Below are 115,343 nucleotides of genomic sequence, written 5' to 3'. Positions count from 1 at the left end.
CGACGTAGCGAACTCTGTAATGGATGGAGCCGATGCCGTAATGTTAAGTGGAGAAACCTCTGTAGGTAAATATCCGGTAGATGTAATTAAGAAAATGACGCAAATTATCCAAAGCGTTGAACATTCTAAATTAATTACCGTACCTCATGATCCACCACATATAAAAACCAAAAGGTACATTACTAAATCGGTATGTTATCATGCAGCTTTAATGGCTAATGAAATAGACGCAAAAGCAATTTGTACCTTAACCAATAGTGGATATACAGCTTTTCAGATTTCAGCTTGGCGTCCAGATGCACAAATTTTAGCATTTACTTCTAATAAACGAATCTTAACGCAACTAAGTCTTCTTTGGGGGGTGAATGCATATTATTACGATAAGTTCGTTAGTACCGATGATACGGTAGAAGATGTAAACCAAATTGCTAAAGATAAAAAAGTAGTTAAAAAAGGAGATTTTGTAGTGAACCTTGCCGCAATGCCAATTGGTAACAAAGGTATGGTAAACACCTTACGTGTTTCAGAAATCGAATAATACGAGTTTATATATAACTTGGGTGTTGCGGGTTGCTTGAAAAAGCAACCCGCCGTGCTTTTTGGTGCGCTTTTTTAAATCATCGCCTACATAAATTTAAGAAGAGCTCAAACAAATCCTTTAAATGTGAAATATTTACAGGCTCAAAAAAAATCGAGAGTAATCAATAAAGTATTTGATAATGAAAAAATGCTTTAAATTTATAATAAACATGAAATAAAGATGAAAAAGAAAATAATGATTATCTATTTGACTCAAATTTTATTGATAAGCGGAATATACTTCATTTTTAATTTCCTTTTATTTGGCTATAATTTTAAGATCTCAATTCTTCAATCGGTGCTTTTTGCTATTTTTTATTTTGTAGGCTTGCCTTATGCTTATAAGCTTGTTTTGTATTTGAAAAAATCAAAACCTTATCAATTGGGAGATGGAGAAGAAATTTTTGTAGATGAAGAAGTAAGAATGTTGAATATTAGTTTTATTCAAAAAGTAAATTTGAAGATTACCGGTCAAAATTTAATTTGGACTTATTACAACCAAAGTAAAGTTTATGACTTACAAAACCTGAATGATATAAAGGTAAAAGAGCAATCTATAATATTCTATTTTCAGCATCAAAAAGTAAATTTTATTACAGAAAAAGCACAGTATATTTTAGATGTTTTGGAAACTGAGCGTCAAAACTCAAACCTTAACTGTACGTAAACTTCTTCTTTTTCTTCCGGTTTGTCTTTTTTATCGGTGTTAAGGTTAGAAAGGGAAATTCCTAATAACCTAACTGAATCTTTCATTCGTTCTTGATATAAAAGCTCCTTAGCGACTTCTAAAATCAATTCTTTAGTAGAAATAAAATAAGAAATAGTTTTGCTTCGTGTTTGTATGGTAAAATCGCTGTACTTTATTTTTAAGGTAACCGTTTTTCCGGCAACCTTACTTTTTGCCAGTCGGCGTTCAATCTCTTCTGCGATGTGTTCCAGGCGTTCCAACATGTAAATTTCAGAAGTGATATTTTCAGAAAACGTACGTTCTGCCCCTAGGGATTTACGAATGCGATTAGGTTTTACTTCACTTAAATGAATCCCTCGAACCACCTTATAATAATAAGGGCCGCTTTTCCCGAATTTCTCCGCTAAAAATTCTTCCGATTTGGTTTTTAAATCTTTTCCGGTGAATATTCCCAATTGATACATTTTTTCAGCAGTCACTTTTCCCACGCCGTGAAATTTCCGAATTTCCAGTTGCTCTAAAAACTCCTCTACCTCTTCAGGGTTTACCGTTTTCTGTCCGTTGGGTTTGTTGTAATCACTAGCAATTTTTGCAATAAACTTATTGATAGAAATTCCTGCGGAAGCATTCAATCCCGTTTTTTCTTTGATCTTCTCTCGTATTTCTTTGGCAATTAATGTGGCACTAGGGTTTCCTTTTTTGTTTTCAGTAACATCTAAATAAGCTTCATCTAACGATAAAGGTTCTACCAAATCGGTATATTCAAGAAAAATACTTCGAATGTGTTGTGAAATTTCCCGATAGCGATCAAAATTAGATTTTACAAAAATAAGGTGCGGACAAAGTTTTTTGGCCATCGCACCGCTCATCGCACTTTTCACTCCAAATTTTCGGGCTTCATAGCTAGCAGCACTTACTACGCCACGCTTAGAGCCGCCACCTACCGCAATAGCTTTTCCTCGTAATTCAGGATTGTCCAATTGTTCTACAGAAGCGTAAAACGCATCCATATCAATATGTATAATTTTGCGCTGTTTATTCACAATGCAAAGTTAATCAATCTTCATATTTGAACCTTATTTTATAACTTACCCTTATGAAAACAAAAACTGCAATTATTCTTGGTGCGACCGGATTAACCGGAAGTTTGTTACTTCAGCAATTGCTAAAAGATGAAAGCTTCCATAAAATCATTCTTTTTTCAAGGAGCAGCGTCAATAACCAGCATCCTAAAATTAAAGAATACCTAATCGATTTATTTCAGCTTGAAAAATACGAAGAGCAGTTTCAAGCAGATGTAGTGTTTTGCTGTGTAGGGACTACGCAAAAGAAAAGTCCAGACAATGAAACTTATCGAAAAGTAGATTTTGGTATTCCTGTAGCAGCTGCGAAATTAGCGAAGCAGAATAATATCCCGAAAATGATTGTTATTTCAGCGCTTGGCGCCGATAAGAACAGTCGTTTCTTTTATAATAAAACCAAAGGTGAAATGGAAGAAGAAGTGTTGGGCCAAAAACTTTCAGAGGCTTATATTTTGCGTCCTTCGTTAATTGACGGTAATCGGGAAGAAAATAGACCTTTTGAATTTGCTTGGAAACAAGTCATGAAAGCCGCTAATTTTTTAATGGTGGGGCCTTTAAAAAAATACCGCTCTATCAAAGCTGAAACCATTGCAAAATGTATGCATATTTTGACTAAAATTAGCTATTCCAAGACAATTATTGAGTCAGAAGAAATAAAGCATATAGTAGTAGAACATTAGCCGCTGAAGAGCATACGAATTAAGGGTTTGTTAATTTTTTTGTATCTTACAGAAAATCAAACTTTTAATGTATAGAAGAAAAATTACATTTTATTTATTCATTGGTGTTCTAATTTTTTCTTTCAGTTGTAAGAAAGAAGTAGTGACTTCAGAAGAAAAATCTGCGTTGATTTCTGAAAATGTTGAGTTAGCAAGAGATCTCTCACAAATCAAAGAAGATGGTAAGCTAACGGTCATCACCATTTATAATTCCACTAGCTATTTTTTATATCGAGGGAAACCCATGGGTTTTGAATATGAACTGGTCAAAAAATTGGCTGAGCATTTAAAACTCGAATTGGATATTAAAGTTGCCAATGATATCGACCATTTGTTTGATATGCTGAATCGTGGTGATGGGGATTTGGTGGCATTTGGACTTTCGGTGACGGAAGACCGAAAAAAACAAGTAGCCTTTACTGATTATCATTATTTAACGCATCAAGTATTGGTGCAAAGGCGTCCTGATAATTGGCGAAGGTTACCGATGTACAAAATAAAAAAGCAACTGATTAATGATCCAATCGATATGATTGGAAAGAAAGTGTATGTAAGAAAAAATTCTTCCTATTACGAGCGATTAAAGAATTTAGAAAAAGAAATAGGAGGGAAGATTGATATTCAATTTGTTTCCGGAGATAAAACGACAGAAGATATCATAAAAATGGTGGTCGAAGATAAAATTGATTACACCATTTCAGATTACAACATTGCTGCGATTAATAAGACGTACAACCCTATTTTAGATATTGATACCGAAATAAGTTTTTCTCAACGAATTGCTTGGGCGGTTAGAAAAAACTCTCCAGAATTATTGGTAGAAATCAACTCTTGGTTGAAAAATATTAAGAAAAAAGATTTTTACTATGTGGTGTACAACAAGTATTTTAAAAATAAGAAGTCTTATCGCAGAAGGATTAAAAGTGATTTTTATAGCAAAAATCAAGGAAAAATAAGTCCGTACGACGATTTAATTAAAAATAACGTAGAAAGGTTAGGTTGGGATTGGCGATTGTTAAGTTCTCAGATTTATCAAGAATCTCGGTTTGAACCCAATGATAATTCGTGGGCTGGAGCTGTTGGATTGATGCAGTTAATGCCCGGAACAGCTAAGGATTTAGGAGTAAAGAATATGAACGATCCTTCTCAAAATTTAAATGCAGGAACGCGGTATTTAAAACAGTTACATGAAAAATTCTTTAAGGTTGAAGATAGCATACAGCGAATTAAATTTACTTTGGCAGCATATAATTGCGGACTAGGTCATGTAAGAGATGCTCAACGGTTAACCAAGGCTTTTGGTGAAGACCCTTTTGTTTGGGATGATAATGTAGAAGATTATTTACTGAAGTTGAGTTCTCGGGAATTTTTTAATCGACCAGAGATAAAATACGGCTTTGTAAGAGGACGTGAACCTTATTTATATGTAAAAGAAATTTTCCTCCGGTATGAACATTATAAAAAATTAATTCCTTTAAAAACTCCAGATACCTCTTCTCAAGTAGTATCCAATTAACTAGAATTTAACATGTCTTTTACTTATTGAAATAAATAATTCTATATTTTTGTATCGTGAACGATTTAATCGTAAAAGATAAAAAATAGTTAAGTTATGAAAACACAATATCAAACAACAGTTTCTGCCACAGGAGGAAGAAACGGACATGTAAAAAGCGAAGATGGATTTGTAGATTTTGACATTTTATTGCCAAAAGAACTAGGAGGAAAAGGCGGAGCCACAAATCCTGAACAATTATTTGCAGCAGGTTATGCAGCTTGTTTCGATAGCGCTTTAAATTTAGTCATCGGTAAAGCTAAGGTGAAACCAGAAAAAGAAACAACCGTAGTTGCAACGGTCGGTATTGGCCCAAATGATGAAGGAGGCTTTCAATTAGCGGTAAAACTTAGCGTTGAAATTCCTGGAGTAGAGAAGGAGAAAGCGCAAGAATTGGTAGAACAAGCTCATCAAATTTGTCCTTATTCTAACGCTACTCGCGGAAATATAGAAGTTGAGTTAGAAGTGGTATAATTCATTTTTAAAAAATAAAATTCCCTTTTTGCTTAGCTGTAGAAAGGGAATTTTTTTATTACTTTCAATTCTGAAGAAATTAATTTTCAAAATCGCTGAAAGATGAGTGAAAAATATGAAGCTTTAAAACTGGATAATCAACTTTGTTTTCCGTTGTATACAGCTTCGCGGTTAGTGATTCAACGTTACCAACCAATGTTAAAGGATTTAGACATTACCTATCCGCAGTATTTGGTATTAATGGTGCTTTGGGAAAAAGACGAAGTGAATTTAAGCACGATTGCTGAAAAACTTCAATTACAATCCAACACCTTAACACCACTTTTAAAAAGACTTCAGCAACGTGGTTTTTTAGAGCGTAAACGTTCTGAAACCGATGAACGTAATATAGTAATTACGTTAACCGAAAAAGGAAAAAAACTTAAAGATCAGGCGTGTGATGTCCCGGGGCTATTGGCTGAACAAATTCCATTATCCATGGAAGAAGCGAAAGAATTGTATCGATTATTATATAAAATGATTGGTGAAATGAGCGAAAAGTAATTCTGGTTGAATTACTATTTTTGGCACAAAATCTCCTCCTATTTTTAATTTCTTAACTTTTTTCTTCAGCAGAAAAATTTATCTAATCTTCAGATTTTCTGGTTTTAATAGTAAAACTGGGTGCTTCATAATTATTATCTAAATAATCTTTTGGAATCGTCGTCATATTTCCATCCCGTTGAGCACGGTAATGTGGAGATAAAATTTCAATATCCATTTCATTACAGCAGTCTTGAATGTTTTGATGTAAATCTGAATAGATAAGCGCTTGTTTGTTGGCGTGTTTCGTATAAGCGTTTAATTGGTATGAAACATAAAAATCATCTAAACTGGTTTGTAACACAAAAGGTTTCGGCTGTTTTTCAATAAGATTGGTGCGCAAAGCAGCTTCAATTAAAGCTTCGTAAACCGTTTTGTACGGTATATCATACCCCAAGGTTACTGTAGTATTGATAATTAAACCTTCCCCCTTTTCTTTGGTGAAGGTAGAATAATTCACGGTATTTCCACTTAACACCGCTGAGTTCGGAATTGTAATTTCTTCGTTTTTAATAGTTTTCAACCGGGTAACCAATAATGTTTTTTCAATCACATTTCCTGTGGTATTGCCAATATTAATTCGGTCACCAATTTTAAAAGGTCGCATATAGGTAATAACCAATCCGGCTACCATGTTTGCAATGGCTGAAGAAGAACCGAGCGAAAGTAAAACTCCAAGAAATACCGAAACACCTTTAAAAATACTAGAATCTGAACCGGGCAATAATGGGAAAATTAGCACGAACATAAAAGCATACAGCAAAAACCGAATAATAGTAAAAGTGGGCATGGCCCAATCGGGATGAAACCCGGAAACTTGTAATTTTTCATCTTCAATTTCAGAAAAAATATACTTTACAGCTCTCACAAAATAGCGCATCACAAAAATGATCACTGCAATTTTAATCAAGTTGGGGAAGTAGCTCCAAATGGCAGTAAATACCTGTCCGAATGATGAAAAAATTAAACCGAAAAGATAATTAGACCAACCTTGGGTAAACTCAAACACGCTGAAAATAAGCGGAAAGAAAATATATACCACTAGCAGAATTAAAAACCATTTTAAGATTTTAACTATAACTAAAATGACATTGAGTTCCTGTTCAGGAGTGATGAACGTGTAATTATTATATGTCAGGCTTTTTAACCATTTATCCTTTTTGCGTTCGATTAATAGGATAGTTTTTTTGTTTAAAAATCCAATTAGTCTAAGTGCCAACCATAATCCTAAAAGAATTAAAATGACAAAACCGACTTTTAAAAATATGTTTTTGGGGATGTATTTACTTTCAGAAATATCGAGATTAGCAGAAATTATATCCGTATAAAAATGGGCTAATTCCTTTTTCGATTTTTGAGTTTCAAGCGTATCTAAATCCGTAATATTAAGTAGGGTTTGATTACCATATACGATTTCTAGGTTTTCCTTATCGGTTAAAATGTTGAGGGAATCTTTTGAAAAGCTATTGGCATCGATTTTTTTAATCCTTTCAGAAATAATTTTAGCTCGTTCTGCTGCCGATAAGTCCCCAGATTTATGATAGATAGAAAACAATTCCTCACCCGCCTTTCCAATTACAGGAAAGCCTCCCTGTTTCACGATAGAATCTTGACTAACAGATGGAAAAACTATAGCATAAGAGAAATTTATAACACTTAAAAAAAGAAGCAAAATAAATCGCTTAAAAAACATAGCGCTAAGTTTTAAGCCATATAAATGTGGCTAATTATGAAGTTAAAAATAAATAAATTATTCATTTATTAAGATTGAAAAAAATTAAAATGAAATATTTTACTTTTGAAAGAAAAGCAACATGGTAGAAATAGAACGAAAGTTTTTGGTGAAAAATGAAGAATTTAAAAAAGAAGCATATCAATCATTTCACATCAAGCAAGGCTATTTAAACGCTCATCCAGAAAGAACCACGCGTGTAAGAATTAAAGGAAACAAAGCTTTTATTACTGTAAAAGGAAAATCTTCTGAGAATGGTTTGTCCCGTTTCGAATGGGAAAAGGAAATAGAGGTAGAAGATGCAGAAGCTTTATTGAAATTATGCGAGCCCGGAAAAATTGAAAAAACTCGCTATTTGATAAAATCGGGAAAACATACTTTTGAAGTAGATGAATTTTATGGTGATAATGAAGGATTAATTATTGCTGAAGTAGAAATGAATTCTGAAAATGAAAAGGTTGAACTTCCCCATTGGTTAGCTACTGAAGTTACCGGAGAACGGAAGTATTATAATTCAGCTTTAACACAACAACCCTATACCACTTGGAAATCATAAAAGCTAGAAGTTTAGATAAAAGGAATCGCCTTGCAAAAATAAATTCTACAAGGCGATTCTAACTAACCAAAAATTACAAACTATAAATCTTTATTTCCATCCTCCACCTACAGCTTGGTAAAGGTTGACGATAGAATTTAACTGGTTGTATTTTGCTGTAATTAAATCAAGTTGAGAGTTAAGTGCGTTTTGTCTAGCCGTTAAAACTTCAAGATAATTGGCTAAGCCATTATTTAATAATTCTTGAGAATAATCTGTAGCAATATCATAAGCATCAAATTCTTTTTGTTTTACTTCAATCTTATCAGTAGCAGCTTCATAGTTATATAAAGCATCGGCTACCTCTTTGGTTGCCGTTAAAAAAGCTTGCCTAAATTGAAGTCTCGCTTGCTCTTGTTGCGCTTGAGAAGCTTCATACTGCGTTTTTATTTGTCTTCTTTGAAAAATAGGTTGCGTGATTCCTCCTATAATCGTGGCAAATAAAGAATTTGTATCCAAAAGTTCTCCCAAATCCAATGATTGTAAACCTCCCGTAGCTGTTAACGTAAGGGATGGGTAAAAATTAGCTCTTGCCACATTTGTCATTTCAAAGGCGTTTACTAAACCATATTCTGCCTGAATTACATCTGGCCTGTTTCTTAACAATTGAGCAGGAACACCGGTTTTTAATTCTGTATCTATATTTTGTTGAGCAAGAGAAGTTCGGTTAATATCTTCCGGTTCTTTGCCTAATAAAATAGACATAGTATTTTCCAATAACCTTATTTGATTGTTGGTGTCAATAAGTATGGCTTGTGCCGTATACAATTGAGCTTCGGTTTGCTTTACACCAACTTCCGTAATGTTCCCGGCTTCTTTTAAAGCTTTATTGGTCTCTAAACTCTTCTTTCTGGTTTCTATAGTTTGCTCGGTTATTCTTCGTTGTTCATCTAACGAAAGCAATTGATAGTAGGTAGAAGCAATATTAGCAATTAGGGTGGTTTTTACCGCTTGATGTGCTGCAACACTTTGCAAATAGGAAGCTTCATAAGCTCTTTTTTGGCTTCTAATTTTTCCCCAGATATCAGCTTCCCAAGACAGGTCTGCACTTAGTTCATATTGATTTAATGAAGAGAAAAAATTTCCAAACTGGCTATTAGATGAAAGTTCTTGATGAGTGTAGGTGGGGTTTATCGTTACAGAGGGGAAATAACCCGCCTTACCTTGTTTCAGGTAAGCTTCAGCAGATACTATTTGCTGAAGCGCTACCCGAATATCAATATTGTTTTGAAGACCTTCTTCGATGTAGTCTTGCAAAACAGGATCTGTAAACATATCTCTCCAAGAAACATCTGCCATAGTAAGGCTATCTTGAGGAATATTGTCGGTTCTAAAATTTTCTTCATTTACAATTTCCGGTTGTTCATAGTCTTTCGCTACAAAACAAGATTGTAAGCTTAAAAAAACAAGTGGAAGTATTGCAAATTTATATTTATATATAATGTTCATAGCAATTTTTATTCTTCGTTATTAGCGGTTACGGCTTCTGGTTTTTTCCCTATTTTTTCTTGTAGCCATTGAAATAGAATAAATAAAATAGGGATAACAAACACTCCTAATATAGTACCTATTAAAAGGCCTCCAACAGCTCCTGTACCAATAGAACGGTTACCTTCTGCACCTACACCGTTTGCTAAAACTAATGGCATAAGTCCCAAAATAAACGCAAATGAGGTCATTAAAATAGGCCGTAGACGGGCTTTGGCTCCATTAATCGCAGACTCTACGATAGATTCTCCACTTCTTCTTCGTTGGATAGCGAATTCTACAATTAAAATCGCATTTTTAGCAAGTAAGCCTACTAACATAATTAAGGCAATCTGAAAATAAATATTATTTTCTAACCCCATCATTTTAGTAGAAAAGTATGCGCCAAAAATACCCAGCGGTAATGAAAAGATTACAGAGAATGGCAGTAAGTAACTTTCGTATTGTGCAGAAAGTAAAAAGTAAACAAACACAACACACAACATAAAAATAAGAATGGTTTGGCTACCAGAACTTACCTCTTCTCTGGTAAGACCAGAATAAGCCGTAGTGTAATTTGTACCTAAGCTTTCTGCTTCTTTTTGGACAATAGCAATACCATCACCAGAACTATATCCTGGGTTCATTGCGACCGTTAATTTTGTAGAGTTAAATAAATTAAAACGAGTTACAGATTGTGGTCCATATACTCTTTTTAAACTCACATACTCGGTTAATGGTGCCATAGAACCACTATTGGTTCTTACAAACATTTTATTTAAATCTTGTTGATCTGCCCGGTCTTGTGGGTAAGCTTGAATATAAACCCGATACTGTTTTCCAAATCTTGAAAAATCTGCGGCATAAATACCCCCTACATAACCTTGTAAGGTAGAGAAAATATCACCTACATTGACTCCAGTTTGCTTAGCCAATGGCATATTGATATCCATTTGATATTGTGGATATTTTGTGTTGAAAGAGGACTGTGCATATTGTATCTCTGGGTGAGCCATTAACTTGCCTATAAATTCTTTGTTTGCCGCATCTAGCTCTTCAAAACTACCACTTGAACGGTCTAATAAATTAACTTCAACACCAGAAGATGCCCCAAAACCAGGAATACTTGGTGGAGAGAAGAAAATGATATTAGCTTCAGGAATGGTTGATGCAACACCAAATAATTGTCCGGTAATCGCTTCTACAGATAGGTCATCAGAATCTCTTTCTTCCCAGTTATCAAGTTTAATAAAGCCTAAGGCGTAATTACTACCTTGACCATTTAATAAACTAAACCCATCTACCATGTTAAGTCCCTGTACACCGGGTAAATCTTTAACTTTATTGTATAATAATGAAGTTACTTGGTGGGTTTTGTCTAAAGAAGAACCTGCTGGTAATTCAATATTCGCAAAGACAATACCTCTATCTTCATTAGGAACAAAACCAGTAGGAGTAGTGCTAGCTGTCCACCAAATACCTACACCCGATAAAATTAAAATAACGGCTGTAATCCATTTGTTTTTGTATAGAAAATGTAATGATTGCCCATATCGCGTAATTGTCGCATTAAAACCACGGTTAAAAGCTGCATAAAAACGCTGTAAAAAGTTTTTCTTTTTATCTTCATCGTGAGGCTTTAAAAATAAAGCACAAAGCGCGGGACTTAATGTTAAAGCATTTACTGCTGAAATTGCGATCGCTACAATAAGAGTAATCCCAAACTGTTCATAAAACACCCCAGTAGGTCCCTGTACAAAGGTTACGGGAATAAATACAGCAGCCATCACTAATGTAATAGAAATAATAGCTCCTGATATTTCACTCATAGCTCCTATGGTTGCTTTTTTAGCATCCTTTTCTCCTTCATCTAACTTGGCATGGACAGCTTCTACGACAACAATAGCATCATCTACTACAATACCAATGGCGAGTACTAGTGCAAATAGCGTAAGTAGGTTGATGGAGTAACCAAACAAACTTAAAAAGAAGAAAGTACCAATAATAGATACCGGTACTGCTATTGCCGGGATTAATGTTGATCTAAAATCTTGTAAGAAAATAAATACAACAATAAATACGAGAACAAAGGCTTCAATCAAAGTGTGAACTACTTTGTCTATCGAAGCTTCTAGAAATTCATTGGTGTCGTAAGGAATAAATACTTCGATTCCTTCCGGAAAATCTTTCTTTAATTCGCTTAATCGAGATTTAATGTTCTCGATAATTTCTTGTGCATTAGAGCCTTTAGTTTGGTAAACCGCCATACTCACACTAGGGTTTCCTAATGTGTTTGAACTTACTTGGTATGATTGTGCATCTAACTGAATATCTGCGACATCTTTTAAACGTAAGAATTTACCATTTCCTAAGGCTTTGATAATAATGTCTTTATACTGGCCTTCTTCTTTATAACGTCCAGGATACTTTATGGTATAGGAGAATGTCTCTCCGTTATTTTGCCCTAGCGTACCGGCAGCGGCTTCTAAACTTTGCTCATTTAAAGCACCAATTACATCAGAAGGCACTAAGTTATAAGCGGCAAGTTTATCAGGCTTTAACCAAATACGCATGGCATAATCTTGACGCGAAAATACATTCACATCACCAACACCAGAAACCCTTTTAAATTCTGGTACCACATTAATGTTGAGGTAGTTGTTTAAGAAGGTTGCATCATAATCGGGATTGGTGCTGTAAAATGACAAGAACATTAATGCACTGGTCTGTTGTTTTTGAGTGGTCACCCCGGCCTGAGTTACCTCTTGTGGTAAAAGCGGGGAGGCTAAAGCTACTCGGTTTTGCACGTTTACCGCATCGATATCGGGATTGGTATTTTGTTCAAAATAAACCGTGATTTCTGCCGTACCATTGTTGGTCGCTGTTGAAGTAATGTAAGTCATACCTTCAACACCGTTAATTTGTTCTTCAATGGGTATAATTACACTCTCTAAAACCGTTTCGGCACTTGCTCCTGTATAGTTTGCTGAAACTTTTACAGTTGGCGGAGCAATATCTGGGTATTGCTCAATAGGCAATGTGGTTAACCCAAGCACCCCTAGAATTACGATAATAATAGAGATTACTGTAGAAAGTACAGGCCTTTCTATAAATGTTTTTAACATAATTTTCTATCTAAATAATTATTGAAATAATTGTTTAACCGGTTTTGCAACGCTATCAAACGCTACTTCTTGTGGCTCAATTTTAGTATTAGGTCGTAACTTCGATACTCCTTTAGCTACAATTTTATCCCCTTTTTTTAATCCTGATTCTACCACGTATAAATTACCTACCGCAGCTTTAGTAACTACTTTTGTACTGGTAACTTTATTTTCTTCTCCAACTTTGTAAGCAATGATATTACCTTGTTGTTCAAAAGTTGAGTTTTGAGGAATAACTACGGCATTTTCATAAGTCTGAGGTATTTTAATAACCCCACTATTTCCGTTAGTTAATAATTGATTGGGGTTTTCAAAAACAGCTCTAAAGCTTACCGTACCTGTATTCTGATTAATTTGCCCGGTAACCGTTTGAATTTTTCCTTTTTCTGCATAGGTCTCTCCATTGGCCAATTGTAGTAAAACAGGAGGGAAGTTATTTACTTTATCTTGAAGTGTTTTTCCTTCGGTATTTTGAATAAAATCTATATAATCACTTTCATTCATCGAGAAGAAAGCATAAACTTTTTGAATATCTGATACTGTCGTAAGGGGAGTAGCATCTGTAGGACTAATCAAGGAACCTTGTCTGTAATTAATTGATCCCACAAAACCATCTACCGGACTTTTTACCGTACCATAATCAATATTTGCTGCGATACTTTGATAGCTGCTCTTAGCTTGCTGAAGTTTTGCTTTAGCAGTCTCTAATTGAACGTTGCTGATAATTTCTTTTTCAACAAGAGGTTTTAATTTATCTACTTCTACTTGAGCTGCATTTACATTAGCTTTAGCAGCGGCAGCATCTTGATTTAGACTTTGAGTTTCAAGCTTAAATAAGGCTTGACCTTTTTTTACCTTTTCACCTTCATCAACTAATACTTCTTGAATGTATCCTTGTACCTTAGCGCGCACCTGACTGTTTACAACACCTTCTATACTTGTTGGGTAAGAATTATAACCTGTAACAGTTTCTGTGGGGACAGTAATTACAGGAAAAGGTTTTGCTTGTTGTGCTTGGGCTTGTTGCTGTGAGTTCTTATCTTCATTACCACAAGATACAAGAAGCAGAACACCTGCTAATAAACTTATATTGACTAATAATTTTCTCATTTTATACGTAGGTTATATTTATTGGGTTTTAAGTTTTGACATTTTTTCTATGGTACTTTTCATATTTTCTTGCTGTTTGGTTAAGTAAGCTTTGTAAAGAACTGAGATGCCTCCGTGTTCTTTAAATTTATGCTGATTGTATAATGAATTGAATTCTGTAATCTTACTGGTTAAAATAATTTCTTTCTTAATTTTTTCTAAATCTTCTTTTAAGGTGTTGATTAAGTAGCTTTTACTTGCTCGAAAATATCTTTTACGGTCACCAGATTTGGTAAAATATTCTACCTTCTTTAATTGGAGGAGAAGATTGAGTTGTGTTGAAACAGAACTTTTGCTAGCACTTGTCATTTCTAATATTTCATCAAACGTATGTCCGTCATAGGGCGATAATATCATAATAGCATATATTCTCGCAGCTAAAGGAGCCATTTGGCTTACCTTTTCAAAATGCAGCCCAACTTCTTCTATTAATTTTTTTTTCTCTTCAGAACAACATACCATACTAAGGAGTTTTTAGAATTTTGTTTGCAAAGATATGGTTAGTTCGGAATTAACCGAACTAACTAAACTTAAAATAATGTTAAATAAATTGTGAAGAGATTTGTTCGTTTTGGACTAATAGAAGCAAGGATGGTTTAATTGAAATTGGTTTCTATTTCAATTCTTCTTGATAAACTATTCCCTTGTTGGTCGGTAACAGTAAGTAAATGTTTGCCAGGTTCAGGCTGGTAAGTGATCTCGTGAAAAGTTTGTGTAGCTTCAATAAACTTTTTATCGATATACCAATATACAGTCGTTTCAGGGTTACGATGCGCTAGTTTAAAAACCACGGGATTAGTTTGTTCTTTAAAATTCTTCGGAAGTAAAATGGCTTCATTTTTCTTTGGGTAAATAAACTGCATCAAGTGTTCTCCTTCTTTTAAACAACCTGATTTAAAAGGTGGAAGGCTTTGGTATTCTGGATGTTTGGGCGCATAATAATATTCCATCACCGGCGGAAGTGAAAACCAGTTTTTCGTTTTCATTGCTGCCAATTCATAACAAGAAGAATTCACCTGAAATTGTTCTGATTCATCTAAGAACACTTGCTGATGATAAGCGCAAACCATAGTTCTCGTTCCATTTTTAGGAATCCAATCTTTTTCTGTTTTATCACAATAAATTCCAGCTAAATGACCGCTTTTGGTACAGATTTCAGTTTCAATTAATTCATCATAAGGAATTTTAAAACCTTCAGCTTTTGGCAATTTATCAAAGCTTTCAAATAAAATTGGTGCAGCAGCTTGTAAACCGGTTAATCCGGGACGGCCTTCACCGTCTGCGTTACCTACCCAAACACCAACGGCAAAACGAGCATTTACACCCACTGCCCAAGCGTCTTTAAAACCAAAACTCGTACCGGTTTTCCAAGAAATCGCTTGTGCATTCGAGAAAAAAGTCCAGTTTTCTTCTCCAGTAGGTCGGTTCACCTCTTCCAAGGCTTTTAAAGTGTGATAAATGGCTCCTGCGTTAAACACTTCAGGCTGAAATTGATTTTTTCCAAAAGCTGCTTTTTCGCCAAGCTTGTATATAGGCTCCAAAAACTCATTCGGTTTATATTCACTTGAAGAAACATTAAAATGATTCAAGGTCGAAGCCATTCCTGCATAAGCCTTGGTGATATCCCAAAGCGAACTTTCAGCACCACCAAGAATTAATGAAAGTCCATAATAGTCTGCCGGTTTATTAATGTTTTTCTGCTGAAGTTTTTGCAGTTGATGATAAAATTTTTGCAATCCGTAATCCTGAAGCATGCGAACCGCCGGGACGTTGAGTGATTTTGCTAAAGCGACACTGGCGGGAACGGCTCCGTTAAACACTTTATCAAAGTTTTGTGGACTGTAACCATTCACCGAAGTAGGAATATCAGCAATTAGGGTGTGTGGAAGAAGACTTCCTTCATCAAGCATTGCGGCATATAAAAAGGGTTTTAAAATACTTCCTGTACTTCGTGGCCGCTGAATAATATCTACAAAATGGTCGTGTTCTGAAGTTGTAGGCGAATTCCCAACATAGGCTAAAACTTCTCGAGTATGAACGTCAAGGATTAAAATAGCCAAGTTATGAATTTCATTTTGGCGTAAGGACTCATAATTTTTCCTTGCAATTTCATTGATTTGCTGCTGAAGCGAATAGTTGATTGTTGAGGTTAACTGTGTTCCTTGATGATCATTTCGTAATTTTTCAGTAAGATGCGGAGTGATTTCCGGAAGTGCAAAAGGTTTTCCCGGAAGTTGTTCTGCTAAAGCTAACTCGTAAGTAGTTTGATCGATGACTTCATTTTTAAAAAGTTTTAAAAGCAATCGGTCACGTTTTTGTTTCAAGATTTTCTCATTCTTTCCCGGAAAGATCAGAGCCGGTGCGTTTGGTAAAACCGCCAAAGCCGCTGCTTGTCCCCAACTTAAATCCTGTGAAGAAATCCCGAAATAGCGCCAAGAAGCGGTTTCTAATCCCACTACATTTCCGCCGAAAGGAGCGTAAGTTGCATAAAGATTAAGGATTTCTTTTTTGCTGAACCTCAGTTCTAATCGGGTAGCTTGAAAAATCTCAATCACTTTTTCCCAATACGTGCGTTCTTGATTTTTACGGGATAAACGGATCACTTGTTGCGTAAGTGTACTTCCGCCACGACGACCTTCCGTAGTAAGGTTCTCCCAAAGCGCTTTGGTAATTGCGAACGGATTAAAACCGGGATGCCAATAAAAATATTCATCTTCAAAATTCAAGATACATTGCTCAAACCGATGCGGTACGCTGTCTTGTTTGGGAAATCGCCATTGGCCGTCATCGGCAATGCGAGCGCCCAACATTAAACCTTCCCGACTTTTTAAAACGGTAGAAGTCGGTTCGTTAAAGAGCTGTTTTGGCAAACAAAAAAGCCACACCAACCCTAAAACTAGCAGCAAACCAATTTTAATAGGATGTTTTTTGAGGAAGTGAAGCATTCTAGGTTAATCGTATTTACAGATTCCCCTAAATTAACTATAAAAAGCCATGATCCTGATTTTTTATAGGTTTTGTTGGTCGTAAATTTGAATTGGTGGAATGAATCATTGTAAGTCGTTATCATCTTGAACCTGTCCGTCTGGTAGGCGGGCTTGATTCAGGATCTCCTCTCAATTTTTTGTTTTCAATACAGTATAAATTCCAGACCTGCCTAACAGGAAGGTCTGGAATGAAGAAAACCCCTTATTACAAATTCTGGATAATCAAAATTTAATGATGAAGATCATTCACTCACAATACGATCATCTGCATTATCAATTAAACTTAAATTGGTACATTAAATTAATCATTGACCTTCTTAAGTCGGTGGTAGGATTTTCATCCTTTAAAAACACCGCCCAATTTTGGAAACCCAACGTGATTTTAGAGTTTTGGCCATTTAAAAAATAGTGAATACCTGCTTCATAGAGCGCAAAAGGATCATCAATGATTTCTAAATCTGAATATTGTATTTGAAAATACCCCTGAAGTCCACTAAGTCTATCTTTTACCTTTTCAAACTTTCTAAAGTAACCTACTTGAAACAAATAGATGTTCCCTGTTCCATTAGCAGCATAAGCAGTTCCTGCACCATTTAAAGCTATTCCCGAACTGCTGTCCACTACATTGTCAACGGCTATGTTTCTTAGGTAATTAGGACCTATATCGTGCTTAATAAATGCTCCATAAAGTGTCCATGAATGATTGTTTTTGAGTTTTTGTTCATAATAAAGATCAATAGCAAAAGAACGACCATCGTGTACCAAGGTATCACCTACTGCATTGATACTTCGGGAAGAATTGGTTTGATACATAAACCCGGCTCCAAGATTAAGAATATCTTTAGCCCCTAGATAAGTACCCGCTGTAAATGCTCCTGCTTTTTCATTTTCCAAGAATTCATATTTTACATAAGCAGAAGTATTCAAACTTTGGGGGTCATAAAATAATTGTGACCGTTCACTAAGAGCACTCTGTTTATCTCTATTGGCAGGCTTGGCTATAGCTGCGCGGTAGTCAAACTTACCTAATTGCCCATGAAAAGCAATAGAAAGCTTTCGATAGCGATCGTCGTGAAAATTTAAATAAGGACCAGAAGCAAAGTTAACATCCAATCCTAAAGAATTTGATGAAGATGGAGCGGCATAGCGCGATAATCCCGTATAAGGGTTTTTACCGGCCGTGATACTAATTTTTTCGTTAAGGCTATAAGTAATATAAAGTTCGAGTAGGCGTGGCTCATTCGTAGTTTCAAAAGTATTGAGGTTATTATTTCCTAATAAAAACTTATAGCTTAGCTTATCCATAAGATTCCCTTTAATCCCTAAGCGATAACGGCGAACTGAAATATCCCAAAAATCATTTATCGATTTACCATTAACCGTAGTCCCGGGATTGACTTCAGCATAACGCATCCAAATTTGACCTGACCCATATATATTAAAAGTGGGTTGAAAGCTGTTTTCCTTTTCTTGTGCATTTGCAAACCCTATGATTAAAAAACAAACCGAACATAGCCATACGGGTTTAATAAACAAGAAATTAAAGTTTTTTTTGTAATGAGAATGAAACATAATTTTTGGTTTAAGTTGAATTAATTTTAGCTTCAAGTTAAAGCGACAGATTCCCTTTTAATAATTTATAGCTACCTTCAAATAAGTTTTTATAAACTGTTAAATGTATGATTCTGTGAAGGTTTGGTTGGTTAAGCCATCACAGAAAGCTAATTGCTTTTATTGAATAGATTCTGTGATGTTAAATTTTTCTGGAAAATGAAAAGGGTCTATGTCCCATAGATAGGGCAAAATAAAATAGCTAATTAAGCTAACGACGATAATCGATAAGATATTCATAAATAGCCCTGTTCTTACCATATCTGGAATTTTAAGATAACCAGAACCAAAAACTACGGCATTTGGCGGAGTCGCAACCGGTAGCATAAAAGCACAAGAAGCTACAAGTGTAGCAGGAACCATAAGCATATAAGGATGTATTCCAAAAGAGAGTGCCATAGGAGCTAATACGGGAAGCAGCATGGCGGTAGTGGCCAAGTTAGAAGTTACCTCAGTTAAAAAATTAATAATGGTAACCATTACTAAAATCAATATAAACAGTGGCAAACCATTCAGGTAAACCATTTGTGCAGCAATCCATTCGGCAAGTCCTGTTTTAGAAAATCCTGCGGCTAAGGCAATACCTCCGCCAAATAGTAAAATAATACCCCAAGGCAATTTGATTGCTTCGTCCCACTCAATAAGAGGTCTTTTTTCTTTCTTAGCAGGAATAGTAAACAATAATATCCCCGCGGTAAGAGCAATAATAGTATCATCTATAGCAGGAACTAATTGTTGAAGTAAAGGTCGGCAAATCCAACATATCGCGGTTAAAGAAAATATAATGGCTAATGCTTTTTCTTCGTAACCGATTTTACCCAATTTCTGAATCATTTTTTTAATTTCAGATTTTCCCCCTGGAAAACTTATCTCCTCAAATGAAAAAGCTTTCCTTGTTAAATAATACCAGCATATGATTAGCATGATAATACTAATAGGTAGCGCAACTATCATCCACTGGAAAAAACTAATTTTAATTCCATATAAGTTTTCTACAATTCCAGCAAGAATTAGGTTAGGAGGTGTACCAATGAGTGTTGCTATACCTCCTATAGAAGCACTATAAGCAATAGCCAACATTAAGGCTTTACCTAAATTATTATTTCCTCCAGAGTGTTTTTTATTAAATTGGGAAATAATAGCTACTCCTATAGGCAGCATCATTACCGAAGTAGCGGTGTTGGATATCCACATAGATAAAAATGCGGTGGCCAACATAAAACCTAAAATAATACTATTTACTTTAGATCCAACTAAATTAATAATATTTAGGGCAATGCGTTTATGAAGCCCCCAGCGCTCAATGCCAATAGCTAGAATAAACCCACCAATGTATAAGAAAATATACTTATGCCCATATTCTTGAGTAACATCACCCAAGGGCATAACTCCTAATACAGGAAACAACACAATAGGTAACAATGCGGTTATGGCTATAGGTACTGCCTCAAAAACCCACCAAATAGCCATCCATAATGTGACCGATAGCACTTCGAATGCCTCTGGCGTCATTCCGGCTGGAAGATCTATAAATTGTAAAATAACAAATGATAATGGTCCCAGTATTAAACTTATAAACTTGTAATTAATGGAGGGCTTATCATTTTTTTCTGTTTGGGAATGATTTGTTTTTTTACTAGCGTCTATCTTATCATGATTTGAAGAAGAATCTTCCGTCTCAAACGTTTTCGTTAAAGTATGTTCTTTTAGCATAATTATAGATTTTATTAGAAAAGTAGTAATGTGAAGCTTCTATGAAATTGAGAAATCTTCCATAAAATTTTTAGCAATAAAACAATAATTAATCAAAAAAATGTTATTTCATTAAATTTTAAGGCATTTTATTGAATTTTATTGAATTCTTTGTAAAATACATTGATGAAAATTAATTAATCACCTATTTTTATTGCCTCATAATTATATAATCATGAAAGAACTTTATACAGACTTTATTGAAAAACTTCAAAAACTTTATGGAGATTTTAATAAGGATACCAAAAGATTCTACAAGGCTAGCAATTCTAAGATTTCTAGAGATTTAGGCTATAGTGATGCGCAATTTTCCAGACTTATCAATCAAACAGCAACAGAGGGGGAATATCAACGTGCACTTTTAAATATTAATCGAATTTTAAAGATTGAAGAACTCGAGAAGCTTCAGGCTAAAATTCCTCAAGAACAAAAAGCTGTAAAACCTACTTTTTCAAAGCTAAATTGGCTTTGGCCACTAAGTTTATTCCTCTTAATTCTTATTATTGGTTATATTTTATGGAAACCAAGTTCATCTATAATTGAAAAAGAGGTAATTAAAGAAGTGCCCGCAGATTATACCCTAGAATGGGCATTTAATACAAAATTTGTAAATCCCTATACTAAGCTAGATGAATTACCTAATGATTGTAATTACCCTTGTTATAAATTTCAAGGGATATGGCATTTAAAGAATCCCTATAAAATTCCTCTATATATGGAAAGTAGAGGATTTCATTATCAAGCTGTAGAGGTTCGAATGTATGCTAGATGTATGAAAGAAAAATCGAGTAGTGGGGATTTATTGGAAGGTTTAGAATACCAAAAACACGAAATTTGGTATGATAAAAATGAGCAGCCTATTGATTCATTTATCAATACCTTTTCAGGATTGAAATCTAGCTATAAAGATCTAGATTTATCTAAAAATCCAAATTTTGTAAAAATAGCCGAAATACATACCTTTTTTAGAAATGAATTTACCATAAGCGATTCACTATATCGTACCGGAAAAGTGATTGGTAGAAATATGGAAATGGTTCCTGATGAAATTATAAGGCAAAAATTATCTGATGATCAAATTGAAATTATAAGGCAAAAACTATCTGCTATATCCAATAAAGGATTAGAAGATTTTTCGAGACCTGTTAGTTGCTTGCCGTCACCATTACCTGCAAAGAATTTTAATCTAATAAAAGAAAAGGACTCTCTGGTTTTTAAATGCCAATTAATGACCAATAAAATTCCAATCGATTATACCAAAATTTATATTCTGGAAAATCAATATATAAAAACCAATTGCAGGACCTTTTTAGAGGAGTAACTCTTAAGGCGATCAATCATCATTAAATTTAAGGTATTACTTTAACCCATTTTCCTTTTGTCCTTGCCAAATAGGTATTGTCATACATGGCTTCAGCCTGTGTGCCCGGTAAATAATAAGTTCCTAAATAGGAAGCATTTAGTTTTACCGAAAAGACTTTTATTTTTTTACTGCCTAATTCAAAATAAAAATTCACACGATCATCCCGAATATCTTTATAATCTGCATCCCCATCTGCACCTCCGGCTAACTCTGTAAAACTCGTGTTCACCACTTCCCAACCGCTAGGGAAAATTTGCGAAAGCGCAATGTTATCAACACGATCCATCGAAGTATTGGTAACACTTACTTTGGCGATGACTTCCGTTCCTTGTCGCAGTTCAGAAATATCTAAGTTGTTACCGGCGCCATCTAAGAATTCTGTTTTTATAGAAAGTTTACTTTGTTCGGTTAATTCTTCTCCTAACGGAAGTTTTCCGCTTTGCGAAACGGTCACATATAGAATATTGTTTTTTAGATTTTCAACCATCAGATTATTGGCACCCATTTTCACCGCCAAATTGCGTTCTGCTAAGGCTTTACTCGTTTTAATACTTTCGCTATTTCCATTTAAACGATACTTAACTTCTACCGCTTTTCCGCCGTTTTTGTTGGCCATTTTCGCTAAAGCTAGTAGCGCATAAGCAGTTTCTTGTGTGCTATACCATCTTGAAGAAGAAAGATTTTTAGCTAAAGAAATAGCTAATTCCCGTTGTTGTGGATCTCCTAAAATCACCATAGTTTCTAGAGCCATAGCTTTATTTCTAAACGGAGATCCGTAGGTGTAATAATTATAATCTTTCGTTTTAAAATTAATATTGGCGGTAGAAGCTATGTCTTTTGCAACACTTTCTTTTCCTGCTAAGGCATAAGCCGCGGCTAATCGCCATTTAGCATCATTGCTCATTTCTCCCGATTCGCGTAAACGGTTCATCGCTGCCAATTCCGGTTGTCCTGCCAAAGCTAAGGTATACAGTCGGTAAGCTTGGATAAGACTCGAATTGTATCGAGTTCTAGCATTTCGCCATTGTCGGGCTTGGTTTTGTTGGTAACGTATCCAGTTGCTCAAGAAGGTAATAGGTAAGGCGTAGCCTTTTTTCTTAGCTTCCAGCATAAAATGTCCGGCATAATTAGTTCCCCATTCATCGGCTTCAGTATTTCCCGGCCAATAGCTTAAGCCACCACTAGCGGTTTGAAAATTATTTAACCTATCAATAGCATGTTTTATATTTTCTTCAATTTCTTGTTTTTTGTTAAATGAAAGATCAAAAATATCTTCCATAAATAACTGTGGAAATGCTCCTGAAGTTGTTTGCTCGACGCAGCCGTGAGGATAATGTATTAAATATTCCATCCGTTTGCTGAAATCCATCGGCGGAAGCGTAGAAAACTCTACAGAAGCCGAATTACTTCCTTCAACACCAAAAGTAGTCAAGTCAATTTCTTGGGTTTGCTGATTTTCTAAGGTATAGGTCGTCGATTTTTGCGTAATTGGATTCGGATTTTCTACATCAATTTCCACGAATGTTTTTGCTTTCTCGCCGTTACCCGAAGCATAAATCTGAAAAGTTTGTGGCTGATTGGTCGCGTTGACTTCAAATTCAAAATTTACAATTTGTTCGCCCACCTCGTTAAACAAAATATTTTTGGAAGTTTCCCCAATAGCCTTAAAAGCTTCATCGGCTTTTACCTCCACTTTTACATTTTTCACTTGTTTTTCCATGGCAAAAACCGTCACCGGTAAAGTCACTTTTTCTCCTGGAGAAAGTTTTCTAGGCAAGGAAGCTAATACCATTAAGGGTTTTCTTACAGGAGTTACTTTTTCAGCATTTCCGTAAGCAGAAGTTGAATTATCTCCGGCAACCACCATCGTTTTTACCGAACCAACATAATTTGGCATAAATAGATGATGTGTTTTCGATTCGCCGGCTTTTAAGTGAAATGGACCTAAAAACGTCACCACCGGTTTAAAGCGATCGGCTTTTCTGTTTTTGGCACCAGCTGCAGCATCGCCACCTCCAATTTCATAAATATTATCTACGCTTCCTGAATATGCACCAATCACATCGTCAAAAATATCGAAGGTTTTTACACCTAAAGCTTCGCGAGCATAAAACGCACCGTGAATATCAGGAGTAGTATAGCGCGTTAAATCAAGTAAACCTTCATCGACTACGGCAAGCGTGTAGGTCATTTCCCGACCTTGAGCTTCATTCACTTTTACCGTATAATTTTCTTCCGGTTTTAAAACTTCTGGCATGCTAATTTCCGGATGTAATTTCGTTTTTGGGTTTTCTACCATGAGCGGAATTACTCCATATAATCGAATTGGCAGATCATTTTTGGTTTGAGCGTGCGGTTGCAATAAAGAAATATTCACATAGACATTTGGTGCCATTTCTTTGGTAAGCGGAATCGAAACTTGGGTTTCACCCTTTTGTGTTTCTACCCATTGTTTAGAAAGTACTTCGGTACCATTTTCAATACTAATAAATGCTCTTCCTTTACTGCCGGAAGGGAAGGTGATCACGGCATCTTCACCAACTTTATAGTTTTCTTTATCGGCAGAAAACACTAACATTTTAGAACTTTCTGCATTGGCTCCAGATGGGCGCTTCCACCAATTACGATAGAAATAAACTGTTTTTCCGGTGGCATGCCCCGACGCTTTATCGATAACCCGAATTAAATACCGACCGCCTTGTTGTTCAGGAATATTCAACGTAAATTGGCCTTTTCCATTGGCTCCTGTAGAAACGGTGAAATCTTTAATAGGTCGGTAAGTATTGGTGTTTTCGTAGCGAGAAAGATTATCGCGACCACGACTCCACCACCAACGCCATTCAATCTCAAAGACTTTAACTTCAAGTTCGCGATTACCGGCAATTTCTCCTTGCGCATCTACACTCACCACGTCAAAAACCGTATTTTCATCAGTATAATACGAACCGTAGCGATGAGGTTCTGGAGCGAGTAAGCCTACAAAATAATCGTAGGGAGCTAATTTTTTAGAGAATACATCGATAGAAAAATCGCCACCACCTTCAAAGACTTTGGTTAAAAAAGTTGCTTTGAGCATTCCCGGTGCTTTTTCGTTCAAATCTATTTTTTTACTGAAAGAGGCTTGTCCTTCCGAAGAAAGTTGTGTTTCTAATAGCGGTTGTTCAATTTTATCAAAGCTTCGAACTGGATCGATAAAGTCGTATTGTGAAAATTTATCGAAAGCACTTGAGGTTGAAGTTAACGTGACTTCCATTTCGGCTTTTAGATTTCTTGCCGGAGCACCGTGTAACCACGTAGCACTTAATTTCCCTGCAATAGGTTGATTGGCATCGAGAATTTCATCGTCAAAATCAAGCTTAATTTTTAACCGGTTAGGTTTTACGGTGGCAACTTTTAAGCTTTTAGAAAAGTTAGCACCACCAACGTGAACCGTAGCATTCCAATTTCCGGTAGGATCGGTGTCTTGCGTTGCAATAGGAAAATAATAAAATCCTTTTTTAGCTTGTTGTGGATTCACATTTTCACTTAAAATTTCCTGCTTTACCAATTTGCCACGAGCATCGGTAACTTCTAATTTTATGGGATGATTTTTAGGTAGTGGGTTGGCTTGGTCGTTAAGGACAAAGCTTAAGTGAATGGTGTCTCCAGGACGATGAACGCCACGTTCGGTGTACAAAAATCCTTTTAAGCCTTTTTCAAGAATTTTTCCGGAAACATCAAATTTACTTAGCGAAAGTGCATTTCCGTCATCTAATTTGGCATACGCATAATTCTTTCCTTTGTGCGCAATCGCAAAAGCAGCTTTTTTATCACTATCGATAATCCCAAAACCATCTTTATCTGTAGTTGTTGAAGCGATAAGTTGCTGCTGATAATTATAAATATCAACTGTTACGCCGGGTTCTGCCGTAGCATTTAATAAATTGGTAGTTGCAAAATGGTAGGATCGGTTGCTGCTTTCTTTGACAATAAAACCAAGGTCAGAACCTAATACATTGGTGATGGCAAAACGATTTTCACGATAGTATGAACTGCTGCAAGGATTGTCGCGTTCTTGCCAGTTGTAAGGGGTGTCTCGCCAATCATAAATTTCGTTATCCCAATACTTTTCTTCGCGTTCTTCTTCATCAGTAATATTAGCATTGTAATAGTATTCCTTTTCTTCCGTATCGGTTTCGGTTTGTTCAGTTTGGTTTCCACAGTCAAAAGTGCTGTAGGCCTTTTTAAAGCTAATTTCTACCTGATACATCGCCCCGGGATCGGCTTTGATAAATTCTGAAATATTGAGTGCGTGCGCCTTCCAAGAATTCAACTCAAAATCACTGTTGGTTTTTAGTGAAATGGTTTTTTTCGCGATTCTTCTTCCCACACGACGAATATTATAGGAATCATTCTCTTGCAAGTCGGCATTTTGTAAAAATTGAAGCATATTATCTTCATAAATCTTAATCACGCGAACATCGACGGCCGAAAGGTTGACGCTTTCAAAATAAATAGGTGTTTGTTGAGAATTTGGTAAGATAACACCTTTAGAAACTAGGCGAACCGCCGGTTTGATTTGCTGAAAGGAAACCGTTTCTGAAAAATTCTTTTTTAAGTTAAATCCGTAGCTATTTTTAATTCCTTTAAAAATATCGACTTTTACCGCGCCGGTAATTCGGTTAGAAGGGTAAACGTGCAAAACATTACCATTCACCTCAAAGCGTAGTTTGTTTTGGTTTTCAATACTCACTAAACCTTCAAAGTTTTGATTTTCCTTTAATGGGTCTGAAAAGTTAATCGACACAGAACTTTGCTCACCACGTGACGATCTTAAATCGATAACCGTAAAGTTATTTTGTCCTGGAATGGGGAACGTATTTTTTCCTTCGTTATCAGCTTTTATTGGTTTTCCATCCCAAGAAATTTCTACTTGAGAATCATCAATATGGCGTTGAATGCTATCGATGGTAAAGGAGAAATAATTGGCATCGGCTGCTTCATCCGGCCAAGTGATTTTTAAATTTTTACCGTCTTGTTGGGCTTCGATAATTTTTTTAGCATTTTTTAATTGAATCACATCGGATGCTTCTAAAGTTCCGGTGACGTATTGCCATTCTTTATCGTAAGACTGTAAATTATCGAGGTTAATTTTGAAGTTAGGCTGAATGGTTTTAAAACTAAAAGAAAACGTTTTAAAACCATCTTTTACATCATCATATAATTCATTTAATGCTAATTTTACAGTGTATTCGGTGTCTGGTTTTAAATAATCTTTTGGTTTAAAAAGAAGGGTGGAGCTGTTCTCTATAAGTAACTTTCCTTGGGTAGGAGGGGTTACTTTTACATATTCTGAAGGAATTTCCTGCGTCATTTCAAATTGCTCCAAAGGTTGCGCTAAATCAATACGAATAGGATTGGCAATAGAAGTTCTTCCTTGCGTATGGAAAGAAATATACTCCCGAAACTTAAATAAGTTGTCGGTATTTTCTGAAGTAGAATTTTTGTCTTTACAAGCGGAAATAAGGCATAAGCATAGCAAAGCAAATGCTCGATAAACGTTTTTCATGAAGCAACGAGGTTTGTTGATCTTTAAAGTTAGTAAATATAAAGAACAATTCCACTAGAAAAACTAGCTGGAAACCGTGAAATTTTGAGTTTGTTTATAAAACTTCTTTTCTTAATAAAGTAATGAAACCCTCTGCCAGGTGGGGCGCTTTCATGCCATTTCCAATGCTTTTTTCTTGATCTTTGAAAATTACTTAAGTTTTTCTAACACTTCATTTTTATACGATCGGCTAATGGGAAGCGCTTGGTTGTGAATTTCGATAAATTCGTGGGTGTAGGCTTGAATGTGTTGTAGGTTAATGATAAATGAACGGTGAATTCTTAGAAAAGAATTTTTGGGTAGTTTCTCTTCATATTCTGAAAGGGAATCGCGTGTGATCCAAACTTTTGCAGAAGTATGGAATTTTAAATAATCGCCGGTACTTTCCACATAAAGAAGTTCTGCTAAATCAACTTTTACCATCTTCCTGTCGGCACGAATATAAATGGCTTCGGGAGCTAAATTACTTTCTTTGGGAAATGAAGTTTTTTCAGTTGGATGAAGATCAGTGTATTTTTGAATGGCTTTTAAAAAGCGTTCAAATGAAATGGGTTTAAGCAAATAATCCAATGCTTGTACTTCAAAGCCATCGAGTGCATATTCCCGGTATGCTGTCGTAAAAATCACTTGTGTTGGTTTTTCTAAGGCTTTAGCAAGCGAAATACCTGTAAGCTCCGGCATATTGATATCTAAAAACAACAAATCGATAGATTGTTGTTGAAGCCGTTTAAAAGCTTCCATCCCGTTTTTACAAGTCCCTACCAGTTCTAGGGTATCTATTTTTGCGATATAGCTGCAAATAATTTCTCTCGCCATCGGTTCATCGTCAACCACCAAACAAGTAATTTTCTTTTCCATCGTTTTAAAAGCTGAGTTTTAAATCTACTATAAATTTTTGTTCCTGCTGAAGAATTTTCAATTCGTGTTTTTGTGGGTAAAGTAACTGTAAACGCTTCTGAATATTTTTAATACCAATTCCACTTTGTTGAGTTTCGTTAGCTTGACAAGTATTTTCAATATAGAAATGAAGTTGATGCTTTGTTTCTTCAATCTTAATTTCAACTTGTAAAAAGCCGTTGATGATTTTCCCGTGTTTAAAACTGTTTTCCACAAAAGGCAGAAATAGCATCGGACTGATTTGCCGGTGAGGACTTTCAATTTGCTGGGAGAATTCAACCAAAAGCGTATCCTGAAAACGCATTTGCTCTAACGCAATATAATCTTGAATATGATTTAGTTCTTCTTCTAAACTCACTTTTTCTTTTTGGGTTTGGTAAAGAATGTAGTCTAATAGATTGGAAAGTTTTAAAACCATTTCTGGTGCTTCCTCTTTTTTGGATAATGTAAAACCATAAATAGTATTCAGTGAATTGAACAAAAAATGCGGATGAATTTGCATTTTCAAGGTATCTAATTGCTGCTTTTTTAGTTCTAGTTCAGTAGTTAGAAATTGTTGTTTTAGTTGTTCTTTTTCGTTGGAAGTTTGATATAAGTAAATGATTACTTGAAGTACAATAGCGAATAAGATAATCATTAAAATTCCCAGTAAAATAAATGGTAAAGTTTTAGTGATGGGAGTAATTCCTTCATTTTGAAAATCTTGTAAAAACACCAACGCATATAAGATAGATTGAATACTCAGGTAAGAAGTAATAATAAGTGTATAGCAACTATACAAAGCAAACCAAGCATATTTTTTGAGTATTAAATACTTAGGTATTAAATAATAGGAAAAAACATAAGTGGCAGCCATTGTCACTGGCATTAAAAAGAAGGTGAAGCGATTTACATAAGCTGTGTTGGTGCTTCCGTAGCCCAAAAAATAGGTGAAAAAGAAATAGATCCCCATCCAAAAAATCAGGTGAAGGAGTATTTCTAGAAGTTTTTTTAAGAGTTTATTCCGCTTCATAACCGTCACAATTTCCGCATTTTCAATGAAACTTCCGCGGTTTTGCGACCAATTACATGTATTTTTCTACAGATAACAGAAAAAATGCGGTGTTCAGGAGCTTCTCATAAAATCGGTTAAAACCAAGTAGAAATAGGTTGTCGGTCGATTAAAAATAAATCGGCTTGCAATTGCCTTTAGTTTTGAAATGTGTTTAACTTTAAAACTGAAAATTATGCAAACGTTATCTCTTTATCTTATCCCAAATGTAATTAGTCTTTCACTTACCGATAGATTAAATGAAGGTGGTCCGCTTTTTATGTATACCATACTCTTGGTGTTGCTGGCCATTGTTATATTATTTGTAGCTGAATTAATTCGAAGGAAAAATTTACAGAAAACCATGAGCTTGATAAGTTCTTTAAGTCTTTTTGCTTTGGTATGGGGATTTTTAGGTCAGCTTATCGGTTTAATTTCTGCTTTTGATAGTATTGAAGCGATTGGTGAAAGTTTATCGCCAGCTTTAATTGCCGGTGGACTTAAGGTAGCTTCGTTAGCTCCGGTTTTTGGAATGATTACTTTTTTGATTGGGAGAATTGCCATTATTATATTTACGGTGTTGAAGAAGGAATAGAATAATTGCCAAAATATTCTCTTTAAAAAAGCTTTGAACTTTTCTTCTTATTAAGAATGAATGCAGTTCAGTAATTAAAAATTCCCCTCTTTTAAAAGGAGAGGGATTTTTTGCGTGTATTTTAATAGTCCACACGTTATCTAAATCATTTGCTCTAAATATTCTTGGTTGGTTATGGGTATTTTAATTTGTTTTGATTGTTTATCGTAATAATGATGGAGATCCTCCTTTTTATTAATTATTAAAATCTTAATTAATTTATAAAATTTTAATAATCAATTCATTATGGGTATATTTAAGTTATATTTGAAATAGTTAACTTCAATAATTATAAAATTTAATTTTATGAAAAATCACTACTTAATAGTAAGCTTGTTGACCATTTTTTTGTTTTCTTGTAATAAAGATGATAACGACTTTCAAAGCACGAAAAATATTACCAATACCAATTTAAAAGGAGCAGTTCAAAAAGGGCCGTTTATAAATGGTACTTCCATTGATGTTTTTGAACTTGATAATAATTTATCCCCAACGGGAAATGTTTACACTTCTCAAATTCTAGATAATTCTGGATTATTTGAGTTATCAAATATATCGCTATATGAGAAATATGCCGAGCTTAGGGCTAATGGGTATTACTTCAACGAAGTTACAGGAGCCAACTCTAGTGCCCCTATTATCTTATCTACATTAACCAATGTTGCCGATAAAACGACTTCTAATATTAATATCCTATCGCATTTGGCAAAAAATAGAGTAAAATATTTAATGGAGTCTGAAAATCTTTCTTATCTAGATGCACAATTACAAGCTAGGGAAGAAATACTATCTATCTTTTCTATGGAGAAACCTGATATAGCTGATTTTGATTTATTGGATATTACGGTAAGCGGAGATGATAATGCTATTTTGTTGGCCATTTCTGTAATTACACAAGGATATAGAACAGAATCGGAATTAAGTGATTTACTAGCTAACATAAGTACCGATATCACAGAAGATGGTAGCCTTGATGATTCAAATACTCAAAGCTTGCTTATTAATGATGCAAGACTTTTTGATTTAGCGGAACTTAGAAATAACGTTGAAAATCGTTATCAAGACTTAGGAATGAGTGTGACTATTCCAGATTTTGAAACCTACGTGAATACTTTCGTCGATAGTACTTCTTATACCTATACCAATTATATTGATTATCCTGAATATTCAGATTATGGTGAAAATGTTCTTTTTTCAGATAAAGAAGTTTTCAGTTCTAATCAGCTTAGCTTGGCAGCTGAATTACCAAGAGGAACCTCTTTAAAAATAGTAATTAAAAATGGACAATGGTCTTATGTACAATTACCTAATGCACCGATCAATTGGAAAGCATCCAATTATGATAACGTAAATGAAACTCAAACATTTACAGTACAAGAGAGCGGAAAAGCTAGTGATTTGATAATAAGTTTTCAATCAGGAAATCATGTGATAGAATACTATGAAAATGGTGCACAGACTCCTACACGTATCAAAAATATTGAAATCTAATTAAAATACCTCTTCATCATTTTAGTAGTAGCTACATAAATGAATAACTTTTTTGGCTCATACTTTTAATAAAGGTGGAAATATATAATCGTTATTGAAAAAGCATTGAAATGAACAAGATATAGCTTTAAATTTTTTAACTTTAAGAGCTTAAAAAACTAAAATTATGGCTATTCAAAAACCGTTTAATCTGAATAAGTGGATTGAAGAAAATAGAGATACCCTCAAACCACCGGTAGGAAATAAAAATTTATATAAAGACGCCGGCGATTATATTGTAATGATTGTGGCCGGACCCAACGCCAGAAAGGATTATCATTATAATGAAACCGAAGAATTGTTTTATCAGTTAGAAGGCGAAATAGAAGTACATATTCAAGAAGATGGAGAGAAGAAAACGATGAAACTAGGCGCTGGAGATATGTATTTACATCCGGCAAAAGTGCCTCATTCTCCCGGTCGCAAGGAAGGCTCTATTGGCTTGGTAATTGAGCGAAAGCGAGCTCACCTAGAAGCAAAAGATGGTTTACTATGGTTTTGCGACAATTGTAACCATAAATTGTATGAAGTTTATTTTCCATTACATGATATTGAAAAAGACTTTTTAAAACACTTTAAACATTTTTACGGAAGCGAAGACTTACGCACTTGTGATAATTGCGGAGAAGTAATGCCAGTGGATAAACGCTTTGTAGCCGACGAATAAATAATTCTCAATTTTTAGCTGTCGTGTAATAACTTCAAGCTCGTCAATTCCCGTAAAAACCTGTTAAGATTTTTGTATAGAAAATGGGCTTGAAGTTAAAGTTTGTTGCCGGATGCATGTGACATCGTTTCAGTGCACAAAATCACTTGAACGGAGTAATTTTTAATTTCTTAATATACTATGGATTGTTATTTTTAGTAGAAGATGATCTTTCTTTTTTTGCTAAAAAATCGACATACTGTTCGTATTTTCTCTTTTCCTCGTCAGAAGATTTCTCTAAGTAAGTAATCATTTCTTCAAGCAAATGGGAAAGTGAATAAATAGTGTTTCTTTTTCTGTTATTTAGTTTAAGTAAATAAGAAAGTAGATAGAAAATAGCTGCTATTGCAAGAAACAAAAATCTTAAATACCTAAAAATAATAACAATCCCTTTTTTTTCTGAAGAAGAAAGTGGTCCTTCATATTCTTCAATAAGTAAAATAAACTCGCCTGGTAAAAAGCAAAAAACAGTAATAACTAAGGAGCATATGGAAAGTAGGAGGAAAGCTATTTTAAGTAAATTAAATGTTACATTTTTAGAAAACTTTATAGCTATATTTTCCTTTATCTTACTATAAGCCTGCTGAAATTGTCTTATCCTTACGTTGGTTTCTTGTATTTTGAAGAGTTTATATTGCCTAAGCTCTTCATCAATTTTACTCGGCATAATGGAATAAAGAATTAAAGGTTAGATGATAACAAAAATACTTAATTCTATTTTAAGAAGATTGAATTTTTTGTTTAACAATAACTTTTAGTATAATCTAGCTAATTTCGGATTTAAATTTTTAACTGATAAGTTGAAGTTTGTATCGAGATAGGGTTTCCCATTTACTTCTTGATACAATTTATAGTTTCTCGAAATCATTCGAAATAAGACTTCAACAGATTTATAATGACAAAACTGAACTCGTCATCCTTGACTTGATCCAGTATCTCATCACTCTTATGCGATTTAGAAACGACCCACGCTAACCTTACCGGCGAACATATAAATTATTGCGAATTACGGCTCATCAAAATATTACAAGCTGTTCTTATAGCTCTAATTTTAAATCTTTAAAAATTTCTTTGAACATTTCGCCTGGGTCAATATCAATTGCTAAAGCAATTAAATACAATTCATCAGCTCTTAGTTTGGTAGATTCATTTGAACTTAACTGAGATAGCCTTGCCTGACTAATTCCTGTTCTTCTTGAAACCATTGCTCTATTAACTGATTTTCTTGTTAAGTATAGCCCTAATGAAGTCATAAACCTTTCGAATTTGTAGAGATAAATTTAATTCTTAGAAATAAAACTATAGAAAGTCTATATTTTTATTTTATATTTTTATAGACTTTAGATATATTTGTTTAGAAAGTCTAAAGAATTATTATCGATACTTATATATTATGAGAAAAAGATATACTAAAGCCGATTTAGAAGAGATTGTTTATAGACAATTAGAGAACTTAAACGCAATGCACGATTTATTGGAAATTATGAAATTCCAAAACGATTTAATTCAAAACATCAATCAGACATTAAGGGAAGAAATAGGTCAATTTAAAGAGAAGCAATTTATGTATCCAAAAAGAAGGTCAAAACCATAAAATATGAGTAAGTTTATTCCAAAATTGCTATCAACAATTAAATTTATAATTGATAAGTTGAAATTTGTATCGAGATAGGGTTTCCATTTACTTCTTGATACAATTTCTAGTTTCTCGAAATCATTCGAAATAAGACTTCAATAGATGTAATGACAAAACTGAACTCGTCATCAAGTATAAAGCCTGTCTAAGGTCGTATAGTTTAGATTTAGAATGAACACATTTTACAAAGTCTAATAGCATTAGCGGTCTATATTCTCTAACTACTAGAATCACGTCATTCCCTTAATATCATTACTCCAAGTCGGGTAGGCAAAAATCATCGCTTTTAGGTCGTGGCAGGAAAGACCGCCACACATTGCCATTACAAACATATTAATCATTTCTCCGGCATCTGGACCTACCAGGTGAGCGCCAAGAACTTTTTCGGTTTCTTTGTCTTTAATCACTTTAAAGGCATAGTGCTGATTGGCAATACGCTTAGAATTGAACCAGCTGGGTACCGATTTATGCTTTACTACATAATCAAACCCTCTTTCTTTAGCTTGCTGTTCTGAAAGTCCTACGGAAGCCACGTTGGGCAGTGTAAACACGACAGAAGGTTGCGGCGGATAATGCGCTTCGGTTTTATTATATTTTCCTAAAAGATTCGCTGAAACCACTCGCGATTCCTGGGAAGAAAGTGGTGTTAGTGGTAAACCTTCACTATTGGAAACATCTCCACAAGCATAAACATTTGGGTTGGTGGTGTTTTGTAGATGCTCATTTACGGCAATTCCTTTATTACTGAAAGCGACATTCCCTTTTTCCAGTTCTAATTCGTCAATGGAAGGAACACGTCCTGCTGTATTAAAAACCAGTTCTGCTTTTGCAAAAATTTCTTCTCCGTTTTTCGTTTCTGCAGTCACCCGAAGGTATTTCCTAAGCTTTTCTACTTTTGAAGCTTTCGCATTGAATATAAATTTGATGCCAATAGCTTCGGAAGCTTCGGTAAGATGCGCCACCATATCTTCATCAAAATTTGAAAGTGGTCTGGGTTCGGTATCAATTACCGTAACTTCAACGCCAAGTCTAGCGGCAATATGAGCGAATTCCATTCCAATATAGCCGGCACCAATAAAAATCATCGATTCAGGAAGCTTTTCCAATTCTAGGAAATCATCGCTGTTCAGCATTAATTCGGCTCCCGGAATTTTAAGCGGCATGGGTTTATTACCAGTGGCGATTACGATTTTTTTGGTCTTTACCGTTTTGCCTTCTACCGAAAGCGTGTTTTCGTCTAAAAATTTAGGAGATTGATGATACATCTTGATGCCAAGAGCAGCCAAATCTTTTTCGGTAGCTGCGGGAATAGCACCTGTAAATTTATACTTGAATTTCTGTAAATCTTCCCAGTTTACTTCTGGCATTTTTGAAATTCCCAATCCAAGCATATTCTGGGAACGCTCAATAATTTCGGTAATCCCTACCAACACTTTTTTTGGATCGCAACCTCGATTGGGGCAGGTGCCGCCATATTCTCGATTATCGGCTATGGCTACTTTCCATCCGGCTTTTGCGCAATCTTTAGCTACGCCTTTTCCGGCAGTTCCGGTACCGATTACAAAAACATCAAATTCTTCTATTCCCATGTTATTATTTTTAGATATTAGAAGTTAGATCATAGATCGCTTCGCTTTTAGAAATTAGAGCATAAGTAACACCTTTCTATTATCATTTTTTCTTTTTCCATTGTGAAAAAACCTGACTGCCGCGCAGGTTCAGAATAATGATATTGGTTTTCAAAATAAAAAATTACCAAATTAAACTAATCGTCTATTTTCTAATTTGTCACTACTCAATTCTCATTACTACTTAAATATACTTCACCACTCCACCATCAACCCGTAAACTTGCTCCATTGGTTGCTGAGGAAAGCGGACTTGCAACATAAGCAATCATATTGGCGACTTCTTGCGGATCTGCAAAGCGTTGGATTAATGAACTGGGACGCTGAGTTTCAAAAAACTCATTTTCTATTTCCTTTTTATCATTATTTTCGGCATCTACCATATCTTTTACGCCTTCAGAATAGGTTGGGCCGGGTAAAACACTATTGACCGTGACATTGGTGCCTTTGGTAATTTCGGCAATTCCTCTTGAAATGGAAAGTTGTGCGGTTTTGGTCATTCCATAATGAATCATTTCTACGGGAATGTTCAAGGCACTTTCACTGGAAATAAAGATGATTCTTCCCCAATCTTGCGCTAACATTTTTGGGAGTAAAGCTTTCGAAAGTCGAACGCCACTAAGTACATTTACTTCATAAAAAGCTTTCCATTCTTCATCGGGAATTTCAAAAAAGTCTTTTGGATTAAAAATGCCCACATTATTGATAAGAATATCGACTTTACCAAGTTTTTCAATCAGGCTATCTACTTGATCTTTTTTCGAAAAATCGCAGGCAATTCCAGAGATTTTAGCGTTGTTGATTTCGGTAGTGATGCTTGAAATGGCTTGGTTTATGCTTTCTTTTGATCGCCCGTTAATGATGACTTCAGCTCTTTCTTTGGCCAAGGTTTTCGCAGTGGCTAGACCAATACCTTTGGTAGAACCTGAAATAAATACTTTTTTATCTTTTAACTGATAATCCATCTTTTCTTTTTTTGAATTTAGAATATAAAGTTTAGATCGCTACTAAAGCCAGAAGAAGCATTCTGCTTTTAGAACCCTGTGAGAGGTTCCGTAGGCAAATGCTTCCTGTTTTGGAATTCGAACAAATCCGTGCAGGAAAAGTTTGATTCCCAAAGTAATCCTAGCTAATAGAAAAGCGATTAGGTGATTAGACATTAAGAAGGAGCTTTTAAACTTCCTGTAGGGCTAATTCTGTAGCTAAGTTACCTTCTAAGATTTCAAAAGTTTTATTTTGGAGTACATTTGGAGGTAAGCAGTCTACCAATACTTGAGCTACGTCTTTACGAGAAATTTCACCATATTCGTTTAATTTCTCTTTGGCTTTGATGCGATTGTTTTTTTCACCGTCGGTCAATGCTCCTGGTCTTACAATACTATAATCTAAAAAACTTGCTTTTAAATGCTTGTCTGCTGTTTGTTTGGCCTCCAAATAGTGTTTTAGATCTTCATTTTGAGAAGGATCGTCTGCGCCCATAGAACTTAGCATTACAAACTTCTTAACTCCGGCAGCTTTTGCTCTATCAATAAGGTTTATAGCTCCTTCTTGGTCTACTGCGGTTGTTTTTTCTTTGCTTGTATTTCCTCCACTCCCAGCAGCAAAAATAACGCGGTCTTTGCCTTTAACAACTTCAGTAAGATCTCCTTCTAAATCTGCGAGTTCTACTTTTACGTTTTGATTTTCAAAGTAAGCTTGTTGTTCTTCTTTTCTAACCATCGCAATAGGTTCATAACTAGGATTATCTTTTAAAATATTAATAATTTCTCTTCCTGTTTTACCGTTTGCTCCAGCTACTAAAATAGTTTCCATAAAGTTTTTTCTTTTCAAGATACTAAGGAAGCAGAAGAAGCTCTCTCAAAGAAAGCTTAAATAACAAAGGATTAACAGAATGGGGATGTTTATTATAGCCTGTAATCTAAAGGCAATAAACTCGAAATTCTCAAAGTACTCATATAGCCGCTAATATAAAAATACCTGTTCGGGTAAAAGTTGCCTAAGTTATCGGTATAGAAGGATGTGCTAGTTAAGTTATCTATTAATTTTATATAAGATTGATATTTATTATCGTATAGAACAGAAATTTTTTTGGTTAAAAAATCAATTTTATTTTTGTTATTTGATATAGAATCTATATTAAAATATCTATAGGGAGGGATTTCTCTACCTTCTTGAAATATTTTAAAATTATTTTCTTTTAATTTTTTATTAGAAAGAGATCTCATAAAATGGGTAAGTGACCCTAAAAATATTTTTTCTCTTCTTTTTAGATGTTTTCTTTTTGTGTCTTTATTTATTTCTTGAAAGAAACTGCTTCCAGCATAATAAAAAGAATTAGGATGAAATTCAATAAGGGTATCGTTATTGTATTGAGTAATTTTTCTTTTATTAAATTTTAGTTCAAAATCCATTAACTGGTAATTTATTTTGTAACCTAAATATTTATTCTCTATTAAAAGCACTTTTTCTGAATAAGCGGTAAGGGTTTGAGAACTAGGACTAAAACGTAATTTTATATCTTCTTCATTAAGAACTTTGCATTCTTTCTTTGTGTAGTCTCCTCCCAATAGCCATTCTTTAAAATAATTGAGTTTTTTCTCTCTAGACCAAGGATCGGTTTCTAGAAATACTTCTTCTAAAGATTCTCGATCTACTTCAAGTTCAATAACTCCTAATTCTAACTGTTTCTGAAGCTGAATTAACTCAGATTTGTAACCTAAGGAACTTATGATAAGTGGAACATCAGATTCTTTTTTGATAGTTAATTGGAACTTTCCGGAGTCATTTGATATCGTACCTATAGTAGTTCCATCAAAATAGATACTAGCGCCGTAGATAGGTTCTTTGGTTTCAGCATCTATAATTTTACCGGTAATCGTATTTTGGGTGTAACCAATGAGGCTTATTAATAAAAGAAAAATAAATACATAATGTTTTTTAACCCTCATTACTATTGATCTTTTTTTCCAACTCTTCCTGTAATTCTTCCATTACTGGTTTTACAGTCGATTCGGGTAAGTCGGCAATACGGATGTACATTAATCCATCTACCGAGTTATTAAAAAGTGGATCTACATTAAAAGCTACAACTTTTGCGTTTTGCTTGATATACTTTTTCAGTAAAACCGGCATTCTTAAGCTATCAGGTTCAAGCTCATCAATAATTTTATCAAATTTGTTGAGGTCGGCTTCGGTTTCATCAAAGACAAAATCTTTATCGGCATCTTTCAATTTGACCTTGTATTCTTTTTTAGGGCGAATGTATTGTGCTACATAAGGATCGTAATAATGAGACTTCATAAACTCAATCATCATCGATTTTGAAAAATCTGAGAATTTATTACTAATGCTTACGCCACCAATAAGGTAATTATGTTCCGGGAAACGAAGCGTACAATGAACGATCCCTTTCCATAACAAAAATAATGGCATGGGTTTTTGCTGATATTCTTTAACGATAAAAGCACGTCCCATTTCTATAGATTCACTCATGAGCTTGTATAATTCCGGTTCAAAACGGAATAATTGCTGAAGGTAAAACCCATCGATTCCATATTTTGGGAATATTTCTTTTCCGAACCCCATGCGATAAGCGCCAACTATTTTTTTTCCTTCATTATCATATAGAAACAAATGGTGGTAATAATCGTCAAATTCATCTAAATCGGTAGCATTGTTAGTCCCTTCTCCAATAGCTCGGAAAGTGATTTCCCGTAGGCGTCCAATTTCTTTTACGATATTAGGAATATGTTCCCTAGTGACTAGAAAAACTTCGTAGTTTTTACTTTGGAGTAAGCGTTTGTCATTTTCTCGGCAAAAATCTATTTCGGCTTCCATCAAATAATCTTCCGTTTCACCTGCAATTTGTTTGGGAGATCGTGGAATTTTAATTTGCTTCGGGATATGAATGTTTTTCAATAAGCTTTTCTTGTTGAACCCACTGGAAAGCATATAGGTTTTTCTGCGCAAAAAATTAGTGAAATCTTCTAGCGTTTCATGTTCTTGCTGATCTGCTACCGAAATGGGATTCCCGATCCGCACTTTTATTTTACGTTTTTTTTGGGTGAGCATTTCACTGGGAAGTTTCGCTGTTCGAAAGGAATCATTCAGTTTTGCTAACCGATAAAATGCAGCGCTATTTTTTGCATGAAAATAAATGGGGACTACCGGAACTTCAGATTTTTGAATAAGTTTCATCGCTTCCGGAAGCCAAGGTCTGTCTACAATAATTTTATCTTCTTTATGTGTTGAAACTTCACCTGCTGGGAAAATCCCTAATGGGTTACCGTTTCGGAGATGCAGAATAGATTCTTTTAAACCTTTTACACTTGATTTTGCTTCCTTTCTATCTTCAAAAGGATTAACAGGCATGATATAAGGTTGTAGCGGGTCTAGCCGGTGTAGTAAGAAATTGGCGATTATTTTAAAATCGGGTCGTTTTTCTATAAGTATTTTCATTAAAATCATTCCGTCAATAGCACCGAGCGGATGATTGGAAATAGCAATAAAAGGGCCGGTTTTAGGGATTCTTTTTAAATCTTTTTCAGGAATTTCAAAATCTACTTCTAAATAATTGAGAATAGAATCTATAAATTGAGTTCCACTAAGGTGTTTACGGTCCTCGTAAACTTTATTAAAATGACTTAACTTCGTTAGCTGCATCAAAGCCGCTCCAAAAGCAGTTCCTAAAAACCCGAACTTTTCTATATTAAGTCCCTTTGCAACTTCTTTAGCAGAAACAAACCCCATACATACGTTTTCTTACAAATATAATAAATTTAGGTTATCGGTATTTTACTCTTTGGTGACAAGCTGTACCGTTGTTCTGGTAAGCTGTTTGAGTAAAATGGTTTTACCTTCTTCTAGCTGATTGATAGCTTCTTCTGAAAAATGCCGAATGGTATAAAGCGAAACATTTTTATGGTATTTTACCTTATATTTTGCTTTTAGATGCGTAATTAATTTATCAACATTGTTGAATTTATTATCGACACATACCGAAAAACTAATGGCAGAATTTTGAATAAGGTCTACTTTAATTTGGTATTTGTGAAATAACGCAAAAATTTCACTTATGTTTTCTTCCACAAAAAAGGAAAAATCTAGCGCAGAAAGTGATAAAAGCACCAAGTTTTTCTTAACGATAAAACAAGGAACATACGGAGTGATAATTTTACCTCTACCAACAACAGTTCCTTCTGCTTCGGGATGATAAAAAGATTTCACTAATAATGGTATTTCCCTCTTTTGTAAAGGTTGAAGTGTTTTAGGGTGAATTACCGATGCACCGTAAAAAGCTAGCTCTATGGCTTCTTCGTAACTAATTTCTTTGAGAAGCTGGGTGTTTTTAAAAACCCGGGGATCTGCATTGAGTACGCCATCAACATCTTTCCAAATGGTTACATCAATGGCTTTTAGGCAATAGGCGAAAATTCCAGCGGTATAGTCACTTCCTTCTCGGCCGAGTGTGGTGGTAAAATTATTGGGATCTGAAGCAATAAAACCTTGTGTGAGGTACAATTTATTCCCTTGGATATTTTCCTGAATTTTCTTTTCTGTTGAAACCCAATTTACTTTAGCATCGCGATAAGTAGCATCGGTTTTGATAAGGTTTCGGGCATCCAGCCACGTGTTTTCAATATTGAGAAAACTTAAATATTCACTGACGATAGTGGTGCTGATTAATTCTCCAAAACCTATTACTTGATCGTAAACATAATCGTAGTTAGGTGATTTATTTCGATTTAGAAAAGTTTCTAGTTCTTCAAATAAATGTTTCACTTTATGAAAAACAGGAAGGCTTTTATCAGGAAAAAGCTCCATTAAAATTTGATGATGATAAGTTTTAATTACCTGAATATTCTCAGTAAGACTGGTGTCTTCTTCAAAATAACTATGAATGACTTTCTCTAAAGCATTGGTGGTTTTTCCCATAGCTGAAATCACCACAACTTTATGGGTAATGCCGGTTTTTTGTAAGACTTTGGCAACGTTTTTTACACCTTGGGCATCTTTTACCGATGCGCCTCCAAACTTGAATATATTCATGAATTGCTTTTCAGAAATTTGTGAATCGAATCTTCATCAAACTGAACGGTGTTCCATTCAGAAAAAATAGTTGCTCCCGTATTTTTATAAAAATTGATGGCCGGTGCATTCCAATCTAGAACAACCCATTCTACCCGTTTTAGGTTATTTTCAGCAGCAAACTCCATTACTTTTTTATAAATCTGAAAACCAATGCCATGACCTCGATAAGCTTCATTGACAATTAAATCTTCTAAATGAACGGTTTTTCCTTTCCAAGTAGAGTACCTAAAATAAAAAAGTGCCATTCCTATTATTTTTCCTTCAGTTTCGGCAACAAAACAGTTAAATAATGGGTTTTCGCCAAAACCATCTCTTTCTAAATCTTCCACGGTAACTTCTACCGCATCAGGTTCTCTTTCGTAAACGGCTAATTGTTGAATTAAACTTAAAACGGAAGGCATATCTTCTTGGGATGCCTTTCTTACTTGAAAATCCATATCTTGCACTTTGCAAACAAAAATAGCAATACAATCACTTTTTTTCTATTTTTGTTGAAGAAACAAATGAAATATGTCTAAAAAAAACCAAACGCTGGGTGAATTTATTATTGAAAACCAGCAGGCTTTCCCTTATTCTTCCGGAGAACTTTCAAGGCTAATTAACTCGATAAGGTTAGCGGCCAAAGTGGTGAACCACGAAGTGAATAAAGCCGGTCTCGTAGATATCACCGGAGCAGTAGGAGACACCAATATTCAGGGGGAAGAACAACAAAAATTAGATGTTTACGCCAACCAAAAATTTATTCAAACTTTAACCAATCGCGAAATCGTTTGCGGAATCGCTTCCGAAGAGAATGATGAGTATATAACCATCCAAGGGCACAACAAAGATCACAAAAATAAATACGTGGTTTTGATGGATCCGTTGGACGGTAGTTCAAATATTGATGTAAATGTGTCTGTAGGGACTATATTTTCAGTTTATCGCCGTGTTACTCCAATTGGGACTCCGGTAACCATGGAAGATTTCTTGCAGCCCGGTAATTTGCAAGTAGCGGCCGGTTATATTATTTACGGAACCTCTACCATGCTGGTTTATACAACCGGTCACGGAGTAAATGGCTTTACCTTAAATCCGGCAATTGGAACCTATTACCTTTCGCATCCTAACATGAAATTTTCTGAAGACGGAAATATCTATTCGGTGAATGAAGGAAATTATGCGCAATTTCCTCGAGGGGTAAAAGATTATATAAAATATTGTCAGGCTGAAGAAGACGATAGGCCGTACACCTCAAGATATATAGGATCGTTAGTTTCTGATATTCATAGGAATATGATTAAAGGGGGAATTTATATTTATCCCGGAAGTTCTAAATATCCTGATGGAAAATTACGATTGTTATATGAATGTAACCCGATGGCTTTTATTGCAGAACAAGCCGGAGGAAAGGCTAGCAATGGTTTTAAACGGATTATGGATATTAAACCAACTGAACTGCACGAACGTGTTCCATTTTTCTGCGGAAGTAAAAATATGGTTGAGAAAGCAGAAGAATGTATGCGAAACGCAAAAGAAAAATAAAAAACAGAAAGTAAGATCAACTCTTACTTTCTGTCTAGTAAATATTTATAATCATCAAAACTTAGACTTCCGCCTAATATTTTGATAGACTTTTCGATGATTTCCTTAGAACTCTCTGAAGAAAAACCTAAACCAACTGCATAGCGTTTAAGTAAAAAAGCTTCTTGCTCGTCCATATCGTGATCAGCGAAAATTACGGTCAGTAAATCGTAAAGCCTTTCTAACCTTTTTTCAGTTGTGTGCGGAGGAGTAATAGGATAGTTACTTGGGTTCTTTAAAACCTCTTTTACTTCACTTTCGTGAATATCCAATTTTCTGGCAAGACGTTCCAGCACCTGTTTTTCTTCCTCGTTAATTTCACCGTCAACAGCAGCTATATTAACAATGGCCGCAAAGTGCCCAAGATTTTTGGTGTGTTCTCCTGAACCAAATAAATCTGAAAATGACATAATTATAATTTTTGATGGGCAAATATAAATAATGCATTTATAAAATTTAGCTTTTATTTTTAGATTTCTGCTAAGCTGTGAAGCTGAAGAAAATAGAACTTTATCATATTCTTAATCAGGGAGTTTTTTTTAAAATATTGAAAGTCGGTTGCATAAAATTCCTTAATTTCGCAAACCATTAGAAAATGCGTACAAATGAGTAAGAAGTTTACTGAATATAAAGGGCTTGACCTTCCAAAAGTTGCAGAAGAAATCCTTCATTTTTGGAAAGAACAAGACATTTTTGATAAGAGTATAACTACCCGAGAGGGAAAAGAACCTTTTGTATTTTTTGAAGGACCTCCTTCAGCCAACGGTCTTCCCGGTATTCATCACGTGATGGCGAGAAGTATTAAAGATATTTTTTGTCGTTATAAAACCCAAAAAGGCTATCAGGTAAAACGTAAGGCCGGGTGGGATACGCACGGGCTTCCGGTAGAACTTGGTGTAGAAAAAGAACTCGGAATTACCAAAGAAGATATTGGTACTAAAATTTCTGTGGAAGAATATAACGATGCGTGTAAAAACGCGGTGATGCGTTACACCGATGTGTGGTCTGACCTTACTGAAAAAATGGGCTATTGGGTAAATATGGATGACCCATATATTACCTACAAATCCAAATATATGGAAAGCGTTTGGTGGCTGCTTTCTCAGATTTATAAAAAAGATTTGATCTATAAAGGCTATACTATTCAGCCGTATTCCCCAAAAGCAGGAACCGGTTTAAGTTCACATGAACTTAACCAACCGGGAACCTATCAAGATGTTACCGATACTACTGTTACTGCACAGTTTAAAGCTGTGAAAAATGAAGCTTTTGAAAATTCGGTGTTAGGGCAGATTGATGAAATTCAAGATGAACCGGTTTACTTTATTGCCTGGACAACCACACCTTGGACATTGCCAAGTAACACGGCACTAACGGTTGGGCCAAAAATTGATTATGTATTGGTGAAAACTTATAATCAGTACACTTTTGAGCCGATTAATATCATAGTGGCTAAAAACCTAGTAAGTAAAAACTTTAATAAAAAGTTTCATCAAGTTGAAAATGAAGAGACTTTAAATTCATATAAACAAGGCGATCAAAAAATTCCTTATTTAGTGCTGAGTGAATGTAAAGGAAAAGATTTAGTAGGCATTAAATACGAGCAATTATTGCCGTATGCAAAACCGCATAACCATCCTGAAGATGCTTTTAGAGTTATTTCGGGAGATTTTGTTACCACGGAAGATGGTACCGGGATTGTACACACAGCACCAACTTTTGGGGCAGATGATGCCATGGTAGCTAAACAAGCTACTCCTGAAATTCCGCCGATGTTGGTAGAAGACGAAAACGGAAATTTAGTTCCGCTTGTTGATCTTCAAGGGAAGTTTAGACCCGAGATGGGAGAATTTGCCGGCAAATATGTGAAGAATGAATATTATGATGAAGAAGACGCTCCCGAAAAATCGGTAGATGTAGAAATTGCCATTAAATTAAAAGAAGAAAACAGGGCTTTTAATGTAGAAAAATACGTCCACAGTTATCCAAATTGCTGGCGTACCGATAAGCCTATTTTATACTATCCGCTTGATTCTTGGTTTATCAAAGTAACCGAGGTGAAAGATCGTATGCATGAATTAAACAAAGGCATTAATTGGAAACCAAAATCTACCGGAGAAGGTCGTTTTGGTAACTGGTTGGCCAATGCCAATGATTGGAACCTTTCTCGTTCCCGTTTTTGGGGAATTCCACTCCCTATCTGGAGAACTGAAGACGGAAAAGAAGAAAAAATCATTGGTTCGATTGCAGAATTGAAAGAAGAAATGCAAAAAGCAGTAGATGCCGGATTGATGAAAGCCGATGCTTTTGCTGAATTTGAAGTGGGTAATATGAGTGAAGAAAACTACGAAAAAGTAGATCTTCATAAAAATGTAGTAGATAAAATCACTTTGGTTTCTTCAGAAGGGAAGCCGATGAAGCGAGAAGCCGATTTGATAGATGTTTGGTTCGATTCAGGATCCATGCCTTATGCACAATGGCATTATCCTTTTGAAAATAAAGAACAAGTAGAAGCTGGCGACAAAAAAGCCGATTTCATAGCAGAAGGAGTAGATCAAACCAGAGGGTGGTTTTATACGCTACACGCTATTGCTACCATGATTTTTGACGATGTAGCCTATAAAAATGTAGTTTCTAACGGATTGGTGTTAGATAAACACGGTCAAAAAATGTCGAAGCGTTTAGGGAATGCTGCAGATCCTTTTGAAACTTTAGCGGCCTTTGGTCCCGATGCAACCCGTTGGTATATGATTGCCAATGCCAATCCTTGGGATAATTTAAAATTTGATATTGAAGGTATTTCTGAGGTTCGTAGAAAATTCTTTGGAACTTTATACAATACCTATTCATTCTTTTCGCTTTATGCAAATATCGATGAGTTTACCTATGCGGAAGATGATGTGAAATTAGCCGATAGACCAGAAATCGATCGTTGGATTCTTTCAGAATTACATACGTTGATAGGTAAAGTAGATGAGTTTTATAGCACCTATGAGCCCACAAAAGCAGCTCGGGCAATTTCAGAGTTTGTGCAAGAGAATTTAAGTAACTGGTTTGTACGTTTAAGTAGAAGACGATTCTGGAAAGGCGATTACCAGCAAGATAAAATTTCAGCCTATCAGACACTTTATACGTGTTTAGAAACAGTGGCGAAATTAGGGGCTCCTATCGCTCCATTTTACATGGATAGACTTTACAAAGATTTAACGAAAGCTACGCAGAAAGAAGATTTTGAAAGTGTACATTTGGCCGCTTTTCCGGTTCAAGATGAATCGTTTATCGATAAATCGCTAGAGCGGAAAATGGAAATGGCGCAAATTATTTCTTCTTTGGTTTTATCATTACGAAAGAAAGAAATGATTAAAGTAAGGCAACCTTTGCAGCGGGTAATGGTTCCTGTGCTAGACCCTAGTGTAAAAGAGCAAATTTTAGAAGTGGCAGAACTGATTAAATCTGAAGTAAACGTAAAAGAAATCGAAATGATCGATGATGCTTCAGGTATTTTGGTGAAAAATATTAAGCCGAATTTTAGAACCTTAGGACCAAAATTCGGGAAAGATATGAAACACGTAGTGGCTGCTGTTAATCAACTAGAAGCCGCTGATATTGCTCAAATAGAGAGGGATGGAGAACTGAATGTGGAGGTTAATGGAAAAATGACTACTTTGCAGCTCGATGATGTAGAAATTACCTCAGAAGATATTGAAGGATGGCTGGTAGCAAGTAATGCAGGTTTAACAGTTGCATTGGATGTGACCATTAATGAAGAATTGAAAAAAGAAGGGATAGCAAGAGAATTGGTGAACAGGATTCAAAACCTTCGTAAAGATTCTGGTTTTGAGGTAACCGATAAAATTGATATTAAACTATTAAAAGATGGCGTGGTCGAGAACGCTGTTCAAGATAATTTGGAGTACATTAAGAATGAAACACTTACTGCGAATCTCGAACTAGCAGATAAGTTAGATAGTGGGGAAGAGATTAATTTTGATGATGTAAACACCCAGCTATTGATTAATAAACATTAAATATCTATGGCAACAGAATTTAAAGAACATTACAGTGATAAAGAGTTAGAAGAATTCAAGTCGCTTATTTTGGGAAAAATTGAAAAAGCGCAAGCTCAATTAGATTTGTATAAAAGTGCTTATACTAATAATAGTAGTAATGGAACCGATGATACTTCCCCTACCTTTAAGGCTTTTGACGAAGGGAGCGAGACCATGAGCAAAGAGGCAAACTCTCAATTGGCCACCCGTCAAGAAAAGTTCATTAGGGATTTAAAAAATGCGTTAATCCGTATTGAAAATAAAACTTACGGAATTTGTCGTGTGACCGGTAAATTAATCAATAAAGATCGTTTAAAATTAGTTCCTCACGCAACACTTAGTATCGAGGCTAAAAATATGCAGAAATAAACAAAAGCTTTTTAAGCTGAATAATAAAAACGTTCCTATCTTGGAGCGTTTTTTGTTTTATAGAATTGAATATACGTAATGAATCATACTTAGGTGCCGTCACCTTAAATTGTCACATTGAGCGGAGTCGAAATGTTGATTCAGGGTCTTATTCTCAAGATTCTGTTTATTGATTATAAAATTTATGTTTTTTAAAAAACTACTTATTCTTTTTATATCCATTTTCAGTAATTCATTAGTTGCTCAACGAGAGAATATAGAAACAATCGATGCTGAAGGTATTCAGGAAATAATAATTCTGGCCGATGAAATTTTTCAGGTTGAAATAAACACAGCTTCCAAAAATTCCCTAGAAATTAAAAGTATTTCTGAAGGGGAGTACCTTCAGCATATTCATTTGCAATCGAAAATAGCAGGAGAAAAATTAGTATTGACTTCTACGTATCAAGAAATTTTAACTAGTGGTTTCGATAAGTTGAGTGCCCATAAAGTGTATGCGGTAAACCTTCAACTGAGCATTCCAGAAAATTTAAAAGTTACTGTAATTTCTAACTTAGCTTCTGTTTATGCTCAGGGAATTTTCCGCTATTTCGAAGTAGAACTAAAATCAGGACGTTGCGAGCTTATTAATTTTCAGGGAGAAGCTTTAATTAATACTTATGGTGGTGATGTGTGGGTGGAAACCAACAGGGCAAATGTAGATGCTCAAACTAATCACGGAAAAATACAAGTAGATAAAAGTCTAAAATCAGGAGAGCCAATTCATATAAAATCTATTTCAGGAGATATAAAAGTGATGAAAACTCAATAAAAAATGTATTTTTACCGCCAAAAGCAATGAGATGTCGTTAAAGAAAGCTACACTCTTTATTATACTTGTTTTAATTATAGATCAAATCTCTAAGGTTTATATTAAAACAAATTTTGTATTGGGCGAAGAAGTAAAAGTCTTCGATTGGTTTAGAATACTTTTTGTTGAAAATGAAGGAATGGCTTGGGGAGCAAAAATCCCGGGACAGTACGGTAAACTCATCCTTACCCTTTTTAGGTTGGTTGCCATTTGTTTTATAGGCTATTGGCTTTGGGATTCTGTTAGGAAAAAGAGTTCTGCCTTTTTAATTGTAGCTATATCATTAATATTTGCAGGTGCTTTTGGTAACATTATCGATTCTGTTTTCTATGGAATGATTTTTAGCGATAGTCACGGAGAACTAGCCACTTTATTTCCTGCCGATGGAGGCTATGGAACTTTGTTTCATGGAAAGGTAGTAGATATGCTCTACTTCCCGCTTTGGAGTGGTTACCTGCCAGAATGGATCCCGGTTTGGGGCGGACAGTATTTCACCTTTTTTGAACCGGTATTTAATATTGCCGATTCAGCTATTACCATTGGCGTTGCAATATTGATTATCTTTAATAAAAAGGCTTTTCCGAAAGAGAAGAAAGAAGAATAGCGGGAGAATCTTTTCTTATTGATTAAACGTGTAGATTTTATCGGGAGTCACACAATAATCCAATCCGATATCGTTGACATCGATATCACTAATTTTGTCTAAAGCTTCAAAAAAAGAAAGCCCAACTTTTACCGAATTACCTTTACATTCTTTAAGGAAGCGGTCATAAAAACCTTTTCCGTACCCGATGCGTTCTCCTTTTTTATCGAAAGCTAACAACGGAATAAAAATAACATCTATTTCTTGAGGAGGGATTTCAATACCAAACATAGGTTCCGGTATTCCCCAGCTATTGGCTTTGAGGGGCGTGGCGTCGGTTAGTAAATAATGCTGCATCCCTAAGCTTTTAAAATCGCTTTTAGAAACCACGGCATTTTTATCTTTACCGTTTAAAATATGCAGGATAAATTCAGTATTAACTTCTTTTAAATGTTTAATAGATAGAAAAATATGATAAAAAGAATAGTTCCAAATAGGGAGCTCTAGGAGTTTATTGGCAATGCTTAAGCTTTTCTCTTCAATATCCTCTTCAGAAAGCTCGTTTCTCTTCTTTCTATAGGCTATTCTAATATCTTTCTTCTTCATGGTTTACCCTTTAGAAATATGAAAAATAGCATCTCCTTGATAAACAATGGGTGATTGATTGGCGTTGATGATATAACCGGTTTGTGAGGCAGTTACTTTATGGCGAAACTCTCCGTAAGGATCGGTGATAATAGCTATATATTCTCCTTTTTCTACTTTTTTCCCTATAGGGATTTTTATATGAAGTAAACCACTGTATTTAGCACGCATCCAAGAACTATCTTCAATGATGATAGATTTTTGATTTGCTTTGGGTACCGTAAAGCCTTCCCTTAGCATTCCCAAATGAGATAAAAACCGTTGAATACCTTCTACGCCAATTTTGGCAATTTCTTTATTGCTGTCTAAAGATTTCCCGCCTTCAAAAAGCAAAACCGACTTGCCAAGATTCATACACGATTTTCGGTAAGATTTAGCAATGGTTTTGGAGTAAACAATGAAAGGAGCATTAAAAATATGTGCTAATTCTAAAAGCTCTTTTTCATTTTTATCAATTCTTATCTGTGCCGAGTTAAACCTGCTGGAGCCGCCAGTGTGAAAGTCCAAACAATAATCGGCTACCGGTAAGATTTCTTCTGTAAATTGATATGCCACGCGACTTGCCAATGGTCCTTTTTTAGCTCCGGGAAACATTCGGTTCAGATCCCTTCCGTCAGGGAATTCACGTTTCAGGTTTAAAAAACCAAATACATTGACCACGGGAATACAAATAATGGTTCCCTTGGCAGGTTTATTTATTCCTTTAGCAATGGTTTGCCGTACGATTTCTACTCCATTAATTTCATCGCCATGAATTCCGCCGGTAATTAAAACCACCGGTCCCGGCTCGGTAGAGCGTTCCACAATAATAGGAACTTCTACTGCGGTAGTGGTATAAAGTTTTGCCGTGTTAAAGTTGATTTTAGCACTTTCTCCCGGCTTAATTTTTTTATTTAATAAAGTAAGAATATTTTGCTCGTCGATGCCTGCCATACTTTTATACATTTTTTTCGATGTATCTTATAATGCTTTTGGCAATATCTTTATTAGTAGCTTTTTCAATGCCTTCTAATCCAGGAGAAGAGTTTACTTCCAAAATTAACGGGCCTCGACTACTTTGTAGCATATCTACTCCGGCTACTCCTAATCCCATTGCTTTTGTAGCTTTTACCGCTGCAATTTCTTCCTCATCAGTCAATTCGATAACTGCTGCACTACCGCCACGGTGAAGGTTAGAACGAAACTCTCCTTCTTTTCCTTGACGTTTCATAGCACCCACTACGTGTCCATCTACTACAAAGGCCCTAATATCTGCTCCTTTGGCTTCTTTAATAAATTCTTGTACAATTACTCTAGCTTGTAGCCCATTAAACGCTTCAATTACCGATTCTGCAGCATTTTTGGTTTCAGCTAAAACAACTCCTAAACCTTGTGTTCCTTCTAGTAATTTAATCACTAAGGGAACGCCGCCCACTTGTTTAATTACGCCTTCAACATCACGGGAATAATTGGTAAAAACCGTTTTTGGCAATCCAATTTTTGCTCGGGAAAGTACCTGTAAACTTCTCAGTTTATCGCGGCTTCTTACTAGGGCTTCAGAATCTGTGGTAGTAAAAGCACCCATCATTTCAAACTGACGAACTACTGCCGTACCGTAAAAGGTTACAGAAGAGCCGATTCTCGGAATAATCGCATCTACATTTTCAATATAACCACCTTTGTAATAAACATTGGGTCTACGTTTTTCGATAACAATATCGCATTTTAAAGGATCGATTACTTCAACCTCATGTTTACGCTTTTTGGCCGCTTCAATTAAACGTTGAGTGGAATACAGTTTAGGATTTCGGGATAATATTTTAATATTCATAATTTTTATTCTTGAGTGTTGAAGGAAATATCTTTTAATTGCGGATCTACCACAAATTTATTATTTAAAAATTTTCTTCCAATAAGCACCGGAAACTTCATTTCTTTTCGGTCACTCAAAGAAAGCGATATTTTATAAACTTTCTTAAATATTTTAATCGTAGATTTTATTTCATAGCGTTTTTGCGCTATTCCGTTGCTACTTCGTACTTTTATGGTATTGTATTCCTTAAAAACCATGGGCTTATGGTTGTAGTTCGGATGCTCTTTGTCTAAGAAATTACAGTATAAAACTCCGTTTTCCTCGTGAATATCTTCACAATGGATGGAAGAAGTGTAAGCCCCGGTGTCAATTTTTACAGCGATTTCCTTTAAACCAAGTTCGGGAAATTCGGCTTTATCTACTCTTCCTATCGTTTTTTTCGATTTGTTGGTCATATAACAAAACTAAACATTTTTAGATATATGCTTTTTGTTTTATGAAACTATTAAAAAAATACATAGTTCTAAAAATAACATAAAATAGGATAAGGTTTAACGCAACCAAAACAAAAAAAAGCATCTTTTTTATAAACGAGGCTTTATGAGAAAATACACAACTTCTATTATCCTTCTCTTACTTTTTTGCTATGCTTGTTCTAAGGATGACGATGCAACTTTAAATGACAATACCTTAGCCGGGGAATGGATCTTGACAAAAATATTATGTTTTTGTGATGAAAACCCAAGCATACCCGCAGGCGATCAAGTATGGAAATTTGAAACTAAACAGCAAAATTTAAAGGTTACCAATAATGTTTCAGAACCCTACTTAGCTAACGGAGAATATAGTTATATGGTTAAAGGGGATAGTCTTTTTATTGACAACCCTAATTCTTCATTTAATTATAATTATAAGTTTTTTATAAAATCTGATACCCTGAGATTAGAAGATAAACCAGAGTTAGACGGGCCTATTTTGCTATTCGTCAAAAATTAATAAGGGCAATCATAGATTTCAAGAAAGATTTTTATTAAAAATTGCAGATAGCTTATCTTTGAATTATGGATGTACCTGCAATTGAGATTCAAATCAAAACCTTACCTTCCAGTCCGGGAGTCTATCAGTATTACGATAAGAATGGAAAAATCCTATATGTTGGAAAAGCTAAAAATTTAAAGAAACGGGTTTCGTCCTACTTCAATAAAAAGCATGATAGCCATCGAATTGGGGTGATGGTAAAAAAGATTAAGGAAATTCGGCACATTGTGGTGAATTCTGAAGCCGATGCTTTATTGCTTGAAAACAACCTGATTAAAAAATACCAGCCTCGCTTTAATGTGATGCTGAAAGATGATAAAACCTATCCGTGGATTTGCATTAAAAATGAACGCTTCCCTCGCGTATTTTCTACGCGACGTTTAATAAAAGACGGAAGCGAATATTATGGGCCTTTTACCAGTGTAAAAACGGTCAATACTTTATTAGAACTTATTCGGGAGCTTTATCAAATAAGAACCTGCAATTATGACCTTTCTGAAGAAAAAATTAGAAACGGAAAATATAAAGTTTGCCTAGAATATCACTTAGGTAATTGCAAAGGTCCTTGTGAAGCCTTGCAGCCGGAAGTGGAATATCATAACAACATTGAGCAAATTCGACAAATTGTAAAAGGTAATTTTAAAGATTCCCTTCATAAGTTTAGAGACCAAATGCAAGCGCATGCTGAAAAAATGGAATTTGAAGATGCGCAGCGTCTAAAAGATAAGATTGATATTTTAGAGAAATATCAAGCTAAATCTACAGTAGTAAATCCTAAAATCAATAATGTAGATGTGTTTTCAGTTATGAGTGATGAAGGCTATGGTTATGTAAACTTCCTTCAACTTTCGCATGGGGCGATTATTAGATCGCATACCATTGAAATGAAAAAGAAGTTGGCAGAAAGTGACCGGGAGTTGTTAGAATTGGCCATTACAGAAATTAGGCAACGCTTCAATTCTAAATCTCCTGAAATTTTTGTACCTTTTAAAGTCGATGTGGGTGAAAATATAAAAGTGACTGTCCCTAAACTGGGCGATAAAAAATCGATTGTAGATTTGTCCCTACGGAATGCAAAATATTATCGCCAGGAGCGTTTTAAACAAATGAAAATTGTAGATCCTGATCGCCATGTGAATAGGTTAATGGGGCAAATGAAAAAGGATTTACGTTTAAGCGAAGAACCTCGGCATATTGAATGTTTCGATAATTCAAATATCCAGGGGAGTAATCCCGTGGCGGCTTGTGTCGTATTTAAAGATGGGAAACCAAGTAAGAAAGACTATCGTAAATTTAATATAAAAACGGTAGAAGGCCCTAACGATTTTGCCTCCATGGAAGAAGTCGTGTTTAGGCGTTACCGAAGATTGTTGAATGAAGAAGAACCTTTGCCGCAGTTAATTATTATTGATGGGGGAAAGGGGCAACTTTCTTCCGCAGTAAAAGCACTGGAAATTTTAAATTTACGCGGAAAAATTGCTATTATTGGGATAGCAAAGCGTTTGGAAGAGTTATTTTATCCGGGAGATTCCATTCCGTTGTATCTCGATAAACGTTCAGAAACCTTGAAAGTAATTCAACAATTACGGAATGAAGCGCACCGGTTTGGGATTACTTTTCACCGTAACAAAAGAAGTAATGCCGCTTTGGGAACAGAATTACAGGAAATTCCCGGGATTGGAGAGAAAACAGCTGTTGAACTTCTAAAACATTTTAGATCGGTAAAACGGATTCAAGAAGCTGAGAAAAAAGATTTAACAGAAGTTGTAGGCAATGCAAAAGCTACCTTAATCCATAATCATTATCATTCGTGATACCATGAAACAACTTATTAAGTTTGCCATAGTACTTGTTAGTTTTTCTTTGTGGGGGCAAACTTCGCCTTCTCAAGAAGATCTAAAAGTAGGCTTGGTGTTAAGTGGTGGTGGAGCAAAAGGCTTGGCACATATTGGCGCTTTAAAAGTAATTGAAGAAGCGGGTGTGCGAATAGATTATGTGGGAGGTACCAGTATGGGAGCAATTATAGGTTCTTTATATGCAGCAGGCTACACGCCACATCAATTAGATTCGATATTTAAGCAGACTAATTTTAATAGTTTAATTCAGGACGATTTACCGAGAGGGGTAAAATCTTTTTACGAGCGGGAAGATTCTGAGCGTTATGCGATTACACTTCCTTTCGACAAATTTAAAATAGGCTTTCCTTCGGGCCTTTCTAAAGGTCAAAACATCTATAATCTATTGGCTTATTTAATGGCTCCGGTAGAAAATGTAAAAGATTTTAAGGAGCTGCCTATTCCTTTCTTTTGTATAGGTACCAATATAGAAACCGGGGAAGAAGTATTGTTAGATCGAGGTTCGTTACCACAAGCGGTTTCAGCTAGTGGAGCAATTCCGTCATTATTTAGTCCGGTAGAAATTAATGGGAAGTTAATTTCAGATGGTGGGATTACCAATAATTACCCTATAGAAGAAATGAAAAAACGTGGGGTAGATTATATTATTGGCATAGATGTACAGGATAGTTTGGTCAACCGAAAAAAACTGCAATCGGCTTTCGAGATTTTAACGCAAGTAAATAATTTTCGTACCATTAAGGATATGAAAACCAAAAGGAAGAAAACCGATTTATACATCAAACCTGATATTACAGCATTTACTATTTTGTCTTTTGATGAAGGGGAAGCGATTATAAACAAGGGAGAAGAAAAAGCAAAGGAGTTTACAGCCGATTTAGAATTGTTAGCGCAGCGGCAGAAATCATCTGAAAAGAAACCCCGACGCATTCAGCTTTCAGATTCGGTTTATATACATAATATTCGTATTTCAGGAAATAATAATTACCCCCGTAATTATATCCGCGGAAAATTAAAAATAGATACCGATACTAAAGTGCCTTATCAAGATATAAGTGAAGGGATCAATAACCTTTCAGCTACAGGGAATTTTAAACGGGTAGCGTATGAATTGAAGGAGGTAGGAGAAAATAAAAAGGATTTGAACCTTATTGTTACCGAGAATGAAAATAATACCAGTTTGCGTTTAGCATTGCATTACGATGAATTATACCGTAGTGGAGCCTTACTTAACTTTACCCGCAAAAGTTTATTGTTGAAGAACGATATTCTTTCCCTAGACTTTATTGCAGGCGATAATTTTAGGTACGATGCGCGTTACTACATAGATAAAGGAAGCTACTGGAGCATTGGGTTGCATTCTAGGTACGACCAGTTTAGTAAAAGTGTTCCCTATAGTTTTGTCCTTAATAATTTTAATTTAGGAGATTACAATGTCAACAAAATAACCGTAGATTCTCAAGATTTTACCAATCAGATTTATGCCGAAACCTTCTTTCTAAAATCATTTAAGTTTGGGATGGGAGCAGAACATAAATATACGGCTTTAGAGACAGAAACCATTATTGAAAACAATGACAATCAAGAGGTGCCATTCACCATTTTAGAACAAAGTAACTTGTTTAGTGCTTTTGGTTATTTAGAATACGATAAGTATGACAATGCTTACTTTCCTTGTCATGGGTTACGTTTTATGGGAGATTTTCACGCTTACCTTTTTGAGTCTAAGGCTAGTTTTGATTTTTCCCCATTTTACATAGCTAAAGGTTATCTTGGGTATGCTTTTTCTCCAATACATAAATTTTCTTTTCGCGTGCAGGCCGAAACAGGTTTTAGAATAGGCGAAACCGAAATGAACGCGCTTAATTTTACGTTAGGTGGTTATGGTAACCATTTGGTGAATAATTTAATTCCTTTTTACGGATATGATTTTGTAAGCATTTCTGGAGATAGTTATATAAAGGGATTGGTGGAAGTGGATTTTGAACCTTTTGAAAAAAACCATATTAGCTTTGGCTATAATATAGCAAACGTGGAAGATGATTTATATAGTACCGGGAACTGGTTTTCTGCACCCGATTATACAGGCTTTGGTTTAGGGTATGGTTTAGAAACCTTTCTAGGTCCCATTGAGCTTAAATATACCTATTCTCCCGAGCGTTCTGAAAGTGAGTGGTTTTTTAGTTTAGGGTTTTGGTTTTAAAGCTAAAAAAATAAAAACCATAACTCATTTGAATAATCTAAATACTGTTTATGTTTCAGGTTTAAGTCATGGTCTTTATTTTATTTCTTTAGTAAAAAACAATAAAATTTTAGCATTAGGCTTCAAATCCATCGCCTCGGCAATTAACTTAAAAGATTTTAATCGAAGTTGTTTATCGTAACTCATCTCGTTGTGATTACCAATTCATCAACGTCATATGTTTCAGCAAGTTGTTCTAATTCGGCTTTTACTTGGTCTTGCGTCCCTGAAATAATTCGGTTGCTTTGGCTTCAATGCGCTAAATATAATCTGAAACTTTAAAGTATTCTATAATTTACCTTTATGGTTATTCTTCATGTTACTGTTTTGTTTATTGAAAAAAATAAAAATAAATGTTTTGTATATTGATTTTTAGATTACATTAGACGCGACTTTTTGAGTATAAGAAAATTAAAAGTAAGCCAAAATCTTCAAAGCAAAAAGAGAAGCCAAAATTAGATCATAATTAAGATATTTTTAAACAAAAAAATTAAAAGAACAGATGAAAAACAAATTGTTACTTGGCTTACTTATAATTTTAAGTGCCTATTCTTGTAGTGAGGATTATGAAGATTTAGAGGAAAACTCTTTCGCTCCTACAGAAGCTAATTTTTCGGTAGAAGAATCAGAAGATAAACCTGATGTACACACTAAGATTAAATTGGGTGAAAAATTAAAAAACCCTTATACAGTAGAGAATATGCAGGCAGCTTTTAATTATTATAACCTGCACGTACCGGATTCTCCATTTAAGAAAAAAAGAGTAGTAGCTATGAATCACAAAATAACCTTTAATGTTTGTGACCTTAAAAACCGTTTGCTAAACAACAATCCTACAATAAGCAATGCTCTTCACCAATTATTTAATAGCTATGGATACTGTGTTCCACAACTTTAAAAACTCTTGTAGACTTTTCGGGATAGTAAGCCTATGTTTTTTATTTGTGGCCTGTCCCGGAGAAGAAAACTGTGACGATATAGGTAGTAGTATAAGAATTGATGGTCTGATTAAATTAATACCTGAAAAAAAAGTTTATAAAAAGTCAGATACTATTACGCTAAAGCTGACTATACCAGTAGTTAATAATTATTTTGGAAATCAATTGAATATCAATAATGTAATAGATGGCAATAGTCCTAAATTAACAATGATAGGTTTTAAGCAGCTATCTAAAGATAATAGGTTAGAATTTATTTCGGGAAATCAGGGTGAATTTGATAATTGGTTAATATTGGATAATGATGAGTCGGAAGGTAATTATAAATTAGAAATATTAATTATTTTAGATAGAATAGGTTTTTATTCCATCGTTAGTGATGATTATATAATTTTTAATGGTAAAAGTGACTGTAATGAATATCTGATAGCTACAAATATAGAATGGAGCGAATATGGAATTATTGAGTTTACAGTTGAAGAATAATTATTTAACAGCTATGGATACTGTATTCCACAACTTTAAAAACTTGTTTAGGCTTTTCGGGATAGTAAGCTTATGCTTTTTATGTGTAGCCTGTCCTGGAGAGGAAAACTGTGACGATATGGGTGCAAGCGCTTTAGTCGATGGCTTAATTACCCTTTCACCAGAACAGGAAGTGTATGAAGTAGGGGATGAATTAACTTTATCCTTAAATTTACCTTCAAGCAATACCTATTTAGGAAATGAAATAGATTTTTATGGGGATACCCGAGATAAATCGCCTTTATTATATTTTTATTTCGAAGAATTATTCAAAGATAATGAGGTAAATGTTATTGTAGGTAAACGAGGGAAATATAATAACTGGTATTATATGGACTACGATGACCAAACAGGAATTTATGAGTTAGAGGTAAAAATTATTTTAGAGAAAGTTACTACTTATGCTTTTCATTCTGGTGCTAGTTTAAATATAATTGGAAAGGAAAATTGTAATAGGTATTTTTTGGATACAAGTATAGTTTGGCAAGGTATTCCTTGGGTGGAGTTTACAGTTGAAGAATAATGTATTTAATAGCTATGTATACTGTATTCCACAACTTTAAAAACTCTTGTAGACTTTTCGGGATAGTAAGCCTATGTTTTTTATGTATGGCTTGCCCCGGAGAAGAAAACTGTGACGATAGGGGCGCAAGCGCTTTAGTCGATGGCTTAATCAGCCTTTCACCAGAACAGGAAGTGTATGAAGTAGGGGATGAATTAACTTTATCCTTAAATTTACCTTCAAGCAACACCTATTTAGGGGATGAAGTAGATTTTTATATGGAGACCCAAGATAAATCACCACTATTGGTGTTTCATTTTGAAGAATTATTCTCAGAGAATGAAGTGTTAATTAATAAGGGAAAGAAAGGGGATTCATCAAATAGGTATTATATGGTTTATAATCAAGAAATTGGGATTTATGAACTGATAATTAACATCACATTGGAAAAAAACCGCTCATATGCTTTTCTTGCTGATGCAAGTATTTATGTAATCGGAAGAGAAGATTGCAATCGTTATAGGTTAGATACCAGTATAGTTTGGCAAGGTATTCCTTGGGTGGAGTTTAGAGTTGAAGAATAAATAAAATAATCTTTAAAAAACGTCCGGCAATTGCCGGACGTTTTTATTAAGCAAGTTTGTTCTCTGTAAGTTTAGGCTTCAAATCCATCGCCTCGGCAATTAACTTAAAAGATTTTAATCGAAGTTGTTTGTCGTAGCTCATCGTGGTGATCACCAATTCATCAACGTCATATGTTTCAGCAAGTTGTTCTAATTCGGATTTTACTCGGTCTTGCGTTCCTGAAATAATTCGGTTGCTATTGGCTTCAATGCGCTGTTGTTCATAAGTAGAAAACGCATATTGTTCCACCTCTTTAAACGCCGGGCGTTTTCCAAAATTCCCTTTTTCAAACTGTACCAAGGTATAATCCATATACTTTCGCATATTGGCGGCAATTTGTTCCGTTTCCCCACACATCACAAAAGAAGAAAGTAGCACTTTTGGCTCTTGTAAACTTTCAGAAGGCTTAAAGTTATCCCTGTAAATTTTCACCACCTCCGGCGGTACATTTCCATTGATAAATTTAGCAATAGCTAAGCCGAGTCCTTTTTCAGCAGCAATTTTTGCGCTTCCACCACTAGAACTTAAAATCCATTGGGAGGGAACACTTTCTGCTTGTGGAATGGCATAAATTCTGCCATTTTCGGTAGCTGCCGTATCTCTAAAAAAATGTTGCAAATGGTCAATCTGCTTCAAATAATCTTCTTCTTTAAAAGTATTAGAAGGGTTTAATAACATGGCGCTAACACGGTCGCCACCCGGAGCACGTCCCATTCCCATTTCAATACGTCCGGGAAAAAGTGTTTCCAGCATTCTAAAATTTTCGGCCATTTTAAAAGCACTATGGTTGGGGAGCATAATTCCACCGCTACCAATTTTAATTGTTTTGGTTTCATCTGCCAATTTTACCATCAAAACTTCCGGGGCAGAGCCGGCAATAGATGGTGAATTATGATGTTCTGAAACCCAAAAGCGGTTATAGCCCAAATCTTCGGCTAATTTTACCGTTTCAATAGTTTCCAATAAAGCTTCACGGGCAGTGGCACCATGTCGAACAATAGATTGGTCGAGGATGCCTATTTTTATATCTTTCATTTAAAATTGATTGAGGTTAACAGATAAACTATTCACTTTTTTTACAGAAAAATAAATAGCTTTCATCTAGAAATTTAGTTCTATCAATTAATCGAAGAAGATGTTCTTTCATTACAGAAATAGCCTTCAATTTTATAAATGATGGAATAGATTTTAGGTATCGAAAAATTTTAGGAACAAGCATTTCAAACGTTTGAATTAAACGAAAAAAAATTGCGATATTTGTAAAAACCACAAGTGAATTATGCCATTTTATCATAAATTAGGAAAGATACCCCATAAGCGGCACACAATTTTTAAAAAACCTGATGGAAGCTTGTATTACGAGCAATTATTTGGAACCATTGGTTTTGATGGAATGTCGTCTAACCTGTATCATGAACACCGACCCACACAGGTAAAAGAAATTAAAGGAAGTTACGATGTAAGTCCAAAAATTGCAGTAGCTAATAATTTGAAGTCTTATAAGTTTAAAGGTTTTCAAGTAGTGCCGGCGCCAGATTATCTGGAAAGTAGAAAAACTGTACTTACCAATCAGGACTGTAGTATAGTTTTAGCAGCTCCACAAGAATCAACAGAAGATTATTTTTATAAGAATGCCGATTGTGACGAACTTATTTTTATTCATCAAGGCACCGGAAAATTAAGAACCCAGCTCGGGAACTTAGATTTTAAATATGGAGATTATTTACTGGTCCCTAGAGGTACCATCTACAAACTAGATTTTGATGATGAAAACAACCGTTTATTTATCGTAGAATCTCACCGGCCTATCTATACGCCAAAAAGATATCGGAATTATTTTGGGCAATTGTTAGAACATTCTCCTTTTTGTGAGCGTGATTTGCGGCAACCCCAAGAATTGGAGACCAATGATGAAAAAGGGGATTTTCTAATCAAAATTAAAAAGAATAACGAAATTTTTGATATGGTTTATGCTACGCATCCTTTTGATGTAGTGGGGTATGATGGTTACAACTATCCTTACGCCTTTTCCATTCACGATTTTGAACCGATAACAGGAAGAATTCATCAACCGCCACCAGTACATCAAACTTTTGAAACCGATGCATTTGTCGTTTGTTCTTTCTGTCCGCGATTGTATGATTACCATCCTGAAGCTATTCCTGCGCCGTATAGCCATAGTAATATAGATAGTGATGAGGTCTTGTATTACGTAGATGGCGATTTTATGAGTAGAAATGATATTGAAGCCGGGCATATTTCTTTGCATCCGGCGGGAATTCCGCACGGTCCGCATCCCGGAGCTGTAGAGAGAAGTATTGGCCAAACCGGAACCGAGGAGTTAGCGGTAATGGTAGATACCTTTCGTCCGCTGCAAGTGACTGAAGAAGGTTTGAAAATCGCAGACGACTCGTATCATAAATCTTGGTTAGACGGAAGTCATGATTAGTGAAAAGCAATTATTAAATATTTCCGCGCAAGCAAGAGCGATGTGGTAACCAACCAGCTAGTGTTTTAATGGGAAATAATTTAAAATTTAAAAGAAATAAAATGAGTAAAAAAATAGAATCAGTTAATTACGGATTAGAAAAAATATTTGAAGGAGCGCAAGATTTTTTGCCCCTCTTGGGAACCGATTATGTTGAATTGTATGTAGGCAATGCAAAGCAAGCAGCCCATTTCTATAAAACAGCTTTCGGTTTTCAATCTAAAGCTTATTCAGGATTGGAAACAGGGAATAAAGATTCTGTTTCCTATGTATTACAACAAGATAAAATTAGACTGGTACTTACGACACCCTTAAGTTCTAAAAATCCTATCAATGAGCATTTAGTAAAGCACGGTGATGGAGTGAAGGTAGTTGCACTTTGGGTAGAAGATGCTAAAAAAGCGTGGGAAGAAACCACTTCGCGGGGCGCTAAATCTTTTATGGAACCGAAAGTTGAAACAGATGAAGACGGTGAAGTTATAAGAGCCGGAATTTACACGTATGGAGAAACCGTTCATATGTTTGTAGAGCGTAAAAACTATAAGGGTGAATTTTTACCCGGTTATAGAAAATGGGTCTCTCCTTATAATCCCGAGCCGGTAGGGCTAAAATATATAGACCATATGGTAGGAAATGTAGGTTGGAACGAGATGAACACTTGGGTAAAATGGTATGAAGATGTGATGGGTTTTGTCAATTTCCTATCTTTTGACGATAAGCAAATTCATACTGAATATTCTGCCTTAATGAGTAAAGTGATGAGTAATGGGAATGGTAGAATTAAATTTCCTATAAATGAACCTGCTGAAGGAGTTAAGAAATCTCAAATTGAAGAATATTTAGATTTTTATGAAGGTCCCGGGGTTCAGCATATTGCCGTGGCTACCGACGATATTATAAAAACTGTAGGCGATTTAAGAGCTCGAGGGGTAGAGTTTCTTTCTCATCCACCGGAAGCTTATTACGATGCGGTACCCGGTAGGTTAGAAGAATTTAGCCACGAATTAAATGAAGATATCAAGCTTCTTCAAAGTCTCGGAATTATGATTGATGCCGATGAAGAAGGCTATTTATTACAGATTTTCACTAAACCAATACAAGATAGACCTACACTTTTCTTCGAGATTATTCAACGAATGGGGGCTAGAGGCTTTGGTGCAGGTAATTTTAAAGCCCTTTTTGAGTCTATTGAACGAGAGCAGCAATTACGAGGAACGTTATAAAAAATTAAAAATTTTAATGAATTGTCAGCTAAAATGATTTTTTGGTAATTATTTGATTTGAGAATAGTTAAATATAATTTTCTTGTTGTGTGTAAGGTACTTGTACAGTACTTTTGCGCAGCATTTTTGGAAGTGGTTAGCCAAAAATGATTTGAGAAGATTTTTTTCATAAATTTAAGTTTTAGTTGGTTAATAAGGATAAAGCCCCATCAAATTTTGATGGGGCTTTTTCTTTTTTAATACCTTTGGAATAGTATTTGAAAATGAGAATACTAAAGAACCAACCCTATAGCTATTAATACTATGAAAAAACTACTTTTTTTACTTATATTTTTTGTCACTACTTTTTCTTTTCACGCACAAGAAAAATCCTATCAAGATGGCGAATGGTTTAAATTTAGAATTCATTATGGATGGTTTAATGCCAGTTTTGCTACGTTGGAAGTAAAAGAAGAAACCTTTCAAGGTAAAAATGTTTACCACGTAGTAGGAAAAGGAAAATCGACAGGGCTGTTAGATTTATTTTTTAAAGTAGATGACACTTATGAAACTTATATTGAAGAAACTTCGCAGCTTCCTTTAAAATTTAAAAGGGATATAAACGAAGGTGGACATACCAAGAATAAAGTTATTTATTTTGACCAAGCATCCAATGAAGCTTTGGTAAAGAACTTAAAAGATAATTCAGAAAAGAAATTCAGCATACATCATAATGTGCAGGATATGATGTCGGTTTTTTATTTTCTTCGGAATAAAATTGACCCCGAGACTATTCAAGAAGGAGATGAAATTATGGTAGACTTATTTTTTGATGAAGAAAACTACCGTTTTAAGACGGTTTTTCTAGGAAGGGAAACCATAAAAACTAAGTTTGGTAAAATGAAAGCACTGAAGTTTCGACCATACGTGCAAGCAGACCGCATTTTTAAAGAAGAAGAAAGTTTAACGTTTTGGGTAAGCGACGATAAAAATAAAATGCCTTTAAAGATTGAAGCAGATCTTGCGGTAGGTTCATTAGACGCCGATTTAGAAGCTTTTAAAAAATTAAAACACCCTTTTACGATAGAAATGAAATAAATATTTTCTTATAAGTAATAAAATACATGGTTTCGAGTTGTAAAACAGTATTGCTTTAAATAATTTTGTTGCCTAAAATTTTATGCTTTTGAGAAAACTATATTCTATACTTACACTTTTTTGTTTTTGCGTATTAATTATTTCCTGTAAAGAAGAACCTAAAAAAGAAATTGCAGAGAAAACTAAAGAAGTAAAGAAAGCTCCTCCACAAATTAAGGAATATGGTTTTGTATTGAATGACTATAAAGTGGTGAGAGATACCATTAGGCCAGGGGATAGTTTTGGAGCAATTATGGATGCCAATGGCGTAACCCGAGGAGAGGTTTATTTAATTTCAGAAAAAGTAAAAGACACCTTTAACCCGGCACGAATTATAGCCGGAAAACCATATACCATTTTAAAGTCGAAAGATACTTCAGAAACGGTAAAAGCATTTATTTACGAAAACGACCGGATTAATTACACGGTCATTGATTTGCAGGATTCTGTTCGTTCTTTTAAAAATAAAAAACCCGTTTCGGTGAAAAGAAAAATGACTTCTGGAGTTATTACTTCCAGTCTTTCCGAAGCGATGGATAATGCTGGTTTAAGCGTTTTACTTACCGATAAGCTTTCAGATATATACCAATGGAAAATAGATTTCTTTAAAATCCAGAAAGGAGATCAATTCAAATTAATTTATAACGAACGTTGGATTAACGATACCATTTATGGCGGAGTTAAAAACATTGAAGCTGCTGTTTTTAAACATTACGACAGCCCTTATTATGCTTTTAGCTTTGGAAAGGATAGTTTAAGTGGTTTCCCTAAATTTTATGATGAAGAGGCCAATTCTATGCAAAGCTTCTTTTTAAAAGCCCCTTTAAAATTTTCGAGGATTTCTTCCCGATATACCAAAAGAAGGTTTCACCCCGTACAGAAAAGATGGAAAGCGCACTTAGGTACAGATTATGCCGCTCCTACAGGAACTCCAATTTGGAGCACTGCAGATGGCGTGGTCATTAAATCCAGTTATACGCGTGGAAACGGTAATTATGTAAAAGTTCGACATAACGAAAAATATACGACACAGTATTTACACATGACCAAACGGAATGTAAAAGTAGGGCAGCGTGTAAAACAGGGTGATATCATTGGTTTTGTGGGAAGTACAGGTTTGGCTACCGGTCCGCACGTTTGTTACCGTTTTTGGGTTTACGGGAAACAAGTAGATCCTTTCAAACAAAACTTACCAAGTTCAGAGCCTTTAAAAGAAGAATTAAAGCCTGATTATTTTATGGCTATTGAAAGTTTAAAGAAAGAGCTAGATAGCCTTCCTTTCAAAAAAATGCCAAAGTAAGCTTCTTGAATGTTATGAAAATATTAAAATTTCAATGCTTGCATAACTTTTTTTTAAAACCCGCTTTCTTACTATTAATGCCTTCTTAAAATTTAAAAAGTAATATGTAGCTTCATTTGCAGTGCAAACTAATTTTAAATAATAAACTGCAAAATGAAAAAGCTATTTACAATAATGTTGCTTTTAGCAACAAGTGTGATTTTTGCTCAAGGTAAACTTACAGGTACCATTACAGATCCTGAAACAAATATGCCGTTACCAGGAGCAAATGTTATGGAGGCAGGAACTTCCAATGGTACAACTACAGATTTTGATGGAGTGTTTTCCTTAGAAGTACAAAATTCAGAAGGAGAGCTGGTGATATCCTATTTAGGTTTTGCTAAAAAAAGAGTTAGTTTTTCGGTAAACAATGGAGAAACTATAGACATAGGGGAAATTAGCCTAGAAGCAGATGCAAATGCTCTTGGGGAAATAGTAGTAGTTGGAAAAGGGGTGATAGATTTAGAGGAAGATAGAAAAACACCTATCGCTGTTTCTACTGTAACAAGTGAAGAGATTCAAAAAAGGGCAGTAGGGAACGTTGAATTTCCTCAAATTTTAAAGAATACTCCGAACGTTTATGTTTCCAATGCTTCTGGCGGATACGGTGATTCTCAAATGTTCGTGAGGGGTTTTGGACAGTCTAATACAGCTTTCTTATTAAATGGTCAGCCCATTAATGGAATGGAAGACGGTAATATGTACTGGTCGAATTGGGCAGGTTTGGCAGATATTGCTAATGCTGTACAAGTACAAAGAGGTTTAGGTTCATCAAAGTTGGCAATTTCATCAGTAGGAGGAACTGTTAATATTGTAACCAAAGCTACAAATAGAACAGAAGGGGGTTTTGCTAGATTTTTAGTGGGAAATGGTAGCTATATGAAAGGTACCGTTTCGTATGATACTGGTATTAATGACAATGGATGGGGCTTTTCTTTTCTTTTAGATTACTGGCAAGCACATAGTAAATGGGCAAACGGAACAAAAGGTCAAGGTCAAAATTATTTCTTTTCTGTAGGTAAAAAAGCAGGAAATCATAATTTCAACTTTTTGCTAACAGGAGCTCCACAATGGCACGATCAAAACTTTTCTAAAGACTTAAAATTATATGATGAATATGGATTAAAGTATAATAATAACTATGGTTTTAATAATGGAGATTATTTAACTTCTAGAAGAAATTATTATCATAAACCAGTTCTTAACTTAAACTGGGATTGGGATATTTCAGAAAAGTCAAATCTTTCTACAGTACTATATGCTTCTTTTGGTAGAGGAGGGGGAACCGGTACTTATGGGAATGGCCCTGGTTATATAAGTGGATATCCTAATGGAAATGAAGACTTACAAAGAGGTGCTTTTAATGCAAGTAATGGTTTAATAGATTGGACATACATTGAAAATGTTTACAATGCTTCTATCACTCCAGATGCAAATGGGAATAGATATGCAAAACCGGGAAGTTATGAAGGTACTGTTTTGAGAGCATCAGTGAATAATCATGCTTGGTATGGAACGGTGATGAATTATGAAAATAATATTTCTGAAAACCTTACTTTTAATGTAGGTGCAGATTTTAGATTTTATAAAGGAGATCATTTTCGACAAATAACTGATTTGCTAGGTCTTGATGGGGTTCAAGAAAGCTTTGGTGGTAATGATAATAATATTGTTACCAAGACTTTTAATCCAGACCCTTGGGCTGCGTTATTTGATTTTGCCGATGAAAATCAAAGAATCGATTATGATTATTCAGAAAATATTAATTACCAAGGAGGATTTGGTCAAGTTGAATGGGCCAACGATGAATTTTCAGTATTCGCTCAAGGAGCTATTTCCAATCAATCTTATAAGAGAGAAGATAGGGGGAATTTTGAAGGAACCAAAGAATCTAAAACTATTAATAAAACAGGATATAATATTAAAGGAGGTGCTTCTTGGACTTTTATAGAAGGACATACAGTTTTTGCGAATGCAGGAAACTATTCTAGACAACCATTTTTAGATAATGTATTTCCTAGCTATGCAGATAATACCCAGTTAGCAGATCCTGAAGTTGATAATGAAGAAATTGTTGGTTTTGAAGCCGGGTATAAATTTGAAAAAGGTAATTTTCAGTTAAACTTAAATGCTTATTATACAAGTTGGGAAAATAGGTTCCTGAGTTCTACCGGAGAATACCAGGATATTGAAAACGCAAGGTTTTTATTTACCGATATTGCTCAGGTTCACAAAGGGTTAGAATTGGATGCTACATATAAGCCAAACACTAGATGGATGATTAGAGGTTATGCCACTTTAGGGGATTGGGTTTATGATGGCTCAACTCCTGTAAGAATTAATAATGATGATACTAATAGTTTAGTTGAAACTAAAAACATAGATTTAAAAGATGTTAAGGTAGGTCAAGCACCACAAACATCAGCTGGTTTAGGAGCTAACTTTATTGCTATTCCAGAAAAGTTATCAGTAAGTCTAGATTGGAATTACTATACAGATCTGTATGGTTTTGTAGATGTGGAAGATGTTGCTTTAGCAAGTCTAAACAATGAAACCTATCAATCGGAAGAATTAAACTCTTACTCTTTATTTGATCTAGGAGCATCTTACAATTTAGATTTAGGAGGGCAAAGGTTTGTCATTACAGGAAATATGTATAATGTTTTAGATCACGAATACATTAGTCAAAAAGATAATTATGGCTATTTCTATGGAAATGGAACTACTTGGAACTTTTCCGTAAAATATAGATTCTAAAATTCTTTTCTTAGAAATTAAAAACCGCTACTGTTTGTAGCGGTTTTTTTATTCAAAAAAATTATCTTTACACTTCTAAATAATTATTATGTACAGAGCAATTTATTACCTTCATTCGTATTGGGCATATTTAGTATTATTGGTAGTGATTCTAGCTACGTTAAATGCAATTACGGGAGTGATTTCTAAACGTTCTTATGGCCCGCGTGATTTCAGGATTTCATTATTTGCTCTTATTTGTACACATATTCAATTGTTGATAGGAATTGTGCTGTTCTTTATTTCACCAAAGATCGTTTGGTTTACAGAAGGCGTTCCTGTAAAAGAGATTATGGGCGACAGTGTTTTAAGAATGTATAATGTAGAACATCCGTTAATGATGATTATTGCCGTAGTATTAATTACTATTGGTTATTCAAAGCACAAGAAGAAATTATCGTCTGCTCCTAAATTTAAAATGCTTGCTATATTTTATCCCTTAGCGCTTATCGCCATCTTGGCCATGATTCCATGGGCAGCTTGGTTTTAATTTATTTATCATAGCTCAAAATATCGCCGGGTTGGCAATCTAACACTTCGCAAATAGCCGCTAGGGTAGAAAAACGTACCGCTTTGGCTTTCCCTGTTTTTAAGATGGAAAGGTTAGCGGTGGTGATCCCTATTTTTTCCGCCAAATCTTTCGATTTCATATTACGTTGCTGTAATAGTTCATCTAAGTTGATAATAATCGCCATAACTGATTTAATTAGATAGTAAGTTCATTTTCTTCTTTAAGTTCGGCAGATTTCTTAATTATTTTAGAAATCATCGTAAAAGTTAAACCAATGATTAGAACAAAGAAGAGAAGCGAAAAGTAGCGTGGAGCAAGTTCAGGAACATTATCGGTTTTAAAATTGATACCTGTTAGCGTATAAATTATTCTTGCGCTAATCCCGGCAATAGCAGAAATGGAGAAAAATATCCCTGCATATTTAAAATATGTAGAGGCTTTCTGTGAAAAAATAGAACCTTTTAAAAATGTCTTTATAATAAATCGTAAATCATATAAGCCTAAAAAAAACAGAATTAAAGCTCCTATATTTAAGATAGATACTATAATTACCCAGTGATTATAATGCTTATATGGAGTAGCTAGATGTCGTAAAGCATCTAAATCTAAGGATATAATGGCCAAAAAGATAGCTAAAAGGGCAGCTATAATATGAAAGCCTATTAAAAAGCAAAGAATATTTATAATGGAATATAATATACGTATGGATTTCATGGTTAAAAAATTATCGATTAACGATAATAAAAATAAAATTAATTATTGAAAAACAATAATATTCCTTAATTTTTATTTTTTATTTATATAAATTGAAGAAACTTTGAGAATGTTATCAAGTTGTTAAACCCTAGTTCGAAGAACTCGTATCGTGTCTTAAAATCATTTATAACCCTTATATTTGCAGCTATAGTCGAAAAAATATGCTAATAGCCATTTTAACGGGTTTTGCTTTTGCTGTACTGTTGCTTTTTGGTGGCAAATTAGTAAAAGGCAAACTTTCCATACTTTCTACACTAATACCTTTAGGGTTGTTTATCTATTTTGCTCGATTTATCGGTGATGTATCGAGCCATAATTTTATACAAGAAAATTTTTCTTGGATTCCTAGTCTGGGCGTTAACCTAAGTTTTAAGCTCGATGGCCTTTCGTTGCTCTTCTGTTTAATGATTACCGGAATAGGAACTTTGGTTTTTGCTTATACTTCAGCCTATTTAAAAGGGCATAAATACCTAGACCGATTTTACGGATATCTTAGTGTATTTATGGGGGCAATGCTGGGCTTGGTGCTATCTGAAAATATTATTTCCCTATTTGTGTTTTGGGAATTAACCAGTATAAGTTCATTCTTTTTAATTGGCTTTAATAACGATAATCCTGCATCTCGAAAATCAGCCTTGACTGCTTTAGGAATTACAGGGATAGGCGGATTGTTACTATTGGCCGGTGGAATTGTTTTAGGGAATATTTCCGGTACCTATAATATTTCGGAAATGTTGGCCAATCGTGATTTAATATTAGGTCACGAATATTATATATTGGCAGCTTGCTTAATTTTTGGAGCAGCATTTACCAAATCTGCTCAATTTCCATTTCATTTTTGGTTGCCCGGTGCGATGAAAGCACCCACCCCTGTTTCTACTTATTTGCACTCGGCAACGATGGTGAAAGCAGGAGTTTATTTGTTGTTTAGATTAAGTCCGGTGATGGGTGGAACCGATTTTTGGAATACCACCTTAACTATTGTAGGGTTAGTTACGATGGTCTATTCAGCATTTCATGCGCTTTTTAGAACCGATATGAAAGGGATTTTAGCTTATTCTACCATTTCAGCATTGGGGATTTTAGTGTTTCTCATAGGATTGGGTACCCACGAATCTTTTTTGGCGGCAGCAGTATTTATTATTGTACACGCCCTTTATAAAGCTACTTTATTTTTAATTACCGGAGCGGTAGATCATCAAGCAAAATCGCGGGATGTGACTCAGCTTTCAGGATTGAGAAAAGTGATGCCGATAGTGGCTATTGCAGCCCTGTTAGCCGCAATTTCAAATGCCGGGATTCCACCAAGTGTGGGATTTGTAGGGAAAGACTTAATTTATGAAGGAACACTTCATATGGAAAATTCAGTGGTATTGCTTACCGCATTGGCTATTATTACCAATGTCTTGATTTCTTATGCAGGTTATGTGGCGGGTATAAAGCCATTTGTGGGCAAGCTTCCAAAACGCTATGAAAATGTGAAAAAACCTCCTTTTTGGTTATGGTTCCCTCCGCTTCTGCTAGGAACTTTAGGGTTTGTCTTTGGGATTTTTCCTGTGCTTATTCAAAATACATTAATTAAACCCATACTTTGGTCAATAGGTTTAGAAGCTTCAGAAGTGCATTTAAAATTATGGCACGGGTTCACTCCGGTTTTAGGCTTAAGTGCCTTGACCATTGGTTCTGGTATTTTACTGTATTTTCTACTGAAACCTTCTCATAAGCTAATAAGTTTTATAGCGAAATTTGACAAAGTTTCCCCGAAGTACATTATGGAAAAGATGACATGGGCTTTTGCTAGGTTTTCTGCTTTTTGGACGAATGTATTTCAAAATGGCTATTTAAGAAATTATGTTTCTACCATTACCTTGTTTCTTATCATTTTAATGGCATTTACCTTATTGCAAGAAACCACCTATAGAGTAGACTATTCCTCTTTTGCGAAACTAACGGTTTATGAAATCGTCATTCTATCGATCTTAATTTTAGCTATCGGCTTAATAGTTTTTGCTAAATCAAGATTAGCAGCGGTAGTTGCTACCGGAATTATGGGCTATTGTATCTGTTTGTTGTTTGTATTTTACAGTGCGCCAGATTTAGCAATGACGCAATTTGCTATTGATACCCTTACGGTAATTCTGTTTGTATTAGTATTGTATAGATTACCCAAATATTTAAAGCTCTCCGATTATAAGATGCGGATAAGGGATGGGATTTTATCTTTGGCGTTTGGAGGATTAATTACCATCTTAGCATTAGAAGTTCTTGCGCAGCCCGTTAATTCTGAAGTTTCTGATTTTTATGCGAAAAATGCATATCTATTGGCACACGGAAAAAACGTAGTGAATGTGATTTTGGTAGATTTTAGGGGGGCAGATACCATGGTAGAAATTTCAGTATTGGCAATTTCGGCAATTGGTGTATTTGGTTTATTAAAGTTGAGGTTAAAAAGTGTAGAACGTTATCAAAAGTAAGGAAAAAGCATAATGAAAACACTTATATTAAGAACAGCATCTAATTACTTGCTTCCCATATTGTTGCTTTTTTCAATATTTATATTGTTACGAGGGCATTATTTACCGGGAGGAGGTTTTGTGGGAGGTTTAATTGCCTCTATCGCTTTTGTGTTGCATGCGTTTGCCAATGGATTAAAAAACACAAAACGATTACTAAAGTTTCATCCGGGCTTCTTAATGCCGGTAGGTTTGTCGGTAGCTTTTTTGAGCGGTATCTTACCTGTATTAGCTTTAGACGAGCCTTTTATGACAAGCCTTTGGATGCACCACGCAATTCCTGTGATAGGAAAGCTCAATACCGCTTTATTTTTTGATATTGGGGTGTATATTGTGGTGCAAGGTGTAACCTTAACTATAATTTTTACAATTTCAGAATCTGCTTAATATGGAGTTTTTACTAGCAATAATAACAGGATTACTTTATGCGGCAGGATTGTATATGATGCTACGCCGAAGTTTGGTGAAGCTCATTATAGGTTTAATCATTATTAGTAACGGAGCGAATTTACTTATCTTTCTGTTAGGTAGAATTACCAAAGGGCATCCGCCAATCATCCCGGAAGGTTCTAAAGTTTTTACTGAAATTTATGCAGATCCCGTTCCGCAGGCGTTAATATTAACAGCCATTGTGATTAGTTTTGGCTTACAATCTTTTGCTATTATTTTGATAAAAAGAGCTTATCAAGTGGTGAAGACAGATGATTTAGATGAAATGAACACTATAGACGAAGATATTAAGTAAATGACAGAGCAACTTTTATTATATCCATTATTATTTCAATTGCTGTTAGCTATTTTGCTCATGTTTTTCTGGACGAAAATCAATGTGCAAAAAGTAATTAGTATAGTAGGAGGTTTTGTAGCCGTATTTCTGTCGGGACTTTTATTCTATGAAGTTTGGACTTCAGGTACGCAAACCGTTCAAGCCGCCAGTTGGAAAGCACCCTTCGGGATTACCTTTGTAGCAGATACTTTAGCAGCTACCTTGGTGCTATTAACAGCCATTTCTGGTTTAGCTGTTTCCTTTTTTTCTTCGGCTTCTGTAATTCCGGCTAGATTGCGTTTTGGGTACTTTCCTATTTATCACTTTTTGCTATTGGGATTAACCGGAGCTTTCTTAACCGGAGATATTTTTAACCTATATGTTTGGTTTGAAATTATTATTATTTCATCTTTCGTGTTAATTACGCTAGGCGGGGAAAAAGCACAAATTGAAGGTGCTGTAAAATATTTTACGTTAAACATTTTAGCTTCTATTATTTTCCTAACAGCTATTGCAGTACTTTACGGCTTAGCTGGTTCGTTGAATATGGCAGATTTATCGGTTTTAGTACCAAAACTTGAAAATCGTGGACTAGTAGAAGTAGCGGCTATTTTGTTTCTAGTAGGTTTCGGAATTAAATCAGCGGTATTTCCTTTATACTTTTGGTTGCCTGCATCGTATCATACACCGCCTTCAGCCGTTTCTGCGATTTTTGGAGGCTTGCTCACTAAGGTTGGGGTTTATGCCTTAATCAGGATTTTTAGTTTAATTTTTACCAACGATGTTTTCTTAGGACAAATTTTACTAGTGATTGCTATTTTAACCCTGTTTTCTGGAGGTGTAGGAGCATTGGTACAGAAGAATATTAAAAAGATATTTTCTTACTTAATCATTTGTCATATTGGTTTTATGATTGGTGGTTTGGCAATGTTTACTAAAGTAGCTTTAGTAGGGACTATTTTCTATCTTATTCACGATATAGTTTTAAAAACCAACTTGTTTATGATAAGTGGGCTGATTTATAGAATTAAAGGAACCAGCAATGTAAAACTCTTGGGAGATCTATATGACCAATACCCGAAGTTAAGTTTATTGATGTTCATTCCGTTTCTATCCTTAATAGGAATTCCTCCTTTCTCAGGTTTTTGGCCAAAAATTTCATTACTTACAGCTGCATTAAACACTGATAATTATGTGTTGTTGGCCTTAATTATTGTGGCTAGTTTATTAACCTTAATTGTGATTGCTAAACTTTGGTCGGAAGTGTTTTGGAAAAAAGGAGCAGTGCTTGAACCTCGTCCCCATTTTTTATATTTTGAAAAAATGACGAAAGCCAAAAAAGTACAATTTATTTTGCCTATTGTTATGCTGGCTGGGGTAACTTTGTATATTGGTTTTGGAGCGGAACATATTCAACAAGTTTCAGAAAGGATAGCTTCAGAATTAATGAACAAACAACAATATATTGATGCAGTAATGCCACAAACAGAATAAGATGAAAAACAGATTTTTATCTAACATATTGCTTACGTTTATTTGGGTGGCCATTACAGGGGATTTCACCTTTGCCAATTATTTTTTTGGTTTTGTATTAAGTTTTATCATTCTGTATGTGATTACTAAAGGAAGGGGAAGTGCTAAGTATTTCAAAATTCTTCCGAAGCTCATTGGATTTGTATTTTTCTTTTTATGGGAATTGTTAAAGGCAAATTTGCAAGTAGCTTACGATGTGATTACCCCCACTTTTTATATGACGCCCGGAATTGTAAGGGTTCCTTTAGAAGCCGAAACCAATTTAGAAATAACTTTACTGGCCAATTTAATTACCCTAACTCCCGGAACTTTAAGTCTAGACGTTTCAGATGATAGAAAAGTACTTTACGTACATGCGATGTATTTAAAAGATAAACAGGCTTTTATTGATGATATTAAAAACGGATTTGAAAAGCGTTTATTAGAGATTTTAAGATGACGATAGAAGAATATTTATACTATATCATATTGCCTATTTTAGCCATTTCTGTACTCTTGGTTTTTTGCCGATTTGTACTCGGGCCAAGTATTGCAGACCGGGTAGTGGCGCTAGATTTATTGATCACTATTGGTATTACCATTATTGCAGTTTATAGTATTGTATACTATCAATCTACCTTTCTAGATATCGCTATGATCTTGGGGCTTATCGCCTTTTTAAGTACCGTTGCGTTTTCTTATTATTTAGAGAAGAGAAATAGAAAAAAAAGAGAAAAGAAAAAGAAAGAAGATAATGCTGAGTGATATTTTAATCATCATACTTTCCAGTTTAGGCGCCTTGTTTATATTATTGGCGGCAGTAGGCTTTGTAAGAATGCCCGATAGTTACCTGAGGATATCGGTAACGACGAAAGCTGTTACCTTGGGTGTTGGACTTTTATTGGCAAGTGCAGCTATTTATTTTAATGACCTATCAGTGACTTCAAGAGTATTGGCAATCATTCTGTTTATTATTTTAACCTCACCTGTAGGAGCGCATTTAATTGCAAGGGCTTCCTATTTTTCAGGAAATAAAATGTGGGAAAAATCAGTGATGGATGAGCTGGAAGGAAAATACCGCCCCAATTCTCACAGACTCTCTAGTGGAGAGGATATAGAAGATGTAGAAAAAATGAAAGAAGAACCCGATAGGGAATCAGATTTAATTTAAAATGAAGTATCCCCACGGAATACAAAGTAAACTCCAACAACGTAAAGAAAAAAAATCACTTCGCTCGCTTTCTGTGAACGCAGAGGGCATTGATTTTTACTCGAACGATTATTTAGGCTTAGCTAAAAGCAAAACCATTTATACAGAAGCTATTCAGCTTCTTAAAAAGAAAAACCTGGAAGTAAATAGTGCTACCGGATCACGATTAATTTCGGGAAACACCCATTTTCATGAAGAAGTGGAGGCACAAATAGCAAAATTTCATCAAGCAGAAACTGCTTTATTATTTAACTCGGGCTACGATGCGAATGTAGGTTTTTTCAGTAGCGTTCCACAACGAGGCGATGTTGTGTTTTATGATGAATTAATTCACGCTTCCATTCGTGACGGTTTGCAAATGAGTTTAGCAAAAACCTATAAATTCAAGCATAATAACTTAAACGAACTCAAACGAAAAGTAGACAAGCTAACTACAAGTGGGGATATTTTTATAGTAACCGAATCTGTTTTTTCAATGGATGGAGACACTCCCGATTTAGAAAAACTTGTCAATTACTGTTCTAGGAGAAATGTTTTTTTAATAGTAGATGAAGCACATGCACTAGGAGTTTTTGGGTCAAGAGGAGAAGGAGTTATTCAACAGCAAAATTTACAAGACAAGGTTTTTGCTAGGATAATGACTTTTGGGAAAGGCTTGGGAGCTCACGGGGCAGCAGTTATAGGAAACGCTCAACTAAAAGAATTCCTTATCAATTTTGCGCGAAGCTTTATGTACACTACGGCCATTTCACCACATGCGGTTGCTACTATTTCTTCCGCTTATCAAGTTTTAGAAAGTTCTTCCGCAAAAGAAAAGCTTCAGCAAAACATTCACTATTTTCAGCAACAAGTAGAAGAATTTCAACTTACTTCAAGATTCATCAAAAGCAAATCTTCCATTCAGTCATGTTTAATACCTGGGAACGAAGAGGTGAAGAATATTGCTGAAGCGCTCCAACAGCAAGAATTTATGGTGAAACCCATTTTATCACCAACCGTTCCGGAGGGAGAAGAGCGCTTGCGTTTTTGTTTGCATAGTTATAATTCTAAAGAAGAAATTTTCTCAGTTTTGCAGTGTTTGAAAAGCGAACTGAAATGAAAGAAAACTTAGTGAAAATTGCCACTTATCAATTTTCTACGGAAGCCCAGATCTTTAAAGGCAGATTAGAAGCAGAAGAAATTCAGGTTTATATGGCAGACCAATACACGATTGATACAGATCCTTTGGTGAGTAATGCGATTGGTGGAGTTAAACTCTTTGTTGCGGCAAAAGACGAAGCGAGAGCTAAAGCAGTTTTAGAAGAATTAAGCGAATATTCTTTAGACGATCAAGGGCATCACATTCATTGCCCAAATTGTGAGAGTACCAAAATCGATTATTTTACCAATGTGAATGATGTAAAATCATTTTTAGCCTTTGTATTTAATTTTTTGCTTTTCGGACTTTACCCAATTTATACGAAATACGAATACCGTTGTGAAGATTGCAAAACGAAATTTAAACTAGAATGAAACATATTTTTGTGACGGGAATCGGAACCGAAGTCGGTAAAACGGTAGCTTCTGCTATTATTACCGAAGCGTTGGAGGCCGATTATTTTAAGCCTATTCAAGCCGGCGATTTAGAAAATTCTGATACTCATAAAGTTGAAAAACTCATTAGCAATAGCCACACCAAGTTTCATCCCAATGCTTATGCGTTAAAAACACCTATGAGTCCGCACGCTGCTGCAAAAATTGAGGAGGTTGAACTTAACGTTGAAAATATAAAACGTCCCCAAACTAAAAATGAATATTTAGTAGTTGAAGGGGCTGGAGGGGTGTTGGTTCCGTTAAATTCAAAAGAAACCATTGCAGATTTAATGCAGAAAGAAGATAAAATTATCGTGGTTTCCCGTCATTATTTAGGAAGCATTAACCATACACTTTTAACCATCGAAGCCTTAAAAAGCAGGGGCTTAACTTGTAGTGGAATTATTTTTAGTGGGGAAAAACATCCTACTACTGAAGCGATTATTGAAAAAATGACAAAGGTTCCAGTGTTGGGAAGAATCGATCAAGAACCTTATTTTGATGAAAATGTGGTCAAAGAATATGCTGAATTATTTCGGGAAAAATTGAAAAGTCTATGAGCAATTTAATAGAAAAAGACCAACAATATATTTGGCATCCTTTAACGCAGCACAAATTGAAAAAGAAAATGCTGCCAATTAAAAAAGCCAAAGGAGTGATTTTGACCGATGAAAACGGAAAAGAATACATCGACGGAATTTCATCTTGGTACACGGCAGTTTATGGGCATTGTAACGAATATATTCTCCAGAAAGTTACAGAACAAATGCAGCAATTGGACCAAGTGGTATTTAGCGGTTTTACCCATGAACCCGCTATCCAATTAGCGGAGGCCTTAGTGAATATTCTTCCGGAAGGACAACAGAAAATTTTCTTCAACGATAATGGATCTACCGCGACAGAGATAGGGATAAAAATGGCCTTGCAATACCATTATAACCAACAAAACAACCGTAAAGTGATGTTGGCTTTTGAAGAAGGTTTTCATGGCGATACTTTTGGAGCGATGTCGGTTTCAGACCTTTCTGTTTATAATGGGGCTTTTCAAGAACATTTTATAGCAGTAAAACGTATTCCCGTTCCTAATGGAGAAAACACTCAAGAGATTTTATCGCAGTTAGAAGAAATCCATCAGCAAAGCCCTTTAGCAGGGTTTATTTACGAACCTTTAGTGCAAGGTGCTGCTGCGATGAAAATGCATCATGAAGAAGGATTGGAAGAAATTTTAAAGTTCTGTAAATCGAAAGATATCATCTTGGTGGCCGATGAGGTGATGACCGGCTTCGGTAAAACCGGAAAAAACTTTGCTTCAGCGTATTTACAAACCCAACCCGATATCGTTTGTATGTCTAAAGCTTTAACCGCCGGATTGTTGCCAATGGGAGCCACCTCCTGTACGCAAAAGGTTTTCGATGCTTTTTATGATGACAATATTGCCAAAGGTTTATTCCATGGGCATACCTATACGGCCAACCCATTAGCTTGTTCGGCTGCATTAGCAGGGATTAAGTTATTGACTTCTCCGGAGATGCAGCAAAATATTCAGCAAATTCACCAACATCATTTAGCTTTTAACGAGCAAGTAAAAAATCATCCGTTGGTAGCAAATACCCGTTGTAAGGGAACCATTTTTGCCTTAGACCTTTCGGTAGAAATGTCTCGTTACGGGAATTTAAGAGATAAAATATATAATTATTTTATGTCGAAAGGCATTTATTTAAGACCCTTAGGGAAAACCATTTATATAGCCTGTCCATACGTGATTTCAAAAAGTCAGCTCCATAGAATTTATGAAGCTATTTTAAATTTATTGGATGAATTGAGAGAAGATGTTTGTTAAGGAGTAGTGTGTTTTTGTGTGAAATATATTTATTTTTAATTAAATTGATGACTTTTTCTTTTTATTTTAATTAAATAAATGTAATATTATCAATGTAATTTTATTAAGGGTTAATGTAAAAATTAGGGTTGGGGTATCCTAATTTTAAAACTTCGAACATTCTTGCTCGGAGTTTTTTTATTCTTTCTGATATTTGCATAAAAACTTTTTTGAAAGATAACATCTACATTAATTCTTTTGCTTCTATTTCTGGACTGGGAAATACTTCAGAAAAAATCTGGAAGCACTATCAACTAGGTCAACCATTATTTCAAGTTGAAGAATTTGAAGGGAAGAAAACTTATGTTTCAAAATTGTCCATAGAAGCTAAAGACGAAATTGAAGCACTTCAAATAGAAAATTCAAAATATAAGGACTTAGATCCTTCGGTATTATATGCTATGCTGGCTTCCAGAAAAGCGTTTCAAAATGCTAACTGGAATCAAGAAGATTTCGGAGTAAATATAGGTTCTTCCCGTGGTGCTACTTTTCTATTTGAAAAATACCACCAACAATTTTTGAAAGAAGGAATTACTTCTACCTTAGCTTCTCCAACGACAACTTTAGGGAATATTTCATCTTGGGTTTTACAGGATTTGCAATCAAATGGTCCTGAAATTAGTCATTCTATTACCTGTTCTACAGCTTTGCACAGCATAACCAATGCTATTGCTTGGCTAAAAAGCGGAATGGTGAATAAGTTTTTAGTGGGAGGGAGCGAAGCACCGTTAACGCCGTTTACCATCGCCCAGATGAATGCCGTTAAATTATATGCGAAGTATGACGAAAATGAAAAATTCCCTAACAGGAGTCTAGAGATAGATAAGAATAATAACACCATGATTTTAGGAGAAGCTGCCGCTAGTTTTTGCATTTCTACTTCCGCTGAAAATTCAATAGCTGAAATTACGGGTTGGGGCTACGCTTCTGAAACTTTAGTACATAGTATTTCGATTTCTAAAGATGCTAGTTGTTTACAAAAATCAATGAAAATGGCTTTAGCTCAATCAGGCTTAGAAAATGTAGATATGGTGATTATGCACGCTCCTGGAACAAAAAAAGGAGATTGGGCAGAGTTAAATGCAATAAAGGCTGTTTTTGGAGAAGAACTTCCGCTTATCACGTCCAACAAATTTTTAATAGGTCATACTTTTGGAGCTTCCGGAGCAATGAGTTTAGAAATGGCTTTGTTAATGCTTCAGCAACAAGAATTTATCGAGAATCCTTTTTTTGAAAATATTCATGATACCCAAAGTCGTTTAAAGAACATTATGGTGAATGCAGTTGGTTTTGGCGGAAATGCGGTAAGTATTATTGTTTCTAAACAATAAAATATTACTTTAGTGGGGAGTTTAAAACAGTAAATCCTCCTGAAACGCATAGTGTTTCAAGACCTGTTTTAGTATTTTTGATTTATCAATTTAGATTTTATGGCTATAAAACATCATTGGACAAAAGAAGAAATCTTAGCGATTTATAATAAACCTTTCATGGAGTTGCTTTATGAAGCAGCTACAGTTCATAGAAAACATCACGATCCCAATACCGTTCAAGTTTCTACCTTGTTGTCAATAAAAACAGGTGGTTGCCCTGAGGATTGTGGTTATTGTCCGCAAGCTGCTCGTTACCATACCGATATTGAAGGTAATGGATTAATGAGTGTAAATCAGGTAAAAGCTCAAGCATTACGGGCAAAATCTTCCGGAAGTTCACGTGTTTGTATGGGGGCGGCTTGGAGAAATGTAAAAGACGGACCTGAGTTTGATAACGTACTAGAAATGGTGAGAACCATTAATAAACTGGATATGGAAGTTTGTTGTACGTTGGGAATGCTTACGGAAAATCAAGCCAAGCGTTTAGAAGAAGCAGGATTATATGCTTACAATCATAACTTAGATACATCAGAAGAATACTATAAGGAAGTAATTTCAACACGGGGTTATGAAGATCGTTTAGAAACCTTGGGCAATGTAAGAAAAACCAATGTGACGGTTTGTAGTGGAGGAATTATTGGAATGGGTGAAAGTAAAGAAGACCGGGCGGGAATGTTGGTAGCTTTGGCAAGATTAAATCCGCAACCGGAATCGGTACCTATTAACGCATTGGTTCCTGTGGAAGGAACTCCGATGGAAGAACAAGAGCCTGTCCCTATTTGGGATATGGTAAGAATGGTGGCTACTACCCGTATCGTCATGCCAGAAACACAGGTAAGACTTTCTGCCGGAAGAACCAATATGAGTAGAGAGGGGCAAGCGATGTGTTTCTTTGCAGGAGCAAACTCTATTTTTGCCGGAGATAAATTACTTACTACGCCAAACCCAGATGTAAGTGAAGACATGCTAATGTTTCAAGATCTTGGGTTGAATGTTCAAAAACCTTTCGAGAAGCATGCGCAACGCAAATCTGTGGAGAAAGAAGCATCTCAAGTAGAAGCTTTAGGAGAAAAACCTAAATGGTCTAGGCCTGGGCATAAAATAGAACGCAACTTAGAAGCCCAAGGGAAGAAAGTAAAAGCTTAATTTTAATCGTTGGCAGATGAAATTGCAGGAGATAGATCGGGTAGATGAGATTAGTGCCAAAGATTTTATAAATAATTATGTCAAGACAAATAAGCCGGTAGTTGTTAAGAATTTATCGCATGACTGGCCGGCTTATCAGAAATGGTCATTGGATTATTTTGCAAAAGAGGCGGGAGAAGTAGAAGTTCCATTATATAATAGTGAACCTGCGAAAGGAAAAGAATACTCAAGAAAACCGGCTGCGAAAATGAAAATGAAGGATTATGTAGAAATACTGAAATCTGGTCCTACCGATCTCCGTATTTTCTTTTTCAACATTCTTCAAAAATGTCCACAACTATTAAAAGACTTTACTTATCCGGCTATTGGATTAAAGTTTTTTAAAAAATTACCGGTACTGTTTTTTGGAGGAGAAGGGTCCAGGGTACTTCTACATTATGATATAGATTTAGCCAATAATGTGCATTTTAATTTCCACGGAAAAAAAGATATTATCTTGTTTCCTTTTGATCAGCGAAAATATCTTTATCACGTTCCATACTCCATTGTTTCGATGGAAGAAATCGAATTTGATCGACCTGATTATAAAAAATACCCTGCCTTACAATACGCTGAAGGTTATCGGGTGATCTTACAGCCGGGAGAAACTTTATTTATACCAAGTGCATATTGGCATTATATGCGTTATCTAACGCCAAGTATATCTATGACCCTGCGTGCATTTCCCACTTCTCTGAAAAAGAGATTAAAGCTGATCAAGAACGTCGTTTTTATGATGAATTACGATAATTTGATGCGTAAGTTAAGAGGGCAGAAGTGGATAGATTACAAAAACAGAATTACGATAGAAAATACCAATAAAAATATTTAAGATAGTTTATGAAGCGAGAGGGGTTAAACCTGAAAGAAGTAGATCGAGTAAAAAATATCACTAAAGAAAACTTTCTAAAAAATTACTTTCAACCTCAAAAGCCGGTAATAATTGAAAACTACATTAACAATTGGCCGGCTTATCAGAAGTGGTCTTTAGATTACATAAAACAAGTTGCCGGAGATAAAATTGTACCCTTATACGATAATCGTCCGGTAAGGCATGAAGAAGGTTTTAATCAAGCTCACGCAGAAATGAAAATGCGTGATTATATAGATTTATTAAAATCTCAGCCTACCAAATACAGGATTTTTCTTTGGAACATTTTAAAAGAAGTCCCGGAGCTTCAAAACGATTTTGAATTCCCCGACTTTGGGATAAGGCTTTTAAAAAAACTTCCTATGCTTTTTTTTGGAGGGAAAGATTCCTATACTTTTATGCATTACGATATAGATTTAGCCAATATTTTCCATTTTCATTTTGAAGGAAAGAAGCAATGTATCCTTTTTGATCAGCAGCAAAATAATTATTTATATAAAGTTCCACACTCGTTAATTACGAGGGAAGATATAGATTTTTCTAATCCTGATTTTAATAAATGGCCTGCTTTACAGAAAGCAAAGGGATATGTGGCTAATTTGAATCATGGTGATATTTTGTATATGCCGGAAGGCTATTGGCACTACATGCGCTATTTAACCCCAGGGTTTTCCATGAGTTTAAGGGCAATCCCTAGAAAACCTAGAAACCTTGCTAAAGCGTTTTACAACCTAGCAATTATGCGCCATTTTGATGTGTTAATGAGAAAGTGGAAAGGACAAGCTTGGATAGATTATAAAAATAAACAAGCGGTTAAAAGAACGCATCAAAAAGCTGGTTAAGTGTTGTCTGTTTTTGCCAATTCTTGTATTTTTTCAAAAACTAGTTCGCTTTCCCAGCCACGGTAAAACAAATAATCGGCTACTTTCTTTTTCTTTTTAAGGAGATTAGGTTCTTTTGTGGTATTCCATTTTTTAACAGAAAGTTCTTCAAAAGTCTCTAAATAAGAAGGTGTGGAAATTTCTTTTAAAGCACTATCAATATTGAACCTAGAAATATTCCGAAGTTTCAATTCTCTTAGGATCCTTACTTTTCCCCATTTTTTTTGGGTGAACTTTCCCCGGGCAAAACTTTTGGCAAAGCGCTCTTCGTTTAAAAAATTATCTTGAATAAGTCGGTAGGTAATTTCTTGACGTGCTTCAGGTATCATCCGCATTTCAATGAGTTTTTTTTCAACTTCTTGATGACAGCGCTCTTGGTACGCGCAAAATTTCATCATTTTGGCAGTAGCTTCTTGTAGCGTATAGGTGGTATAATTATATCTATTCATCTTTCAGCAAAAATAAACAGAATATGTAGAGAATAAATGGGTATAAATAAAAAACGCCTTTCAATTTAAATTGAAAGGCGTTTGGAAAATTTTATTCTATCAATTCACCACTATTGTCGTGAAAATGATATTCTAAATACGTGTAAGCGTCTCTTGGTAAAATTTTTACCCATCGCTTGTGGTCAAAAAACCATTTGCTTCTGGGCGATGGAATGCCTCTTGTTAAGTAGGCTGCCACAAAAGGATGTGCCGTTAAGGTAACCTTTTTATGACCTTTTTTAATAATTTTCTGTAAGTCGGCATTAATCTTATCAATGGTCACGATAGGGGCTTCTATTTCCCCTTCTCCGTTAGGATTTTTTTCGCGGGTTTTGATGTTCATTTCCGGTCTTACGCGTTGTCTAGTAATCTGTATCAGTCCAAACTTTGTAGGAGGTAAAATTTTGTGCTTTGCTCTATCGTCACTCATTTCATCTCGTAAATGATTGTAGAGCTGTTTACGGTTCTCTGCTCTATTCATATCTATAAAGTCTACAACGATGATCCCACCCATATCACGTAAACGTAATTGTCGGGCCACTTCAGTAGCACTTATTAGGTTCACTTCTAAAGCAGTGTCTTCTTGGTTCTTTGCTTTATTGCTTCGGTTACCGCTATTTACATCTATGACGTGCATAGCTTCGGTGTGTTCAATCACCAGATAAGCGCCTCTACTCATAGAAACAGTTTTTCCGAAGGTGGTTTTTATTTGCCGTTCGATACCATATTTTTCAAAGATTGGGACATTAGATTGATACAATTTTACAATCGACTCTTTGTCGGGAGAAATCTCGCCAACATAATCTTTAATTTGCGTATAAAGCGCTTCTTCATCTGTACAAATTGAGGTGAAGGTGTCGTTAAACATATCTCTTAACAGGGAATTTGCCCGGTTAAGTTCACCTAGAACTTTAGATGGTGTGCTGGCTTTATACAGTTTTTTGCACATTCCTGTCCAACGGTTCATTAAATTTTGAACGTCTTTGTCCAGGTCTGCTACTTTTTTGCCTTCTGCAACGGTACGTACTATTACTCCAAAGCCTTTTGGCCTTATACTTTTTACAAGTCTTTTAAGCCTGTCTTTTTCTTCTTTATCTTCAATCTTCTGTGATACAGAAATTCTGTTAGAAAAAGGAACTAGCACGATGTATCTTCCGGCAAGCGAAAGTTCACTGCTAATTCTTGGGCCTTTGGTAGAAATAGGTTCTTTTACGATTTGTACCAAAATCGATTGATTTGATTTTAAAACATCAGTAATACTTCCGTTTTTATCAATATCATCTTCAAATCGATAATTCTTTAAAGAAAAATCTTTTAGTTTACCTGTGCTTACACGTTTTATGAATTTCAGCAAAGAAGATATTTGTGGTCCTAAGTCATGATAGTGTAAAAAACCATCTTTTTCGTAACCTACATTAACGAAGGCTGCGTTAAGACCGGGAACAGCTTTTCTGATTTTGGCTAAATAAATATCGCCAACAGAGAAATTGTTGTTATCATCTTCTTTGTGTAATTCTATAAGTTTTCCATCTTTTAGTAAGGCAAAATCAATAGCAGAAGAATTGGATCTAATAATTAATTCCTTATTCATCTTTCATGCGTATTAGATTTTTATCCATACCCACATAGGCAAGTATAGATGGATTAAACAAAAATTATCACAGGTTTTTAATCCTGAAAGAAGTGTCCTTTTTCCATGAACACTTCTTATGTCAATGAACTTTTCTAAACAAAAAAAGTAGTTAGAAAACTACTTTTTCTTGTGACGGTTAGCTCTTCTTCTTTTTTTACGCTTGTGCGTGGCTACCTTATGTCTTTTTCTCTTTTTACCACTTGGCATAAATAGTGTGTTTTAAATTAATAATTAGTTTTATTTAACTTCTACGTTAGATTTTACTCCTTCTACAAAAACCTTAGCAGGCTTAAATGCAGGAATATTGTGTGCGGGAATTTTGATAGTTGTATTCTTAGAAATATTTCTACCGGTTTTCTCTGCTCTTGTTTTAATGATAAAGCTTCCGAAGCCTCTTAGATATACATTATCTCCGCTTTCTAAAGAATCTTTTACTTCTTGCATAAAGGTCTCAATAGTAGCTTGTACATCACCTTTTTCCATTCCAAGTTTTTCTGAAATATTCGCTACGAGATCTGCTTTCGTCATCTTACAGTTATTTTTGTTATAAATAGGGTTACAAATTTCAAGGGCGCAAATATAAGAATTTAATATTCAATTAATCAAGCCTAATTGTTTAAATAGTAACCAAATAAAGTTTTTATTATTGCATTTTAACAAATAGAAGAATGAAATTTTATAATTTGCTGATTGATTGGTACTTATCTAACCAGCGTGATTTGCCTTGGAGAAAAACAAAACAGCCTTATCATATTTGGTTGAGTGAAATTATGCTTCAACAAACACGAGTTGCCCAAGGATTGCCCTATTATTTGCGTTTTGTGGAAGAATTTCCGAGCGTTTTTGACTTAGCTGAAGCTAGTGAAGAAAAAGTACTTAAACTTTGGCAAGGCTTAGGTTATTATTCCCGAGCAAGAAATCTCCATTTTACCGCAAAATATGTAGCAAATGAATTAAATGGTAAGTTCCCTCATACTTATAAGGAGTTAAAAAAGCTAAAAGGAGTGGGCGATTATACCGCTAGTGCTATAGCTTCCATTTGTTTTAACGAACCGGTGGCCGTGGTTGACGGGAATGTTTATCGCGTGTTGTCCCGGGTTTTTGGCGTAGATACACCTATTAATTCTACTGAAGGGATAAAAGAATTTAAAAATTTAGCAGAAGAAAAACTTGATAAAGAGAATGCAAGTGTTTACAATCAGGCCATTATGGAATTTGGAGCATTGCATTGTAAACCCAAAAATCCGTATTGTATCACGTGTCCTTTTCAAGCGGAATGTGTAGCATTTCAACAAGGAAAAATTGAAGAATTGCCCATAAAACTCAAAAAGACCAAAGTGAAAACTAAACATTTCAATTATTTAGTAGTGGTTTCTGAAGGGAAAACAGTGATTCAGCAACGTAGAGGAAATGGGATTTGGAAAAACCTCTATCAGTTTCCACTTATAGAAACTGAAAAGGAAGTAAGTAAAACACAATTCCTGAAAGAGGAAAACTTTCTGCAATTACTAAGTGTTCCTGCCGAAAAAGTAAATTTATTCAATAAAAAACCTATAAAACATGTACTTTCGCACCGTAAATTAATGGTTAAGTTCTGGGTAATGGATTTGCCTGAAATTTCTTCTGCTTTTAAAACAAAAGAGTTTGAAGTGATTCAGCAAGAAAATATCCGACTTTATCCGGTTCCCGTTTTAATAGAAAAATTTATAGAGCAGTTCTATTTTAACAAATAAGACTTTTTCCTTACATTTACTTAAAAGCAAAGAAATGGCATCAGGTACATTAAATAAGGTTATGTTAATTGGGCACACCGGTGACGATGTGAAAATGCACTATTTTGAAGGTGGTGGTTGTATTGGGCGTTTTCCCTTGGCAACCAACGAAGATTATGTGAACAGAACTACCGGAGAACGCGTGAGCAATACCGAGTGGCATAATATCGTAGTGAGAAATAAGGCCGCTGAGGTCTGCGAAAAATACTTAAATAAAGGCGATAAGGTTTACATTGAAGGTAGAATAAAAACCAGAAAGTGGACCGATGACAAAGGGACGGAGCGTTACTCTACTGAAGTGCAATGCTCAGAATTTACCTTTTTAACGCCTAAAGAACAGAGTGGTAGTGGTAGTGGAATGCAACAACAATCTAATGGTGGCAATCCAGAACAATATCAACAACCTTCACAGCAACCATCAAACGCTGGAGCTGTAAATCCGCCACAGATGGAGGATGACGAGGAAGACGATTTACCATTTTAAGTTGAATTAAACACAAAAATTTGGACCCTGACCCTTCCAGTTTATTTTTATTTCTAGCGGTAGATTTCTCCCATTTTTTTGGGATAATTGTCCTTGTTTTATTGTTAGTCTGTTCGGCTTTGATTTCCGGTTCAGAAGTAGCTTTGTTTTCGCTTACTCCTGCAGATTTTGATGTAAAAGACGGAAATGTTTCCTCAAAACAACAAATTTTAATTCGGCTTTTAGACCGACCTAAAAAACTATTAGCTACCATTTTGGTGGCCAATAATTTTGTAAATATAGCGGTCGTACTTTTGTTTGAGTCGCTAAGTAATAGTTGGTTTAAGAACGTAAATTCTTCCATCAACCTGTATTACTTTCAACTAGATTTGGTTTTTTTCTTAAAAGTAATTGTCGTTACTTTTCTAATCTTGCTATTTGGCGAGATCTTGCCTAAGATTTATGCCAGTAGAAACAAAGTTATTTTTTCTCATTTTATGGCTTATCCGCTTTCAGTTCTCGATAAGTTATTAAGTGTATTTAGCATCCCCATGAGGCAAGTAACTTTATTAATTCATAAGCGTTTGGGGAAACAAAAATCGGCATTGAGTGTAGACCAACTTTCTCAAGCTTTAGAACTTACTTCTGAAGAAGACACCACCAAAGAAGAACAAAAAATATTAAAGGGAATTGTTTCTTTTGGAAATACAGAGGTGAAGCAAGCGATGAAGCCTCGTATTGATGTTTTTGCCTTAAAAATGGAACAAGATTTTAAGGAAGTCATTGCCGAAGTAATGGAGCACGGTTATTCTAGGATTCCGGTATACGAAGAAAATATAGATAACGTAAAAGGAATTCTTTACATCAAAGATTTGCTCCCTTACCTGGATACTAAAAATTTCAACTGGCAGAGTTTGATTCGGGATGCTTATTTTGTTCCTGAAAATAAAAAATTAGATGATTTACTGAATGATTTTAAAGACAAGAAAAACCATTTGGCAATTGTGGTAGATGAATATGGAGGTACCAGCGGTCTTATTTCTTTGGAAGATATTATTGAAGAGATTGTAGGCGACATTAGTGATGAGTTTGACGATGAAGATTTGATTTTTTCTAAGTTAGATGAGCATAATTATGTTTTTGAAGGAAAAACGGCCTTAAAAGATTTTTATAAAGTTATTAAGCTGGAAGATCCCGTATATTTTGAAGAAAAGAAAGGTGAGGCAGAAACCTTGGCCGGGTTCTTATTAGAAATCTCCGGTGAGTTTCCGAAGAAAAACCAGAAAATAATTTTTGAGAATTATACGTTTACTGTAGAGGCAATCGATAATAAACGAATTAAACAAGTAAAACTGAATATTGGTAATGAAGCTAACGCAGGCAATAATAATTAGTGCTTTATTTTTAATTTTTGCTTCTTGTGAGAAAAGCTATCAGCCTAAACCTAAAGGTTTTTTAGCTTTAAACTATCCGGAAGCGAGTTATAAGAAAGCACAAATACCTTGTCCGTATTCCTTTCAGATTAATAAGAATGCCGATATAAAGGCTTCTAAAACCAACAATCCCTGTTGGTTGGATATTGAATATCCAGAGCTAAGAGGAACTATTTTTATTACCTACAAGCCGGTCACCGATAACCTTCAAAAGTTGCTTGTTGATGCACAGCGACTTCCATTGCAACATACTATTAAAGCAGATGAAATTGAAGGAGATACGTATATCAATGATAAGCATCGTACATACGGAACTTTTTATGAAGTGAAAGGTGATGCAGCTTCGCAGGCGCAATTCTACTTAACCGATAGTGTTCGTCATTTTTTAACCGGTTCTATTTACTTTAAAACCCAACCCAATTTTGACAGCATTGTTCCGGCAGCGGCCTATTTAGAGAAAGATATCCGCCGTATTATGGAGTCGTTACAATGGGCGAAAATTCAAGACTAGAAATCTTAGTTCATTTGAATAAATAGTAAGACTTTTGCAAAAAGTTTTGGCTATGAATCAGCAGCAGTTAAAATGGATTTACCTTGTAGGGCTTTCGTTGGTTTGGGGAAGTTCTTTTATTCTTATTAAAAAAGGATTGGTAGGATTAAGTCCTATTCAATTGGGAGCTTTGAGAACTTTTTTGGCAGGTATTTTCTTATTGTTGATAGGCTTTAAAAGCTTGAAAAAAATAAAAAAACATCAATGGAAATGGATTGCCGTTTCTGCTTTTCTAGGTACATTTTTTCCTGCATTTATCTTTGCCTTTGCTGAATTGAAAGTAGATAGCGCTATTGTTTCTATTTTAAATTCTACCGTACCCATTCTTTCTATTGTCTTTGGCTTTTTACTCTTCAAAATACAATCAACTAAAAATCAAATTATAGGAGTTTTGATTGGTTTGTTAGGTTCTGTGTGTTTAATAGGAAGTGGAATTCAACTTGACAATCAACAGCACTTGTTGTATTCCTTTTTGCCATTATTAGCGACGAGTATGTATGCGATTAACGTACATATTATCAAGCGATATTTACAAGAAATTCCTGCCCTTAGTATTACCGTAGGTTGCTTTACTATTTTAATGTTGCCGGCAACAATTATATTAATAATGGCAGACTTTTTTAGTCCAGAATTATTAAGCAACTCTGCTGCTCAAACTTCTATTGGTTATATCGCCATTTTATCGGTGGTAGGAACAGGAATTGCGAAGATTCTTTTTAACCGATTGGTGCAAATTTCTACACCTGTTTTTTCTACCTCGGTTACGTATTTGATTCCTGTGGTGGCTTTAAGCTGGGGGATTTTAGACGGAGAGAAATTTGAATTTCTTCAACTTCTTTCGGCATTCATTATTTTATTTGGGGTTTATATGTCCAATAGAAAAAGGAAAATAAAAAAGCCGATCCCAAAAGAATCGGCTTTAGAATAATAGTAGTGAAGATGATTATTGGAAATCAGCTTCGCTTACGCCATCGTTTATTTTAATTTCTGTGATTGAAATTTCAATTTCTTGTGGTCCAAAGCTCACGTTCATCGTGTGAGGGAATTTTACTCCTTCTGTTGCTTTGTAATTCTCATAACCTGTAGTATTGGTTACGGTTTGTCCGCCTTGTGATTGAGTAGTTACGCTCTGAACTTTTAAACCGCTTTCTGTAAGGTAATACTCTTTGGTTTTGTCGGAGGTTTTTACCACATAAGCATCTTCGCCATTCACGGCTTCGATACCCGTTAGTTCTGCATTTTCAGAAACACTTAATTCAGGAAAGACACCGCCATTGTTTTTAGCGTCTTGAATTTGCTCTTCAGTAAAATCCATTTTTTGACCTTGAGCTTCGGTATAACCGGCTTCTCCATTAAAAACAGTTTTGCTAAGGGTCATGCCATTCATCGTAACTGTTTGTAAGGATTTACCTTCTTTGGTTTGTTTGGTGATGAAATTTAAATTCATACCTTGAAAAGAAGCAGTACCAGACATAGCTACAGAATTAATACCTTCAGCAGCACTTCTTCCTCCAATAGCTTTTAAATAAGCATCGTATACATCTTTTACGGTCATTCCTTCAGGCACCGCTTTGTTGTAAACCGGTTTTTCTATACGGTTTCCTTCTTTGTCATAATAAATTACCGGAATTGTTTTACCATTATAAGTTAACTTTTCTAACTTATCGGCTACTTCACTTCCTTTCCCTGCTACTACAATTTGCATTTCATCGGTTTTGTAGTATTTGTTGGCTACGCGCATCACATCTTCTGCGGTTACTGCATTGATTTTCTTTAAGAAAGTTTCGTAGAAATCTTTAGGAAGATCGTTGGTTTCAATTTTTAAAGCGTAATCTGCAATAGTAGAAGGGTCTTCTAGGTCTAGTACAAAATCTCCGGCAAATTTGTTTTTAGCGTTGCTTAAGTCTTTGTAAGAAACTTTTTCAGTTTTAATTCTATTAATTTCTTTTAAAGTTTCTACAATAGCACTATCGGTAACGGCATTTCTAACACTTGCCATTGCTTGAAATCTACTTGCGTATTTATCTGCTCCCGTATAAGAACGGGCTCCGTAAGTGAAACCGTGTTCTTCACGAAGGTTCATGTTTAAATAACTTCCGAAGCTTCCTCCTAGAATTTGGTTAGCTACTAACACCGGAAAGTAATCTTCATCTGCCATTTGTAAATCGATGGTGTTTTGCACTCTTAATTCACTTTGAACAGCATTGGGTACATCAATAAAATCTACTTGCGTGTATTGAACTTTAGGAAGGCTTGGAAGGGCTCCTACCGGAGGAGTGCTTTCTGACCAATCTCCTAAATATTTTTTAGCCAATTTTTTTACCTCAGTGTCATCTACATCTCCTACAACTACTAAATAAGCATTTTTGGGCGAAATGAAATTATTGTAGTACGATTTTACATTGGCTAGGGTAACGTCTTCTACAGAAGCTTTTGTTTCAAACTCGCCATAAGGATGGTTTTTTCCGAAGGCTAAAAGTCCGCTAACGTTACTTGCTATACTGCTAGCACTTTTTTCTTCAGCTTTAATACCTTCAATGACTCTGTCTTTTTGATTTTGAAATTCTTCTTCCGTGAATAAAGGATTTAAAAGTCCATCTGCCATTAATTGAAAAATCTCCGGAAAGAATTTTGAAAGTGAGCTTGCGTAGGCGCTCTCGGTTCCAAAACCTACATTTGCACCATAAAAATCTATTTTTTCGTTATACTCGTCTTTGCTCATAGACTTGGTTCCATTCCCCATCATTGCGCTGTAAAGTGACTTAACACCTACTTTGTTGCCTTCTGAGTGGGGTTTGTTATCTATAATTAAGCTTGCTCTTACGCGGGGAAGCTTGTGGTTTTCCACGACCATTACCGTCAAGCCATTTTTTAGGGTGAAGGTTCTCGGTTTCTCTAAATTAATTTTAGGGGCCGGCCCAGGTTGAGGTTGTTTAGATCGGTCTATTTGTGCTTGTGCTCCCAAAACTGTTAAGCACAAAATAAAAAGTGATACTATTTTAATTTTCATTTGTTTAACTTTTTGCAATTGTTATTCAGCTTCTGGTGTTGGTAAATAATCTAAATCTAAACGTTGATTTTTATTAAGATACTTGTTCGCTACTTCTTTAATGTCTTCTCTGGTGATATCTCTATAGATTTCAATTTCTTCATTAATTAGATCTGTATCTCCATAAAGAGTGTGATAAGTTGCTAAAGAAGCTGCAATCCCTTGAACGCTACTATTGGCATTAACGAAATTGTTTTCAAACTCATTTTGAAGTTTTTGGTATTCTTTTTCAGAAATTAATTCTGTTTTCAACTTTTGAATTTCTTCATCCATAGATTCTCCTAATTGTTCTAGTGGTGTGTCTCCCATCGCTAATGCGCCAATGGTGTACATACCATAGTCTTCTTGGGATCTCGGGAAAGCAAGTACCTGAAGTGCTTCTTTGTTTTCATCTACCATTTTTTTGTACATACGAGAGCTTTTTCCGCCAGTTAAGATGGAAGAAATCATATCGAGTACATAGGCGTCTCGGGAAGTCATTGGTGGAGTTCTGTAAACAAAGATTTTAGCAGGAATCTGAATATTATCGTCAAATTCTTTAGCGACGATAGTCTCTTTAATAGGCTCTTCTTGAATATCTACGCGTTCCACTTTTGGACCTTTTGGAATGGAAGCAAAGTAATCGTTAATCCATTCTTTGGTTTGTTTTTTATCAATATCACCGGCTACTACTAAGGTTGCATTATTAGGGCCATAATATTTATCGAAAAACGCTTTAAATTCTTCTAATTTAGCGGCATCCAAATCTTCCATAGTTCCTATGGTGGTGTTTTTGTAAGGATGCTTATCGAACATGTAGTGATTGATTCCTGTTCCGTAGATGATTTTTCCGTAAGGAGCATTATCTACACGGGTTCTTTTTTCTTCTTTCACTACTTCATTTTGAGTATCTACCCCAATTTGATTGATTACTGGATGTAACATTCTTTCAGATTCCATCCATAACCCTAATTTAAGATTGTTAGAAGGGAAAGTTTCATAGTAATAAGTACGGTCTTGGGTAGTGTTGGCATTATTGCTTCCTCCGTTGGCTGCAACAATGTTGAACCATTCCCCACGATCGATATTTTCAGTTCCTTCAAATAATAAATGCTCAAAGAAATGGGCAAACCCTGTTCTTCCTTCTTCTTCATCTTTTGCTCCCACGTGATACATTACTCCAACGGTAACTACTGGGGCACTGTTATCCTGATGTAAAATTACATCTAAGCCATTGTCTAGTTTATACTCTTCAAACTCTACTTGTTGAGCAAAGCCTGCAAATGCAGATATAAGAGTAAAAGCTGCTAAGCTAATTCTTCTCATCATGTTTAATTAGATTTTGATTTGTTCCTAAGTGTTTGACATCAAAAATAAGGATTTGTTACAGGTATGTATGAATTATTCGCAGATTTTCCTCTGAATGGCTATCTATTTATAAAATTAACAACCTCTTACAATAGATTTACTGGTTTTTTTGTGAAATTTATCAATGAAAAAACTTTTATTATGAAAAATCAAGCAGTATCGGTTAAATATGGAGTAGGGATTGGGATACTTTTAATTGTCTATTTTTTTATACTTTCTATTTTTGATTTACATATGAAGCCATTTTTAAGTATGGCAAATATGGTTTTTATGGGAATAGGGATTTATAGTGCGATTAGGGTTTACAAAACCGATCATCAAAAAGATAACCTAAAAACCTTTACGTATCAACAAGGATTTCGTGTTGGACTAGTAACAGGATTTATAGCTACTATTATATTTTCTGTGTTCTTTGCGATTTATGTAAGTAATATAGAACCTGATTTTATTCCAAAAATGACTGTGAAGTGGGATGCTGGTTATGATGTTGGTGTAGGTACGATAAGTTTTATTGTGTTTTTAATGGGACTTGCTAGTACCGTGGTTTTAAGTTTAGCGCTTATGCAGATTATGAAAGATAGCTGGAACACTACACCGGGAAAAACATATACTGTTGGTAATACTAAAGAAAAGTAATTTAAATAAATTTACAGGCGTTTGTTTTTTAATTATTTAGCAGTATATTTGCACTCATTTTTAAAATAACTAATTTTTAATAAACGTTACGCCATGTACGCAATTGTAGAGATAGCAGGGCAGCAATTTAAAGTTGCGAAAGACCAAAAAGTCTTTGTTAACCGTTTAGCAGGAGAAGAAGGAGATAGTATTTCTTTTGATAAAGTACTTCTTGCAGAAGACGGTGGCAATGTTACTTTAGGCGCCCCGGTTATAGAAGGAGCTCTAGTAGGAGCAAAAATTAATCGTCACCTTAAAGGAGACAAGGTAATTGTTTTCAAAAAGAAAAGACGTAAAGGTTACCGTAAGAAAAACGGTCACCGCCAATATTTAACAGAAATCGTAATTAACGATATTTCTTTAAAAGGAGGTAAAAAAGCTGATTCATCAAAAAAAGAAGAAGCTCCAAAAACGGAAGCGAAAAAAGAGTCTAATAGCGACGATTTAAGCAAGCACACCGTAGCTGAACTAAAAGAAATGGCTAAAGATAGAGGATTAGAAGGATACTCTTCTATGAAGAAAGCTGAATTAGTTGAAGCATTAAGTAAATAATATTAATCTACTCAAAAACTTAAAACAAGATGGCACACAAAAAAGGAGTTGGTAGTTCTAAGAACGGTAGAGAGTCAGAATCGAAACGATTAGGTGTTAAGATTTTTGGCGGTCAAGCTGCTGTTGCAGGAAATATCATCGTAAGACAAAGAGGAACTGCGCATAATCCAGGAGAGAATGTGTATGCAGGAAAAGATCATACATTACATGCCAAAGTAGATGGTATCGTAAAATTCACTAAGAAAAAGAACAACAAATCTTACGTATCTATTGAGCCTTTTGAGGCTTAAGATATAGAGTCTAGTTGATTCGAAATAAAAAAAGGTTGCAACATTGTTGCAACCTTTTTTATTTTAAAATAATTATTTTAATATGATTTCTCTTCGGGCACATCGGTAAGTGTTTTCATAAAAGCGACCAATGCTTGTTCTTCTTCTTTTGTGAGTTTCAAATTGTCAAAAGGTAACGTTTGGTGGGGCAGGTCAAAACCTAGTCCGGCACCACCACCTTGGTTGTAAAAATCAACAACTTGCTCTAAGTTCTCATAGACACCATTATGCATGTAGGGTGCGGTAATAGCCACATTACGTACGGTAGGGGTTTTAAACATTCCTTTTTGAATAGGCTCCTCATACATAAAATAAAAGCCGGTATCATCATCTAACTTTTTGTTTGCAGCGGTTTTTGGTACTCCAATAACTTCTTTTTCAGTTTCAGAGAAAAAAGGAGGAACCGTACCGTTGGTAAGGGGCATAAAGTGACAAGTAGCACATAAAGCTTTCCCCATAAATAAATTCATACCTAATTTCTCTTGTGGGGTAAAGGTGTTTTCTTGTCCTCTCATATTTTTATCAAATTTAGAGCTAAAGCCATTTAAGGTAGAAATGTATGCCGATAGTGCCTTAATGGTTTCGGCGTTTGTCCATTTAGCTTTTGAGCCAAAAGCTTTTTCAAATGCTTCTACATAACTAGAATCTTTGGTAATATCACCGGAGAATTCATGAACTGAGGTATTAAACTCTTCTTTGTTGGTAAATACTCCGGAAATTTGTGCCAACAGACTTTCTGCTCTGCCATCCCAAAAGAATCCTTTTTGAAAAGCAGAATTAATCAATGTAGGGGAGTTTCTTTTTAATGGATTTCCGGTGTTGCTAAGGTTTGCAACTAAACCGTCTGCATAGCCTTTTCCGGGAATATGGCAGGTGGCGCAAGACATGTTTGCTGAGTTCGATATATTTTCATCAAAAAATAAGCGCTTGCCCAAGGCTATTTTTTCTTTAGATGGGTTGTTGTTTACTACTTGACGGAAATAATCTATGTTAAAAGAATTATCTTCAAAAAAAGTAGGTGCATCAAAATTGAACGGCTTATTGTTTACAGGCTCCCAAATATCGGAAGTTTTTCTTATTTTAACCCAACTACGCATTACGGGATTAAAATAGTCCCTTAAAAAGGTGTAACGGTCAAAGGTTTCAAAATCTGGGTTTTCTCCTATAAAATTTATAGCCTCGTTTACTTCTTTTTGAAATTTTTTATCGAGACTACTATCTTTAGAAATAATGATATTTTGAAGGCTTAACTTATAAACGTTAAGCAAATTTTTTAAGGAGGCTTTTGTTTCTTCAAGGCCTAGCTCACTTATAGGTGTGTCAAAGCCGGTAATTCCAAAACTTACGATGCGCATTAATTGCTGGTGGGTAGCTATAAAAAAGCGTTGTGCATTGAGTTTTCTCTTTTCAATGGCATCTTGTAATACGCCCATTAGCCCTCGTGTTAATTCAACCTCTCGTTTATAATCATTTTCGGCGACTCCTCCTTCATAAATAGATTCTTCGATTTTTTGAAGTCCAATAGGTAATAGCACACGCTGGGTATCGTCGGTTAGTCTAGGTAGTGCAGGGCCATTTGCTTGATGGCCAACTTCAGGATTTAGGTAAGATGCATAAGGCTCTGCTTCTTTAAAAGCCTTACGGGCTTCAATGAAATAATTTTTAGCATTAGGAGAGTTAACAGAGATTTGATTTAAACTGTCTAAATACGCTAACGTCTTTTGGATGTTTTTTAAATAATAATCTTGTGCTGCTGTCCAATCTACCCGGGCTTTTAAGGTAGAAGTTTCTTCTTCTTCTTTTTGGTGTTCTTTTTTACAAGCATAAAGTAATGTTAGTGCTAGCGTGACTGATAATAGCACTAATTTTAAAGGTATTTTCATTATTCAAAAATTTATTTTTATAGAAAAAACCCCCGTTGGAAACGGAGGTTTTATAAAATTTATTTGTTCAAGAAGTTTATCTTGGTAAACCTTGTAATAAAACAATTTGTCCTCCTTGATTGTCTTCGTAAGTACCGTCTGTAAAAGTGTGGCCGTCTCTACCTTTAAAACTATCGTCTTTCCAGTAATGAGGTTGAAGGTTTAGGATGAAGGTACCTGGCTCTCCAACTTTATCTGAAATATCAATTAAAGCTCCATATTCACCGCTTAAACCAGTGCTACCATTTGGAGCAAGATCTTGTCTTACCACAAATTCAAGTACCTCCTGAATATTGTTACCGTTTAAATCTGATTGATAGATGTATGCGGAATGCCCTCTACTAAAAGAGTTTGGATCTTCTTGGAAATAAACAAAATTTTCAGTCACGCAAATATTGTCAGGACTCTGTAATTGAGATAAGTTACCATCAGCATTATTGCTATTGGTGTTACCGCTGATAATTTGTGTTAACTGCCCTTCAAGAGGGTTGTTTTCATCTAATTCTAGCTTGTAAACTGTACCCCAGTCATTATAAGTTCCTGCGCCCGGACCACGACCTGTTACAGCAAAATATACATTACGATTGTTTGCAGTCGATCCTTTTTGGTAATCTACATCTTCAACACGCATAAAAGCAGAAGCTTGTACGGCTATACAGGCATCTTCCATTTCATTTTTAGTTAAATTTTTTCCGTTAGGAATCTCTACAAATTCAACATCATAGGTTTGTTGGAAATCAAGACTGCTTTCATTGTATATTTGATTAGAAGTTGCTGATGCTATTCCGCCATTACCATCAGAAATCTCTTTGAATCGAAGTACGTAAATTTTCCCATTTTCTAGATCGGCATCTCCGTTTTCAGATAGGTAAAGAGAAACTTGACCTTCTGAACCGCTTGAATCATCATCACCACCAATGATTACGGTCTTCCCTGGATAAGCTCCTTGAGGAAGCGGTACTGCATTTTCCCAAGAAAATTCACCTAGTGCATCTAAACCATAATCTGCACCTGGGTTTGGTGTCATGTGAGGATCAATACCTTTAACATCGTAATGAATACTTTCTGAAGCAGATAAGAATAAATCTTGTGAGCCTCCGTGGATGTCTGCTTCCCACATCGTACCACTACATTGTCTCGCGTAATCAGCAACGCTAGAGTTGAGTAACCATTCACCGGTAAGAGGGGTTAGGTTTTTGTCTAACATGATTCTTGAAACTGCGTAAGTGTCTTCTGCATTTACGATATACATATAGCCATCACTATTAGGGTCTTTTAAAAATCCTGCACCATCTTGTGCGCCTACCAATTTAAAATCATTACTTAAAGTATCAGAAGAACTTAATAATGAATAAGCATTTACGTAGTTAAATTGTGGTTTCATTGCCACAAGTGGCTTTAGGTTAGATTTGTCTGAAAACATCCCTGGTTCCGGAGTAAAGTCTTCGCCGTCTTCACCATCTTGGCCGTCAGTTCCATCTTTACCATCAACTCCATTGGTTCCATCAATTCCGTCAGTTCCATCTTCTACATCACATGAAGTGATGAAAGTTGCTATTGCACTTAGCAACATAAAATTTAAAATTAGTCTTTTAAATGTAATCATTTTTGAATAGGTTTTAGTTTTTTAAGATTTGGGTAAAACTACCTATAAATGATCTTGAGAAGGTTAATTGGACTTCTAGCTTAAGTGATAAAAACCTTAAGGCAAAGTTAAATTTATTAATTAACTGTTATTGTTTAGAATGATTATAAAGGCTAATGTTAAGAATTTTGTGTCTTTCTTAATAAAACACTGGGTTGGGCGTAAATGTAAACAGGCTACCCGTCTGGGTAGCCTGTTTATGTTGGTTTTTTAACATTACAAAATTAAGATTCGCAACTGCTACAACTTACCAAGTTGTTAACCATTTCTTTAGAAACGCTTTGGCTTCTTTGGTAATAAAGTGTTTTTACTCCCAACTTCCATGCTTCGATTAAAAGGTTATTTACTTCTTTAATAGGTACGGCAGAAGGAATATTAATATTTAAACTTTGTGACTGATCTACATATTTTTGTCGGATAGAAGCTTGTTGAATAATCTCTAACTGACTTATCTCTTTGAAGGTTTTAAACACTGCTTTTTCATGATCGCTAAGCTCTTCCAATTTTTGAACGCTACCATTATCTAGCATAATGTTTCTCCATGTATCTTCATTGTCAAGTCCTTTTTCTTGAAGTAATTGTTTAAGGTATTTATTCTTTCTAATGAAGTTTCCTTTAGAAAGACCTGCTTTATAATAATTACTGCTGAAAGGTTCAATTCCTGGAGAAGTTTGTCCTAAAATAGCCGATGAAGAAGTAGTTGGCGCAATGGCCAATGTGGTGGTGTTTCTTCTTCCGTAACCTTTTAAAACTTCAGGTTCACCATAAATCCTTGCTAATTCTTCGGTTGCTTTATCTGCTTTTGAGCGAATGTGTTTAAAGATTTCAGTAGTTTTTGCTTTGGCTTCCATTCCTTCAAACGGAATGTTGTTTTTCTGTAAATAAGAATGCCATCCCAATACTCCTAATCCTAATGCTCTGTGGCGTTTTGCAAAACGATTGGCAGAAGATAAATAGTAATTCCCTTCTGTTTTCTGAATAAATTCTTCCAGCACCGCATCTAAAAAGAAAGTAGCTAATTTAACCGCTTCTGTGTTTTTCCATTCATCGTACAATTCAAGGTTCATAGAAGATAAACAGCAAATGAACGATTCATTTTCAGAAGAAGGCAGCATAATTTCAGAACATAAGTTACTGGCGTTAATTTGCATTCCTAAATCTTTATAAACTTGAGGCTTGTTTCTGTTTACGTTATCTGAAAAGAAAATATAAGGTAAGCCTTTTTGTTGCCTGCTTTCCAATACTTTGGCCCAAACCCTTCTTTTGTCGTTATCGCCATCAATCATTTCCTGCATCCAATAATCGGATACGCAAACACCAAAGAATAGATTTTGAATAGGGTTCCCGATATTCTTGATTTTTAAGAACTCTTCAATATCCGGATGGTCAATATCTAAGTAAGTTGCGAATGCACCACGACGAACACCTCCTTGAGAAATGGTATCCATAGCGGTATCAAAAAGTTTCATGAAACTTACGGCGCCACTACTTTTACCATTGTCTGTTACGGCGCTACCACGAGCACGAAGAGAACCAAAATAACCTGAAGTACCACCACCAATTTTGGTCTGCATAATTACCTCACCAAGCTTATGGGTAATTCCTTCAATATGATCTGGAATATGTACGTTAAAACAAGAAATAGGTAGCCCTCTTTCGGTTCCCATATTTGCCCAGATGGGAGAGCTTAAACTCATCCATCCGCGTTCAATCATTTCCTGAAAAGATTCTTTTAATTCCGGTTTATACAACCTCTTAGCGGCAGCTGTAGTAATTCTATCAATGGCTCCTTCTACGGTTTCTCCTTTTAAAAGGTAACCGCGGTTAAGAATCTGTTCGCTTTCTTCATTTTTCCACCAAAGTTTTTTCCTTAGTGAATCGTTCTCTTGTATTAGTGGTAATTCGCTTGTAAACATTTTTCTCTTCAGGTTTTTTAATTAAAATAAATCGTCTGCAGTAATACTTTTATCGTGCTTGGTGTAATCTACCGGTCTTTTTGCAAAGAAATCGTCTAAGCTATTGGCAAAAACTTCTTCTTCAAACCAACGCATAGGCGCATATTCTTCAGCAGTAATATGGTAAATTTTGTCCATCCCAATTTTCTCCATACTATCATCAATACGGAATTTCATGAAATTTAATAGATCTTTTTTCTTGATGTTTTCTAATTCTCCATTTTCAAAAATCCAATCTAAAATATTGCTTTCTACTTCTAACGAATGTTTTACCGTCGCACGAATATGAGCTAGGGTTTCTTCGTCAAAAAAGTCTGGATACTCCTCTTTAATTTTATTGACCAAATATATTCCTGCATTCGCATGAATTTGCTCGTCTACAGAAGTCCAGGCAATTACATTGCTTACGTTTTTCATTAAACCTTTAAAACGGGTAAACGATAAAATAATAGCAAATTGACTGAATAGGGATACATTTTCTATAAGAATGGAGAACATAATTAAAGAAACTACGTACTGCTTATTGTCTTCAGAATTTGCATTTTGCAGTGCCTTAGAAAGATATTCTACACGATCTTTAATTACGGGAACTTCTAATAAATCCCTAAATTCATCATTATAGCCTAAAACTTCTAAAAGGCGAGAGTAAGCTTCAGAATGTCTGAACTCACATTCAGCAAAGGTGCTACCAAGTCCGTTAAATTCCGGTTTTGGGAAATGTTGATAAAGATTTCCCCAAAAGGTCTTCACGGCAACTTCAATTTGCGCAATGGCCAATAAACTATTTTTAATAGCAGTTTTCTCTGCTAGATCCAAGTGAGAATGGAAGTCTTGGGTGTCTGCAGTAAAGTCAATTTCACTATGTACCCAGAACGATTTATTAATCGCTTCTGTGAATTGTAATACATCTGGATACTCGAACGGTTTGTAGTTAATTCTTCTGTCAAAGATGGCCATAGCATATATAGTTTTTAGTTTATTTTGTCCCTCATTTTTGTAAAGATTTTGAAATCAGGCTTGTGAAAAATAAGTGCCGAAAAATTTCTTTACAAATTCGGGATAACTAAGTTACGGGATGATTCTGTTGATTTTTCAACTCCTTTAAAAAAGATTTAAAGAGGTTATTAACAATCATGTAAGGTATTGTTTTTGAGTGTTTTGTATGTGAATTTAAAATTTAGTAAACATAGGTTAATACTGCTCTAACCTAGAAATAATAATGGTTTGTTAAGTTTGTTGGATACTCAAATTTCCCCACGATAATTTTTAATAATGAAGTTTCATTTTTACTTTTTTTTTGCTTTTTAATTTCTGTAAATCTTCTAGCGCAAGGGCAAAATAATTTTCGCTTGAATGATGAATTGCAAGATTCGGTTTTTTACCAATATAAAAATGAATTGGAAATTGCCAAGAAAAGTAATTCAGTTTTAAAGATTACAGAAAAATATCTTCAGTTGGGTGATTTTTTTCAGCAAACGGAAGTTTACACCGAAGCCATCGATCAATATACTTCAGCTTTAAAAATGGCTGAACAACAGCACTTAGATTCGCTTCAAGTTATTTTGAAAAACAGAATTGGCAAAATTTACCTGTCTATTAAAAATTACGAGAAGGCAGAAACTTTTTTAATGGAAAGTATAGAAAGTGCCCAAAAGCAAAAATTCACAAAAGCAGAAGCCATTGCTGAAGAGATTTTAGGAAGCTGTTTTGAAAAAGAAGGCAACTACCTCCATGCATTAGAACATCAGCAGCGAAGCTTAGAATTGTTTACCCGTTTAAATGATGAAGAAGGGATTGCGATTGTTAACGAAAATATTGGCAGTATTTACGAAGATTTAAATCAGTTTGAAAAAGCCCACGAATACTTTCTAAAGTCGTATGCCTATTTTCAGCAAATAAAAAGCGAAAAGCAAATTAATGTGCTTAATAATATAGGTGACGTGTACCGAAAAACAAATCGGTACGAAGAGGCTTTGGGGTATACGCAAAAATCAATGCGTTTAGCAGAAAAGTTTGGCGAGAAACACCAAATAGAAAGTGCGCATAAAGATTTGGCAAAAACCTATGCTTTGTTGGAAGACCATAAAAAAGCCTACGAGCATTTATGGGAATACAATCAAATTCAAGAGCAGCAATTTTATACCCAAAACTTTAGGCAGTTAAATGTGCTACAAACCATTTATGAAACAGAACAAAAAGAAGCAAAAATAGAACTGCTTACCCAACAAAACACCATTAACAAAGCCAATCAAAATTTAATGTTACTGGGAGGCGGAGCAGTTTTATTGGTCTCCGGTATTTCGCTTTTGTTCATGAATAGAAAACGAAAAGAAAAAACCAAACTTCAGGCATACGAACAACGTGTTTTACAAGCAGAGCTAGAGAAAAAAGCCATTGAAGAGAAAAAACTTCAAGATGAAATTCAGCTAAAAACCGCTTCGCTTTCTAAATACAGTTTAAACATTGCTCAGAAAAACAAATTGCTTTCCGATCTCTCTGCTACGTTAAAAAAAATGAGCTCCCGTTCTAAAATGGATACTCAGTCAAAAATTAAAGATTTAGCAAAAGAATTGGATTTTGCCCTTCAGCAAGAAGATGAATGGGATGAGTTCATGAACTTTTTTGAAGACGTACATCCGCAATTTTTTAAAGATCTTGCTCAAGCGGCCATTTCTAAATTGAGTTCTGCTGAGTTGCGATTGGCCATGTTACTCCGCTTAAATCTTTCTTCCAAAGAAATCGCTTCCATTTTACGGGTCACTCCAGATAGTGTTCGAGTCGCCAGGTATAGGTTAAGAAAAAAGTTACCCATCAATTCCAAACAAGAATTAGTGCATTTTCTTATGAATTTATAAAAAATGGAGACTGTCTTGATTAATTGTTAGTGTAATGTAAATAAATCTTAATTGTTGCCTTAAAGTAGCCATAAAATTCACCGCTTGTTCATTGTTTGTTGCTGCTTAAAATTACAGTTAACTAATTGGTAAATATACATTTGTGCTGTTTTTAATCGCAAACTAAACTAGACTATTTATGAACTTGAAAATTACACTTGTAACATTATTTGTTGCTTTCAATTGTTGCTTTTTATACGCTCAAGAAGGGGTGGTAAGAGGTACGATTACCGATGAAAACGGAATTTACGTTCCGGGAGCTTCGGTGATGATTCAACAGCTTAAAAAAGGAACGGTTACCGATTTTGACGGAGAATTTACCTTATTGGAAATTCCTCAAGGAACCTACGAATTAGCTGTAAAATATTTAGGCTACGAAACCATCACAAAAGAAGTAGAAGTAGAAGCCGGTAAAACTACGACTGTAAAATTAGTATTGAATGCTGCTGAAACTACTTTGGGAACCGTGCAAATTATAGGAAACGGATTAAGTGCCCAGGCCAAAGCATTAAACTCACAAAAAAACAAAACCAATATTACCAACATTGTTTCTACCGAGCAAATTGGGAAGTTTCCCGATGCAAATATTGGGGATGCAGCCAAGCGAATTCCGGGGATTACGATGCAAGTTGATCAAGGAGAAGCCAGGAATATTATTGTGAGAGGTTTGGCTCCGCAACTTAACTCCGTAACCTTAAACGGAAGCAGGATTCCTTCTGCAGAAGGAGATAATCGTAACGTTCAAATGGATTTAATTCCGTCAGATATGATCCAGACCATTGAAGTTAATAAAGCCGTTACTCCAGATATGGATGGTGATGCATTGGGTGGTTCTGTAAATTTAGTAACCCGTTCTGCTCCAGAAAGTTTTAGGCTTTCGGCTACCTTAGGTTCCGGACTTAATTTTATCACCGATAAACGAATTTTAAATGGTTCTTTTTTAATTGGTGACCGTACCAAAGACGGTAAATTCGGGTATATGCTTTCGGCTTCCATCAACGATAATGATTTCGGGTCTGATAATGTGGAAGCAGATTGGGCCAATGAGTTTGAATATAATACTGGCTTGCTAGATGCCAATGGAGATGACATCCTAGAAGAACGAGCGGTAAATCCTTATGCCGAAAAATTTGAAATTAGAAAGTATTTAGTACAGCGTGTGCGTCGCAGTTTCTCGGCTAATTTTGATTATCGTTTTAACCCAAATAACTCTATCTATTTCAAATCAATGTACAACTGGAGAGACGATCGTGAGAACCGATTTGCCATGACTTCAGAGATTTTAGATGGTGAAGATATTGCAGCTGGCGATTTTGAAATTAACAATGGAAATTTAACGCGATTTCCTGCAGAAGTAACTCGGGAAACTAAAGGAGGAATTCCCGGAGGAAGAATTCAAAACCGTAGATTGGAAGACCAGCGTATGCAAAACTATACCTTAGGAGGAGATCATATCTTAGGAAATGTGAAATTTGATTGGATGGGCTCTTACGCAAAAGCTTCAGAAGAGCGTCCTCATGAACGTTATGTGGTTTATGCATCAGAATACCAAGTGAATAATGATGTTTCCAATTCAAAAAAACCTTTGCATACCGCCGTTGGAAATCCTTCATTGGCAGATTTTGAGTTAGATGAATTAACCGAAGAATACCAATATACCGAAGAAGAAGATTTTAACATGTTTGCTAATGCAGAGTTAGCTTCAGACTTTTTTGGTAACGGTGATGGTATCATTAAATTTGGTATTCGTGGAAGATTTAAAAATAAACACAGAGATAATAATTTCTTTGAGTACGAACCCTTAGAAAATAGCGGTTTAAACATAGAAACTTTGGCAGATGTAGGAACAAGAACTTATACGGGTGACGATTTCTTGGCAGGAAAACAATACCATCCAGGGACTTTTGCTTCCCCTGAGTTTTTAGGAAGTTTAGATTTTGATAATAAAAATTTATTTTAAAAAATAGATGTTCAAGATGAATACCTAAGTGAGAACTTTAAGGTAAAAGAAAATGTATATGCCGGTTATGTTATGGCTAACCAAAAGTTATCAGATAAATTAAGTGTACTTGCTGGGGTTCGTGTGGAAGCTACTCATATTGAAAGCAACGGAAACGAGGTAATTTATGATGAGGAAGGTGATTTTGATGGTTCAATGCAAGTGAACGACCAAAGTAATTATACCAACGTATTGCCGGGAGTTCATTTTAAATATGATCTTAACGATAAAACCGTATTGCGTTTAGCGTGGACTAATACATTGGCTAGGCCTAATTATTTAGACTTGGTACCTTACCAAGCGATTAATAATGAAGATGAAGAAATTACGTTAGGAAATACCGACTTAAATCCGACCACCTCAATGAACTTCGATTTTATGGCAGAATATTATTTTGGATCTGTTGGTTTGCTTTCAGGAGGTGTTTTTTATAAAGACATCAACGATTTTGTTTATACCTATGTAGTACAGGATGAATCTACCGGTTATGATATATACCAACCTTTAAATGGTGATAATGCAAGCATTTATGGAGCAGAAGTTTCTTTTCAGCGTCAATTAAACTTCTTGCCCGGTTTTGCTAAAAACTTTAGTATTTACACGAACTATACCTTCCTTCATTCTACCGCTAACGGTATTAGAAACGAAGACGGTGATGAGCGTGGCGAGTTAGATTTACCGGGATCTTCTCCTAATATGTTTAACGCTTCGCTTTCCTATTCAGATAAGAAATTCAGTGCTAGATTATCAGCTAACTTTTCTGATGCTTATTTAGATGAATTAGGCGGAAATGCATTTGAAGATCGCTATTACGATAAACAGTTCTTTTTAGATTTTAACGTCAACTTTTCCATCAATAAAAACTTAAGTCTTTACGGAAGCTTAAATAATATTACCAATCAGCCGTTACGTTATTATCAAGGAGCTAGTAACCGAACCATGCAAATGGAGTATTATGAAAGAAGGTTAACCGTAGGTCTCAAATACAATTTATACTAAGCCTAAAAATAAAAATGAAAGAAGGAAATTGTTGAAAGGCTATTCCTTAAAATACGTCATTCTGAATTTGTTTCAGAATCCCATGACAATTTTAAGGAGAAGTTGAAAAGTTCAGCTTGAAGTAGCTTACTTTTTAAATGATTTCTTTCTTTTAACCCTTATGTTTTATATGAAAAAATTATTTATTGCCATAGCAAGTATTAGTCTTATTTCTTGCGGAACACAGCTTCCGGAAATTAAACCGGATATAATTACAGATTCCACTTTGCACGATACAGATGATCCTGCCATTTGGGTGAATCAAGAGAATACAGAAGAAAGTATTGTTTTTGGAACCGATAAAGAAACCGATGGGGCCATTTATGCCTTTGATTTAAACGGGAAAATCATTGAAGAAAAAACACTTCGCGGAATGAAGCGCCCTAACAATGTAGATGTAGAATATCAGGTGAAGCTCAATGATTCTGTAACAACCGATATTTTAATGTTTACCGAAAGAGAGCGGGAGCAAATCCGCTTATTTTCTGTACCTGATATGAAACCCTTAGACCGAGGTGGTTTTAAGGTTTTTCAAGAAAAACGTGAAAATGAGTGGAACTTTCCCATGGGAATATCTATTTATAAATCGCCAAAAACCGGAAAAGCCTACGCCATCGTGGGAAGAAAAAACGGACCTAAAACCAACTATTTGCAACAATTTGAATTAGTTCCCGCAGGTGATCATATCCAATTTAAATTAGTTAGGGAATTTGGAAACTTTAGTGGTGAAAAAGAGATTGAAGCTATCGCGGTAGATGAAGAATTGGGCTATGTTTATTATTCAGATGAAAAAGTTTGTGTAAAGAAATACTACGCAGAACCCGATGCCGGTAACGAAGAACTTTCTTGCTTTGGAAAAGAAAATTTCAATAGGGATATTGAAGGAATTGCCATTGCGACTTATAAAGATGGGGAAGGCTACATTCTTGTTTCAGATCAGCAGCAAGGGACCTTTAATGTTTTCGACAGAAAAACCAACGAGTTTTTGTTTGCTAAAAATTTAGGAACTACAGAAACCGATGGTTGTGAAGTATATACCGGTTATTTAAATGAAAAGTTTCCCAACGGACTTTTCGTAGCCATGAATGATAATAAAAATTTCTATTTCTATGATTTATCAAAGATTGTTAAAGCTAAGTAATTTAATAATTGCTTGTTTATTATTCAGCTCGCTAGGGGTTCAAGCACAAAGAAAATATTACAATAAAAATGAGAATAAAAATTTAAAAGAGCTTCAGGTTGAAGAAGACGGTTATCATTTTTATGTGATTGGGGATTGGGGTAGAAACGGACATTTTAAACAAGCAGAAGTTGCCGATATTATGCAACAGGCCGGATTTATCTTGGAACCGGAGTTTATTATTTCGGTTGGTGATAATTTTTATCCCGACGGGATCGCTTCGATAGACGACCCCTTTTTAAAAAGCAGTTACGAAGATATTTATTACGGTTCTAACCTGTTTTGTCCGTGGTATGTGGTGTTAGGAAATCACGGTTACCGTGGTAACGTTCAAGCGCAAATCGATTATACCCATAAAAGTCAGCGCTGGAAAATGCCGGCTCATTATTATGAAGTTGAAAAGACGTTGGAAGACGATCAAACGAAAGCTAAATTCATCTTTTTAGATACCAATCCGTTTGAAGACGATTATTATCAAGCAGAAAAATATGCACAGGTAAAAACACAAGATACCTTAAAGCAGAAGAAATGGTTAGAGAAAACCTTAAAAAACTCTACTGCCGATTGGAATATTGTTATCGGGCATCATCCGCTTTACACTTCAGGAAAAAGAGTAGATGATGAACCTTACGTTCGCAATCATTTAGAGGAAGTGTTTGAAAAATATAAGGTGCCGGTTTATTTTGCAGGGCACGAGCATGACATTCAACATTTAAAACCGGCTGGGGTGTATACCCACCATTTTGTTTCTGGAGCAGGTTCTGAAGTGCGCCCTACGGGGATTTCAGATTTCACAAAATTTTCTCGTTCAGAACAAGGTTTTTTGATAATTAGTTTGCTATCTTCGAAAATGCTTATTCAAGCAGTGAATTGGAAAGGAGAAGTAACTTATAAAGTTGAGATACCCAAATAAAATCTCTTTCATTTACTTTCAAATGACAAAGCCCGCAATTTTGCGGGCTTTGTCTATTTATAGAATATTTATTTTTAGATTAATATCTATAGTATTCCGGTTTAAATGGTCCTTTTACTTCCACACCAATATATTCCGCTTGATCTTGAGAAAGTTCGGTTAATTCAACACCAATTTTCTCTAAGTGTAGCGCTGCTACTTTTTCATCTAAATGCTTAGGCAACATATACACTTTGTTCTCGTATTTATCTGAACGGTTCCATAATTCAATTTGAGCTAAGGTCTGGTTGGTAAATGAGTTACTCATTACAAAACTAGGATGACCCGTAGCGCAACCAAGGTTTACCAAACGTCCTTCAGCTAACAAAATAATATCTTTTCCGTCGATGGTATATTTATCAACCTGTGGTTTAATTTCCACTTTTGTGCTTCCGTGGTTTTTGTTTAACCAAGCGACATCAATTTCATTATCAAAATGACCGATGTTACAAACAATGGTTTTATCTTTCATCGCCTCGAAGTGTTCTCCACGTACAATATCTTTATTTCCGGTAGTGGTGATCACGATATCTGCTTTGTCAAGAACATTTTCTAGTTTTTTCACTTCAAAACCGTCCATCGCTGCTTGCAAAGCACAAATTGGGTCAATTTCAGTAACGGTAACGATGGCTCCGGTTCCTCTAAACGATTGTGCAGTTCCTTTTCCAACATCACCATAACCGCAAACTACGACGCGTTTTCCGGCTAACATCACATCGGTCGCACGTCTAATGGCATCTACTGCGCTTTCACGACATCCGTATTTGTTATCAAATTTAGATTTGGTCACCGAGTCGTTTACGTTAATCGCAGGCATCACTAAAGTTCCGTTTTTCATACGTTCGTATAAACGGTGAACGCCGGTAGTAGTTTCTTCTGATAATCCTCGAATGCCTTCAGCTAATTCAGGATATTTATCGAAAACCATATTGGTTAAATCACCTCCGTCATCCAAAATCATATTTAAAGGCTTACGCTCTTCACCAAAGAAAAGGGTTTGCTCAATACACCAGTTAAATTCTTCCTCATTCATTCCTTTCCAAGCGTAAACAGGAACTCCGCTGGCAGCAATAGCAGCGGCAGCTTGATCTTGTGTAGAGAAAATATTACAAGAACTCCAAGTAACTTCAGCACCTAATGCGGTTAAGGTTTCGATAAGAACAGCTGTTTGGATGGTCATATGTAAGCATCCTGCAATACGAGCGCCTTTTAACGGTTGTTCGTTTTTATATTCTTCCCGTAAAGACATTAAGCCTGGCATTTCTGCTTCAGCCAATTCAATCTCTTTACGTCCCCAATCTGCCAAGGAAATATCTTTTACTTTATAAGCCGTGTAAGGCACTGTTTTCGTACTCATATTCTTATATTTGTTATTTCGCAATTTTTCTGGTGCAAAAATACATAATATCTTATAAATTTTATGGCTCTTTATAAAACTATAACAGTAAACGAACATACTAAGGTCTTCATTTGGAAGATTGAAGAGCCGTATGAATGGTTGGCAAAAGATGTGAAATTAACGGAACATTGCCAGAATCGGGTAGATCGTATGAAGTCAGAAATTCACCGACGTGGTTTTATGAGTATTCGGCACTTATTGGCACAAGCCGGTTATACCGATTTTGATTTGTATTACGATAATGAAGGCAAACCCCATTTACGGGATGGGAATTATATTTCTATTACCCATTCGTTTGAATTCTCTGCGATTATTGTTGGTAAAAAACCTATTGGTATTGATATTGAAAAGCAGCGGGAGAAAATTTTAAAAATTGCCCAAAAGTTTACACCGTTAGATGAATATCATACGCTAGCCAATGAAGAAGCTTTAATTAGAAAACTCACAATTGTATGGGGAGCCAAAGAAGGGATTTATAAACTGGTAGGCATTCCCGGATTATTGTTTTTACATCATATTTATGTAGAAGATTTTTCTTTTGAAGATGAAGAATTAACTGCGCGTTTAAATTACCAAGGCGAACAAACCAATTTTAAGCTCAAATATATAGAGTTTGAAGGGTTTACTTGTGTCTATACACTTTTAGCAGAATAAGTATGCGAAAGAAAAATGATTTCTTACAGGCCTTTCAGGATTCTTCCCAATTATTGGCAATGCTTATGGATCCCGATAAAGTAGATCTTTCAAAAGTTGAAAATTTAGTTCAGCATTTGCCAAAAGCAACAACCCATTTATTTGTGGGCGGAAGTGAGGTAGAAGAAAAGCTGACGGAAGAACTGGTTGTTCTTTTAAAAAAACAAACTGAATTGCCTATTATTATTTTTCCGGGAGATTATACGCAAATCACCAACGAAGCCGATGCACTTTTGTTTTTGTCATTACTTTCCGGTAGAAATCCTGAGTTCCTGATTGAGCAGCAAGTAAAATCAGTAGAAAAATTAAAAAATACTTCTTTAGAAATTATCCCGACGGCTTATTTGTTAATCGATGGAGGAAAAGAAACCTCGGTGCAGCGTGTGAGTCAAACGCTTCCGATGGCACAAGAAAATATTCAGGCGATTGTAAATACCGCTTTAGCCGGAGAATATTCCGGGAAACAATTGATTTATTTAGAAGCGGGGAGTGGTGCTTCAACTAAAGTTTCCACCGCTGTTATTTCTGCCGTAAAAAAGGAAGTTTCAATTCCCATTATTGTAGGAGGTGGGATTCGGTCTGAAAAAGAAATCAAGCAAGCTTACCAAGCCGGAGCAACGATGGTGGTGGTTGGAACCGCTTTTGAAGATAACCCCGCTTTTTTGGTCTCAAATTCGGCTTCCACTTCAAAAACTGTTGAGGTTTCCAAATAAAATCAAGAAATTTATTCCCGTTTAGAAAATCACACAAAGAATGAACGAACTATTTGATTGGCTTTTTGCACAATACGAAGGCATCCCTACGTATTTGTTAATTTTAGAACTCTTCGGAGTGGTTTTTGGAATTTTAAGTGTGGTTTTCTCGAAGATGAACAACATTTGGGTTTATCCTACGGGAATCATAAGTACGCTTATATACGTGTATATCCTTCAGCAATATGGTCTGTTGGGCGATATGCTTATTAATGTTTATTATTTTTCTATGAGTATATACGGTTGGTATGTCTGGACAAGAAAAGTAGATGGTGAACATGTGACACCTATTACCAAAACCACTAAAAGGGAAAATATACAATCTGTTGGGATTTTCTTTGCAACGATGTTAGCCATAGTTTTGGTTTATGAAGTCTTCGATAAATGGGAAGCTTGGTATTCGTACACCGATATTTTTACCACCGCTATTTTCTTTGTAGGCATGTGGCTCATGGCTAAAAAGAAAATAGAAAATTGGATCTATTGGATTGTAGGCGATATCATCTCTGTTCCGCTTTATTTTTATAAAGGTTTAATGTTTAGTACTATTCTTTATTTAATTTTAACCATAATTGCGATTTATGGATATTTTTCTTGGAAAAAACTACTTTATAAAAAAGTAGAAGTTCTTACGTAAGCCGAAAGTCCCAAGAGATTGAAATAAAATAACTTCATACTTATTGAAAGTAAAGTCATTTATTTATCAATTGTTTGTTAAAAAGTACCCCTTCATCTTTACGAATACTTTATATTTTTTAACTTACCATTCCGCTTTTCATAATAAATCCAAAGCGAATTTATTATAATAAAACATATTCAATTTTAATTGAATATACAATTATTGATTAACCAACATAAGTTAGAAGAATGACAGTAGTAGAATTAACGAAAGAAGATGTAGAGCAGATAAAAAATCATGGGTTAAATAAAGAAACCGTGATTCATCAATTGGAAACTTTTAAAGAAGGCATCCCTAAAGTAGAATTGGTAAGCGCTGCAAATGTTGGAGATGGAATTCAAGCGTTTAGCAAAGAAGAAGTGCAGTTATTCTCTAACAAATATGACGATTCTAAATTAGAACGAATTAAATTTATACCCGCAAGTGGAGCCGCTTCCCGAATGTTTAAGGCTTTGCATCAGTTTTTAACAGATTACCGGCCGGAAAATACAAGTTTAGAGAAATTTTTAGCTGAACAAGATTCAGATTTGCTGAAGAAGTTTTTTGATGGAATAAACAATTTCGCCTTTTATAAAGAAGTGCTTGGGGAGGTGAAAAACGGCAACGCTAATGATCATGAACTTACCGAAGATGAACAAAAATACACTTTTGTAAAAACCCTTTTGCAAGAAGACGGACTCAATTTTTCTAACTTACCTAAAGGCTTAGTGCCTTTCCACGGCTATGAAAATTATTCCGCTACTGCTTTTGAAGAGCATTTAGTAGAAGCTTCTAAATACGCCGCAAAAGATGGAAAAGCTAAACTTCATTTTACGGTAACGGAAGATCATCTGGAAAAATTTAAAAGCACCTTTCAAGCAATTAAAGACCGGGTAGAAAAACAAACCGAAACAGAATTTGAGATTGAATATTCCTTTCAGAAAAAATCTACCGATACCATTGCGGTAGATTTTGATAACCGACCTTTTCGGGATGATGAAGGGAAAATTTTGTTTAGACCGGGTGGTCACGGAGCATTAATCGAAAATCTAAACGATCTTGATACCGACCTTATTTTTATTAAGAATATTGATAATGTCATCAAACAAGAAAACTTAGAAACCATTGTTTCCTATAAAAAAGTTTTAGCCGGAGAATTGATTAATGTACAGGAGAAAATTTTTGAAGTCCTCAACAGAATCGATCAAGATGGCTTTAACAAGCATATTTTAGCGGCAGCAAACGATTTGCTCGAAGAAAAATTAAGTGTGAAAACAAGACTCGAAACCGAAGAAGATGTTCGTAATTTTTTAGATCGCCCTATTCGTATCTGTGGGATGGTAGAAAATCAAGGAGCTCCCGGCGGAGGACCATTTTGGGTGAAAGACGGAGAAGGGAATATTTCTTTGCAAATTATTGAAGGTGCCCAAATGGATACAGATGATCCTGCACAAAATGAAATAGCACAGAATGCAACACATTTTAATCCGGTAGATTTAGTGTGTAGCGTCAGAAATTATAAAGGTGAAAAGTTTGACCTTACAAAATATGTAAATCCAAAGAAAGGTTTTATCACTCAAAAATCTAAATTTGGGAGAAACCTAAAAGCTTTAGAGCTTCCCGGGTTATGGAACGGTGGTATGGCCTATTGGAATACTATGTTTGTCGAAGTTCCAATAATTACCTTTAACCCTGTGAAGAATGTAGTTGATTTATTAAATGAAAACCATCAGGTTTAAGTTTTGCACAGTAAAGAAGAAGTGCTAAACGAAGCAGATTTAAAGCTGTTTTAAGCTCGTTTCTGCTGGGTTTAGCACTTCTTTGATCAACCATTGGTCAAAAGAAAAAAAAGCGGTCTATATCTATCTATTGGAGACCTGTGTTTTTTTTCTTTTAGTTCTTTCAAGATACCAAGCTTTTTAAAGTTCATACCTGCATAATATTTAACGCCACTTATAAAAGGGCTGGGTAGATGTCTTGTGAAAGGCAGGTCTTATCAGTACGCTTTTCACTTATCAAATTCTTTTAAAATATTCACCATCTGTTGCGGTGAAATTTACTATCCGTCTTATAATACGGTTTAAATTTAAATAATTATTCTACTTTTAAACAGGTGGGTTTTTAAGAGAAGCTTAAACACTCATGTTGAGAAATTTAACAAGCTCCAGGTATTTTCTTTTTGATATGGGAAGTGATTGACCATTCTTTAGTTCACAAGCATATCCATTCTTTTTAGTGATTTCTATGATGACATTTAGATTAATGATATAAGTTTTATGTATCCTAAAAAAAACATTGGAAGGAAGAAGCTTTTCATAGTCTCCAATATTTTTGCAAGAAACCAGCGTTGTCCCATCGGTTAAATAAAATTCGGTATACCTTCCATCTGCACGACAATACTCAATAGTCTCCGTACGAATAAATTTGGTAGAATAAACACCCGGAATAGTCATGATCCCTATTACCCCTTCTCTGCTATGATCATTTACATTTATAGAACCTATTAAACTTTTAATCTGTTCTAGGTTAGTAAACCTTTTTGCTTTAATTTGTTTAAACACTTTACTACAAGCAAACTTTAAGTCTTCAATATTTATGGGCTTCATCAGGAAAGAGGCCGTATTATATTTAAAAGACTCTAGGATATATTCATCATGGGCAGAAACGAAAATAACAACATAATCATAAGGATCAATTTTTAAGAGCAAATCAAAACCCGTTCCTTGATCTAGTTCGATATCTAAGAATAGTAGATCTGGTTTTTTTTGATTAATTAACCTTACCGCATCTTCAAATTTTGTGGAAGTACCTATTACTTTTGTATAGTCAAAACAGTAGGTCTCAATATATTCATTTAACAAGTTTAAATTATCGCTTTCATTGTCGATTAATATTGACGATAGTTGTTGTTCCATAATAATATTTGAATCATTCAAAAGTTATTGTTTACCTAAGTAAAGGAATAAATTATAATTTAATTATAATTTTAACTATTGTTCCATATTCGCCGTGGGTTGCAGGAGTTTTATCTATATAAATTACATATAAACTGCCTTTAATGGCTCTATTTGAGATTTTAATTCTTTCGTCAATTATTTCAGAAGATAATGATTTGTACTTAAATTTTTGATTCATTTTCTTCTCTAAGGAAGCCGATCTTCC

At 35.1% G+C, this 115,343-nt stretch carries 103 protein-coding genes (1 of these 103 running past the window's edge); 62 read left to right on the top strand and 41 right to left on the bottom strand.

The window, feature by feature from the left end; translation table 11 throughout:
• Positions 1 to 538 carry the final stretch of a pyruvate kinase gene (pyk, locus tag FVB9532_RS15700; RefSeq protein WP_150546134.1) on the top strand. 893 nt of this gene lie to the left of the window's left edge, so 538 of the gene's 1,431 nt are visible here — the last part of the coding sequence; the start codon falls outside the window, past its left edge; its stop codon occupies positions 536 to 538.
• Positions 539 to 760: 222 nt separating this feature from the next.
• Positions 761 to 1,246, top strand: coding sequence for a hypothetical protein (locus tag FVB9532_RS15695; protein ID WP_150546133.1), 486 nt, complete (start codon positions 761 to 763; stop codon positions 1,244 to 1,246).
• Here the strand turns inward: FVB9532_RS15695 and dinB are convergent.
• Positions 1,219 to 2,310 (bottom strand): DNA polymerase IV, encoded by a 1,092-nt coding sequence (gene dinB, locus FVB9532_RS15690; RefSeq protein ID WP_150546132.1) that lies wholly within the window; start codon positions 2,308 to 2,310, stop codon positions 1,219 to 1,221. The two genes, FVB9532_RS15695 and dinB, sit on opposite strands and share 28 nt — an antisense overlap.
• Positions 2,311 to 2,363: 53 nt before the next feature.
• Here dinB and FVB9532_RS15685 point away from each other — a divergent pair, with 53 nt between their 5' ends.
• The 4 genes from FVB9532_RS15685 to FVB9532_RS15670 all read left to right on the top strand — a co-directional run bounded on the left by FVB9532_RS15685 (position 2,364) and on the right by FVB9532_RS15670 (position 5,640).
• Entirely contained in the window at positions 2,364 to 3,029 is a 666-nt protein-coding gene (locus FVB9532_RS15685; RefSeq protein ID WP_150546131.1) for an NAD(P)H-binding protein, read from the top strand.
• A 67-nt stretch (positions 3,030 to 3,096) separates the two neighbouring features.
• Positions 3,097 to 4,584: an MltF family protein gene (locus FVB9532_RS15680; RefSeq protein WP_150546130.1), complete on the top strand. Its 1,488-nt coding sequence runs from the start codon at positions 3,097 to 3,099 to the stop codon at positions 4,582 to 4,584.
• Positions 4,585 to 4,680: 96 nt separating this feature from the next.
• Complete coding sequence (locus FVB9532_RS15675) at positions 4,681 to 5,097, top strand: organic hydroperoxide resistance protein (RefSeq protein ID WP_150546129.1); 417 nt, start codon at positions 4,681 to 4,683, stop codon at positions 5,095 to 5,097.
• Between the two features lie 102 nt (positions 5,098 to 5,199).
• The gene (locus FVB9532_RS15670; RefSeq protein ID WP_150546128.1) at positions 5,200 to 5,640 is read left to right on the top strand and encodes a MarR family winged helix-turn-helix transcriptional regulator; all 441 of its coding nucleotides are present in this window, start codon (positions 5,200 to 5,202) and stop codon (positions 5,638 to 5,640) included.
• 82 nt (positions 5,641 to 5,722) lie between these two features.
• Here the strand turns inward: FVB9532_RS15670 and FVB9532_RS15665 are convergent, their stop codons facing one another.
• Positions 5,723 to 7,372, bottom strand: coding sequence for a mechanosensitive ion channel family protein (locus tag FVB9532_RS15665; RefSeq protein WP_150546127.1), 1,650 nt, complete (start codon positions 7,370 to 7,372; stop codon positions 5,723 to 5,725).
• 121 nt (positions 7,373 to 7,493) lie between these two features.
• Between FVB9532_RS15665 and FVB9532_RS15660 the strand changes: the two genes are divergently transcribed.
• Positions 7,494 to 7,967 carry a CYTH domain-containing protein gene (locus tag FVB9532_RS15660; protein ID WP_150546126.1) on the top strand — a complete coding sequence of 158 codons (474 nt, stop codon included), beginning with the start codon at positions 7,494 to 7,496 and terminating at the stop codon, positions 7,965 to 7,967.
• A gap of 90 nt (positions 7,968 to 8,057) precedes the next feature.
• Here the strand turns inward: FVB9532_RS15660 and FVB9532_RS15655 are convergent, their stop codons facing one another.
• From FVB9532_RS15655 to FVB9532_RS15625, 7 genes are all read right to left on the bottom strand, one after another.
• Positions 8,058 to 9,455, bottom strand: a complete 1,398-nt coding sequence (locus FVB9532_RS15655) for an efflux transporter outer membrane subunit (RefSeq protein WP_150546125.1) — start codon at positions 9,453 to 9,455, stop codon at positions 8,058 to 8,060.
• An 8-nt stretch (positions 9,456 to 9,463) separates the two neighbouring features.
• Positions 9,464 to 12,598, bottom strand: a complete 3,135-nt coding sequence (locus FVB9532_RS15650) for an efflux RND transporter permease subunit (protein ID WP_150546124.1) — start codon at positions 12,596 to 12,598, stop codon at positions 9,464 to 9,466.
• An 18-nt stretch (positions 12,599 to 12,616) separates the two neighbouring features.
• Positions 12,617 to 13,747, bottom strand: a complete 1,131-nt coding sequence (locus FVB9532_RS15645; protein ID WP_150546123.1) for an efflux RND transporter periplasmic adaptor subunit — start codon at positions 13,745 to 13,747, stop codon at positions 12,617 to 12,619.
• Between the two features lie 18 nt (positions 13,748 to 13,765).
• Positions 13,766 to 14,248: a GbsR/MarR family transcriptional regulator gene (locus tag FVB9532_RS15640; RefSeq protein ID WP_150546122.1), complete on the bottom strand. Its 483-nt coding sequence runs from the start codon at positions 14,246 to 14,248 to the stop codon at positions 13,766 to 13,768.
• Between the two features lie 134 nt (positions 14,249 to 14,382).
• A complete protein-coding gene (gene pbpC / locus FVB9532_RS15635) occupies positions 14,383 to 16,731 on the bottom strand; it encodes a penicillin-binding protein 1C (protein ID WP_150546121.1) in 2,349 nt (782 codons plus the stop codon).
• A gap of 315 nt (positions 16,732 to 17,046) precedes the next feature.
• Positions 17,047 to 18,345, bottom strand: a complete 1,299-nt coding sequence (locus FVB9532_RS15630; RefSeq protein WP_150546120.1) for a porin — start codon at positions 18,343 to 18,345, stop codon at positions 17,047 to 17,049.
• Positions 18,346 to 18,504: 159 nt separating this feature from the next.
• Positions 18,505 to 20,097, bottom strand: coding sequence for an SLC13 family permease (locus FVB9532_RS15625; protein ID WP_150546119.1), 1,593 nt, complete (start codon positions 20,095 to 20,097; stop codon positions 18,505 to 18,507).
• A 214-nt stretch (positions 20,098 to 20,311) separates the two neighbouring features.
• Here FVB9532_RS15625 and FVB9532_RS15620 point away from each other — a divergent pair, with 214 nt between their 5' ends.
• On the top strand, positions 20,312 to 21,457 hold the full coding sequence (locus tag FVB9532_RS15620) for a hypothetical protein (RefSeq protein ID WP_150546118.1): 1,146 nt from the start codon (positions 20,312 to 20,314) through the stop codon (positions 21,455 to 21,457).
• Between the two features lie 28 nt (positions 21,458 to 21,485).
• Here the strand turns inward: FVB9532_RS15620 and FVB9532_RS15615 are convergent, their stop codons facing one another.
• The 3 genes from FVB9532_RS15615 to FVB9532_RS15605 form a co-directional block, all read right to left on the bottom strand.
• Positions 21,486 to 27,047, bottom strand: a complete 5,562-nt coding sequence (locus FVB9532_RS15615) for an alpha-2-macroglobulin family protein (protein WP_150546117.1) — start codon at positions 27,045 to 27,047, stop codon at positions 21,486 to 21,488.
• Positions 27,048 to 27,236: 189 nt separating this feature from the next.
• Complete coding sequence (locus FVB9532_RS15610; protein ID WP_150546116.1) at positions 27,237 to 27,944, bottom strand: LytR/AlgR family response regulator transcription factor; 708 nt, start codon at positions 27,942 to 27,944, stop codon at positions 27,237 to 27,239.
• Between the two features lie 4 nt (positions 27,945 to 27,948).
• Positions 27,949 to 28,995, bottom strand: coding sequence for a sensor histidine kinase (locus FVB9532_RS15605; RefSeq protein WP_150546115.1), 1,047 nt, complete (start codon positions 28,993 to 28,995; stop codon positions 27,949 to 27,951).
• 214 nt (positions 28,996 to 29,209) lie between these two features.
• Between FVB9532_RS15605 and FVB9532_RS15600 the strand changes: the two genes are divergently transcribed.
• The 3 genes from FVB9532_RS15600 to FVB9532_RS15590 all read left to right on the top strand — a co-directional run bounded on the left by FVB9532_RS15600 (position 29,210) and on the right by FVB9532_RS15590 (position 31,844).
• On the top strand, positions 29,210 to 29,608 hold the full coding sequence (locus FVB9532_RS15600) for a MotA/TolQ/ExbB proton channel family protein (RefSeq protein ID WP_150546114.1): 399 nt from the start codon (positions 29,210 to 29,212) through the stop codon (positions 29,606 to 29,608).
• A gap of 345 nt (positions 29,609 to 29,953) precedes the next feature.
• Positions 29,954 to 31,138 carry a hypothetical protein gene (locus tag FVB9532_RS15595; RefSeq protein ID WP_150546113.1) on the top strand — a complete coding sequence of 395 codons (1,185 nt, stop codon included), beginning with the start codon at positions 29,954 to 29,956 and terminating at the stop codon, positions 31,136 to 31,138.
• A gap of 166 nt (positions 31,139 to 31,304) precedes the next feature.
• A complete protein-coding gene (locus tag FVB9532_RS15590; RefSeq protein WP_150546112.1) occupies positions 31,305 to 31,844 on the top strand; it encodes a 3-hydroxyanthranilate 3,4-dioxygenase in 540 nt (179 codons plus the stop codon).
• A 178-nt stretch (positions 31,845 to 32,022) separates the two neighbouring features.
• On the opposite strand, the gene FVB9532_RS15585 is transcribed toward FVB9532_RS15590, so the two are convergent.
• Positions 32,023 to 32,550, bottom strand: a complete 528-nt coding sequence (locus FVB9532_RS15585) for a hypothetical protein (RefSeq protein WP_150546111.1) — start codon at positions 32,548 to 32,550, stop codon at positions 32,023 to 32,025.
• A 370-nt stretch (positions 32,551 to 32,920) separates the two neighbouring features.
• The gene (locus FVB9532_RS15580) at positions 32,921 to 33,136 is read right to left on the bottom strand and encodes a helix-turn-helix domain-containing protein (protein WP_150546110.1); all 216 of its coding nucleotides are present in this window, start codon (positions 33,134 to 33,136) and stop codon (positions 32,921 to 32,923) included.
• 140 nt (positions 33,137 to 33,276) lie between these two features.
• Here FVB9532_RS15580 and FVB9532_RS15575 point away from each other — a divergent pair, with 140 nt between their 5' ends.
• Entirely contained in the window at positions 33,277 to 33,477 is a 201-nt protein-coding gene (locus FVB9532_RS15575; protein WP_150546109.1) for a hypothetical protein, read from the top strand.
• Between the two features lie 272 nt (positions 33,478 to 33,749).
• Here the strand turns inward: FVB9532_RS15575 and FVB9532_RS15570 are convergent, their stop codons facing one another.
• From FVB9532_RS15570 to FVB9532_RS15540, 7 genes are all read right to left on the bottom strand, one after another.
• The gene (locus FVB9532_RS15570) at positions 33,750 to 35,108 is read right to left on the bottom strand and encodes a dihydrolipoyl dehydrogenase family protein (RefSeq protein WP_150546108.1); all 1,359 of its coding nucleotides are present in this window, start codon (positions 35,106 to 35,108) and stop codon (positions 33,750 to 33,752) included.
• Positions 35,109 to 35,331: 223 nt separating this feature from the next.
• Positions 35,332 to 36,111: an SDR family NAD(P)-dependent oxidoreductase gene (locus tag FVB9532_RS15565; protein WP_150546107.1), complete on the bottom strand. Its 780-nt coding sequence runs from the start codon at positions 36,109 to 36,111 to the stop codon at positions 35,332 to 35,334.
• Positions 36,112 to 36,319: 208 nt separating this feature from the next.
• Positions 36,320 to 36,958, bottom strand: coding sequence for an SDR family oxidoreductase (locus tag FVB9532_RS15560; RefSeq protein WP_150546106.1), 639 nt, complete (start codon positions 36,956 to 36,958; stop codon positions 36,320 to 36,322).
• Positions 36,959 to 37,050: 92 nt separating this feature from the next.
• Positions 37,051 to 38,094 carry a carboxypeptidase-like regulatory domain-containing protein gene (locus FVB9532_RS15555; protein WP_150546105.1) on the bottom strand — a complete coding sequence of 348 codons (1,044 nt, stop codon included), beginning with the start codon at positions 38,092 to 38,094 and terminating at the stop codon, positions 37,051 to 37,053.
• The gene (locus tag FVB9532_RS15550) at positions 38,084 to 39,895 is read right to left on the bottom strand and encodes a lysophospholipid acyltransferase family protein (protein ID WP_150546104.1); all 1,812 of its coding nucleotides are present in this window, start codon (positions 39,893 to 39,895) and stop codon (positions 38,084 to 38,086) included. Before FVB9532_RS15550 ends, FVB9532_RS15555 begins: the two co-directional genes overlap by 11 nt.
• 45 nt (positions 39,896 to 39,940) lie before the next feature.
• Entirely contained in the window at positions 39,941 to 41,194 is a 1,254-nt protein-coding gene (locus FVB9532_RS15545; protein ID WP_150546103.1) for an aspartate kinase, read from the bottom strand.
• Positions 41,191 to 41,673 carry a GNAT family N-acetyltransferase gene (locus FVB9532_RS15540; protein WP_150546102.1) on the bottom strand — a complete coding sequence of 161 codons (483 nt, stop codon included), beginning with the start codon at positions 41,671 to 41,673 and terminating at the stop codon, positions 41,191 to 41,193. Before FVB9532_RS15540 ends, FVB9532_RS15545 begins: the two co-directional genes overlap by 4 nt.
• Before the next feature lie 73 nt (positions 41,674 to 41,746).
• Here FVB9532_RS15540 and fbp point away from each other — a divergent pair, with 73 nt between their 5' ends.
• Positions 41,747 to 42,760: a class 1 fructose-bisphosphatase gene (gene fbp, locus FVB9532_RS15535; protein ID WP_150546101.1), complete on the top strand. Its 1,014-nt coding sequence runs from the start codon at positions 41,747 to 41,749 to the stop codon at positions 42,758 to 42,760.
• Between the two features lie 23 nt (positions 42,761 to 42,783).
• Here fbp and FVB9532_RS15530 read toward each other — a convergent pair whose 3' ends face one another.
• On the bottom strand, positions 42,784 to 43,209 hold the full coding sequence (locus tag FVB9532_RS15530) for a tellurite resistance TerB family protein (RefSeq protein WP_150546100.1): 426 nt from the start codon (positions 43,207 to 43,209) through the stop codon (positions 42,784 to 42,786).
• 195 nt (positions 43,210 to 43,404) lie between these two features.
• On the opposite strand from FVB9532_RS15530, the gene ileS reads away from it, so the two are divergent.
• From ileS to FVB9532_RS15510, 4 genes are all read left to right on the top strand, one after another.
• The gene (gene ileS / locus FVB9532_RS15525) at positions 43,405 to 46,827 is read left to right on the top strand and encodes an isoleucine--tRNA ligase (protein WP_150546099.1); all 3,423 of its coding nucleotides are present in this window, start codon (positions 43,405 to 43,407) and stop codon (positions 46,825 to 46,827) included.
• Between the two features lie 6 nt (positions 46,828 to 46,833).
• Positions 46,834 to 47,217, top strand: a complete 384-nt coding sequence (locus FVB9532_RS15520) for a TraR/DksA family transcriptional regulator (RefSeq protein ID WP_150546098.1) — start codon at positions 46,834 to 46,836, stop codon at positions 47,215 to 47,217.
• 184 nt (positions 47,218 to 47,401) lie between these two features.
• Complete coding sequence (locus FVB9532_RS15515) at positions 47,402 to 48,028, top strand: DUF4097 family beta strand repeat-containing protein (RefSeq protein ID WP_150546097.1); 627 nt, start codon at positions 47,402 to 47,404, stop codon at positions 48,026 to 48,028.
• A 31-nt stretch (positions 48,029 to 48,059) separates the two neighbouring features.
• Positions 48,060 to 48,671, top strand: coding sequence for a lipoprotein signal peptidase (locus FVB9532_RS15510; protein WP_150546096.1), 612 nt, complete (start codon positions 48,060 to 48,062; stop codon positions 48,669 to 48,671).
• A 15-nt stretch (positions 48,672 to 48,686) separates the two neighbouring features.
• On the opposite strand, the gene FVB9532_RS15505 is transcribed toward FVB9532_RS15510, so the two are convergent.
• The 4 genes from FVB9532_RS15505 to FVB9532_RS15490 are packed head-to-tail and all read right to left on the bottom strand — an operon-like array spanning position 48,687 to position 51,542.
• On the bottom strand, positions 48,687 to 49,256 hold the full coding sequence (locus tag FVB9532_RS15505; protein WP_150546095.1) for a 5-formyltetrahydrofolate cyclo-ligase: 570 nt from the start codon (positions 49,254 to 49,256) through the stop codon (positions 48,687 to 48,689).
• 3 nt (positions 49,257 to 49,259) lie between these two features.
• Positions 49,260 to 50,228, bottom strand: a complete 969-nt coding sequence (locus FVB9532_RS15500; protein ID WP_150546094.1) for a succinylglutamate desuccinylase/aspartoacylase family protein — start codon at positions 50,226 to 50,228, stop codon at positions 49,260 to 49,262.
• 4 nt (positions 50,229 to 50,232) lie between these two features.
• Positions 50,233 to 51,105, bottom strand: coding sequence for a 30S ribosomal protein S6--L-glutamate ligase (rimK, locus tag FVB9532_RS15495; protein ID WP_150546093.1), 873 nt, complete (start codon positions 51,103 to 51,105; stop codon positions 50,233 to 50,235).
• A 5-nt stretch (positions 51,106 to 51,110) separates the two neighbouring features.
• On the bottom strand, positions 51,111 to 51,542 hold the full coding sequence (locus FVB9532_RS15490) for an ATP-dependent zinc protease family protein (protein ID WP_150546092.1): 432 nt from the start codon (positions 51,540 to 51,542) through the stop codon (positions 51,111 to 51,113).
• A gap of 145 nt (positions 51,543 to 51,687) precedes the next feature.
• On the opposite strand from FVB9532_RS15490, the gene FVB9532_RS15485 reads away from it, so the two are divergent.
• The 7 genes from FVB9532_RS15485 (at position 51,688) to FVB9532_RS15455 (ending at position 58,772) form a co-directional block, all read left to right on the top strand.
• Positions 51,688 to 52,083 (top strand): hypothetical protein, encoded by a 396-nt coding sequence (locus tag FVB9532_RS15485; protein ID WP_150546091.1) that lies wholly within the window; start codon positions 51,688 to 51,690, stop codon positions 52,081 to 52,083.
• Positions 52,084 to 52,148: 65 nt separating this feature from the next.
• The gene (gene uvrC / locus FVB9532_RS15480) at positions 52,149 to 53,939 is read left to right on the top strand and encodes an excinuclease ABC subunit UvrC (RefSeq protein WP_150546090.1); all 1,791 of its coding nucleotides are present in this window, start codon (positions 52,149 to 52,151) and stop codon (positions 53,937 to 53,939) included.
• A 4-nt stretch (positions 53,940 to 53,943) separates the two neighbouring features.
• On the top strand, positions 53,944 to 56,184 hold the full coding sequence (locus FVB9532_RS15475) for a patatin-like phospholipase family protein (protein ID WP_150546089.1): 2,241 nt from the start codon (positions 53,944 to 53,946) through the stop codon (positions 56,182 to 56,184).
• 541 nt (positions 56,185 to 56,725) lie between these two features.
• Complete coding sequence (locus FVB9532_RS15470; protein WP_150546088.1) at positions 56,726 to 57,121, top strand: hypothetical protein; 396 nt, start codon at positions 56,726 to 56,728, stop codon at positions 57,119 to 57,121.
• Positions 57,096 to 57,647 (top strand): hypothetical protein, encoded by a 552-nt coding sequence (locus FVB9532_RS15465; protein ID WP_150546087.1) that lies wholly within the window; start codon positions 57,096 to 57,098, stop codon positions 57,645 to 57,647. Before FVB9532_RS15470 ends, FVB9532_RS15465 begins: the two co-directional genes overlap by 26 nt.
• 13 nt (positions 57,648 to 57,660) lie before the next feature.
• Complete coding sequence (locus FVB9532_RS15460) at positions 57,661 to 58,209, top strand: hypothetical protein (protein ID WP_150546086.1); 549 nt, start codon at positions 57,661 to 57,663, stop codon at positions 58,207 to 58,209.
• A 14-nt stretch (positions 58,210 to 58,223) separates the two neighbouring features.
• Positions 58,224 to 58,772 (top strand): hypothetical protein, encoded by a 549-nt coding sequence (locus FVB9532_RS15455; RefSeq protein ID WP_150546085.1) that lies wholly within the window; start codon positions 58,224 to 58,226, stop codon positions 58,770 to 58,772.
• A 46-nt stretch (positions 58,773 to 58,818) separates the two neighbouring features.
• Here the strand turns inward: FVB9532_RS15455 and FVB9532_RS15450 are convergent, their stop codons facing one another.
• Positions 58,819 to 59,847 (bottom strand): LLM class flavin-dependent oxidoreductase, encoded by a 1,029-nt coding sequence (locus FVB9532_RS15450; protein WP_150546084.1) that lies wholly within the window; start codon positions 59,845 to 59,847, stop codon positions 58,819 to 58,821.
• Positions 59,848 to 60,091: 244 nt separating this feature from the next.
• On the opposite strand from FVB9532_RS15450, the gene FVB9532_RS15445 reads away from it, so the two are divergent.
• The 6 genes from FVB9532_RS15445 to FVB9532_RS15420 all read left to right on the top strand — a co-directional run bounded on the left by FVB9532_RS15445 (position 60,092) and on the right by FVB9532_RS15420 (position 68,264).
• The gene (locus tag FVB9532_RS15445; protein ID WP_150546083.1) at positions 60,092 to 61,261 is read left to right on the top strand and encodes a homogentisate 1,2-dioxygenase; all 1,170 of its coding nucleotides are present in this window, start codon (positions 60,092 to 60,094) and stop codon (positions 61,259 to 61,261) included.
• A gap of 101 nt (positions 61,262 to 61,362) precedes the next feature.
• Positions 61,363 to 62,523, top strand: a complete 1,161-nt coding sequence (gene hppD / locus FVB9532_RS15440) for a 4-hydroxyphenylpyruvate dioxygenase (RefSeq protein WP_150546082.1) — start codon at positions 61,363 to 61,365, stop codon at positions 62,521 to 62,523.
• Positions 62,524 to 62,826: 303 nt separating this feature from the next.
• Positions 62,827 to 63,600 carry a DUF3108 domain-containing protein gene (locus FVB9532_RS15435; protein ID WP_150546081.1) on the top strand — a complete coding sequence of 258 codons (774 nt, stop codon included), beginning with the start codon at positions 62,827 to 62,829 and terminating at the stop codon, positions 63,598 to 63,600.
• Between the two features lie 82 nt (positions 63,601 to 63,682).
• Positions 63,683 to 64,939 (top strand): M23 family metallopeptidase, encoded by a 1,257-nt coding sequence (locus tag FVB9532_RS15430; RefSeq protein ID WP_150546080.1) that lies wholly within the window; start codon positions 63,683 to 63,685, stop codon positions 64,937 to 64,939.
• 153 nt (positions 64,940 to 65,092) lie between these two features.
• Complete coding sequence (locus FVB9532_RS15425; protein WP_150546079.1) at positions 65,093 to 67,735, top strand: TonB-dependent receptor; 2,643 nt, start codon at positions 65,093 to 65,095, stop codon at positions 67,733 to 67,735.
• A gap of 88 nt (positions 67,736 to 67,823) precedes the next feature.
• Positions 67,824 to 68,264 carry a hypothetical protein gene (locus tag FVB9532_RS15420; RefSeq protein WP_150546078.1) on the top strand — a complete coding sequence of 147 codons (441 nt, stop codon included), beginning with the start codon at positions 67,824 to 67,826 and terminating at the stop codon, positions 68,262 to 68,264.
• A 1-nt stretch (position 68,265) separates the two neighbouring features.
• Here the strand turns inward: FVB9532_RS15420 and FVB9532_RS15415 are convergent, their stop codons facing one another.
• Together FVB9532_RS15415 and FVB9532_RS15410 are read right to left on the bottom strand one after the other, a co-directional pair.
• The gene (locus tag FVB9532_RS15415; RefSeq protein ID WP_150546077.1) at positions 68,266 to 68,469 is read right to left on the bottom strand and encodes a helix-turn-helix domain-containing protein; all 204 of its coding nucleotides are present in this window, start codon (positions 68,467 to 68,469) and stop codon (positions 68,266 to 68,268) included.
• Between the two features lie 11 nt (positions 68,470 to 68,480).
• Positions 68,481 to 68,999 (bottom strand): DUF2975 domain-containing protein, encoded by a 519-nt coding sequence (locus tag FVB9532_RS15410; protein WP_150546076.1) that lies wholly within the window; start codon positions 68,997 to 68,999, stop codon positions 68,481 to 68,483.
• A gap of 203 nt (positions 69,000 to 69,202) precedes the next feature.
• On the opposite strand from FVB9532_RS15410, the gene FVB9532_RS15405 reads away from it, so the two are divergent.
• The 15 genes from FVB9532_RS15405 to FVB9532_RS15335 all read left to right on the top strand — a co-directional run bounded on the left by FVB9532_RS15405 (position 69,203) and on the right by FVB9532_RS15335 (position 82,764).
• Positions 69,203 to 71,515, top strand: a complete 2,313-nt coding sequence (locus FVB9532_RS15405) for a putative monovalent cation/H+ antiporter subunit A (protein ID WP_150546075.1) — start codon at positions 69,203 to 69,205, stop codon at positions 71,513 to 71,515.
• A 12-nt stretch (positions 71,516 to 71,527) separates the two neighbouring features.
• Positions 71,528 to 71,941 (top strand): Na+/H+ antiporter subunit B, encoded by a 414-nt coding sequence (locus FVB9532_RS15400; protein WP_150546074.1) that lies wholly within the window; start codon positions 71,528 to 71,530, stop codon positions 71,939 to 71,941.
• Position 71,942: 1 nt separating this feature from the next.
• Positions 71,943 to 72,299 carry a Na+/H+ antiporter subunit C gene (locus FVB9532_RS15395; RefSeq protein WP_150546073.1) on the top strand — a complete coding sequence of 119 codons (357 nt, stop codon included), beginning with the start codon at positions 71,943 to 71,945 and terminating at the stop codon, positions 72,297 to 72,299.
• A complete protein-coding gene (locus tag FVB9532_RS15390) occupies positions 72,300 to 73,814 on the top strand; it encodes a proton-conducting transporter transmembrane domain-containing protein (RefSeq protein ID WP_150546072.1) in 1,515 nt (504 codons plus the stop codon).
• 1 nt (position 73,815) lies between these two features.
• Positions 73,816 to 74,292 (top strand): Na+/H+ antiporter subunit E, encoded by a 477-nt coding sequence (locus tag FVB9532_RS15385; protein WP_150546071.1) that lies wholly within the window; start codon positions 73,816 to 73,818, stop codon positions 74,290 to 74,292.
• The gene (locus FVB9532_RS15380) at positions 74,289 to 74,597 is read left to right on the top strand and encodes a monovalent cation/H+ antiporter complex subunit F (protein ID WP_150546070.1); all 309 of its coding nucleotides are present in this window, start codon (positions 74,289 to 74,291) and stop codon (positions 74,595 to 74,597) included. Before FVB9532_RS15385 ends, FVB9532_RS15380 begins: the two co-directional genes overlap by 4 nt.
• On the top strand, positions 74,587 to 75,003 hold the full coding sequence (gene mnhG, locus FVB9532_RS15375) for a monovalent cation/H(+) antiporter subunit G (protein ID WP_317132299.1): 417 nt from the start codon (positions 74,587 to 74,589) through the stop codon (positions 75,001 to 75,003). The genes FVB9532_RS15380 and mnhG overlap by 11 nt, the downstream gene beginning before the upstream one ends.
• Before the next feature lies 1 nt (position 75,004).
• Positions 75,005 to 76,141, top strand: coding sequence for an 8-amino-7-oxononanoate synthase (locus FVB9532_RS15370; protein WP_150546069.1), 1,137 nt, complete (start codon positions 75,005 to 75,007; stop codon positions 76,139 to 76,141).
• Entirely contained in the window at positions 76,138 to 76,554 is a 417-nt protein-coding gene (locus tag FVB9532_RS15365; RefSeq protein WP_150546068.1) for a putative signal transducing protein, read from the top strand. The genes FVB9532_RS15370 and FVB9532_RS15365 overlap by 4 nt, the downstream gene beginning before the upstream one ends.
• The gene (bioD, locus tag FVB9532_RS15360; protein WP_150546067.1) at positions 76,551 to 77,174 is read left to right on the top strand and encodes a dethiobiotin synthase; all 624 of its coding nucleotides are present in this window, start codon (positions 76,551 to 76,553) and stop codon (positions 77,172 to 77,174) included. The genes FVB9532_RS15365 and bioD overlap by 4 nt, the downstream gene beginning before the upstream one ends.
• Complete coding sequence (gene bioA, locus FVB9532_RS15355) at positions 77,171 to 78,454, top strand: adenosylmethionine--8-amino-7-oxononanoate transaminase (RefSeq protein ID WP_150546066.1); 1,284 nt, start codon at positions 77,171 to 77,173, stop codon at positions 78,452 to 78,454. Before bioD ends, bioA begins: the two co-directional genes overlap by 4 nt.
• Positions 78,455 to 78,663: 209 nt before the next feature.
• Positions 78,664 to 79,824, top strand: a complete 1,161-nt coding sequence (locus FVB9532_RS15350) for a beta-ketoacyl synthase N-terminal-like domain-containing protein (RefSeq protein WP_150546065.1) — start codon at positions 78,664 to 78,666, stop codon at positions 79,822 to 79,824.
• 99 nt (positions 79,825 to 79,923) lie between these two features.
• Positions 79,924 to 81,012, top strand: coding sequence for a biotin synthase BioB (gene bioB / locus FVB9532_RS15345; RefSeq protein WP_150546064.1), 1,089 nt, complete (start codon positions 79,924 to 79,926; stop codon positions 81,010 to 81,012).
• A gap of 16 nt (positions 81,013 to 81,028) precedes the next feature.
• Positions 81,029 to 81,883, top strand: coding sequence for a cupin-like domain-containing protein (locus tag FVB9532_RS15340; RefSeq protein WP_150546063.1), 855 nt, complete (start codon positions 81,029 to 81,031; stop codon positions 81,881 to 81,883).
• An 8-nt stretch (positions 81,884 to 81,891) separates the two neighbouring features.
• Positions 81,892 to 82,764, top strand: coding sequence for a cupin-like domain-containing protein (locus tag FVB9532_RS15335; protein ID WP_150546062.1), 873 nt, complete (start codon positions 81,892 to 81,894; stop codon positions 82,762 to 82,764).
• Here the strand turns inward: FVB9532_RS15335 and FVB9532_RS15330 are convergent.
• The 3 genes from FVB9532_RS15330 to FVB9532_RS15320 all read right to left on the bottom strand — a co-directional run bounded on the left by FVB9532_RS15330 (position 82,761) and on the right by FVB9532_RS15320 (position 85,452).
• A complete protein-coding gene (locus tag FVB9532_RS15330; RefSeq protein ID WP_150546061.1) occupies positions 82,761 to 83,252 on the bottom strand; it encodes a regulatory protein RecX in 492 nt (163 codons plus the stop codon). The two genes, FVB9532_RS15335 and FVB9532_RS15330, sit on opposite strands and share 4 nt — an antisense overlap.
• Positions 83,253 to 83,343: 91 nt before the next feature.
• Complete coding sequence (locus tag FVB9532_RS15325; RefSeq protein WP_150546060.1) at positions 83,344 to 84,882, bottom strand: Rne/Rng family ribonuclease; 1,539 nt, start codon at positions 84,880 to 84,882, stop codon at positions 83,344 to 83,346.
• Between the two features lie 279 nt (positions 84,883 to 85,161).
• Positions 85,162 to 85,452 (bottom strand): HU family DNA-binding protein, encoded by a 291-nt coding sequence (locus tag FVB9532_RS15320; protein WP_150316340.1) that lies wholly within the window; start codon positions 85,450 to 85,452, stop codon positions 85,162 to 85,164.
• Positions 85,453 to 85,592: 140 nt separating this feature from the next.
• On the opposite strand from FVB9532_RS15320, the gene mutY reads away from it, so the two are divergent.
• From mutY to FVB9532_RS15295, 5 genes are read left to right on the top strand one after another with little or no spacing between them, the layout of a single operon-like run.
• Positions 85,593 to 86,657 carry an A/G-specific adenine glycosylase gene (gene mutY / locus FVB9532_RS15315; protein WP_150546059.1) on the top strand — a complete coding sequence of 355 codons (1,065 nt, stop codon included), beginning with the start codon at positions 85,593 to 85,595 and terminating at the stop codon, positions 86,655 to 86,657.
• Positions 86,658 to 86,691: 34 nt separating this feature from the next.
• On the top strand, positions 86,692 to 87,180 hold the full coding sequence (locus FVB9532_RS15310; protein ID WP_150546058.1) for a single-stranded DNA-binding protein: 489 nt from the start codon (positions 86,692 to 86,694) through the stop codon (positions 87,178 to 87,180).
• Positions 87,181 to 87,200: 20 nt separating this feature from the next.
• Positions 87,201 to 88,553, top strand: a complete 1,353-nt coding sequence (locus FVB9532_RS15305; RefSeq protein ID WP_150546057.1) for a gliding motility-associated protein GldE — start codon at positions 87,201 to 87,203, stop codon at positions 88,551 to 88,553.
• The gene (gene gldD, locus FVB9532_RS15300; RefSeq protein ID WP_150546056.1) at positions 88,525 to 89,103 is read left to right on the top strand and encodes a gliding motility lipoprotein GldD; all 579 of its coding nucleotides are present in this window, start codon (positions 88,525 to 88,527) and stop codon (positions 89,101 to 89,103) included. The genes FVB9532_RS15305 and gldD overlap by 29 nt, the downstream gene beginning before the upstream one ends.
• 52 nt (positions 89,104 to 89,155) lie before the next feature.
• Positions 89,156 to 90,070, top strand: a complete 915-nt coding sequence (locus tag FVB9532_RS15295; protein ID WP_150546055.1) for a DMT family transporter — start codon at positions 89,156 to 89,158, stop codon at positions 90,068 to 90,070.
• Positions 90,071 to 90,085: 15 nt separating this feature from the next.
• Here FVB9532_RS15295 and FVB9532_RS15290 read toward each other — a convergent pair whose 3' ends face one another.
• Both FVB9532_RS15290 and FVB9532_RS15285 read right to left on the bottom strand, forming a co-directional pair.
• Positions 90,086 to 92,152: a M16 family metallopeptidase gene (locus FVB9532_RS15290; RefSeq protein ID WP_150546054.1), complete on the bottom strand. Its 2,067-nt coding sequence runs from the start codon at positions 92,150 to 92,152 to the stop codon at positions 90,086 to 90,088.
• Between the two features lie 21 nt (positions 92,153 to 92,173).
• Complete coding sequence (locus FVB9532_RS15285; protein WP_394349672.1) at positions 92,174 to 93,499, bottom strand: M16 family metallopeptidase; 1,326 nt, start codon at positions 93,497 to 93,499, stop codon at positions 92,174 to 92,176.
• A gap of 180 nt (positions 93,500 to 93,679) precedes the next feature.
• Between FVB9532_RS15285 and FVB9532_RS15280 the strand changes: the two genes are divergently transcribed.
• The 3 genes from FVB9532_RS15280 to rpmA all read left to right on the top strand — a co-directional run bounded on the left by FVB9532_RS15280 (position 93,680) and on the right by rpmA (position 95,055).
• Complete coding sequence (locus tag FVB9532_RS15280; protein ID WP_194716564.1) at positions 93,680 to 94,174, top strand: DUF4199 domain-containing protein; 495 nt, start codon at positions 93,680 to 93,682, stop codon at positions 94,172 to 94,174.
• Between the two features lie 93 nt (positions 94,175 to 94,267).
• Positions 94,268 to 94,765 carry a 50S ribosomal protein L21 gene (gene rplU / locus FVB9532_RS15275; protein WP_150546052.1) on the top strand — a complete coding sequence of 166 codons (498 nt, stop codon included), beginning with the start codon at positions 94,268 to 94,270 and terminating at the stop codon, positions 94,763 to 94,765.
• 29 nt (positions 94,766 to 94,794) lie between these two features.
• Entirely contained in the window at positions 94,795 to 95,055 is a 261-nt protein-coding gene (rpmA, locus tag FVB9532_RS15270; RefSeq protein WP_147862245.1) for a 50S ribosomal protein L27, read from the top strand.
• Positions 95,056 to 95,132: 77 nt separating this feature from the next.
• On the opposite strand, the gene FVB9532_RS15265 is transcribed toward rpmA, so the two are convergent.
• The 4 genes from FVB9532_RS15265 to FVB9532_RS15250 all read right to left on the bottom strand — a co-directional run bounded on the left by FVB9532_RS15265 (position 95,133) and on the right by FVB9532_RS15250 (position 101,573).
• Positions 95,133 to 96,977 carry a cytochrome-c peroxidase gene (locus tag FVB9532_RS15265; protein WP_150546051.1) on the bottom strand — a complete coding sequence of 615 codons (1,845 nt, stop codon included), beginning with the start codon at positions 96,975 to 96,977 and terminating at the stop codon, positions 95,133 to 95,135.
• A gap of 76 nt (positions 96,978 to 97,053) precedes the next feature.
• Positions 97,054 to 98,622: a PhoX family protein gene (locus FVB9532_RS15260; protein ID WP_228482369.1), complete on the bottom strand. Its 1,569-nt coding sequence runs from the start codon at positions 98,620 to 98,622 to the stop codon at positions 97,054 to 97,056.
• Positions 98,623 to 98,885: 263 nt separating this feature from the next.
• The gene (locus FVB9532_RS15255) at positions 98,886 to 100,577 is read right to left on the bottom strand and encodes a ribonucleoside-diphosphate reductase subunit alpha (protein ID WP_150546050.1); all 1,692 of its coding nucleotides are present in this window, start codon (positions 100,575 to 100,577) and stop codon (positions 98,886 to 98,888) included.
• A 21-nt stretch (positions 100,578 to 100,598) separates the two neighbouring features.
• Positions 100,599 to 101,573: a ribonucleotide-diphosphate reductase subunit beta gene (locus FVB9532_RS15250; RefSeq protein WP_150546049.1), complete on the bottom strand. Its 975-nt coding sequence runs from the start codon at positions 101,571 to 101,573 to the stop codon at positions 100,599 to 100,601.
• Between the two features lie 392 nt (positions 101,574 to 101,965).
• Here FVB9532_RS15250 and FVB9532_RS15245 point away from each other — a divergent pair, with 392 nt between their 5' ends.
• From FVB9532_RS15245 to FVB9532_RS15230, 5 genes are all read left to right on the top strand, one after another.
• Complete coding sequence (locus tag FVB9532_RS15245) at positions 101,966 to 103,471, top strand: tetratricopeptide repeat protein (protein WP_150546048.1); 1,506 nt, start codon at positions 101,966 to 101,968, stop codon at positions 103,469 to 103,471.
• A 178-nt stretch (positions 103,472 to 103,649) separates the two neighbouring features.
• Complete coding sequence (locus FVB9532_RS19995) at positions 103,650 to 105,470, top strand: TonB-dependent receptor (RefSeq protein ID WP_317132298.1); 1,821 nt, start codon at positions 103,650 to 103,652, stop codon at positions 105,468 to 105,470.
• Positions 105,471 to 105,473: 3 nt separating this feature from the next.
• A complete protein-coding gene (locus FVB9532_RS19990) occupies positions 105,474 to 106,508 on the top strand; it encodes a TonB-dependent receptor domain-containing protein (protein ID WP_317132301.1) in 1,035 nt (344 codons plus the stop codon).
• A gap of 169 nt (positions 106,509 to 106,677) precedes the next feature.
• Entirely contained in the window at positions 106,678 to 107,688 is a 1,011-nt protein-coding gene (locus FVB9532_RS15235; RefSeq protein ID WP_150546047.1) for a phytase, read from the top strand.
• The gene (locus FVB9532_RS15230) at positions 107,657 to 108,640 is read left to right on the top strand and encodes a metallophosphoesterase (RefSeq protein WP_194716563.1); all 984 of its coding nucleotides are present in this window, start codon (positions 107,657 to 107,659) and stop codon (positions 108,638 to 108,640) included. Before FVB9532_RS15235 ends, FVB9532_RS15230 begins: the two co-directional genes overlap by 32 nt.
• Before the next feature lie 79 nt (positions 108,641 to 108,719).
• On the opposite strand, the gene ahcY is transcribed toward FVB9532_RS15230, so the two are convergent.
• Positions 108,720 to 110,036: an adenosylhomocysteinase gene (gene ahcY / locus FVB9532_RS15225; protein ID WP_150546045.1), complete on the bottom strand. Its 1,317-nt coding sequence runs from the start codon at positions 110,034 to 110,036 to the stop codon at positions 108,720 to 108,722.
• A 63-nt stretch (positions 110,037 to 110,099) separates the two neighbouring features.
• Here ahcY and FVB9532_RS15220 point away from each other — a divergent pair, with 63 nt between their 5' ends.
• The 4 genes from FVB9532_RS15220 (at position 110,100) to FVB9532_RS15205 (ending at position 113,920) form a co-directional block, all read left to right on the top strand.
• The gene (locus FVB9532_RS15220) at positions 110,100 to 110,732 is read left to right on the top strand and encodes a 4'-phosphopantetheinyl transferase family protein (RefSeq protein ID WP_150546044.1); all 633 of its coding nucleotides are present in this window, start codon (positions 110,100 to 110,102) and stop codon (positions 110,730 to 110,732) included.
• A 2-nt stretch (positions 110,733 to 110,734) separates the two neighbouring features.
• Positions 110,735 to 111,484: a phosphoglycerol geranylgeranyltransferase gene (locus tag FVB9532_RS15215; protein WP_150546043.1), complete on the top strand. Its 750-nt coding sequence runs from the start codon at positions 110,735 to 110,737 to the stop codon at positions 111,482 to 111,484.
• A 40-nt stretch (positions 111,485 to 111,524) separates the two neighbouring features.
• Positions 111,525 to 112,160: a nicotinamide riboside transporter PnuC gene (gene pnuC / locus FVB9532_RS15210; RefSeq protein ID WP_150546042.1), complete on the top strand. Its 636-nt coding sequence runs from the start codon at positions 111,525 to 111,527 to the stop codon at positions 112,158 to 112,160.
• Positions 112,161 to 112,390: 230 nt separating this feature from the next.
• Positions 112,391 to 113,920 carry a DUF4301 family protein gene (locus tag FVB9532_RS15205; RefSeq protein WP_150546041.1) on the top strand — a complete coding sequence of 510 codons (1,530 nt, stop codon included), beginning with the start codon at positions 112,391 to 112,393 and terminating at the stop codon, positions 113,918 to 113,920.
• Between the two features lie 393 nt (positions 113,921 to 114,313).
• Here FVB9532_RS15205 and FVB9532_RS15200 read toward each other — a convergent pair whose 3' ends face one another.
• Both FVB9532_RS15200 and FVB9532_RS19770 read right to left on the bottom strand, forming a co-directional pair.
• Positions 114,314 to 115,096 carry a LytR/AlgR family response regulator transcription factor gene (locus FVB9532_RS15200; protein ID WP_194716562.1) on the bottom strand — a complete coding sequence of 261 codons (783 nt, stop codon included), beginning with the start codon at positions 115,094 to 115,096 and terminating at the stop codon, positions 114,314 to 114,316.
• 52 nt (positions 115,097 to 115,148) lie between these two features.
• On the bottom strand, positions 115,149 to 115,343 hold a 195-nt coding region (locus FVB9532_RS19770; RefSeq protein ID WP_228482368.1), incomplete at its 5' end, for a hypothetical protein.

Origin of the sequence: Mesonia oceanica (genome assembly GCF_902499555.1) — a bacterium.
Taxonomy (GTDB): domain Bacteria; phylum Bacteroidota; class Bacteroidia; order Flavobacteriales; family Flavobacteriaceae; genus Mesonia; species Mesonia oceanica.
Note: the sequence above shows the minus strand (reverse complement) of the source record. Positions and strands in the feature narration are given on the sequence as shown.

Bases quoted from the DNA above. Each gene is read 5' to 3' on its own strand.
- FVB9532_RS15550 (WP_150546104.1), bottom strand. From the start codon at position 39,895: ATGGGGTTTGTTTCTGCTAAAGAAGTTGCAAAGGGACTTAATATAGAA.
- FVB9532_RS15320 (WP_150316340.1), bottom strand. From the start codon at position 85,452: ATGACGAAAGCAGATCTCGTAGCGAATATTTCAGAAAAACTTGGAATG.
- ileS (WP_150546099.1), top strand. From the start codon at position 43,405: ATGAGTAAGAAGTTTACTGAATATAAAGGGCTTGACCTTCCAAAAGTT.
- FVB9532_RS15490 (WP_150546092.1), bottom strand. From the start codon at position 51,542: ATGACCAACAAATCGAAAAAAACGATAGGAAGAGTAGATAAAGCCGAA.
- rimK (WP_150546093.1), bottom strand. From the start codon at position 51,105: ATGAATATTAAAATATTATCCCGAAATCCTAAACTGTATTCCACTCAA.
- bioB (WP_150546064.1), top strand. From the start codon at position 79,924: ATGGCTATAAAACATCATTGGACAAAAGAAGAAATCTTAGCGATTTAT.
- FVB9532_RS15420 (WP_150546078.1), top strand. From the start codon at position 67,824: ATGTACAGAGCAATTTATTACCTTCATTCGTATTGGGCATATTTAGTA.
- FVB9532_RS15380 (WP_150546070.1), top strand. From the start codon at position 74,289: ATGACGATAGAAGAATATTTATACTATATCATATTGCCTATTTTAGCC.
- FVB9532_RS15395 (WP_150546073.1), top strand. From the start codon at position 71,943: ATGGAGTTTTTACTAGCAATAATAACAGGATTACTTTATGCGGCAGGA.
- mutY (WP_150546059.1), top strand. From the start codon at position 85,593: ATGAAATTTTATAATTTGCTGATTGATTGGTACTTATCTAACCAGCGT.
- FVB9532_RS15510 (WP_150546096.1), top strand. From the start codon at position 48,060: ATGTCGTTAAAGAAAGCTACACTCTTTATTATACTTGTTTTAATTATA.
- FVB9532_RS15445 (WP_150546083.1), top strand. From the start codon at position 60,092: ATGCCATTTTATCATAAATTAGGAAAGATACCCCATAAGCGGCACACA.
- FVB9532_RS15470 (WP_150546088.1), top strand. From the start codon at position 56,726: ATGAAAAACAAATTGTTACTTGGCTTACTTATAATTTTAAGTGCCTAT.
- gldD (WP_150546056.1), top strand. From the start codon at position 88,525: ATGAAGCTAACGCAGGCAATAATAATTAGTGCTTTATTTTTAATTTTT.
- FVB9532_RS15295 (WP_150546055.1), top strand. From the start codon at position 89,156: ATGAATCAGCAGCAGTTAAAATGGATTTACCTTGTAGGGCTTTCGTTG.
- FVB9532_RS15520 (WP_150546098.1), top strand. From the start codon at position 46,834: ATGGCAACAGAATTTAAAGAACATTACAGTGATAAAGAGTTAGAAGAA.
- FVB9532_RS15365 (WP_150546068.1), top strand. From the start codon at position 76,138: ATGAAAGAAAACTTAGTGAAAATTGCCACTTATCAATTTTCTACGGAA.
- FVB9532_RS15695 (WP_150546133.1), top strand. From the start codon at position 761: ATGAAAAAGAAAATAATGATTATCTATTTGACTCAAATTTTATTGATA.
- FVB9532_RS15560 (WP_150546106.1), bottom strand. From the start codon at position 36,958: ATGGAAACTATTTTAGTAGCTGGAGCAAACGGTAAAACAGGAAGAGAA.
- FVB9532_RS15260 (WP_228482369.1), bottom strand. From the start codon at position 98,622: ATGATTACATTTAAAAGACTAATTTTAAATTTTATGTTGCTAAGTGCA.
- FVB9532_RS15590 (WP_150546112.1), top strand. From the start codon at position 31,305: ATGGCTATTCAAAAACCGTTTAATCTGAATAAGTGGATTGAAGAAAAT.
- FVB9532_RS15680 (WP_150546130.1), top strand. From the start codon at position 3,097: ATGTATAGAAGAAAAATTACATTTTATTTATTCATTGGTGTTCTAATT.
- FVB9532_RS15425 (WP_150546079.1), top strand. From the start codon at position 65,093: ATGAAAAAGCTATTTACAATAATGTTGCTTTTAGCAACAAGTGTGATT.
- FVB9532_RS15335 (WP_150546062.1), top strand. From the start codon at position 81,892: ATGAAGCGAGAGGGGTTAAACCTGAAAGAAGTAGATCGAGTAAAAAAT.
- FVB9532_RS15205 (WP_150546041.1), top strand. From the start codon at position 112,391: ATGACAGTAGTAGAATTAACGAAAGAAGATGTAGAGCAGATAAAAAAT.
- bioA (WP_150546066.1), top strand. From the start codon at position 77,171: ATGAGCAATTTAATAGAAAAAGACCAACAATATATTTGGCATCCTTTA.
- FVB9532_RS15330 (WP_150546061.1), bottom strand. From the start codon at position 83,252: ATGAATAGATATAATTATACCACCTATACGCTACAAGAAGCTACTGCC.
- FVB9532_RS15415 (WP_150546077.1), bottom strand. From the start codon at position 68,469: ATGGCGATTATTATCAACTTAGATGAACTATTACAGCAACGTAATATG.
- rpmA (WP_147862245.1), top strand. From the start codon at position 94,795: ATGGCACACAAAAAAGGAGTTGGTAGTTCTAAGAACGGTAGAGAGTCA.
- FVB9532_RS15530 (WP_150546100.1), bottom strand. From the start codon at position 43,209: ATGTCATTTTCAGATTTATTTGGTTCAGGAGAACACACCAAAAATCTT.
- pnuC (WP_150546042.1), top strand. From the start codon at position 111,525: ATGAACGAACTATTTGATTGGCTTTTTGCACAATACGAAGGCATCCCT.
- FVB9532_RS15450 (WP_150546084.1), bottom strand. From the start codon at position 59,847: ATGAAAGATATAAAAATAGGCATCCTCGACCAATCTATTGTTCGACAT.
- FVB9532_RS15310 (WP_150546058.1), top strand. From the start codon at position 86,692: ATGGCATCAGGTACATTAAATAAGGTTATGTTAATTGGGCACACCGGT.
- FVB9532_RS15565 (WP_150546107.1), bottom strand. From the start codon at position 36,111: ATGGATTATCAGTTAAAAGATAAAAAAGTATTTATTTCAGGTTCTACC.
- ahcY (WP_150546045.1), bottom strand. From the start codon at position 110,036: ATGAGTACGAAAACAGTGCCTTACACGGCTTATAAAGTAAAAGATATT.
- FVB9532_RS15575 (WP_150546109.1), top strand. From the start codon at position 33,277: ATGAGAAAAAGATATACTAAAGCCGATTTAGAAGAGATTGTTTATAGA.
- FVB9532_RS15235 (WP_150546047.1), top strand. From the start codon at position 106,678: ATGAAAAAATTATTTATTGCCATAGCAAGTATTAGTCTTATTTCTTGC.
- FVB9532_RS15215 (WP_150546043.1), top strand. From the start codon at position 110,735: ATGCGAAAGAAAAATGATTTCTTACAGGCCTTTCAGGATTCTTCCCAA.
- FVB9532_RS15410 (WP_150546076.1), bottom strand. From the start codon at position 68,999: ATGAAATCCATACGTATATTATATTCCATTATAAATATTCTTTGCTTT.
- FVB9532_RS15655 (WP_150546125.1), bottom strand. From the start codon at position 9,455: ATGAACATTATATATAAATATAAATTTGCAATACTTCCACTTGTTTTT.
- FVB9532_RS15250 (WP_150546049.1), bottom strand. From the start codon at position 101,573: ATGGCCATCTTTGACAGAAGAATTAACTACAAACCGTTCGAGTATCCA.
- FVB9532_RS15505 (WP_150546095.1), bottom strand. From the start codon at position 49,256: ATGAAGAAGAAAGATATTAGAATAGCCTATAGAAAGAAGAGAAACGAG.
- FVB9532_RS15340 (WP_150546063.1), top strand. From the start codon at position 81,029: ATGAAATTGCAGGAGATAGATCGGGTAGATGAGATTAGTGCCAAAGAT.
- FVB9532_RS15200 (WP_194716562.1), bottom strand. From the start codon at position 115,096: ATGGAACAACAACTATCGTCAATATTAATCGACAATGAAAGCGATAAT.
- FVB9532_RS15665 (WP_150546127.1), bottom strand. From the start codon at position 7,372: ATGTTTTTTAAGCGATTTATTTTGCTTCTTTTTTTAAGTGTTATAAAT.
- FVB9532_RS15660 (WP_150546126.1), top strand. From the start codon at position 7,494: ATGGTAGAAATAGAACGAAAGTTTTTGGTGAAAAATGAAGAATTTAAA.
- pbpC (WP_150546121.1), bottom strand. From the start codon at position 16,731: ATGCTTCACTTCCTCAAAAAACATCCTATTAAAATTGGTTTGCTGCTA.
- FVB9532_RS15545 (WP_150546103.1), bottom strand. From the start codon at position 41,194: ATGAATATATTCAAGTTTGGAGGCGCATCGGTAAAAGATGCCCAAGGT.
- FVB9532_RS15615 (WP_150546117.1), bottom strand. From the start codon at position 27,047: ATGAAAAACGTTTATCGAGCATTTGCTTTGCTATGCTTATGCCTTATT.
- FVB9532_RS15220 (WP_150546044.1), top strand. From the start codon at position 110,100: ATGGCTCTTTATAAAACTATAACAGTAAACGAACATACTAAGGTCTTC.
- FVB9532_RS15640 (WP_150546122.1), bottom strand. From the start codon at position 14,248: ATGGTATGTTGTTCTGAAGAGAAAAAAAAATTAATAGAAGAAGTTGGG.
- FVB9532_RS15455 (WP_150546085.1), top strand. From the start codon at position 58,224: ATGTATACTGTATTCCACAACTTTAAAAACTCTTGTAGACTTTTCGGG.
- mnhG (WP_317132299.1), top strand. From the start codon at position 74,587: ATGCTGAGTGATATTTTAATCATCATACTTTCCAGTTTAGGCGCCTTG.
- FVB9532_RS15685 (WP_150546131.1), top strand. From the start codon at position 2,364: ATGAAAACAAAAACTGCAATTATTCTTGGTGCGACCGGATTAACCGGA.
- fbp (WP_150546101.1), top strand. From the start codon at position 41,747: ATGTCTAAAAAAAACCAAACGCTGGGTGAATTTATTATTGAAAACCAG.
- FVB9532_RS15460 (WP_150546086.1), top strand. From the start codon at position 57,661: ATGGATACTGTATTCCACAACTTTAAAAACTTGTTTAGGCTTTTCGGG.
- FVB9532_RS15485 (WP_150546091.1), top strand. From the start codon at position 51,688: ATGAGAAAATACACAACTTCTATTATCCTTCTCTTACTTTTTTGCTAT.
- FVB9532_RS15400 (WP_150546074.1), top strand. From the start codon at position 71,528: ATGAAAACACTTATATTAAGAACAGCATCTAATTACTTGCTTCCCATA.
- FVB9532_RS15285 (WP_394349672.1), bottom strand. From the start codon at position 93,499: ATGATGAGAAGAATTAGCTTAGCAGCTTTTACTCTTATATCTGCATTT.
- FVB9532_RS15645 (WP_150546123.1), bottom strand. From the start codon at position 13,747: ATGAGAAAATTATTAGTCAATATAAGTTTATTAGCAGGTGTTCTGCTT.
- FVB9532_RS15475 (WP_150546089.1), top strand. From the start codon at position 53,944: ATGAAACAACTTATTAAGTTTGCCATAGTACTTGTTAGTTTTTCTTTG.
- FVB9532_RS15610 (WP_150546116.1), bottom strand. From the start codon at position 27,944: ATGGAAAAGAAAATTACTTGTTTGGTGGTTGACGATGAACCGATGGCG.
- FVB9532_RS15625 (WP_150546119.1), bottom strand. From the start codon at position 20,097: ATGCTAAAAGAACATACTTTAACGAAAACGTTTGAGACGGAAGATTCT.
- FVB9532_RS15600 (WP_150546114.1), top strand. From the start codon at position 29,210: ATGCAAACGTTATCTCTTTATCTTATCCCAAATGTAATTAGTCTTTCA.
- FVB9532_RS15265 (WP_150546051.1), bottom strand. From the start codon at position 96,977: ATGAAAATACCTTTAAAATTAGTGCTATTATCAGTCACGCTAGCACTA.
- FVB9532_RS15465 (WP_150546087.1), top strand. From the start codon at position 57,096: ATGGATACTGTGTTCCACAACTTTAAAAACTCTTGTAGACTTTTCGGG.
- FVB9532_RS15405 (WP_150546075.1), top strand. From the start codon at position 69,203: ATGCTAATAGCCATTTTAACGGGTTTTGCTTTTGCTGTACTGTTGCTT.
- FVB9532_RS15385 (WP_150546071.1), top strand. From the start codon at position 73,816: ATGAAAAACAGATTTTTATCTAACATATTGCTTACGTTTATTTGGGTG.
- FVB9532_RS15325 (WP_150546060.1), bottom strand. From the start codon at position 84,882: ATGAATAAGGAATTAATTATTAGATCCAATTCTTCTGCTATTGATTTT.
- FVB9532_RS15435 (WP_150546081.1), top strand. From the start codon at position 62,827: ATGAAAAAACTACTTTTTTTACTTATATTTTTTGTCACTACTTTTTCT.
- FVB9532_RS15595 (WP_150546113.1), top strand. From the start codon at position 29,954: ATGAAAAATCACTACTTAATAGTAAGCTTGTTGACCATTTTTTTGTTT.
- FVB9532_RS15670 (WP_150546128.1), top strand. From the start codon at position 5,200: ATGAGTGAAAAATATGAAGCTTTAAAACTGGATAATCAACTTTGTTTT.
- FVB9532_RS15255 (WP_150546050.1), bottom strand. From the start codon at position 100,577: ATGTTTACAAGCGAATTACCACTAATACAAGAGAACGATTCACTAAGG.
- rplU (WP_150546052.1), top strand. From the start codon at position 94,268: ATGTACGCAATTGTAGAGATAGCAGGGCAGCAATTTAAAGTTGCGAAA.
- FVB9532_RS15280 (WP_194716564.1), top strand. From the start codon at position 93,680: ATGAAAAATCAAGCAGTATCGGTTAAATATGGAGTAGGGATTGGGATA.
- FVB9532_RS15570 (WP_150546108.1), bottom strand. From the start codon at position 35,108: ATGGGAATAGAAGAATTTGATGTTTTTGTAATCGGTACCGGAACTGCC.
- FVB9532_RS15630 (WP_150546120.1), bottom strand. From the start codon at position 18,345: ATGTTTCATTCTCATTACAAAAAAAACTTTAATTTCTTGTTTATTAAA.
- FVB9532_RS15430 (WP_150546080.1), top strand. From the start codon at position 63,683: ATGCTTTTGAGAAAACTATATTCTATACTTACACTTTTTTGTTTTTGC.
- hppD (WP_150546082.1), top strand. From the start codon at position 61,363: ATGAGTAAAAAAATAGAATCAGTTAATTACGGATTAGAAAAAATATTT.
- FVB9532_RS15675 (WP_150546129.1), top strand. From the start codon at position 4,681: ATGAAAACACAATATCAAACAACAGTTTCTGCCACAGGAGGAAGAAAC.
- FVB9532_RS15390 (WP_150546072.1), top strand. From the start codon at position 72,300: ATGACAGAGCAACTTTTATTATATCCATTATTATTTCAATTGCTGTTA.
- FVB9532_RS15620 (WP_150546118.1), top strand. From the start codon at position 20,312: ATGAAAGAACTTTATACAGACTTTATTGAAAAACTTCAAAAACTTTAT.
- FVB9532_RS15585 (WP_150546111.1), bottom strand. From the start codon at position 32,550: ATGCCGAGTAAAATTGATGAAGAGCTTAGGCAATATAAACTCTTCAAA.
- FVB9532_RS15515 (WP_150546097.1), top strand. From the start codon at position 47,402: ATGTTTTTTAAAAAACTACTTATTCTTTTTATATCCATTTTCAGTAAT.
- FVB9532_RS15605 (WP_150546115.1), bottom strand. From the start codon at position 28,995: ATGAAGCGGAATAAACTCTTAAAAAAACTTCTAGAAATACTCCTTCAC.
- FVB9532_RS15555 (WP_150546105.1), bottom strand. From the start codon at position 38,094: ATGAGGGTTAAAAAACATTATGTATTTATTTTTCTTTTATTAATAAGC.
- FVB9532_RS15290 (WP_150546054.1), bottom strand. From the start codon at position 92,152: ATGAAAATTAAAATAGTATCACTTTTTATTTTGTGCTTAACAGTTTTG.
- FVB9532_RS15580 (WP_150546110.1), bottom strand. From the start codon at position 33,136: ATGACTTCATTAGGGCTATACTTAACAAGAAAATCAGTTAATAGAGCA.
- FVB9532_RS19995 (WP_317132298.1), top strand. From the start codon at position 103,650: ATGAACTTGAAAATTACACTTGTAACATTATTTGTTGCTTTCAATTGT.
- FVB9532_RS15500 (WP_150546094.1), bottom strand. From the start codon at position 50,228: ATGGCAGGCATCGACGAGCAAAATATTCTTACTTTATTAAATAAAAAA.
- uvrC (WP_150546090.1), top strand. From the start codon at position 52,149: ATGGATGTACCTGCAATTGAGATTCAAATCAAAACCTTACCTTCCAGT.
- bioD (WP_150546067.1), top strand. From the start codon at position 76,551: ATGAAACATATTTTTGTGACGGGAATCGGAACCGAAGTCGGTAAAACG.
- FVB9532_RS15230 (WP_194716563.1), top strand. From the start codon at position 107,657: ATGATTTATCAAAGATTGTTAAAGCTAAGTAATTTAATAATTGCTTGT.
- FVB9532_RS15650 (WP_150546124.1), bottom strand. From the start codon at position 12,598: ATGTTAAAAACATTTATAGAAAGGCCTGTACTTTCTACAGTAATCTCT.
- FVB9532_RS15540 (WP_150546102.1), bottom strand. From the start codon at position 41,673: ATGGATTTTCAAGTAAGAAAGGCATCCCAAGAAGATATGCCTTCCGTT.
- FVB9532_RS15370 (WP_150546069.1), top strand. From the start codon at position 75,005: ATGAAGTATCCCCACGGAATACAAAGTAAACTCCAACAACGTAAAGAA.